Here is an 81,834-nt window from a genome sequence, read left to right as displayed (position 1 = left end):
TGCTAAGCGATCCCAGAGACACGAACCATCACCACTCCCAGCCGTGAGCATCATAGCTTAACTTCACGCAATCCTGGCCGAAGAACGGGGTCCACCTCACTCCGCCACATCTCACGCCCACCAGCAGCGCCTGCAAAAAGCCCCGCTGCACGCCTCCGGCCAATTTACAATTCTCAGTTTTCAGTTCCCAGTTTACAATCCTCCAGACCGCCAACACGTGCCAGACGCCTCCCTTGCCTGAGCGCCCTTCATCCCCGCTCCGTAACGCTCACTTCTTCCCCAGCGTCTCCCTCACCATCACCGGATCATCCGTCGTGATCCCATCCACCCCCAGCTTCGCAAACCGCTCCACATCCGCCGGCTTGTTCACCGTCCACACATACAGCCCAAAGCCCGCATCACGTACCTGCTTCACCATCGCCTCATCCCACGGAAAATCAGCCGTGCCCAGATCCAGCCCGTCCAGCTTGTCCGCCTTCGTATCCGCGATGAGCTGCTTCAGATCCGTCGGCTTCTTATCCTTCGTCTTCCCAGCCGCCAGACGGTAAACTTTAATCCACGGCATCGCCTTCTTCGATTCCGCCGCTGCATCCCGCTTGAACGCAATGATCGCCAGCTGCCCCGCCCGCTCCTTCATCGGTTCCAAAATACGCTTCAGCTCCGGCACGATCTCCGCGCCGCATTTCACCTCGATAAAGAACCGCTGCTTCCCCTTCGGCATCGTCGCCAGCGCCTGCTCCAGCGTCGGGATCTTCTCACTCGCCCACTCCTTGCCCTTCCACGAGCCGACATCGATGGCGGTCAGTTCCGCCTGCTTGGACTTCGCCACATCCAGGTTCACACCCGCCGTGCGCTTCGTGTCCTTGTCATGAATCACCGCCGTCTTGCCATCCGCCGTCAGGTACACATCCAGCTCGCACGCATCCGTCTGATTCTTCCAGCCGAGTTCAAAAGCCGCCAGCGTGTTCTCCGGCGCACGCGCGGAAAAACCACGGTGAGCAACGATTTCAACAGCGTGGACGGACATGGCGGTGAGGAGAAAAAATGCAGCAAGCTTCATGAGGGAGAAAGCAAACGACGCAAGCACTCGTAACCCTTCGCTCCAAATGAAATTTTGTTTCCTGCTTGTCCTCAGCATCATCATTGTTCGCACACTGACCTCCTGCTCCAAGTCGCCTTCGACCAACCCCAAGGACCAGCACGTCATCCTCATCAGCCTCGATGGCTTTCCCGCATGGCTCTGGAATGATGAATCCCTGCAGATCCCCAATCTGCGCAAGCTCGCCGCCGAAGGTGCCAGCACCAAGGCCATGACGGTCAGCAATCCCTCCATCACCTGGATCAATCACACCACCCTCGTCACCGGCGTGGAGCCCCGCAAGCACGGCGTCCTCTTCAACGGCCTCCTCGTCCGCCAGGGCGACAACAAGCCGCCCAAGATCGAGCAGTGGGCCGACAAAACCAGGCTCGTCTCCGCGCCCACCCTTTACGACATCGCTCACGACGCCGGCCTCACCACCGCCGAGTCAGACTGGGTCGCCGTCACCAAAGCCAAGACCATCGACTGGAGCTTCGCCGAGCTTCCCGAAGCCGAAGGCAAAGTCGAAAAAGAAATGATCGCCGCCGGCGAGATCAAGCCCGAGCACATCACCTGGATGCAGCTCGGTCCCCAGCGCAAAAGCGTCACCTTCCTCGACAACATGTGGACCAAGGCCGCCATCCACATCTTCAAAACGCACAAGCCCAATCTGCTGCTCTATCACACCCTCAACACCGACTCCACCCATCACACCTACGGCCCCGGCTCCATGGCCAGCGCCACCGCCCTCGCTTATGCAGATCGTCTCGTCGGCGATCTCGTCAAAGCCGTCGAAGACAGCGGCCTGCGCGACAGCACCACCTTCATCATCGCCACCGATCACGGCTTCAAGAAAGTCACCAAGATCATCCTCCCCAACGTCGAGCTGAAAAAAGCCGGACTCGCTCAGGGTCTCGGCCCCACCATCAGCACCTGCGACGCCTACTCCATGACCCAGGGCGGCATGGCCTTCGTCTACATCACCAATCCCGCCCGCAAAGCCGAGCTCCTCCCACAGCTCAAAGAAATGTTCTCAAAAGTCGAAGGCGTGGACCGCGTCATCGATGGCAAAGACGGCCACACCCTCGGCATGCCCACCCCCGAAGAAAACCAGGGCATGGGAGATCTCGTTCTCTACCCCAAACCCGGCTACGCCTTCAAAAACGACGCCGGCGGAGACGCCACCGTCACCCCATCCGTCAACTACGCCGGCACCCACGGCTACTTCAACGGCGACCCCGAACTCGATGGCATCTTCATCGCCAGCGGTCGCGGCATCAAAAAAGGCATCATCCTCGACCGCATGGCCAACCTCGACGTCGCCCCCACCATCGCCCAACTCCTGGCCCTCAAGCTCCCCAATCCCGACGGCCGCGTCCTCGACGAAATCCTGATTTCCTCCGACAAAAAATAATTCACTGCTCATCGCAGCAGAGATCGACACTAATGGACTGAAGCTCACTCAGGGAAGCGCATGCATCTCGGCATTCTGCACCGGAGGCAAAAGGCTTTAGGAGCGCGGACTTTAGTCCGCAGCAGGCCGCAATTTTGAGGCGCGTGAAGCTGGGCTTTAAGCATCGCAAGCAGGCCGGTTCTGGAACGTGAATGCGGCGCGGATGAAACGCGAAGGGCATTTGCTCCCGGAGGGAGCAAGGAAGGTAGCCGGTGGTGAAGCGAGCCTTGGCGAGCGGGAACCACCGGACCAGACCCACGACGTTATTCCCATCCAGGTGCGCATGCCGGAGGTATGCGAGAAGCATTCTTCTTCCCATCGCTCACCCGAGAGTTTGCGCACGCTCGATGCAATGCAGGATAATACCACATAATACCCAGCGGTGAAAAATGTCCACACGTCGTCGCGAGGGCGGCAGCAAACTGGTCCGCACTCTCCGAGTGCGGTTTCTGGGCAGTTCGTGCACGCAGAGAACTGACTCAGAGGTCGGTATGCTCCATGATCTGCGCCAGCCTCCGTCTCGCGAAATCCACCGAATTCCTCAGCAAGTCAGGTTCGACATTCGCCACGCCCTTCTGCTAGGATGGTTATTTATTTTATGAGACTCATTCCACTCATCATTGGCTGCCTCTCTCTCCTATCACAAGTCAGAGCCCAGACCGTGGACGGCTACACCTTCCTGCTCGATGGCAAGCCTGAGGATCCCTACTGGCTGCAGGTGGACAGCGCCGCTCTTTCGGCTGGAGATGTGATCTTCATCCGTGACATCCCGCTCTGCCTCGACGAGCCCGGCATTTATCGGTTCGAAGTGAAGGACGGCCTTGTTCACCGCATCTTCGGCGATGGTCGTTCCGTGGTCGTGGCCTGTGAAGTGAACGGAAAATATGATGAGTCGCTTCCCGAGGAGAAGCGATACAATGGGAATCCCCTGATCATCAATCCTCTGTCTGGCATGAGTGACGCTGCCCTGAAGTCGCTGCGAGGTGTATCCATCGACGTCTGGTCGAAAGACGTGGCCAAACAACTCGAAAAACTCGATCTCGAGCACGTGTGCATTCGCGTGCAAGCCTGGGCACTTCATGATTGCCTTCCCCCGCTGCCAAAAGGAGTCCGCACCCTCATTCTTCATTCCGGCGGAGGCTGGAGCTGTAAGGACATGAGCGGGTTTCGTCGCTTGCAGCACTTGCGGCTTCTGGAGCTCAAAGACACCATGCCCGGGAAGTTCGACTTCGAGGTGCTCAGAGGCATGCCTTTGGAATATCTGAGCCTGCCGTGGGCACACGAGCCTTCCCACCTGGAGGTGCTGGGCAGTTTTGACAAACTGAAAACTCTCGCCGCCAACCACTGCTCCTTCCTCGGAGATGGTCGCTGGATCGCCCAGTTGACGAATCTGCGCACGCTCTACGCCAGCCATGTCCGTTCCGCCTCTGATGGAGATCCCGTGGCGCTGGACCTCGCGGCATTGTCCGGCCTTCAGAAGCTGCGCGAGATCCACGTGCAAAGCACTCCGGTGAAATCCCTGCCTTCCACACCCATGCCAGCGCTGACCCGTGTTTCTTTGCTGCTCAGCAATGCGCCCACGGAGGACATTGATGCACTGGCCCGCGCAAATCCCCAGGCCGTGATCAGCCGCAGCATGAACGCGCAGCTTTCCGCGCAACTCGCCAAGGCAGACCGCATCCTAGTTCGCACCGGCGGCGTTTGCCATCGCCGGGCCGAAAGAGAAAAAGTCATCGTTGAAAGCCGCGATGCCGCAGTCATTGCAGAGCTCGCAGAACATTTCACCATCAATGAAGACTCCAGTGGCGGGCATTGCATGTGCTGCGGAAATCCCACCTTTGAATTTTATCAGGGGGACAAGCAGGTGGCCATGGTGGCCTTTCATCATGGTCAGTCCATCCGTTGGGCGGACGGCACGTGGCCCGGAGACGGCATTCTCAAGGAGCAGAGCTCCACCTATCTGGTGGAGTGGCTCGCCAAAAACAACTACACCGGGTCACGGGAAGAGCTTTTCGAAGGCAGGAGGCAGGCGGCCGCGCAGCGCCGCAGAGACAGCCGCATCAGCAGCCTCCTTCCCGCCGCTGTCAGTGAGGGTCTTTCCACAGCGGAGTCGCTCGATCAGGCTACGGCCGCGTTTGAAAAGCATGTGCCAGATGTAAAATCGCGCGCCTCATTGTATTTGCGCCTCTTCGGCTGCGAGGACAGCACCTGGGCGCTTTCCACCGGCATGGACGGCACGCTACAGGAGACTTGGCTGCCAGGCATTCCCAAAGAGACTCTGCAGGCAGTGATCTTGGCTGCGTCCATTCCCTCGGAGGAAAGCATGGGCGCCGCACGCTGGGTGTTTGGTCTAAACCACACGGACCTCATCAAGCAGGATGGTGCCGCTTTGACAAAGCTCGCCCGCTTCGCTCTAACCCATCCGCGCCAGAGCAACCGCTGGCGCACCCTTGCCGTGTTGCGTGACACAGGCACACCTGAGGCTGTGTCACTGCTCCGCCAGGTCATGCGCCAGGGCACCCAGCCCCGCGAGTTGGAAAAAGATCAAATCTTCGAGCCCGGTGGTCAGATGACTTTATATCCCAACAACATCAGCCTGCCTTATGAAACGTCCGACACCGCCGCCGCTGCGCTTTGCCTCGCCCTCCTGGGAGACGCCGAGACCAAGGCCGAAGTGGAAAAAGTCCGCACCTCCCTTCCCGAAGCCGCCCGCAAAAAATGGGCCGAAGCGATCAGCCGCAAAAAATGACCGTCTTTCATAGCACGGTTAAGGGTAACCTTCGGGTAATGAAGCATTTCAAACCGAACGCCTCTTGGAGCGCGGAATTTATTCCGCAGCAGGTCGCGATTTTGAAGCACGTGAGGCTGGGCTTGAGCGTCGCAAGCAGACTGATTCTGGAGCGTAAAGGCGGCGCGGATGAAACGCAAAAGGCATGGTCTCCCGGAGGGAGAATGGAACGTAGCCGGTGGTGAAGCGAGGCTTTGCGAGCGAGAACCACCGGACCAGACCCATGACGTCATTCCCACCCAGGCCGCATGCCGGGAGGTATGCGAGAAGCGTTCTCCTTCTCCAGGGGGTGATCTCATTGCTGGGAGCGCCGATGTCCACATCGGCTCCGGCCGCACGTCCCTGCCGCCCCACTTCGCCACACACCCCGCCAAAAACCAGCACAAATCCCCATCACCGCCCCTCCATATCGCAATCAAATCACCCATCGCCCATTCCTTTGCCAACACATTCCTCTGCCGAAAAACAGCGCTTCCTTTTCGCCCATCCACCCTCTCCCCACCTCAATCAAATCAAGACCTCCGCCCATTCACGTTGCTCTCCATTCCCTTGCTAAAAATCAAACGTCCCATTTTGCCCACAACCCGCTCTCCCCCACCCATCCCCAGGTGCATTTTAGATACATCCTTGTGCGCGTCCCACCCCCATCCCCCTGACAGATTCAAACACCCCGACTTGTAGCCTCCTCCGTCATCCCCCGCACCGCCCGCAAGAAACATCTCCGCCACGCCGTTTCTACCCGTGCAACCACTTCAGCATATAGAAAATGCCCGCCACCCGCTCACCCCGCCGCCAGCCAAGGACAAAGCCAAAACCCAAGGCTCCCGTCCACGACTCCGGCTTCAGCACCCCCAGTCTCGACCGCGCCCTGGCCGTGCTCCAATGCTTCGGCGGACACCCCCACGGCCTCACGCTCTCCGAAATCGCCGCAGAGCTAAAACTCTCCGTCAACTTCGTCTACCGCGTCACCCAGTCTCTCGTCTCCCACGGCTACCTCGTGCGCGATGCCGAAAAACGCTTCAGCGTCGGCTCCGCCATGCTCAAACTCTGCCAGCCCGTCGTCGATGACGTCCCCCTCACCGAGGCCGCGCTTCCCGCCATGCGCTGGCTCAGCGATCAAACCGGCGAAGCCGCCCACCTCGGCATCCTCAGCGGCTCCGAAGGCATCGTGCTCGAGCGCGTCATCGGCCGCGCCATGATCAAGTTCTACGTCGAACGCGGCACCCGCTTCCCCCTCCACACCAGCGGCCCCGGCAAGGCGATGCTCGCCTTCACACCCGAACCCGAGCGCGACGAGATCATCTCCGGCATGAAGTTCGAACGCTTCCAACCCTGGACCATTTCAAATCGCAAAGATTTCCTCCAGTGCCTCGACCAAGTCCGCATCAACGGCTTTGCCACCGACATCGGCGAACACCTCGAAGGCCACCACTGTCTCGCCGCTCCCATCTTCGATGCCGAAGGCCACGCCATCGCCAGTCTCTGGATCACCGGCCCCAGCCAGCGCCTCAGCGAAGAGCGCATGCTCAAGCTCGCCCCTGTGGTGAAGCAGGCCGGCCACATGGCCACCGCAGCCTTAAATCCCCGCGCAGTCGCCCGATGAAACTCACGCCCTTCATCCTCACGCTCGCCTGCCTGCTCGCATCCTTGCACGCCGAAGAGCGTTTCCTGCTCGCCGCAGATAACCAGGTCATCGAGATCAACCGCGCTGGCAAAGTGACCGACGTTCTGAAGCACCCGCGCCACATCGGCATCTACGATGCCTGGCGCCTGCCTGATGGCGGCATCGCCTACGCCCATCGTGGCGGCCTTGCGGTGTTCAACTCAGCCCACAAGCTCTTGCTGGACCACCCCGCCCGCGCAGGGGCCAGCGGCACCGAGGCCAGCAGTTGTGCCGTTCTCGATGGCGGATCGAAGTTCGCTCTCATGGACAGCGGTGCGTGCCAGATCCGTGTGGTGGACCGCAGTGGATCCGTCATCAGCGAAACGCCCCTGCCAGATCTCGCCGCCGATCCGCTTCACTTCCGCTATCGAATGATCCGCCCCGTCCGGGGTGAGGACTCCTTTTGGGTCGCCCAGTACGCTCGCAAAACCCTGCTCAAGGTGCAGATGCATACAGGCAAGATTCAGCAGACCATCCCGCTGGAGCCGCTGCTCAAGCACACGCCCACCACGAAGAAGGCCTTTGCTATGCTGCAATCAGGGGATGGCTCTCTGTTCGTTTCCACCTCCACCGGCTGCCAGTTGCTGCATCTCGATGCATCCGGCAAAGCTCAGCAATGCTGGACCCGCGAGGACCTCGGTCTCTCCTGCCGCTACCTCCTCGGCATGTCGCAGTTGAGCAATGGCCATGTCCTCATCGCCTGTGGTGATTATCATCTTCAGCAGCCAGACGAAGGCCGCGACCTGCTCGCCGAAATCAGTACCGATGGCAAAGTCATCTGGCGCTTCACTCGCGACCAGTTGGTAGATCAGATCGAAGGCGCCGTCGATCCCCGCACCAAGCTGGAGGAGATGCGCATCACTCATGTACATGCCTATGACACCGACCGTGCGAACCAATGCCTGGAGGTGAACCGATGAGCCGCCCTCTCCTCATCCTCTGCCTTTTCCCGCTCTCTGCGGCATGGCCTCAATCAGCCCCCACTCAGATCGAAAAAAGCTGCCTCGAATGCCACGACAAGGACAACTCCAAAGGCAGCCTCGATCTCACCGCACTCCCCTTTGATCTCACCACTCCCGCCACCCGCGACCGCTGGATCCGCATCTACGACCGCGTCGAAAAAGGCGAGATGCCACCCAAAGCAGAGGACCTTCCGCAGGCAGACCGCGCCGAACTCGTCAAATCCCTCTCCTCCTCCATCACCGCCGCCGACCACGCCGACATCCTCGCCCATGGTCGCGGCCCGCTCCGCCGCCTGAACCGCGACGAGTACGAACAAAACCTGCGCGATCTCCTCCAACTCCCCGACCTCGACATCCGCGACATCCTCCCCGAAGACCGCGAAGGCCATCGCTTCAATAAAACCACTGACATGCTCGACATGTCACGCGTCCAACTCGTCGCCTACCTGGACGCCGCAGAGGCCGCACTGCACGCTGCCATGACCACCGAAGCAGCCCCACCACCGGTAATCAAATATCGCGCCGTCGGCACCGATCTCTTCCCCGGCACCGGCACCTTCGGCAATCGCGAGGCCATGTTCTTCACTCGCGACAACAAGGCCATGGAGTTCAAAGGCAAAGACAAGGGCGGCCCCACCGAAAAAGACAGCGCCAAAGACGAAACCATCGAGATGGCCCTGTTCCGTTCCGCCAGCTGGCCCTACCTCGGCACCCCCAAACACTTCACTGCCAAACGCACTGGCAACTACAAGGTGCGCTTCTCCGCCCGCGCCGTACTCCAGCAGCCCGGCTACGTGATCACCCCGGCCACGCAGCCACTACCCATGACCTTCCGCACCCGCAAGCCTGCGGGCGTGGACATCATCAACGAAGTCCACGACTCCGGCGGCATCATCGACATCCAGCCCGAGAAGCGCGTTTACGAAACCACCGTCCGGCTCCGCAAAGGTGAGGCCATCGAGTACAGCCTCCTTGGCCAGCCCATGCCGCTGGCCATGAACCCCAACGGCTCCGCCCCCACCTACCGCTATCCACCTTTCCCCGAAGGCGGCCAGCCCGGCCTCGCCGTTCAATGGCTCGAAATCGAAGGCCCCATCGAATCCCAAACCTGGCCTCCGCCCTCCCACCGCGTCCTCTTTGACGACCTCGGCGTGGAGCCCAAACCCAAGGACCCCCAACAAGAAGCAAAACGCCTCCTGCGCCGCTTCGTCAAACTCGCCGCACGCGAGCCCGTGCCCGAAGAAGATCTGAAACTCTTCGACTCTCTCATCCAGACCCAGCTCGCAAAAAACGCCCCATTCGCTGAGGCCATGCTCGCAGGCTACAAAGCCTTCCTCGCCTCCGGCGACTTCATCTACGTGCGCGAACCCATCAAGGCAGATGATCACTTCGCCATCGCCTCCCGCCTCTCCCACTTCCTCACCAACTCACGTCCCGACGCAAAACTCATGGACCTCGCGCAAAACAAAAAGCTGCGCGATCCCCAGGTGCTCCGCACAGAAACCGAACGCCTCATCGCCAGCGCAGGCTTTGACCGCTTCGTCAAAAACTTCACCGACTGCTGGCTCAACCTCCGCCACGTCCGCCGCGACGATCCCGACATCCGCCTCTTCCCCGAGTACCGCTTCGACGAATACCTCGTCGAAAGCATGGAGCGCGAGACCCGCACCTTCTTCACCGCGATGATTCGTGAAAATTTCCCCGCCACTGTGCTGGTAAAAACAGACTTCGTCTTCGCCAACGACCGCCTCGCCAAACACTACCAGCTTCCACCACTCACTGGCTCCGCCATGCGCAAGGTCACCTTGCCCAAGGACAGCCCCCTCGGCGGCCTCCTCACTCAGGCCGCCGTTTTAAAAGTCAGCGCCAACGGCACCACCACCTCACCCGTCGTTCGCGGCGCCTGGGTCATGGAGCGCCTCATCGGCCAGCCACCACCGCCACCACCCGCCAGCGTGCCCGCCGTCGAGCCCGACATCCGCGGTGCCAAAACCATCCGCGACCTCCTCGCCCTCCACACCAAATCCAAATCCTGCGCCGCCTGCCACGCCCGCTTCGATCCCGTCGGTCTCGCCCTCGAAAACTTCGACATCCTCGGCGGCTGGCGCACCCACTATCGCGGCCTTGAAGAAGGAGAACGCATCACTGGCATCGACCGCGCCGGCCACAGCTTCAGCTACACCGTCGCCACCCCCGTGGACTCCGCTGGCAAACTCCTCGACGGCCGCACCTTCAATAACATCAACGACCTCAAATCCCTCATCGCTGCCGACCCCCGCCAGCTCGCCCGCAACCTCCTCCACCAGTTCACCATCTACGCCACCGGCACCCCCGTCCGCTTCTCCGACCGCCCCGAAATCGAATCCCTCCTCAACACCTGCGCCAAGAATGGTTATCGCGTGCGCGATCTGCTGTTCGCGCTGGTCCAAAGCTCCATCTTCCTCGGACAATCGAAATGAACGCTCCTTACCTCGCCAACTCCTTCTCCCGTCGTCGCTTCCTTCGCAGCGCCGGAGTGACGCTTGCACTGCCAATGCTTGAATGTCTGCGGCCGGTCTTTGGCAAGGCTGCACAGGTGAAAGCTCCGCAACGACTGCTGATCATCTCGAACAACCTCGGCTTCCTCCCCAAACCCTTCTTCCCGAAGAATGCCGGACGCGACTACGAACTCTCTCCGACTCTGTCTGGACTTAGCGAGGTGAAAAACGAGTTCACCCTCTTCAGCGGCATGTCCCACCCCGACGTCAACGGCGGTCACAGCGCCGAAAACTGCTTCCTTACCGCCGCACGCGGTCCCACCAAGAGCGGCTTCCGCAATCAAATCTCCCTCGACCAATACATCGCCGAAAAACTCGGCCAGCAGACCCGCTATCCAACTCTGAACCTCGGCGTCAACATCGACAAAGCCAACCGCAGCCTCTCCTGGACCCGCGACGGCGTCCTCCTTCCCGCAGAAGACAGCGCACCTGCCTTATTCCGCCGCATGTTCGTTCAGGGCGATCCCGCCGCCGTGAAAAAACAACTCCAGCAACTCGACGAACGCGGCAGCATCCTCGACACGCTCATGGATCAAACCAAGCGCCTCAGCCGCGACCTCGGCAGCACCGACCGTGCACGCCTGGATCAATACCTCACCTCCGTCCGCGAAGTCGAAGAACGCCTCCTCACCGCCCGCGAATGGGAGCTCAAACCCAAGCCCGTCGCCACCCAGCCCGAGCCCCAGGACATCCAGGACAAAAAACTCATCTTCGAAAAGCTCGACCTCATGCTCTCCATGGCCCAGCTCGCCTTCGAGTCCGACTCCACCCGCATCGTCACCCTCATGGTCGATGCCTTCGCCACACCCGCCTTCCATCTCCCCGGCGCTGACAACACCACCGAAGGCTATCACGGCCTCAGCCATCACGGCCAGTCCGAAGAAAAAGTACGCCAGCTCGCCGAAGCCGATCGCGAACAAATGCGCCTCTTCAAAAAGCTCATTCAAACCCTCGCCTCAAAAAAGGAAGACGAAGCCCGTCTCCTTGACCGCACCATGGTCCTCTTCGGCAGCAACATGGGCGACGCCAACACCCACGACAATTACAACCTCCCCATCCTCCTCGCCGGCGGCGGCTTCAAACACGGTCAGCACCTCGCCTTCAAACGCGACAACAACCTCCCCCTCAGCAACCTCTTCGTCACCCTCCTCCAACGCCTCGGCGTCGAATCCAACACCTTCGGCTCCAGCACCGGCACGCTCACTGGTCTGACCTAGAGCACTTGAAATAGTTTCGTGTCCGATAAGTCCAGGGCAGCCAAAGCCGTTCTCCCTCGCCCCGCCCCTGACCCACGACAACAACGAATGTTTTCTTCGGGGAGAGGGCCGGGGTGAGGGGACGACCTGCAGGCGTCGCTAGCATGGACTAACCCCTCACTAAAAAATTCAAAATACTCTGAGCTCCCATGTCCCGCCTTCGCGTGGGTTGCACTCGTCTCATTGTCAGGAATGGTTCACCCTTTGAAACCAGCCCTGCTCATCTTTGCCGCAATCCCCTGGACATGGCTGAATCCACAGCTCTCCAGCCTGGATCACCGCCAGCATGAACTTCATGCAAAGCTGGCAGCACTCCCCGCTCTTCCCCCACCCCAACCTCAAGAGCACGCCGGATTCCACAGCGGCCTTGCACCCCACGCCGACTCTATCCGCTGGGTTCAAATCGATCTCGGCGCCGAATACTCATTGGATGAGGTCGTCGTCATCCCCGCCATGCTCGGCGTGGCGGAAGCCTACGGCTTCCCCCGCAGCTTCCGCATCGATGCCTCCAACGACCCTCTTTTTGCGGAATCCGACACACTTTTGGACCAAACGTCCGGCGATGCCCTTCCATCCCTTGCCCCATGGCAAGTGGCAAAAAAAGGCATCAGAGCGCAACACATCCGCTTCACCGCCACCAAACTCGCCGCCCAACCCCACCAAACCAAGCGCTTCATTTTCTGCCTCGGTGAACTCCTAGTCTTCAGCCACGGTCGCAACGTGGCCCTGCACGCCCAGGTGCTGGCCCCCAATTCCGTCGAAACTCTCCCCACCTGGTCGCCCCGTCATCTCGTCGATGGTGCTTACGCACTGGGTCTTCCAGTGCATCCTGATGAAATCCACGGCAACGGCTGGCACAGCGGCATCTCCACCACCGCCGAAACCACCAAATGGGTGCAGGCGGACCTGGGCTCCCCACGCTCCATCGATGAGATCCGGCTCATCCCCGCCCACCCCCGCGACTACCCCGAACGCTTCGGGTTCGGTTTCCCCCGCCGCTTCAAAGTAGAAGCTGATGGCAAAACGATCTTCGACAGTACCAGCACCGACTTCAGCAACCCCGGCGACACCCCTGTGGCCTTCCCCACCCCCGGTCTTCGCGCACAAACCATTCGTTGCACCGCCACGCAACTCTGGGAACGCAGCGGCGACTTTGTGTATGCGCTTGCAGAACTACAGGCCTTCGACGCAGGAAAAAACATCGCCCGTGAGGCCGTCATCACAAGTTCCGACGACACAATCACCCCCTCCTGGAGTCGTTCAGGCCTGATCGATGGCCGCAGCAGTTCCGGTGTTCTCCTCGATGAAGCCTCATGGCTCGCCGATCTTTCCCAACGCCGCCAGATCACCGATGAACTTGCCGTCTTGGAAACTCAGCGCACCACAGCGCAGGCCATCGCAAAAACACGCGCGGCATGGTTGGCTGGTGCCGTAGTTTGCCTTGCAATCCTCACCACCTGGCTGCTAGTCATGCGGTCGCGCCGCTCCCGTCGTCGCGAAATGGAATCCCTGCGCCACCGCATCTCGCGTGATCTCCACGACGATATCGGCAGCCACCTTGGCAGCATTCGTCTCATGTCCGAGCTGGCCCTCCGCGATGGCTCCGCATCCGAATCCCTCGAAGAAATCCACCGCCTCGCCGGTGAAGCCGCCGAATCCATGCGCGGCATCATCTGGCTCGTTCGTGAGGGCGATGCACCGCCTCTGTCCAGCCTCGTCGAAGCCATGCGGCAAAGTGCCGGTGCGTTGTTGAAAGACATCGACTGGCAAATTGAGGCCACAGAAGGCAATTTAGCAACTGCCTCACTTGAATTCCACCGGCAGGTCTTCCTGCTCTTTCGCGAAGCCGCGCACAACATCGCCCGTCACGCGCATGCTGCGCAGGTGCGCATCGAAGTGCATTGGAAGGCAAAACACTTTCATCTACTTATCGAAGACAATGGCTGCGGCTTTGACGTCGCCGCCATCACCGCCGGCAATGGCCTCGCCAATCTTCAACACCGCGCCACAGTCCTCGGTGGAACTTTGCAGATCACCAGCAGGCCCGGCAGCGGCACCTGCATCACTTTGGAGGCCGAATTCTGATGAACACTCTTTGGATCGTAGAAGACCACGCTGCCTTTCGGCGCACGTTGGTGCGTGTCTTGAATGCCGAGGCTGACCTGAAATGCTCACACGACTTCGACTCCTGTGAAAAGCTCCTCGCCGCGCTCGCCAAGCCAGAAGCGCCCGATTTGATCCTCCTCGATGTTGGGCTGCCAGGCATGAGTGGTCTTGAGGGCATTCGCCTGATCAAAGAGCGTGCCCCCAAGACACTGGTCGTCATCCTCACCGTCTTCGAGGACGATGAAAAAGTCTTCCAGGCCATCTGTGCCGGAGCCGCCGGATACCTGCTCAAGACCAGCAGCGGTGCCGACATCACCCAGGCGGTACGGGACGCGCTTGCCGGCGGATCGCCGATGAATCCGCGCATCGCCCGTCGGGTGCTTGAGATGTTTTCCAAGTTCGCCCCGAAGCAGAACGATTATGGCTTGAGCGAACGGGAGAAGGAGATCTTACAGCTCATGACCACCGGACTCATCAAAAAAGAGATCGCCGACAGGCTTGCGCTCAGTGTCCACACGGTCGATACTTACCTTCGACGCATCTACGAGAAACTGGCGGTAAATACGCGCACGGGAGCCGTGGCCAAGGCGCTGAAGGAAGGGTTGGTATGATGTCCCGCGCTCGCGTGGCATGAAAAGGCCGCTTGAGCGCCGTATGAATGATCCATGCGCCTCCTTGCTCTCATCATCTTCGCCGCCGTGCCTGCCTTCGCGGTCGATTTTGTCCGTGAGGTGAGGCCCATTTTCGAAAAGCACTGCTATGAGTGCCATGGCGCGAAAAAACAGAAGAACGACTACAGGCTCGACATCAAGGCAAGCGCTCTAACTGGTGGCGAGGATCATGCGCCGAACATTGTGCCGGGCAAAAGCTTGGAGAGCCCGCTGTTTCGTTTCGTGAGCGGCGCGGATGAGAAGATCGCGATGCCGCCGAAGTCAAAGCTCAGCAGTGAGGAGGTCGATGTGATTAAGCGCTGGATTGATGAAGGGGCCGTGTGGCCGGAGGGTGTGGATGTGGCCAAGGTGGAGGACCGCCTGGACTGGTGGAGCTTTAAGCCGCTGGCGAAAAGGGATGGAAACATTGATGGCTTTATTCGTGCGAAGCTCGCGGAGCATGGCCTCAAGCCCGCGGAACAGGCAGACGCACGAACGCTGATCCGCCGCTTGTACTTTGATCTCACTGGTCTGCCGCCTTCTCCGGTGGAGATCGAGCGCTATGTGTTGCTGCCGTATGAAAAGCTGGTGGATGATCTGCTGGCCTCACCGCGTTATGGCGAGCGCTGGGCACGGCATTGGCTGGACCTTGTGCACTACGGAGAAACGCACGGCTATGACAAAGACAAGCCGCGTATGAACGCCTGGCCGTACCGTGACTATGTCATTCGTGCGCTGAACAGCGACAAGCCTTATGCGCGCTTCATTGAGGAGCAGATCGCTGGGGATGTGCTGCATCCCGGCAGCACGGATGGCATCACGGCGCTGGGGTTCATCGCCGCCGGGCCTTGGGATTACATCGGGCATGCAGAGGTGCCGGAGTCGAAGCTGGATGGCAAAATCGCGCGGCATCTGGACCGTGATGACATGGTGCAAAACACGATGGGTGCGTTTTGTTCGCTCACCGTCGGCTGCGCGCAATGCCACTACCACAAGTTCGATCCCATCTCGCAGGAGGACTACTATTCGCTGCAGGCGGTGTTTGCGGCCATCGACCGCACGGATGTGAACTACTACCCTGATGACGCTTCGATGCAGCGGTTTGTGGATTTGGAGCAGCAGCACAAGAAAATTGCCGCCAGCATCAAGGCGCTGGAGGAGCCGCTGAAACAGAAAGCAGGTGAAGCCTATAAGGAACTCAGCAAACGCATCGATGGAGCTGCGGACAAGGCGTCCAGCACGAACCCGAATGTGAAACCGGATTTTGGGTATCACAGCGCCATCGCGATGGATCAAAACACGGTGAAGTGGGTGCAGGTGGATCTTGGCAAGAGCGTGGAGATTCAGCGCATCGTGTTGAAGCCCTGCTACGATGACTTCGGGGGCATCGGCGGTGGCTTTGGTTTCCCGGTGCGGTTCAAGGTCGAGGCGAGTGATGATCCTGCTTTCAAAACTGGAGTGACGCTTATCTGGCGCAAGCACGACGCGACGTTCATGAACGACTTCAAAAATCCTGGTCTCATGCCTTTTGAAACGGGCACAGCGGAGGATGACGGTGCCAGGGGCAGATATGTGCGCGTCACGGCGGTGAAGCTGGCGGAGCGCAAGAACGACTATATCTTCGCGCTGTCCGAGATGGAGGTCTTTGCAGATAAAAACGGGCCGAACCTTGCCGCAGGCCGACCTGTGACGGCGCTCGACAGCATTGAGGCCGCGCCGCGCTGGCAGAAAGAAAATCTCACGGACGGCATCGCGCCCGAGGCACGCACGCAGGAGGACAAGCAGCGACTCATCAAAGAGCGCGATGAACTCATGCTCGCCCAAGCGGATGCCGCGACATGCAAGCAGCTCAACGATGCACGCAAGCAGCGCGGGGTCATTGAAGCGGAGATCGCGAAGCTGCCGAAACCGGGCAAGGTGTATGCGGGTGCCATTCATACGGGTACGGGGAGCTTCAAAGGCACCGGTAACGAAGGCGGGAAGCCGCGGGTGATTCAGGTGCTGAAGCGCGGTGACATCAAACAGCCGGCGAAAGAAGTGGGGCCGCAGAGCATTGTGGCGCTCAGCGAAGCTTTTCATGATGAGTATCATCTTGCTGGTGAGAGCGAATCCGCCCGCCGCGCTGCTCTGGCGAAATGGATCACCGATAAGAACAATGTGCTCACGTGGCGCAGCATCGTGAACCGGGTGTGGCAGCATCATTTTGGGCGGGGGCTGGTCGATACTGCGAATGACTTTGGGCGCATGGGTGGCAGGCCGAGTCATCCTGAACTGCTGGACTGGCTGGCAGTTACTTTTCGTGATGATCTCGGTGGCAGCTTGAAGCGCCTGCACAAACTGATCGTGATGAGTGACACGTATCGGCAGTCGTCAGACAAGGCTGAGCCGGCGGATGCGAACAACGTCTTCCTCTCCCATCAAAACCGTCGCAAGCTGGATGCGGAATCAATTCGTGATTCCATCCTCGCCGTGAGCGGCAGGCTGGACCTCAGCATGGGCGGGCCGAGCTTTCAGGACTTCGTCATTGAGAAGCCGCAGCACAGTCCGCATTACGAGTATCAGCTGCATGACCCTGAAGATCCGAAATCCTGGCGGCGAAGCATCTATCGCTTCATTGTGCGTTCACAGCAGCAGCCCTTCATGACCACGCTTGACTGTGCCGATCCGTCGATGCGCGTGGAGAAGCGCAATGAATCGCTTAGCCCGCTGCAGGCGCTGGCGATGATGAACAACGGGCTTGTTGTCGCCATGGCGAAGCATTTTGCGGAGCGTGTGACGAAGGAAGCGCAGGGACTGGAGGCACAGACAAGGCGTGCCTTTGTGCTGGCGCTTTCACGCAGTCCAACGGCGGATGAAATCAGGCCACTGATCGAGTACGCGCAGCGCGAAGGTTTGGAAAACACCTGCCGGGTGATTTTGAACCTGAATGAATTCAGCTTTGTGGACTGAGCGGCAAAGATCCGCATGCTATTTCCAGGAGTGACGGCACGCGCTGGCGGTTGAATTGTGCATGGAAGTGAAACATACGGTGCAGATGCCGCGTGATGCACATCCCTTAAATACATGACCTGGTCTCAAAACTACGATCCACTCGGCAATCTTGTTCTCTCTTCCTGCATTGCGGCGGTGCCTGTGGTGGTGCTGCTGGGGCTGCTGGCCTTCTGGCATGTGCGGGCGCACATTGCAGCGTTCGCGGGACTGGTGGTGGCGCTGGTGATCGCGGTCACGGTGTTTCACATGCCGGCCCAGCTGGCACTCACGGCGAGCGGTCTGGGGGCGGTGTTTGGTTTGTTCCCCATCGGGTGGATCGTGGTGAACGCGATTTTTATTTATCAGATCTCGGTCGAGACCGGGCAGTTTGAGTCTTTGAAGAAGCAGATTGCCGGGCTGGCGGGGGATCGCCGCATTCAGGCGCTGCTGATTGCTTTTGCCTTTGGTGCGTTCATTGAAGGATGCGCTGGGTTTGGCGCTCCGGTGGCGATCACGGGAGCGATGCTGATCGGCCTGGGTTTCAAACCGCTTGAAGCGGCCAAGCTTGCGCTCATTGGGAACACAGCGCCGGTGGCGTTTGGGTCGCTGGGGATTCCGCTCACAACACTGGCGGATGTGACCGGTCTGGATGTACATGTGCTGAGCTCCATTGTGGGGCTGCACCTCACGATTTTCTCGTTCATCGTTCCGTTCTGGCTGGTGGTGGCGCAGGTGGGCTGGCGGGGCATGGTGGAGGTCTGGCCTGCGTGCCTGGTGTGCGGTGGCAGCTTTGGGCTGGTGCAGTTTTTGGTTTCAAATTTTCACGGGCCCTGGCTGGTGGACATCGCTGCGGGACTGGTCTCGCTGGCTTCGATGGTGCTTCTGCTGCGTTTCTGGAAACCGAGCACAGCTGAGGAGAGGCAGGGGCCGAAGGAGAAGATCGAACGTCCGTTCCGCGCCTGGATACCGTGGGTCGCACTTTCCTTGTTTGTAGGAGTGTGGACAACGCCGTTTGCCAAGGAGATGCTCAATGGTTATAAACCCGGCACCAAGGCAGTCAGCACCTGGCAGGCACCGATCATTCCTATCTCACCGTTGCATCTGGCTGTGCAGAAAATGCCGCCAGTCGCGAAGAGTCCAGAGCCTGAAAAAGCGAACTTCACCTTCAACTACCTGTCCGCCACGGGCACCGCATTGCTGCTGGCAGGTCTCACCGCTGGAATGCTTCTTGGCAGAAGTCTCGTGTCACTGGTGAGGATTTATCTGCGCTGCCTGTGGCGCGTGCGGACTTCGATGCTGACCATCTCGCTCATGCTGGCGCTGGGTTATACCACACGCTATTCGGGCACCGACACGACGATGGGGCTGATGCTGGCGGGAACGGGCGTGCTGTTTCCATTTTTCTCGCCGCTGATCGGCTGGCTGGGGGTCGCGCTCACGGGCAGCGACACATCATCCAATGTGCTCTTTGGCAATCTTCAGCAGGTGACCGCGCAGCAGTTGCATTTATCGCCGTCGCTGATGGTCGCATCGAACAGCTCCGGTGGAGTGATGGGCAAGATGATCGATGCGCAGAGCATCGTGGTGGCCTCGGTCGCGACGGGTGGCCAGCCGGACAGTCCGGATGCGGGCACGGTGCTGCGAAGTGTGTTCTGGCACAGCATCGCGCTGGCCATTCTCATGGGCGTGCTGGTGATGGTGCAGGCGTACTGGATGCCGTGGACGGTGGCTGGTGCCAGGTAAGGAGTGTCCGGCTACTTCGTGAACTTTTCATCCGTGAGCGTCTTCAAAAAGGCGACGAGCGCGGCCTTGTCCGCCGCGCTGAGGCGGATGCCGGTCGGCGGATGTTTGGCGAGGTTGGGATCCAGCGTGTCGGTGCGGCGGAGATTGTGATCGTAGTGGGCAATGACTTCTTCGAGCGTCTGGAAGCGGCCGTCATGCATGTAGGGCGCGGTGAGGGCGATGTTGCGCAGGCTGGGCGTGGAGAACTTGTAGAGATCCCGGTCATTCTGGGTGACGCGGTGGCGGCCCGTGTCTGATTCGACGGGGCTGAGGCCGTTGTTGTGAAACTGATGGTCGGTGAAGAGCGGGCCGCCGTGGCAGTGGAAACAGTCGGCGCCGCGCTGGCCCATGCGTGGCTCGTATTCGGTCATGAAGAGTTCGAAGCCACGCTGCTCCTCTGCGGTGAGCTGCTCCTTACCTTGCATGCTGCGGTCGAATTTGGAGTCGTAGGAAGTGAGGGTGAGGAGGTAGTTCTCGATGGCGAGGCCGATGCGTTCGGGCGTGATCTCGGCGCTGTCGAAGGCGCGGGCGAACTGCTCCTTGGATGTCTTCTCCAACTTGGCGACGACGTTTTCGAGATTCTCATCCATTTCGAGGTGATCCTGAACGGGCATGAGGGCCTGGGCGCGCAGCGAGGGTGCGCGGCCATCCCAGAAGAAGCCGGTCTTCCAGGCGAGATTGAAGAGCGGCATGGCATTGCGGGTGCCGATGCGGTCTTCGACGCCGGTGCTGAAACGACGCGAATCGGTGAAGGCACTGGCGCGTGTGTGGCAGCTCGCGCAGGAGAGCGTGCCATCGCGCGAGAGGGCGGTGTCGTTGAACAGACGCTCGCCGAGGGCGACGCGCTCTGCCAGCAGCGGATTGTCCCGTGGCAGCGGCGGGATAGGAAAGTAGCGGCTCATGGTGAAGCGATAGGCCACGGGCTTTTGCGGAAGATACAGAGGCTTGATGGGCGAGGGCCGCGCAATGGCGGGGATGCTGCTCGTTATTTGTTGAAGAGTGAATGCCGCAGGGAGATTGCCTTTGAGCGCGGCCACGACGGGATCGCCATCGTGCGAGTGGGTGGAGAGGCCGTCTTTGACGAAGGAGAGCGGCTGCGGGCCGCCTAACAAAGTGCCGAGATCGAAGGTGAACGCGGCACTGGCATCGGCGGTGAGATTGAAATCGCCGGCAAAGGTGAGTGCGGTGCGGTTGGGATCGCGCGCGAGGTGGTAGGAATAGCCGCCGAGGGCCTGACCGGGGACACGGAAGCTGCCTTCGAGCGCGAGAAAAATGTAACCGCCCTGCCAGCTCCAGTGCAGGCCGTTCAAGTTGGGGTTGAGCGGATGATCGGGCGCGTACTGTGCGGGAGAGGCGGCATTGGTTTTCGCATCAAGGCCCAGATGGACGCGCATGGCCTGGTATTTGCCCGCAGGGATGTTTTTCAGTGCGGTGTCGAACCTGCGTTTTTCGGCATCGATCCACGCGATGTGATCCGGTGCCTCCCACCACGTACCATCCGCTTTTTGCAGGGCAAAGCCGCTGAGCAGAAAACTGCAGCGCGTGACTGAGAAGGTTTCGCCCGCCTGCGTGCTGTAACGCAGGGAATCGAGCAGCAGAGGCGCTTTCTCCGCCATCGGCATGAGGGTGAGATGCAGCGTGCTGGCCGCCGCGACGTGCACGAGGGCAAACAAGGCGCAAAAATGGATGCGAAACTGCATGGCGGAGATGAGAGAGTGGAATGCTGCGGCATGAAATCAGTTTTTGCACTGACGGGTTGTGAGAACTGCCCGCCTTCTCCCCCAGCCTCCTGAAGCGCAGGTTAGTTGATCGTCAGCGCACCTGTCATCGTGTATTTCGGGTTGGGATTGAAGGTGACCACGATGTCTTGCGCGCCCGTCGAAGCGTTGGCAGGGATCACAAAAGTGGCAGTTACCGTTCCCTGCGCCGGGCGTGAGATGCTGGTGCCGCTGATGCTTCCCGCCAGGGTCACGCTGGTGGGAATGAGATTGGCTGGCGGCTGTGGCGGCGTGGTGGGCAGCGTGATGGTCACGGTGACCGTGGTGCCTCGCGTCACTGTGCCGCCGGGAGCATTCGCAGTGCCATTGCCCGTCGTGCTCGTGGTGTAATCAAAGCCCGTGCTGTCAAAGCTAGCGAGCGCCGCAGCGCGGGTGATCCGGTAAAAGCGGCTGCTGTTTCCGGCACCACCCGTGTCCACGGTCTGCCCTTGATCATCACCGCTCAGCGTGCCGGCTGCCACGTTCGACCAAGTGCTGAGGTCAGTGCTGGCCTCTACCGTGTAGCTGCCACCCTCGATGCCGCTCCAGGTGATCGTGACATCGCTGCCGCCCACGGCTGGCGCATTCAGCACATCGGTTTTGTTCGGACCGCCGCTCCAGCTAGTCGTGACCGTCTCCGTGATGCTGGTGACTCCGCCGCCGGTGGGGCTGCCGTAATACTGGCGGCCCGTCGTGTAGGGATACTGGGGAGTGCCGTCGGCATTGATCGGGGTGAAGTACGCCCAGGTGCCGGAGGGATATTCCGGTGTCACACAATAGCGCACGTTCTGCTCATTCAGGTCAAAGTCGCGTACCGTCGATCCGGTCGTCTGCGTCTGGCCCAGGTCACCGCGGTAGTCGAAATCTTCAATGTAGTGCCCCCGCGCGTAGGTGGTGTTCACGACTGGCCCATATTGTGCGCTCGTCAGCGTGGTCTTGTTTTGGATGCGTTGCGCCCAGAGCGGCAGCACCTGCCGGACGGTGATGGCGGTCGTGCCGTTGGTGCCGTCCCGCAGCGTGAAGCCGGAGATCATGCGGCGCACACCGCTGGCGGCATTGGTCGGATCAGAGTAGCCATAGGGCCCGTAGATGGGCAGTCCGTCCGCCGCCCAGGCGAGAATGGGCGAGTGCTTCGTGACTGCCGCAGCGCTTTCCACGTAGCGGTTGGTGGCGGCGTTGTAGTCCACGTGATCGCCAAGCTGATAGCGCAGGCCGATGGGTTGCGCGTGGTAGTGGTAGTTGTTGCCCGCCTGATGCGCGAGCGCCGGGTCAAACGTCACTCCTTCGTTTGCCCAACCGTCGCGGTTCCAGATGCCGTCTCCGGTGAGTCCATTGATCGGTGTGGCGTCTGTCGCGCTCGCATTCACATAGGAAAAGGCGTCCCGGCTGTCGAAAATGGACACGCCATTGACCGCGCGGCCCGTGGCGCCGAAACCCGTGCTCGTCTTGGTGACGGGAATCACCGGCGTGCGCGGGATGCGGTAGATCGTGGCCGTGTTGGAGGGGAAGTTGGGAAAGTTCTGCGTCTTCGACGAATCCAAATACCACGGCCCCATCATGTGGCTGGCCAGGCCGGTGGTACGGATGTACACCCAGGAGGTGGAATAGAGGATCTCGCTCACCCCCGCGTAGGTGGGGCTGCTTTGCGTGCCGGAACCCCGGCTCCAGGTGGTGGACTTTGTGCCGGCGCTTTCGGCGCTGGTGTCCTGGTAAAGACGGGCGTACTGCCCCGAGTCGGCCGTGTACCAAGAGGAGAGCTGCGGATCTGCATGCGCCGTGGTGGCGGCGAGCAGCAGGAGTGAAACAAGGCGCGTTGTCATGGTCGGGGAGGAGTTGATTGCTCAATCAAAGACCGCCGACATGAACCCCAACTCCCGGATGAGATGAATTTGCGTTTATTTTTTTGCATGCGCCGGACGGTGTTGGGGTTGGCCGCAGTAGATGGCCCGTCCTCGGCAATCCTGTCGCAGGGTCAGGGTTTCACATCGCGCAGATTGACCATGAGCAGGTGCCGCACTCGCGGTGGTTCGGCACCACGGTGAAAGCTCTGCACGGCCAGCTCGGTGCGCTGGTCCTCCATGGTGGCGCGCTCATGCTGCCGGAGGTGCTCGGCCCAGGAGCCGACGAGGAAGGTTTCCCGGTAGTGGGTGGGATCTTCCAAGTCTGCGAAGAGGGAGCAACGGAATGCGCCGTCGCGCAGGCGTACCTCGCGCAGATGCAGCATGGCGGCGCGGAATGCGGGTGCTTCTTTGGGATCGATGTGATACTCGATGGTGATGAGGACCGGGCCGTCGCTGGGGGCGGGTTCGGTGGTCATCGCGCTGTGAGGCAGCATGTGGCCGGAAGGAGAGAGGTCCAGTTTTTCCACATGACTGATGGGCAGCAGGCGTGCGAGCAGAGCGCTGATGAGAAGGCAGCCTGCGGCAATGCCGAGCGTGATGGGCGCATTGAACTGGCTGGTGAGCTGCCCCCAGGTCAGGGCACCGATGGCAAAGGCACCCTGCATCACGACCAGATAAATAGCGGAGCTGCGGGCGCGCACCCAGTTGGGGAACACGCTTTGGGAGGCGACGCTGAAGGTGTTCATGCCGCTGATCCAGGCCGCACCTGTGACCATGAGGACGAGACCCATGGCGATCTTTCCAGGCACGAGCGCGAGGATGGCCGTCATGGCTGCGGAGACCACGCTGGCTCCGAAAAGCACATGATCGAACGAAAAGCGCTCGCGTAGTTTAGGCAGCCACACCAAGGCCATGAGGATGGCGCCGCCGCCGTAGCAGCCCATGAGGATGCCGAAATCTGCGGCGGCCCATTGGCGTGAATGAACGATGATCGGCAGCAGCACCACCGGAGCCACAGCGGCAAACATGTGAATGCCGCCACGGCAGAGGACGGCCTGCATGGAGCGGGCATGGCGCGCGTAGCGGATGGCGGCGGCCATGGCACCGAGCATCTGCTCCTGCTGGGCGCTGCGGGGCGTGGCGATGTAGCTGCCGGTGCACATCACCCCGATCACCGCGAGGAAGGACAGGGCATTGAGCGCAAACACCGGCGCAGGCCCCAGGGCCGCGAGCAGCAGGCCGCCGAGGATGGGGCCGAGTGAGCGGGCGATATTGAAGCCCACGCCATTGAGTGCAATGGCGGGAGACAGTTGCTCACGGCCCACGACTTCCGGGATCAGGGCCTGCCAGGCGGGCATGGTGAAGGCTGCGGCGACGCCGAGCTGAAAGGTGGCGAGAAGCAGCAGGGTCTGGGTGAGAGCGCCGTACCATGCCAGCAGCGCCATGCCGACGGCGGTGAGAAGGGCTCCTGTTTGCGCGATCAGGATCAAGCGCCGCCGGTCCACCAGATCTGCCAGTGCTCCGGCGGGCAGGGCCAGCAGGAAGAGCGGCAGGCTCGACATCGTCTGCATCAAGGACACGAGGTAGGGCGAACTCGTCATCGTGGTCATCGTCCAGACGGCGGCCGTGTCATTCATCGTGGTGCCGATGTTTGAGCCGATGCTGCCCAGCCACATGGCACGATAGACAGGATTGCGGAGCGGGGACCAGGCTGACATGTGTATGCAGCATAACGTTTTTGCACGGCTGCGCGACTGTGCAATTCGTTTCCCGCAAGGGCTGGCGCGAATGCGTGACAAGGGACTGCTGGCCAGCGGCGTATGATTGCCTACTGTTCTGTCATGTTTACCCGCCGCCAGCTTCTGCAAACCGCCGGACAAGGCTTCGGCGCGCTCGCGTTTCATTCGCTGGCCAGCGCGGAGACGGCGCACCGTTCCCAGGTGGTGGTGCCCAAGGCCAAACGCGTGGTGCAGCTCTTCATGGGTGGAGCTGCCAGCCACATCGACCTCTTTGATTACAAGCCGGCGCTGATCAAGCACCACGGTGAAGACGCTGACTTTGGCGAGAAGGTGGAGGCGTTTCAAAACGGGCTCGGGCCATGGAAGAAACCGGTGTGGGACTTCAAACCCTATGGCCAGAGCGGCCGGATGCTGAGCGATGCCGTCGCGCCGCTGGGCGCCTGTGCGGATGACATGGCCTTTGTGCACAACATGGTCGGCAAGACCGGTGTGCATTCGCAGGGCACGCTGCTGCAGGCCACGGGATTCAATCTGCCGGGCTTTCCGGGTGTGGGCTGCTGGGTGAGCTACGCGCTGGGCTCCATCAGCGACAATCTGCCGACGTTTGTCGTGCTGCCGGATCATCGCGGATTCGCCTCAAACGGGCCGAAGAACTGGGACAGCGCGTTTTTGCCCTCGCAGCATGCGGGGACGATCATTTATCCCGGTGCGGAGACGCCCATCGCGGATCTGTTTCCGCACAAGGCCGGGCGCTACATCAGTGCGAAGGCCGACCGCGAGGGATTTGCGCTGCTGGAGCAGCTCAATCGCAAACACATGGCCGCGCATCCGGAAGACTCGCGTCTGGAAAGCCGCATTCAGAGCTATGAACTTGCCGCGAAGATGCAGATCGCTGCGCCGGAGGCTTTGGATATCTCGAAAGAGTCTGACGCGATGAAGGCGATGTACGGCATTCAGGAGCATCGCAAAGTCTGGCCCACGGAAATCAATCCCGAAGAAGAGGCCGACTACATGGGCCGCAAGTGCCTGGCCGCGCGCCGTCTGCTGGAGCGCGGCGTGCGCTTTGTGCAAATCTGGAGCGGCAATGACAATGGCTTTCCCCGCCGCAACTGGGACAGCCACGAAGATGTGGAGCGCGACCACGGCCCGCTCGCCTGGGGCATGGCGAAGGCGGTGTCAGCGCTGATTCTTGATTTGAAACAGCGTGGTTTGCTCGATGACACGATCATCCTTTGGACCACCGAGTTCGGCCGCATGCCCAGCACGCAGGGCGGTAAAGGCCGCGATCACAATCCTTATGTGTTTACCAACTGGCTCTGCGGTGGCGGTATTCAGGGCGGCGTCACTGCTGGTGAGAGTGACCAGTGGGGGTATAAGCCGCTGGATCGTGCGAACCCTACCACGTGCTATGACATCCATGCCACGATGATGCATCTGCTGGGCATTGATCACACGCAGCTGACCTTCCGCCATAATGGTATTGATCGGCGACTGACGGATGTGCATGGGCAGGTGATCCGGGGGCTGGTGGGTTAAAACAGGATGTTCGACACGAACCGCTGCACGTGCTGCGTCTGTTTGCGATGCTTTCGGGTGACGGCGACGACATCGCGTTCGAAGCGTTCCGGGAAGGGCAGGGTGACGATGGATTCCTTTCTTCGATAAAGTGCGAGTGCGCGGCGAGGGACGAAGGCGAGGCCGAAGCCGGAGGCGACGAGGTTGATGATGAGATCGAAGCTGTCCAGTTCCATCGTGGGTTGGAGATCGAGGTGCTGGCGCTTCATCCAACGGCGGAGGTTTTTGCCGGTGTGCGTGCTGGAGTCGATGTGGAGCCAGGGTTGCTGCGCCATCCAAAGCCGGAATGGTTCGGCGCGTTTGACGGGCGCTTTGGCCGCGATCATGGCAGGCGCGATCAATTCAAAGGCGTCTTTGAAACGGTGAGTGACCTTGATGGAGTCTGGCAGTGGCGAGGGTGGACACATGACACCGACGTTGATCTCGCCTGCATCCAGTGCGGTGAGAATGGAACTGCTGGTGTTGTAGCTGATGCGGCACACGACTTCGGGATGACGCTGGTGATTGGCATGAAAGAGTCCGGGCATGTGCGCCATCGCCAGCGTGCGCGAGACACTGACTCGGACTTCGGGACGGACGGAGCCAAACTCTGCCTGTAACCCGTCCAGCGCCGAGGCAACACCGCCAATGAGGCGTGCGGCTTCAGCGGCGAGAAAGAGGCCTGCTTCGGTAATTTCGACAGACCGCGTGGTGCGGTTGATGAGAGCTAGGCCGAGGCGTTCCTCCAGCGACTGCATTTGTCGTGTGAGGGCGCTTTGCGAAAGCCCGGCCTCGCGTGCGGCTCGTGTGAAACTGCGGTGTTTTACGACGAGGTGAAAGAGGTGCAGGGCGTAGAGGTCGAAAGGTTTCCGGGCCAGGTATTGTTGCATCTAGAGCAACAATAGCTGAATTTAATGCATTTCACGCAAATAATCTAAGGTGCGACAGCATGGGCGCAGACACCCCCGCTTTTACCCATGCCCAATATTGAAGACCGTCTCCCTCAAAATGTATCAGGCCGTTTCTACGTCGATAGCAGCTGCATTGACTGCGATTTATGCCGCGGCAATGCACCCGATTTTTTCCGCCGCGATGACGAAATCGGTTATAGCATTGTGTTTCGTCAGCCGGTGACAGAGGCCGAGTTCCAGATCTGTGTGGAGGCGCAGGATGGATGCCCCACAGAATCGATTGGGCAGTCTAGCCAGTGACGAAATCCAGAATCTGTTTGAGAGCTTGCTGCACGGGGCCCGTAGTGAAGGCATGAACAAGCTTATCACTTTCCTGGCGCTGCTGACATTCCCGGCCTTCGGCGAATCTCTGCGGCTCGCGACGTTTCGTGCGGATGTCACGCCGCTGGTCGGTGCGCCGCTGTGCGGTGGATTGGTGAAGCCGGTGGCGGGGGTGAGTGAGCCGCTGCTGGCGCTGGGGGTGGTGATTTTGAGCGATGACAAGCCGGTGGTGCTGTGTGCGGTGGACTGGTGTGAGATTCGCGCGGGGGATCATGTACACTGGCGGGAAGTGCTGGCGCAGGCGGCGGGGACGACGCCGGAACGCGTGGCGGTGCAGAGTCTGCATCAGCACAATGCGCCGATTGGGGATGCGGTATCGCATCGGTTGCTGGCGGGTTTTGCTTCGCCGCCAAAGGTGATGGATCTTGAGTGGGCGGAGCGTGCGCTGAAGGGCGTGGCGGCGAGCCTTGAGGCGGGGCTGAAGAAGGCGGTGCCGCTGACGCACATCACGCATGGCAAAGCGGCGGTGGAGAAGGTGGCGTCCAACCGCAGGATCATGGGTGATGATGGGAAGGTGGCGAAGATGCGGCTGAGCTCCACGAAGGATGCGGCGCTGCAGGCGCTGCCGGAGGGACTGGTCGATCCGCTGCTGAAGACGATCAGCTTTTGGAACGGCGAGAAGAAGCTGGCGGTGCTGCACTACTACGCGACGCATCCCATGAGCTACTATGGCGATGGCATGGTGACGTATGACTTCGTGGGCACTGCACGTGAGCGGCGCACGCAGGATGATGGTGTGCCGCATCTGTATTTCACCGGCTGTGGTGGCAACATCGGGGCAGGCAAATACAATGACGCCAGCAAGGAGGCCCGGGCGAGACTGGGGGAGAACATTCATGCGGCGATGGTGAAGTCCGAGCAGCAGATGAAACGCGTGCCTCTGACGAAGATCGAATGGCGCGCGCGTCCCGTGGTGCTGAAAGCGAATCCCGAGTTTCCGGAAGAGCGCATGCTGAAGGTGTGTGAGAACGCGATGGCTGTGGCCTCGACGCGCATCAGTGCCGCGTTTCGCGTGGGCTTCGCCCGCCAGAGTGCCGCAGGTGTGCCGATCCAGTTTACGAGCCTGCATCTTGGAGATGACGTGTGCCTTCTCCATCTGCCGGGGGAGACTTTCATCGAGTATCAGCTCTTTGCGCAGCAGCAGCGGCCCGGCGGATTTGTCGCCACGGCGAGTTATGGTGACGGTGGGCCGGGGTACATCCCGCTGGAAAAATCTTTCGCCGAAGGAGGCTACGAGCCGACGCAGGCCTTTGCGGCGCCGGAGTCAGAAAAGGTGATGCGGGAGACGATCGTTGAATTGCTTCGCGCGAAGTGACAGGTTGTGATCAGCTTCAGCCCTGAAGCGTCCAGCGACCGAGCTCCTGGAAAGTCTTTCTTTTCATGATGGCCTTGAGCAGGACGATTTCGTGCACCGTCCAGATCACGGGTTCCACATATTCCTCTTTAACGATGGTGTCATCGTACAGCAACGTGACATGCGGCGTAAAGTGTCCGGCGGGCTTGCCCATTTCGCGCTTCAATCGGGAGGCGAAAGCTCGCAAGGCTTCATTGCCTTCACGGTCTGCGAGGACACAGGGACAATTGGATTTCTTCTCTGAGAAGCTTTTCACCCGGTCAAAGCGCACCTCAAATGGACTGACGCCCTTCACCACTTTGGCCGCGACCATTTGAGCCATCTGGACGGAGCGCTCCAATGCATGTGGGGCATGATCGAAAGTATGCAGGGTGACATGGAAGCGCCCCGTGGGGCGGGGAGCACCCTTGAGCCCGTGTCTAGCCTTCACCTCGCACGCGCAGCGGGCGATCTGCTCCGCAGCCACCTGATCAGGAAGGATGGCCAGAAAGACGCTGGTGACCGGCTGCTCTTCAAGGGCGGCGGGCATGTCGGAAAATAGGAACTGGTCGTTCATGGACAGGGCGGACGAAGGGGCGGGACACTCAGCGAGCCTGATGACAATTCAATGCGCGATGATGTTCATCGTCCGCCTTTGTGTATTGCAGTCCGCTTGAGCATGGTGTCGATTTGGAGCTCTTCCTCCCATGATCCTCGACACTCTTGAAAACTCCGCCCGCTACGAATCCCTGAATTCTCGCTTTGCCAAGGCCTTTGCCTATCTGCGCACCGTGGATGGCACGCAGCCGCTGGGGCGGTTTGATCTGGATGGGGATGACTGCTTTGCGCTGGTGCAGACGTATGAGACGAAGCCGATGGAGAAGGCGAAGTTTGAGGCGCATCGGAAGTACATTGATGTGCAGTTTATCTACAGCGGTCGGGAAACGATCCTGTGGGCACCTCTGGCGGCGATGAAGGAGGAGACGATGGCTTACAACGAGGAAAAAGAGGCCGCGCTGTGGAAACTGATCCCCGATGTGACCCCGCTGCACATGAGCGGCGGTCACTTTGCCATTCTTTACCCGGAGGATGCGCATGCGCCCTGCATCGAGTGGGAAAAGCCGGAGCAGGTGTTCAAAGTGGTGATCAAAGTCGCGGTGGAGTAATCCGTCGCAAAAACGGGCTTTCTGGGGGCGTAGGTTTGTTCCCCCCTGATGAAGCTGACGCCTGCTGTTCTTTTTTGCTCCCTCGCCGTGACCGTTCGCGGCGCGGAGCGCCTGCTCACGTTTGAAAAAGACGTGCGCCCCATCGTGAAGGCCCACTGCACGCACTGCCATGGGGAGGAGGAGAAGCCGGAGGGCGGGGTGGATCTGCGGCTGCGGCGCTTCATGGACCTGAAGCTGGATAGCGGCAGCCATGTCGTCGTGGCGGGGCAGCCGGCGCAGAGTGAACTGGTGCGCCTGATCAAAAACGGCGAGATGCCGAAGAAGGGCAAGCAGGTCTCCGAGGCGGAGCTGGCGATCATTGAGCAATGGATCGCGCAAGGGGCCAAGACCGCGAGGCCTGAGCCGCTGGCGCTGGCTCCCGGGCCGATGATTTCTGACGATGACCGCGAGTACTGGGCCTTTCAGCCGGTGAAGCGTCCTGCGGTGCCTGCCAAGGTGGATGCCAAGAAGGTGCGCACGCCTGTGGATGCCTTTCTGCTGAAATCGATGGCGGACAAGGGGCTTAACTTTGCGCCCGAGGCTGACCGGCGGACGCTGATTCGCCGAGTGACGCTGGATCTCACCGGACTGCTGCCGACACCGGAGGAGGTGGAAGGCTTTGTGAATGACAAGTCACAGCTGGCCTATGAGCAGTTGGTGGAGCGACTGCTGGCCTCCAAAAACTACGGCGAGCGCTGGGCGCGCCATTGGTTGGATGTGGTGGGCTATGCGGACTCCAACGGCTATTCGGAGGCTGACTCGGTGCGGCCCCAGGCGTGGCGTTATCGGGATTACGTGATCCGTGCGATGAACACGGACAAGCCGTGGAGCGAATTCATTCAGGAGCAGCTGGCGGGTGACGAACTGGCCGGGGCGACGCATGCGGACTTCCAGCAGGCGGTGCTGGATCCGCATCGCACCGATCAGCTCATTGCCACCGCATTCCTGCGCATGGCACCCGATGGCACAGGCGATGCGCCTGATGATGCGAAGCTCGCTAAGAACCAGGTCATCGCCGAGCAGATGAAGGTCACGACTTCGTCGCTCATGGGCATGACGGTGGCCTGTGCACAGTGCCACGATCATCGCTACGATCCGATCACGCAGGCCGACTATTACCGGCTGCGTGCCGTGTTTGATCCGGCCTACAACTGGGAGGCCTGGCGGGCCCCGGCGCAGCGGCTGTACTCACTTTACACTCCTGAAGAGCGCGCCAAGGCGGCGGAGATTGAAGTCAAAGCCAAGGAGATCGAGGTCGAGGCGCGTGCGATGAGTAAAAAGTTCCTCGATGAAATTTTCGAGGTTGAGATCAAGAAGGTGCCGGAGGCGGAACAGGCAGCTTTCCGCATCGCCCGTGACACGCCGGTCGCCAAGCAGACCCCGGAGCAGAAGACGCTCATCAAAAAGTATCCTTCCGCGCTCGCGACCTACTCACTCGATCTCTACGACAAGAAGAAGCAGGACATCGTGGATGCGAAGATGGCCGAGGCCAAAAAGCTGCGCGAGACGAAGCCGGTGGAAGGCTTTGTGATGGCGCTGACGGAAGTGAAGGGCCAAGTGCCGGTGACCAAGCTTTTCAATCGTGGCGATCACGATCAGCCCAAGCAGGCTTTGACCCCCGGTGAGCTGAGCATTCTGGCCAGTCCGCAGATTGAGCCCTTCAAACCAGTGCCGGTGAGCAGCGGGTCCAGCGGGCGTCGCCTGGCCTATGCGCAGTGGCTTACCAGTGGCAAGCATCCGCTGACCGCGCGTGTTTTGGTGAACCGCTTTTGGATGAATCACATGGGACGTGGCATCGTGAACACGCCGGGTGATTTCGGCCGACAGGGCGAGCTGCCCACGCATCCGGAGCTGCTCGACTACCTCGCTGATGAGTTTGTGAAGAGCGGCTGGAAGCTGAAATCGCTGCACCGCCTCATCATGCTGAGCAGTGCCTACCGGCAGTCTTCGGTGAACAACGCTTCGTTGCACAGCGACCCTGAGAACAAGCTCTACGCGCGTTTCAAACTGCGCCGTCTGGATGCCGAGACACTGCGCGACTCCTTGCTGGCTGTGACCGGCACGCTGGTGCAGTCGAGCTATGGTCCGCCGAGTGGCATTGGTCGTGATCCGCAAGGCCGCGTCGTCACCGGCATCGACAAAGGCACGATTACCCTGAACAAGGTCGATCCGGGTGGTGCGGACGATTTCCGCCGCTCCATTTACGTGCAGGTGCGCCGCAGCAAACCCGTCACCGTGCTCGACACCTTTGACGCGCCCGTCATGACGCCGAACTGCGAGTTGCGTGCGCAGACCACCGTCGCCCCGCAGTCTCTGCTGCTGATGAACGACACCTTCGTGCTCGACAGCTCGCTCCGCCTCGCTGGCCGCCTGGAGGCTGCGGCCCCTGGGAATCGCACGGAGCAGATCAAGCGCGCCTGGGAGCTGCTTTTTGGCAAACCGGCGACACAGGCCGATGTCACACGCGGCATCGCGTATCTCGATGAGCAGACCAAGGCGCTCACGCAGTATCACCACGACATTCAGCATCCGAAAGGCGTCGTGCCCAATCCGCCTCAGGAGGCCATGGCAAGCCTGTGCCAGATCCTTTGCAGCTCAAACCGCTTCCTCTACGTCGAATAATGAACCGCCCCCAGCTCTGCTCCCGCCGTCATTTCCTGCACGCCAATGGCTACAGCCTTGGCACCTTGGCGCTTGCCTCATTGCTGGAGCGCGATGGCTTGCTTGCCGCACCGGTGAAGCCCGAGAGCATCACGGGTGAGATGCGTTACGATCTGCACCCGAAGAAGCCGCACTTTGAGCCGCAGGCGAAGGCGATGATCTCGATGTTCATGATGGGCGGGCCGTCGCAGATGGACCTGTTTGATCCGAAGCCGATGCTCACGAAGTACGACGGGCAGAAATTTCCCGGTGAGATCAAGTATGACAACCTTGCGCAAGCTTCGTCGAAATGCTTTGGCTCGCCATGGAAGTTCCAGAAACATGGCGAGTGCGGCATGGAGATCAGCGAACTGCTGCCGAATCTGAGCAAGGTGGTGGACGAGATCACGCTGATCCGCTCGATGACCTCCGGGGTGAGCAATCACGCGCAGGGGCTGTATGCGATGAATGGTGGCCGAATCACCGCCGGGCGTCCGGCGCTGGGTTCGTGGCTGACTTACGGTCTCGGCAGCGAGACGGACGAACTGCCCGCCTACATGGTGCTCTCGCATCCCGGTGGTCTGCCCACTTTCAGCGGTGAGCATTTCACCAATGGCTGGCTGCCTTCGCTGTTTCAGGGCACGCTGGTGCGCGCCACCGAGCCGCGCATTTTGAATCTCGATCCGCCGCCCTCGCTGGCCGGTGCGCCGCAGCAGCGCCAGCTGGATTTGTTGAAGGCTTTCAATGAGGACCACCTCGCCCTGCACCCCGGCGAGCTTGATCTGCAGGCGCGTATTTCCAGCTATGAGCTTGCGGCCAAGATGCAGGTGGCTGCCAAGGAGGCGCTCGATATTTCGAAGGAGCCTGAGTACGTCAAAAAACTCTACGGCGTCGATAATCCGATCACCAAAGATTACGCCACACGCTGCATCATCGCGCGCCGTCTTGTCGAGCGCGGTGTGCGCTATGTGCAGGTGCTCAATGCGGGCCAGTCATGGGATCAGCATGGTTCGCTTATCACGGCGCTGCCGAAGAACTGCCAGGCCACCGACCAGCCTAGTGCTGCGCTGCTGATTGATCTCAAGCAGCGTGGTCTGCTTGATTCTACAGTTGTTCACTGGGGCGGCGAAATGGGGCGTCTGCCCGTGCTGCAAAATGATGCGGGCCGCGACAAGTGGGGCCGCGACCACAACACCTACGGCTTCAGCATGTGGATGGCCGGCGGCGGATTCAAGAAAGGCTATGTGCATGGCGAGACGGATGAATTTGGCCACAAGGCGGTCATCGACGAAGTGAGGCACTTCGACTATCACGCCACGCTGCTGAAAACCTTCGGCCTCGACCACACCAAGCTGACCTACAAGCGCAACGGCCTCGCCGCATCGCTCACGGACAACCAGGGCGCCAAGGTGGTGGATGAACTGCTGGCCTAACATTTGACCAGCGATCATTCGACATGACTGCCGCCGCTGATCCGAATCCACTGCATCGTTCGGCGACCTGGAAGTGGACGATCTGCGGCCTGCTGCTGCTCGCCTCGGCGATCAACTACATGGACCGCCAGACGCTAGCGAATGCGGCGGTGCGCATCACCAAGGAGTTCCGTCTTTCGCAGGAGCAGTATGGCCACATCGAGGCGGTGTTTGCCTACGCCTTCGCGGCGGGGTCCATTGTTTTTGGCTGGGCGGCGGATCGTTTCTCTGTGCGCTGGCTGTATGCCATCGTGCTGACGATGTGGTCGCTGGCCGGACTGGCGACGGGTTTTGTGCACAATGAGCAGGAGCTGCTATGGTGCCGCATGGCGCTGGGATTTTTTGAGGCTGGCCACTGGCCCTGCGGCATCCGCACCACGCGGGCGCTGCTGGATGCGCGGGAGCGTTCCTTCGGCAACAGCGTGCTGCAAAGCGGCACCTCCGTGGGCGCGATCATCACGCCGCTGATCATGAGCGGGCTCATGACGGCCGAACTGGGGAGCTGGCGCACGGCGTTTCAAGTGGTCGGCATCACCGGCTTTGGCTGGCTGGTGCTGTGGTTCGCACTCGTGCGCAAGGCGGACCTGCCTGCGCCGGTTCGTTTGAACGAGACCACTGACAAAAGCGATGACACCAGCCTGTGGAGCCTCCTTTTCAGCCGTCGCATGCTTATCATCTTTGTGGTCATCGCCGGGATCAATACGACGTGGCAGATTCTGCGTGCGTGGCTGCCCAAAATTTTGCAGGAAGGTCGTGGATATACTGAAGCGGAGACGCTGTGGTTCACTTCGGCCTGGTATGTGGCCACGGATGTCGGCTGTCTCGGTGCGGGGGCGCTCGCTGTGTGGCTGGGTCGGCGCACACTGTCCGTGCATGCGGCGCGTGTGATTGTCTTTGCGGGTTGTGGGGCCTTGTGCGCCTCCTGCGGTCTCACGCCGTGGCTTGAGCATGGGTGGGTCCTGCTCACAGTGTTCATGCTCGCGGGTGCCGGGGCGCTGGGCGTGTTTCCTTTGTATCATGCTTTCACGCAGGACCTTTCGGGAAGGCATCAGGGCAAGATCACCGGCATTGCCGGAGTCGTCGCGTGGGTGCTGCCGGCGCAGGCGCAGCAGTTTTTTGGCAGGCTCGCGGATCGCACGCACTCGTTTGATCAGGGGCTGATGCTGGCCTCGTGCCTGCCTCTCATCGCGGTGCTGCCGCTGTGGTTGTTTTGGGAAAACAAATCTGAACGTTCTTCATCATCATGAGCTCATCATCCTGGACCCGCAGATCCTTCCTCATGGCCAGTGCCGCTGCAGCAGCCACGGCTCATGCCGCACCCACGCCAGCACGCAAAAAAGTCGCGCTCATCGCCACAGTGATGTTCAAGAACTCGCATGCGATGCATTTCGTGGACCGGCTTGCCATGGGCTACGTGTGGGCCGGGCAGTGGCTGCCGCCTCAAACGGATCTGGTGTCGTTGTACGTTGCGCAGTTTCCAGAGACCGATCTCGCGCGCGGGCGTTCCGAGCGTTATCACATTCCGATTTATTCCAGCATCGCCGAGGCGCTGACGCTAGGCACTGGGAAGCTCGCGGTGGATGGGGTCGTCCTCATTGGTGAGCACGGCGACTTCCCTGAAAATGAGAAAGGGCAGACGCTGTATCCGCGCTACGAGTTCTTCAAAGAAATCGTGAAAGTCTTTGAGGCCAGCGGTCGCAGTGTGCCCGTCTTCAACGACAAACATCTCTCCACTGAATGGAGCAAATGCACCGAGATGGTGGCCGATGCTAAACGGCTGGGTTTTCCATTTCTCGCGGGATCATCACTGCCCGTGACGCGTCGTCTGCCTGCGGTGGATCTGCCATGGGGCACGCCGCTGGCTGAGAGCGTGGCGGTCGGCTACGGTGGTGTCGAGAAATATGATTTCCACGGTCTCGAAACCGCGCAGTGCATGTCCGAGCGCCGCCGTGGTGGTGAGGTGGGCATCAAGAGCGTGCTGGCCCTGCGGGGCGCGAAAATGTGGGAGCATGCCGCCATGCGGAAGCAGACGCAGCGCCTGCTCGCTGCTGCACTCACGCGCAGCCACACCTGGCCGGTGGAAGGGTATCCTTTGGAGCCGGTGAGCTTTGAGTGGGCGCGCAAAACCTTTCCTGATGCTTTTGCTTACTTCATCGAACATCGTGACGGCTTCCACACCACGCTCTTCATGCTGCCGGTGCGGGACTTCAACTATGCGGGCCTGAACTCAGAGACGGGCGAGATCACCTCCTGCCAGATGTTTCTGCCGATGCCGGGATCGAGTTCGACCACCGCCGACTTTTTCAATCCGCTTGTCCATCACATCGAGGACATGATCTTGCACAACCGTGCGCCCTATCCTGTGGAGCGTACACTGCTGACTTCCGGCATGCTGATCGCGGCGGTGGAGTCGTTGTATCGCAAAGGTGAGGTCATTCAGACACCGGAGATGGGGGTGGCCTACACAGTGCCGAAGGAGTCGCTGTACTGGCGCGAGTGACCGGGAAAATCATTGCAGTGGAAGGCGCAGGCAGGCGGCTTCGCGGTCATTGCGCACGCCGGGTTTCCAGCTCATGGTCTGGGTGGGGTGCTCACGGCTTACCTTACGGCAGCGAATGTTCTGATCAAGTCAGCGGCGGCCAACTCCGTGAAATTTTTTGATCGGATATTACCATTTTTTGCGGGCAGGGTCACAGAGAGATGGCTTTCTGGCGACGTTGGTTCCTTTGCATGAACTCATTCCGCATCATCGCCACGCCTGCTGCTCAAGACCGATGAAGTCCTTCGCCACCATGGCATGTCTGTTCACCGCCTCAGTCATGGGAGCGGAGGACATCTTCGTCTCAAAGTTGGAGCCCTTGCTGAAACAGCGCTGCTTTGAGTGCCATTCGCATGAGACAAAAATCAAAGGCGGCCTTGCCCTTGACTCGAAGTCAGGCTGGGAAAAAGGAGGCGAGAGCGGACCCGCCATTGTTCCAGGGAAGCCGGAAGCAAGCCTGCTGATGCAGGCGCTGAGTCATGCAGAAAAGGATGTCAAAATGCCGCCGAAGAAGATGCTTCCTGCCGCCGAGATCGAGGTGTTTGCGGAATGGATTCGGCTGGGTGCTCCCGATCCGCGCGTGTCAGAAGTCAAGAACAGCCAGGATCTTGCAGCAGGCGACAGTTGGGATGCTGAGTTCCACAAGCGCCTCGACTGGTGGAGCCTCAAGCCCATGCGCAAAGTCGAACCGCCGAAGGTGGATGATGTGGCATGGTCAAAAGAGCCGGTGGATCGTTTCGTGCGTGCGGCGCTGGCGGCCGCCAAACTCCAGCCTGCGCCCCCTGCGGAGCCTGGCGTGCTGAGGCGGCGGCTTGCATTTGTGCTGACGGGGCTGCCGCCATCCTCGGCATCAGTATCCTTGTCTGACGAGGCCTACGTGGACATGCTGCTGCAAAGCCCGCGCTTTGGGGAGCACTTCGCACGGCATTGGATGGACGTCGTGCGCTACACGGACACCTATGGCTACGAATGGGACAATCCGGCCAAGGGTGCCTATGAGTACCGTGACTACCTCATCCGCGCCTTCAATGACGACATCAGTTTCGCTCAGTTCCTGCGCGAGCAGATCGCGGGAGATCTTCTGCCGAGGCCGCGAATCAACACCGACTCCCAAACCAACGAAAGCCTCATCGGCCCCATGTTTTATCATCTGGGCGAACATCGCCACGGCAGCAGCCTGATGTTCAACGGCATTCACCAGGAGATGGTGAACAACAAGATCGACGCGTTTTCCAAAGCTTTCATCGCCACCACCGTGGCCTGCGCACGCTGCCACGATCACAAGCTCGAAGCCGTCTCGCAGCATGACTACTACGCTCTTGCCGCCATCTTCACGACACCGCGCTGGACTTCCCGCGTGATCGATGCGCCGGGGAAAAATGATGCGGCCATCGCAAAGCTCAAAGACCTGCGCGCGGCGATCCGCACCGAGGTGGCAGCAGCGTGGAAAAAGCCGTTCGCGGCGGCCTTCCTCAAACAGTGGGCGGAGTCGCACAGCAGCGTATTGAAAGGCGTCGGTGCGCCGCTTGCAGCGCCAGGTCAATTCACACAAAAAGCTGTCGAGTGGCGCAAGGCCCGCGTGGCCGCGCAAAACGCCAACGCCATTTTCAAACCGTTGGCTGATCCCGCCAAGGCGCAGTTACCCGACGGATGGGTGATGGAGGGCGACGGGATGAAGCACGGCTTTGCTGAAGAAGGCACGCTTCTCATAGCTCTTGAAGGCGATGCCGTTATTGCGTGCATTCTGCCGCGTGGCTGGCACACGCATGCCTTGTCTTCCAAGCTGCCCGGAGCGCTGCGCATGCCGCCTGAGCATCTCATCCCGGGCAGGTTCGTGAGCCTTGACCTCGCAGGCGGGGAATTCGGCGGTCAGCTTGTGGTCGATGACCATGCGTTTCAAAACGAAACCATCGCTTTCTACACCAACACCATTCCCGCATGGCGGACTTTTGGCGATGCCGAGCTGAAGAATGGGGTGCAGCAGGTCACGTTGGAGTTTGCCACCTCGTCGTTGAACCCGAATTTCCCACCGCGAACCGGTCTGGCAAAGGGGCTCAAAAATAACGATTTCGGCTACGATAAACGCAGCTGGCTGAGCGTCTGTGGCATTGTCTCCCATGACAAGGCAGGCATGCCGCAGGATGAACAGGATTCGTTTGCTGGTTTGTATGACGGAGCCGATTCGCAGGACTCATGGCAGCGCATCGCGGCCTGGTTCAACTCTGCCGTTGCGCGGTGGTGCGAAGGCAAAACGCAGCCCGGAGATCAGCCTGTTCTAGACTGGCTGCTCAGCAGCGGTCTGCTGCCAAACAAGGCGGAACCCGGAAGCAGGCTCGCGACACTGGTGACCGAATATCGGGGCGTCGAGGCGGGCATTAATTTTCCGCGAACGGTCAACAGCATGGACCAGCGGGAAACGGCGCGCGCCAGCTACCCGCTTAACGTGCGCGGAAATGTGGATGTACCCGGCACACTGGTGCAGCCGGGATTTTTGAAAATGCTGGACCTCAGGGCGCGAGTGACGGACCGACTGACGCTCGCAGAGTCATTGCTGGATCCCGAGCATCCGCTGACGGCCCGTGTCTATGTGAATCGGGTATGGCAGTGGCTCTTCGGCACCGGACTCGTGGCCACCCCGGATGATTTCGGACGCCTTGGAGACAAGCCCTCGCATCCCGAACTGCTCGACTGGCTGGCACGCGAGTTCATTCGCGAAGGCTGGTCCACGAAGAAACTGGTGCGGCGTCTGGTCTTGAGCCAGACCTTCCGCCAGTCCGGACTCGTGGCCGATGCCGCGCGCGAACGTGATCCCGAGAACCGCTTGCTAAATCACTACCCGACACGGCGGCTGGAGGCCGAGGCCATTCGTGATTCACTGCTGGCGATCTCCGGTCGTCTAGACTCCCAGCTTTATGGCCGCCCTGTCCTGCCGTTTCGCAGTGCCGAGGATGGTGCCAAGCGCCTTTTCAGCGGTCCTCTCGATGGTCATGGCCGCCGCTCGATCTACCTGCAGATGTCCATCATGGACCCGCCGAAATTTCTCGTCGGCTTCAATCTTCCGGATTTGAAGCTGCCTGCCGGCAGACGAGACGTGACGAATGTTCCCTCCCAGGCGCTGATAATGCTGAATGATCCGTTTGTGAACGAGATGGCAAAATGCTGGGCGGCAGGTTTGTTAAAGCACCAGGACGTGAACCGCGAAGAAGGCGTGCGTCAGATGTTCGGTCAGGCTTTGGCTCGTGCGCCAGACGCAGCCGAACTGAAACGCTGGATAGACGCGTTGCAGGATTTTGGCGGTGACACGCCGGATGCATGGGAACGGCTTGCCCATGCGTTATTCAACACCAAGGAGTTTCTCTACTACCGCTGAAATGCAGCCGCATGACCATCGTCTTTGCTCGCGCCGCCAGATTCTGGCAGGTGCTGCCGCGGGCTTTGGCATGCTGGCGTTGCGTGCCATGGCAGGTGTGCCGCTGCACCGCCGAGCACGGGCGAAGAACATCATCTTCTGCTTCATGGACGGCGGTCCCAGCCATGTGGACACCTTTGATCCCAAGCCCATGCTCAAGAAGTTCGAGGGCAAAGCCATTGGCAGTGGCGCGGTGTCAAAGCGTTCGCAGTCCAATGCGGGCCGCGTCTGGTTTGGCAGTCCATGGGAGTTCAAGCAGCACGGACAGAGCGGCTTGTGGGTGAGCGAGCTTTTTCCGCACATCGCGCAGGTGGCGGACAAGCTGTGTGTCGTTCGCTCGATGGTCGGCGAACTGCCGTTGCATGGTCAGCAGAATTTGCTGCTGCACACGGGTCGCATCCTCGGTCAGGCGCCGAGCATCGGCTCCTGGGTCTCCTATGGCTTGGGCACGGAGAACCGCAACCTGCCCGGCTACGTCGTGCTCAACAACGACTGGGTGCCAAACGGCGGGCTCGAAAACTTCGGCAGTTCTTTCCTGCCCGCGAGTCATCAGGCCACCATGGTTCGCGCCAAGGGCGTGCCGGTTGATAACATTGCTCCGCATGATGAGGCGGTCATCCAACGGCGCAAACTCGCGCTGCTGGCACAGCAGGACGCCGAGTTCGCGGCGGGAGCTTCGGATGCGCAAGTCATTGAAGGAGCCATTGCGAACTATGAGACTGCGTTTCGCATGCAAAGCGCGGTTCCAGGCATTGCGGACATCACCGGCGAACCTGAATACATTCGCAGGCTCTACGGCGTGGATTCCACCGACGAACATCAGCGCTTTTATGCCACCCAGGCCCTGCGTGCGCGGCGCCTGGTGGAAGCTGGGGTGCGGTTTGTCGAAATCACCTGTCCGAGTTTCGATGGCAACAATTCGCCCTGGGATCAGCACGGGCAGATTCGCCAAAACCACGCCAAAAATGCGCGTATCACCGATCAATCCGTCGCCGCTCTCATCAGCGATCTTGATCAGCGCGGCCTGCTTGATGAAACCATCGTGCTCTGGGCCGGCGAGATGGGACGCACTCCGCATACGCCCAAAATCAGCGAGACCTGTGGTCGCGATCACCATGTGAACGGCTACAGCATCTTCATGGCCGGCGGAGGTTTCAAAGGCGGCACGGCCTTCGGCGAAACTGACGAGTTCGGCAACTCCGTCGCCAGCGATCCCGTGGACATCCATGACATCCATGCCACGCTCTTGCATCAAATGGGCGTGGATCACGAAAAACTCACCTTCCGCCACGGTGGTCGCGATCAGCGGCTCACCGACGTGCATGGGCGCGTGCTGCGTGAGTTGACAGCTTGAATTGAAACGCCGTACTCGCTCTTTCTTAGCACCATGAAATCCATCGTTGCATTCCTTTCATTGATGACTGCACACGGCCTTGCAGCCGACCCTGTCGCAGCTTGGTCCAAAGACGTCACCATCAAGCCGGTGTCATCCGTTGAAGGGCGGCACACGATTCACACATACTACCTCACCAATCCCGAAAGTCCGGATGGCAAGCGTGTGCTGTTTTTCACCTCCACCGATCCTCAGGGCCATTTCGGCGAGGTGCGGATGATCGAACGCGCCACCGGAAAGGAAACCGTGCTGGCTGACAACGTGCACACGGAGGACGCTCACCGAGTCGCATGCCAGCAGTGGCTCTCGGGTGGGAGGCGTGTGGCGTTTCATGAGGTGATCGACAAGAAATGGCGCGTGGTCGTGGTGGATGTGGAGACGTTGAAGAAAACAATCGTTGCGGAAGAACATCAGGTTGGGTTTGGCAGGCCGGACGGAGATCTGCTGCCCATGTATGGCTGCCATTGGAATCCCGGTCCGTTTCGTGATCTGGAAGTGTGGGATGCATCCACCGGCAAGACCACCACCATGGCGAAGATCAGCGAGGTGGAGGCCAAGTATGGCGACTGGCTGCAGAAGGAGTTTGCAGGCAAGCCGTGCTCCATTTTCTTTCCCGTGCTGAGTCCCGATATGAAGCGCGTGTTTTTCAAGGTCGCCGCAGGCAATGGCGGGGACGACTACATGTCCAGCAGGGCCAGCCATCGCCAGGGCACGGTGGTCTATGATTTTGAAAAAGCGGCCTGCGTCTGGCAGCGCAACCGGTGGGGCCATCCGGCGTGGACGCCTGACTCGCAGCACATCTTTGAAGCGGGAAACATTAGCTTCGACATCCAGGACAACCCAGCCAAATACACCCGCCTCAAGGATGTGCCCGTCCTCGGTGGTACGCATCCTTCGGTGAGTCCGGATGGTACCCTTATGGTTACCGACGGCCTGAGCCGCAGTGTGGGCGGCCAAAGTGATGAATGGGGCATTCAGGTGGCGGACATGCAGGGTTGCAAATGGGTGCTGCTGCAGAGCTTTGCGCAGAGCGGCGGTGCCAAATCCTGGCGGCGCAATCACCCGCATCCCGCCTTCAGCGCGGATGGCAAGCGCATCTATTACAACGTCAGCGATGGTCCCTTCACGCGCCTGATGGTGGCGGAACGTCCGTAATGTGTGGGGTGCTGGCAGCGTTGGTAGCCCATGAAAATCTTCGCCACATGGCTGTTCGCATTGTCGTTGTCCGGGTTAGTCGCGCAGGAGGTTGAGCCCAAAAGCATTCAACGCATCGTCGCCATCGAGAATGTGTGTGCGTGGCCGAATCTCACCTTGCTGCCGGATGGCACGATCATCGCCATTCTTTTCAATCAGCCGGGCCACGGCACCATGCAGGGAGATGTGGACTGCTATGCCAGCAGTGATGGTGTGAAATGGGAGAAGCGCAGCACCGTCACGCAGCATGAGCCGGACACGATCCGCATGAACCACGCGGCGGGACTGGCGAAGAATGGAGATTTGCTCGTGCTCTGCTCCGGATGGACAAACTTGAAGCAGCCGCAGCGGCCCAAGCAGGCTGATTTCCGCGATGCTGTGCTGCGCAGCTGGGTGCTGCGCTCCAAAGATGCTGGCCGCACCTGGAACAAGAGCGATGTCTTTCCCCCGACTGAGTCTGACGAATGGACCGAGCACATTCCCTTTGGCGACATCTGGACGGCGCAGGACGGTACGCTGCGCACGTCATGCTATCAGGGGCAGATCACTGATCCGACAAAATCGTCCAAGGCCAAGGGCTGGCGCTCTTGGTGTTTCCGCAGCGATGACGATGGCATCACGTGGAAGCCGCAGTCCATTATCGGTGCCACGCACAATGAGACGGACATTTTTCCCCTTGGCGGCAAAAGCTGGCTGGCTGCCGCACGCACCACGCAGATGGAGCTGTTTCGGAGCGATGACGATGGCGCGACCTGGGGTGCACCTCTCAAGGTGACCGCACGCAATGAGATCAACGGCCACCTCACACGTCTGGCAGACAAGCGGCTGTTGCTAAGCTATGGCGTGCGCATCGCCGGGCAGCACGGAGTCTGCGCGAAGTTCAGCAGCGACGATGGCAAGACATGGAGCTCTCCCATCCGTCTCGCACGCAGTGAGGTGGGAGACTGCGGCTATCCCTCCAGTGTCCAGCTCGCGAATGGCAAGATCATCACCGCCTACTACTCCAAAGCCGCGCCCGAATGTGATCATTACCACATGGGCGCGGCGGTTTGGGAGACTCCGGCACGGTGAGTCAGCGGGCTCCGGGAAAGGCGTCCGCGCCTTCGCGTGCGAGCTGTTCTTGACGCAGCTCCGCTTTGGCTCTGGCTGCATCTTCCTCAAAGACCGCCAGACCGATGACGCCCACATTGCCTGCTCCTCCGCTGGAGGCAGCTTTGGAGCGTGCCACACTGCCAAACACAAATGACCGTGCGGTCGTGTCGTTTTTGCGAAAGCCATCGACATCGTACGTTTCTTTGGGGTCCAAAATGAAGCCTCGTTGTTTCGGACTTGCGGCCTTCCCGTTGAGGACATTCAAACCATCCACGCTTAAAACGACCTCGATGCGTTTTTTGGTGCGGTTTTCGAGCCTGAATTCGTAGTGGCTGCCATTTTCACCAATCACAATGCGCTTCCCACTGGCATCATAATGCGGGAAGACGCTGCCATAGCGAACAAGACCCACCTTCAGGCGTTCTCCAGCGGCAGGAAACAAACCGCTGCGTTTGGTCATGCTGCTACCGAGGACTCCCGCCATGGCCTTCGCTCCCGCTTCGTCATTGTAATGAAATGAGTCCACCGCATCGGGTGTGTCGGATTTGCGGAGCATGCGTGTGCTCTCCAGCACGGAATACTTTTCCTGACCGGCTGAGGTGCCCAGACCGGGACGGTCCTGGATCCGAGTGGTGGAACCAGTCGCCAGTAGATGGTCGATGGACTGGTTTTGGATGGCAAAACCGCCGGATCGATTGCCTGCGGTGATGGGACCAGCACCATAAGAAAACGGCATCACCGGGTTAAGAGGAGACGCAGTTTTTGAATTCATCGAAGAGCATGACGCAATCAACGTGATGGCCAATAAAACGGAGCAGACAGCAATCGAACGGCGGAGTTGGGCTGGGTTCATAAATGCAGAAATATCAGCATTTGAAATTCTGGCAAGATTAAATGCAGAAAAATATGCATTTAAGCTGAGCGTTCGAGAATCCACCCTGCGTGGAGGCTTACAGCAATCTGCGCTTGCGATCCTGCTTAAATGCAGCATTTTCAGCACATGGCAGTCAAAGACGATCAACTTTCCAAACGTGAGCGGCAGGCGATGGACATTGTCTATCGGCTGGGCAAGGCGACGGCGGAGGAGATCCAGGAGGAAATGCCGGACAGCCCGTCCTACTCGGCGGTGCGCGCGCTGCTGAGCATCTTGGTGGGCAAGAAACTGCTCAAGCACACGCGTGAGTCGCGCCGCTATGTGTATGAACTGGCCATCTCGCGTGAAAAGGCGCGTGATACGGCGCTGCGAAAGCTCATGCGCACGTTTTTTGACGGCTCACCCGGCAAGCTGATGGCCTCCCTGCTGGAGACGAAAGACCGCAAACTGCCGCCAGAGGAAGTCGCAGCGATCCGGAAATTGCTGGACGAGCAGTCGCCTTCCTGATCCACTTTATACATGTCATGACCGCCTGCTGGATTGCCATCGCTCTTAAAGCAACACTGTGGGCGGCGCTCATGAGCACCGCCGCACTGGTGGTGCCGGTGCAGCATCCGCAGGCGCGGCGCCGGTTTGCCTTGCTGGGCATGTGGGGGCTGTGGGTGCTTCCCTGGCTGCCCCTGCCATGGCAAGGGCTTCCAACGGCTTCGATTGATGTTGGGACTGACAGCATCGCTCAGGTTGGTTGGTGGTGGCAGATTCTGACTGCTGTCTGGGCTATTGGCAGCTTGGTCTTGCTGCTGCGAGTGGTGAACGACGTCGCTGGCATCTTGCGAATGGTGCGCCAAGCCGAGAAGTCCACGTTAAATCATGGAGGTGCTGTCGAAGTGCGTTTCACGGCGGAAATCGAAGGCCCATGCATGACGGGCTGGCTGCGGCCCTGTGTGCTCCTGCCGTTGTCCGCCGCCTCCTGGCCCGAGGGTACTCTGCGTGCCACCCTGCGGCATGAGTGCCAGCATGCGCGGCAGATGGACGGGCTGCACCGCTTCTGCGCGGCGCTCGTCCGCGCCTGCTTCTGGTGGAATCCTGCCATGCATGTGCTTTGCGGCATCTACGAGGCGGAGTCCGAAGTCTGCTGTGACGAGGCGGCTGCCACGGCCTGCAGCCGTCGTGAGTATGGAGAAATGCTGCTTGCCCATGCCACCCTGATGCCGATGCCGGCATTTGCCGTATCCTTTGCCCGCCGCTCGGGCTTGCGCGTGCGGATTCAACGGTTGTTTGCAACGCGCCGGGATTCCCGCTGGCTGCTTTCCGCGCGCTGGCTGACGGCATTGGCGCTCATCATCAGCGCGGCTGTTCTCATGGCCTCGATTCGGGTGATGCCGCCTGAGCTTGTGCAGGGAATTTCGCTCAAACAAGAAGCAAAGCTCCGTTTGAATGCAGATCCGTTTCCCGGCGCGCCGTAGCCTGCACTGCGCCGATGGTGACGCCGCGCACTCCATGAAAACGTTACTCTTCCTCCTGTTGTCCTCCGTCAGCGCCTTCGCGGCGAAGCCGAACATCATCGTCATTTTCGTCGATAACTTTGGGAACGGCGATCTCGGCTGCTTTGGCTCGAAACTGCACCGCACGCCGAATGTGGACCGGCTGGCGGCGGAGGGCACAAAGTTCACCAGCTTCTATGTGGCCAGCGGCGTCTGCACGCCGAGTCGTGCGGCGTTGATGACGGGCTGCTATCCGCGCCGCGTGGGCATGCATGTGAGCGACACGGGCGGCGCGGTGCTGCAGCCGGTGGCGCGCAAGGGGCTCAATCCCGCCGAGGTCACGATGGCTGAAGTTTTGAAGAGCGCGGGCTATGCGACGATGTGCATCGGCAAATGGCATCTCGGGGATCAGCAGGCGTTTCTGCCGACGAAGCAGGGGTTTGATGATTTCTTCGGCCTTCCGTACAGCGATGACATGACGAAGGATAAAAAGCCGGATCTCTGGCCGGAACTGCCGCTCATGCGCGGAGAGAAGGTGATTGAGGCGCCTGCGGACCGCGATCATCTGGTGAAGCGCTGCACGGAGGAGGCGGTGCGCTTCATTGAGAAGCATGCGGCAGAGCCGTTCTTTCTCTACCTGCCGCACACGATGCCCGGATCGACCGCGCATCCGTTTTCGAGCGAGAACTTCCGTGGCAAGAGTGCGAACGGGGAGTATGGCGACTCGGTGGAGGAGCTTGACTGGAGCACCGGGGAAATCATGGCGGCCTTGCAGCGGCTGAAGCTCGCGGACAACACGCTTATCGTGTGGACCTCCGACAACGGCGCGGTGAAATGCAATCCACCGCAGGGCAGCAATGCGCCATATCGCGGCTCAGGCTACGACACGTCTGAAGGCGCGATGCGCATGCCCTGCGTGATGCGCTGGCCGGGGAAGATCGCAGCGGGAGTGGTGAATGACGCGCTGTGTTCGACGATGGACCTGCTGCCGACTTTTGCCGGTATCGTTGGAACCAAGCTGCCGGAGCAGAAACTCGACGGGCATGACATCTCCGCGATCCTCTTTGATGCCAGCAAAACCGCATCGCCGTGGGATGACGATGGTTTCTTCTATTATCGCATGGAGCAGTTGCAGGCGGTGCGCGCGGGAGACTGGAAGCTCTACCTGCCGCTCGAAGGCAAATTTAAAACTCTGACCGGCAAGCAGGAGCCTTCCAAACTGGAACTGTTCGACGTGCGGCATGATGTCGGCGAGGAGCACGAAGTGTCCGCCCAGCATCCGGAGGTGGTGGCCCGACTCACCGCCCTCGCTGAACGAGCCCGGGGTGATCTGGGCGATTCCAAACGCGACGGTGCGGGTCAGCGGGAAGCGGGAATGGTGGAGCATGCGGCGCCGCTCTTGCCCTGAGGCGCATTGCCTGCTGTGTTGCAGCATGACCCGTGGCAGCCGTTCGCTCATTCTTCTGATTTTCGTGATCCTCGCGGGGATCATTGTGCCGTTTGTGATCTGGGGGGCGCAGTTTGACCAGACCCTGAGTCTCGCAGGCGCGCGAAAGTGGATGGAAGGCTACGGCGCATGGGCATGGGTGGCGGGGATCGTGCTGCTGGTGGCCGACATTGTGCTGCCGGTGCCTTCGACGGTGGTCATGTCTGCACTGGGGTGGATGTATGGCTGGTGGCAGGGTGGTCTGATTTGTGCGGCTGGGTCGATGCTTTCCGGCGTTATCGCCTACGCTGCCTGCCGCTGGCTGGGGCGTGGTGCGGCGCGCAGGATTGCGGGGGAGGAGGGGCTGCGTCGAGGAGAAGAGGTGTTCGAGAAGCGCGGTGGCTGGCTGGTGGCGCTTTCGCGCTGGATGCCGGTGCTGCCGGAGGCGGTGGCCTGCCTCGCGGGACTTTCCCGCATGCGCTGGCGGGTGTTTTTGCCGGCGCTGGCCTGCGGCTCGGTGCCCACGGGGTTTGTGTTCGCGGCGATCGGCCACCTCGGGCAGAGCGAGCCTGGCTGGGCTTTTGCCTTGAGTGCCATCGTTCCTGTCGTGCTATGGCTGGGCGCGGCGCGTGTGCTGAAGCGCTAACGCATTTCAATCAATCCGGCACTGGCAGCTGCTGAACGCGCGAGCCTGCGCATTTCACGGCGGATGAACCACACGCCGAGCGGGAGCAGCAGGATGATGGCGAGGACAGCCACCAGGCCCAGCACGAGCAGCATGTGCAAACCAGCCGCCATCAAAATCGCGGTGACGATGAGCCAGAGCAGCATATTCCACCCGAAGCTGCGGCGGATGCGCAGGAGCAATTTCACCCGCGTGAGGCAGCGTCCGTTGGCATGAAACTCCGTGACGCTCAAAAAGGCGCGGGAAACCTCCGACCAGGGCCAGGCCTCGATGTCAAACCAGCGCCAGCCGTCGTCCTCACGAAAGATGATGTGCGCAGCTCGGAGCGCCTTGCGCATTTCCTGCAGCCAGGCGTCACGGGTGATGCCGGTTTCGCTCCAGAAGCACAGCGTTCCCAGGCTGAGGGTGATTTTATGCGGTCGTGTGGGTGGAATGATGTCTGGCAGCAACGGATGACGGCTGGGCCGTGCGCCCAGTGCCAGCATGCCACGCAGCCGCGCCCACTCGCGCACCACGGGCTGCAGGAAGCTCAGCCACCAGAGCAGCAGGCGATCCAGCGGGCCATGGATGCTGGCTGCTGCAGCGTGGCGAGCACTGACCTGCCAGGCAGACCAACCGGCAAACCCCAGCAGTCCCAGCGCCAGCCACAGCTGCTGACAAACCAGCGCCAGCAGCAGCAGCGCGAGCCATAGCAGGCCGGTGAACCACTCCCACCAGCGGAAGCTGGAGGATGAGTAGATCACCTGGAAGGCACCGAGTCCCAAGGGGCCGTGGAAGATGCTTCCTTCGACAGGATAGTCCGCCGGATGCTGATCCCCATAAATGCCGCCACGCCAGCGCGCGCCGCCGAGGTAACCGAAGCGTTCGGGATGCGTCTTCATCAGGAGCGCCTCTGCGCAGCCGTAGCCAAACTGCTGTGTCAGATACGCCCGAATGGTGAAGCGCCGATGGTGCCAGACCATCGCTCCGGGCACGAAGAGCAGCCGCCTGCCGGTTTCACGGAGCCGCCAGCAGATGTCCACATCATCACCCGCTGTTTTGAATTCAGCCTTGAAGCCGCCGATAAGTTCGAGCGCGTCCTTGCGAATGGCGAGATTGCAGCCCGGCAGGTGCTCGGCTTCGGTGTCATTGAGCAGCACATGCGCTGGTGCGCCCGGGGCTGCGGCGACGATGCGCTCGATGCGATTGCGCGGTGGAGGCGGGATGTTGGGACCTCCGGCTGCTGCGACGGTTTCATCCGCAAAGGCATGGCTCAGGTGAAGGAGCCAGTCAGGGTGTGCGATGCAGTCATCATCGGTGTAGGCGATGATGGCGCCGGTGGCGAGACGGGCACCCAGATTGCGGGCCACACTGAGTCCGGCGTGCTCCTGAAACTGGTAGCTCACCTGCGGATGGGCTTTCGCGATTTCGGCGATGTGCTGGCGGGAACCGTCGTCGATGAGCAGGATTTCGAAATCGGGATAACGCAGCGCCACCAATGAATCCAGGCATTGACTCAGCGTGGCGGCACCATTGTGAGTGCAGACCACGACGGAGATGCGCGGCGCTGCGGCGGGAGGCGGCAATACAGATGGCAGTCCGCGCTGCAGGGCACAGGCAGGGCGTTCCTTTCTCTCACGATCCACCAGGCCAAACTGCCAGTCGGTGATCTCCTTGCCGCCCCGGAACCATTCGTCCGTGTAGGCAAACCAGACTCCGCCCGCGCAGCTGCCGCTCAGCAGGCAGTCATGCTGCCAGCGCATCACCTCCGCCTGTCGCTCAGGCCCATGGGAAGCGACATCGAGACCGAATTCCGTGATGAGCAGCGGCTGGTTGCCTGCGAGATTCTGCCATTGGGCGAGGCAGGCGCTGAATGCTGCAGCGGATTCCAGATACACGTTCACCGCGATGAAGTCGGCATTGCGCGGCACGAGATAGCCGGTGGACGGATACGTGGCGTAGCTGATGAGTGTCTGCGGCGCATGGCGGCGGGCGATCTCGATGAGTTTTTCGATGAAAGCCCGCACGCGCCGGGGCTTCATCCAGCGCACCAGCGTTTTCTCGATCTCATTACCGACGAGGAATGCGGTGATGCAGGAATGAGAACCCAGTCTGGCGCATGTGGTGGCTACCTGGGTTTCGATCTCACGGCAGAGAGCGCGGCTGGCGAGGAAATCGACATGCTCACTCCAGGGGATGCCAACGATCAGGCGCAGGCCAAGGGCTTCGACTTCGCGCAGCACGGCTGCTGTTGGGGGATCGTACAGCCGCACGGTATTGAAACCCATCGCTGTGATGTGGCGCAGGTCGGCAGCGAGCTGGTCGTCTTCAGGGAAGGGCTCGCCACGCGAGTTCGGTTTGAACGGGCCATAGGTGACGCCGCGCATGAAATGGGGGGTGCCATCGGCCAATTGCAGGAACTTTCCTGCCACTGCCACGCGCTGCCCGTGGCTCACGGGTGCAAGGGGGGCAGAAGGGATGGCGGAAGTCATGCAGGCGTCAGGTTCACATTCGGCGGGTCCGAAGGGTGAAACAGGTACGTGCCGAAGACCAGTCAGACTTCAGACTTCGGAAGCTTTGTCTCCGGGCGTTTGAACTGCCATGAGGTCTTCCGGCACGGCAGGGTCCGTGATCTCCATTTCCACCCAGCCGTCGCCTTCGCGTTCGATACGACGGGCGTTGATGAACATCACGATGCAGAAGCCGACAAATGCGGTGCTGGTCTCCAGCACAAATGGAGTGGAGAAGAAGGTGAAGAAATAGGCCAGACCCTGAGCCACGATCTCACGTGCAGTTTCATTCACATAAGCCGCAACGGCGACGCCAATGATGATGGCAGCAGACCAGAGCAGGGATTCGAGCCACCACAGGGATTTTTGGGGAATGGTTTCAGGCGCAGGCATTCGCAGATCAGTTTACAGGGGTAGCTTTATGGGCAGTGTCCGGAAAATCCACCTGTTTTGTTGTCACATTCGCCGCACCTCCCGTGCCTGGGGCGGCCGCCAAAGGGGCTGGCGAGGAGGTGTCATCGTCCTCGACTGGCAGCGCCTTCAGCGCGGCAGGTTCCACCTGGCTGCGCAAGTCAGCGACATGCATTCCCCACATGGCGGTGCCGGCGAGGACGAGGATAAAGACCGCGAGGGCTGCTGGCAGCGGGGACTTGATGGAGTTCACCTGGCCTGCAGCGGGCGCGGTGAGGCGCTCATGATGCGTGGCAGGCTCACGCAGCCATGGCCCCTGGGATTGTGTCAGATAACGATAATCCCGCTCTCCACCCAGGGCGCCTTCGGGCAGCTCTTCCAGCATGGAGGATGCGTCCACTTCAAGGAAATCGCTGTACTGGCGCATGAACGAACGCGCATACGTCAGGCTGCCAAATGCGGCAATGTTGCCGGATTCCAGATAGCGCAGGCGCTGCGCCGGAATGCGTGTCTCATGCGCAGCGTCCTCAATGGACAAGCCGCGCTTTTCACGCGCAGCGGTGAGCATCCGGCCGAAGGTAGCAGTCATGGTTTAGTTTGAATACGTCAAATGTGACATCGCCGGATGTGGAAGCGATGATTTTTTTCATATTCCACCTGACATTGAATGAGGAAAAACAACGCGGGATTATTCCCGGTAATCTTGTAATCAAGGCAAGGAATACTAAAATCGTGCCATGAAAGCCCTCCACGAGACCCGTCTGAAAATTCGCCGTGAACTGGAGGCTCCGCCTGCTTTGAGAAAGTTCGGCAGCGGGTGGATCAGCGGTGTGCTGGGCATGATGTTTGGTCTGGCGGCGCTCGGCTGCGTGGTGATGATGCGTTTTCCGGGGGTCTTCACCATGAAGGAAAACGCGGCGGTGATCGGACATCCGGCCTTCCGCACGGGCATGTTTGTGCTGATGGTGCTGGCGTTTGGCTTTTCACTGCTCAGCCTCCTGCTGCGTCCGGGCAAGGCCCTTGGACTCACGGGCATGGTGGCGACGCTGCTGGCGGTGACGTTTGGCGGCACTTCAGCGTCTGCGGTGGTCGCCGATCTGACGCCGGTGTATTTCGGGCTCGATTTTTTCATCCTGCGGCTGCTCTTCACCGGTTTTCTCTTCATCCCGCTGGAGACGATTTTCCCGCACCGGGCGGAGCAGGGGATCTTCCGCCAGGAATGGCGCGAGGATCTGTTCTACTACCTCATCAGCAGCATGATGGTCCAAGTCCTGACCTGGTTGAGCTTCATGCCGGCGCAGACGTTGTTTAAGCACACGGCATGGACGGAGATGCGCGCCTGGGTGGCGGCGCTGCCGTTTCTTGTGCAGCTCATCGCCATCATGTTCTTCACGGATCTGGTGCAGTACTGGGTGCATCGGCTGTTTCACCGCATTCCGGCGCTGTGGCGCTTCCATGCAGTACATCACTCGGCGCAAAGCATGGACTGGATGGCCGGAGCGCGGATGCACTTCTTTGAGATCCTCGTGCTGCGCGGGACCACGGTCTTTCCGATGATCCTGCTCGGCTTCAGCCAGACGGCGGTGAATGCGTATGTGCTGGTCGTCTATCTCTTCGCCACCTTTGCGCACTCCAATCTCGGCTGGAAGCTCGGCATCTTCGAGAAATTCTTCGTCACACCCCGCTTCCACCACTGGCATCACGGCATTGAGAAAGAAGCCATTGATGTGAATTTTGCCATTCACTTTCCGCTGTTCGACAAACTCTTCGGCACCCACCACATGCCGGAAAACGGCCGCTGGCCCGAAGGTTACGGCATCGGCGGCCATCCGGTGCCCAAGGGCTACTGGCAGCAGTTTCTCCATCCGTTTCGGAGGAAGAAGTGATTACTCGTATTTGAGCTGAGCTGTTGCGGTGCATGCGGCATCTGCTGTGACACGGAGCCAGCGCGCCTGCACCGCTGGCTCGAACTCCATGCTGAGCTGAGCGCCTGCTTTCAATTTGGCTTCTTTGTAGGTCACCCACAGACCGGTGCCGGTCAGATCCAGCTCGACTTTCAGGTTCAATGCCTGCGCGTCATCCATGCTCAGGGTCAGCGTGCGTTTGTCATAACCCCACATGAGGTAAGGGTCGCTCGGCTGACCCGCTTTGACCTTCGTGTTCTTCCAAGGACCGCCCACACCGCGTGGCTTTCCGAGTTTCCAGAGATCGTCAATCGCACCAGCCCAGAGAGCGGCTTTGCCATCGGCGCTGCGGAGGATATGTTCACTGGCAGGCGCATCCGGTTTGATGCCGCTCATGAGCAGCATGCCACGGTAGCCGCCGAAATCGGTCACACGTAGATTGTGCGAGGCGATGGGGCGGATCTTGGCAAAGCCGTCGGCATTTTCAGCGGGAAGCTCGAAGAAGGTGCCGCAGGCGCTCAGCATATCGCGCTCAGTTGCCACCTCACGGCAGATGCGCAGTTCGCCTGCGTTTGTGGCAGCATCCAAATCAGGGCTGGCACGTGGAAGGCGCCAGCGGCGGCCTCGATCATCGACGACAAGAACGCTGGCTTCATCGAGCGTGATGACCTGCTGAGGAATCGCGACCTTTGTCTTCACAAACTGCTCTGCTTTGGTGTCCTCGACCCGCTGCAGATTCAAAGCGGCGTCCAGTTCGTAATAGCCTGCGTCGGCTGCGAGGCTAAGCGTGCGCTTGTTTTCGCCACGCGCGCGGAAGATGCCGGTCTGGACTTTGTCATCGCCCACACGCGCCACGCCGTCGAAGATCGCATCGGCTTGCGTGCCGCGTGAGTCACCATTTGTGAGCGTGATGATCATGCTCACATCTTTGCCATCCTGGTCGGCTTTCACAGTCAGCCACTCTGAATCACCGCTGATGTCCTCGCGCTTGGCGGTGCCTGCCGTGTGATCAATCCGCCAGAGGCTGCGGTGCTTCCATCCCGCAACCAGAAACGGGTCCGACACATCGCCCGCCTTCACGCTTTCATGCAGCCACACGGCGCCGCTGGCGTGTGCGGGGCCGAGCTTGTTCGGCGTCTCGGGACTCGTAAACCAAAGATTGGACTGGGACTGCCCCACGCTGTCGATGCCGCCTTTGACTTTGCGTTTGTTGAGAAACTCCGACTTCGCCGAATCATCACAGCCGAAGACCAGACGGTCGTTCCAGCGGCTGAAATCGCCGATGACCTTCATGTAGGCGCTGCGCACGCGAATGCCGTTCGTGTTGGCCGCGGAGAAGGTTCGTGGGAAGCGCCAGAAGGCACCGTGCATCGTCATGAGCAGATCGTCTTCGCCGATGTCGCGGATGCGCGGCCATTCGGTGTTCCAACCGTGCGCGCCGTCGTAGCTGTGGCTGACTTTTGGCAGACGAAACGACTGCCATTTGCCGCCGTCCAGCAGCATTAGAATGAGAGATTTTGCATCCCAGCCGATGCCCCAGGCGGGTGCGTCTGCCGCGCTGCCCTGGATGCCGCCCGGACCGGTGACTTCGGTGAATTGATTGCGCCGCACCAGCTGCCAGTCATCTCCGGGTTTTCGCCATTCTCCCAGAGCGCCGCTTGGGGTGGTGGGGTCGGTGAGCACGCGTTTGTCGCGGTCACCGTTGTTGGCGTAAATCAAGCGGCCTTGGGTCGAATAGAGTCCTTTGCCGTGATAGCCAGGCAGTTGAGACTCCAGTTTGGTGAGAGGTGTTGTGACTTGGAAGCCTTTCTTCAAGGGATTGCCGTCGCGGATCAGTGAGGTGACGGCCAGCGATTTCACGTCCACTTCGTAGAGGCCTTCCTCCATCGTCGCGTAATAGATTTTTCCGGCGGGATCGATCAGATGGCGCGCATTCCCGGTGAGCCGTCCGGGCATTTTTTTCGGTGGGATTACCCGCACGGCGCGATCGGAGCCGATCACATAAGGCCCGATGAAAAGCTGCTGCGACTCAGGATGAATCATGCGGTTTGCAGGCGTGCCACCTACGCTCTCGGGCCGCACGATCTGTTTTAAATCCGAAGTGATCTCATAGAGCTTATCACTGGAGCCAAAAGGCAGGTGCGGCCCATACGTGATGACCCAGAGGCGGTTCGCCCAAGGCACCACGGCACCCGTGCCGCATTCTCCTTCATTGTTGAACATTGCCAAGGCCGGGTAGATGCCGCTGACATGGCGTGGTTCCTCGGCTGCGAGAAAGCCTGTGAATGCCGCGAGCAGCAGGAGGTTGGATTTCATGCGTGGATCAAAGCCACGCTGGGGGCGCTGGCAACCCGGGTGAATTATGCCGGATTGAAATCGCTTACATCCCCCGCATAGCTGGATGATGCCCAAAAAGCAGGTCATCCAACTTCCCGGCGATGTCTGGCGCAGCCTGCGCCATGAGTGGCTGTGGGTGTATCGTGGTCCCGTGCCGCAGAGCGGGGTGTGGTCGGCTGAGATCCCGGTGCCTGCGGGTGTCTTCTTCGTGGAGCGTGGTGAAGTGCGCATCCAGGTGGATGGCAAAGAGACCCTTGTGCCACGCGGGCAGGCGTTCTTCTCATCGCCCCGGCCGCGGCGGCATTGGTTTGCGGCAAACACCCGGCTGCTGTCCGTCGGCTTCCGCAGCCAGTGGCCGGATGGTACATCCTTGTTTCGCGATGCGCTCAACTTTGCCGCCGAGGCTCCCGCATTGCGAAAAGCGACGCAGGAACTTTTTGCCAGCATTCACGGTGCGCAGAAAGTCGTCACCTATCGTCAAGCCATTGAGGTTGCACAGTATTCCGCGAGTCAGTGGGTTGCGCGTGAGGCTGCATTCGCCGTCTGGTTTGCGGTGTGGATGGAAACTGTGCAGGAGCTCGGCGTGCAGCCTGAACTCCAGGTGAGGATTCGCCGCCGCCGGGTGGATCAAATCGTTGCGTGGCTGCAGGCGCTGCCGCTGGATCAAACGACGCCGAGTTTGCCCCCGGATTTCCAGATCGGCAGCCGCCGCGCGGAACAATTGATGCAACAGGAGTTTGGCATTGGCCTGCGAATGTTTATGGAACGGCGGCGGCTTGACGAGGCACGCGAGCGCATTGTGGCGGATCAGGCCACGCTCAAGGAAATCGCCTTTGCACTGGGTTTTCGCCATGCGTCCCACTTCACCGCGTGGTTCCGCCGCCATACCGGAGTGTCTCCGTCTGAGTATCGCTTGAGCGGGGCGGGTCAGGCGGCGTGAGGATGAATTGCGAATATGTTGTTTGAAGGATGAAGGAGCTTGGCTTCAAATGGCCAGGACGTTGGCAACCTGCCTAGTTTTCAACGGCTCGTTCACACTCCATGCAACCCGACGTCTCACTCATCATTCCCGTTTTTAACAACGAGCCGTTTTTGGATGAATCCCTGTCGGCGGCGTGTGCGCAGGGGGAGCTGTCGCTGGAGATCATCGTCATTGATGATGGCTCCACGGATGGATCGCTGAGGAAGATCAACGCCCACGCGCAGCGTGATCCCAGGATCATCGTGATCGAGCAGGCCAACCAGGGCGTCTCGGCGGCGCGGAATGCCGGGCTGGACCGTGCTTCTGGCAAATGGCTGGCCTTTCTTGATGGGGATGACTGGATTGCTCCCGGCTCTTTGGCGGCCTGGCATCAGCAGGCTGAGCAGGGAGATCTGGACTGCCTATTGTGCAATGGTTTCAGCTTCAGGAATGATCCGCAGGTGCTCCTGAATTCTCAGCCGCCAGCCATTCTCAGCCGGCAGCCCTGGGATTCTATCTTGAGCGGATCCGACTGGCTGGTGCAGGGTGTCATACAGCGCGAATGGCCCCACTATGTGTGGCTGCAGTTTTGCCGGCGCAGCGTGATCGAAGCGGCGCAGATGCGGTTCCGGCGTGACATGATTCATGAAGACATCCCATGGACGGTGCAGCTGGCGCTAGCCGTCAAACGCATGGGGTTTTCACAGCCACCGCGCTATGGCTACCGGAGCAATCCAAGCTCGCTGACGCAGTCGCGCGATGCTGACAAAGTGCATCACCGCGTTGCCAGCTATCTCAAAGTCGCTGCGCTGTTGAAGGATTTTGCCAAGGGGCAGCCGGCTGCATTGCGCGGGGCCTTGCAGAAGCAGATCATGCGCGAAATGGGGCACTTTCTTGGCAAGATGCGCAAGGGGAACGTTTCACGCGCTCACCGCAGCGAGTTTGCGGCTGAGTTTCTGGCGGCTGGCTTTGCCGGGATGATGCTCAAAGGCTGTTCCAATTACCGGGAACTGGCGGCCACTTTCAAAGCCTGGTACATGTGCCAGATCTGGAAGCGGCAAAAGCCGTAGAACTGAGCGCGGCGAAGCTACTTCTTCCCACCCTTGATGAACTCGTCACGGCTCAGTATGCCGTTGCCATCCGTATCGAATTTTGGAAAACGTTTGGGGGCCTCGTCGGGGTCGGGCTGGTTGAGCAGAAACTCTTCTTTGGTGAGCTGGCCGTCCTTGTCCTTGTCGCGTTGATCAAACATCTTGCCGCGATCCTGCAATGGCTTTTTGGGTGCCGTTTCTGGTTTGCTGGCGATCTGCGGTTTGGCCTCGGGATGCTGAGAGAGAATCTGGCGGAGCACCGCGACGACGGCAGGCTGCTCGGCGGCGAGGTTCTTCGTCTCGGCAGGATCAGCCTCGTAGTCGTACAATTCGAGGATGGCGGTCTCGGGCGCAGCGCCGGGCTTCTTCCATTCGATGAGGCGATGGCGCTGGGTGCGGATGGCGCGGCCGATCAAACCGCCCCCACGTGGATAAACATGAATGGCATGATCGCGCACGGTGGTGGCAGGATCTTTGAGCACGCTGGCAAAGCTGCGGCCATCGCCCTGTGGCGGAGCGGGAAGCTGTGCGAGCTCGGCCAGCGTGGGGAAGATGTCGCAGGATTCGATGAGCGCCTGCGTGCGCGCTGGCTGGATGCCAGGAGCCACAACGAGCACAGGAATGCGCGCTGCCTGCTCGTAGTTGGTGTGCTTGCACCACATGCCGTGGTCGCCGAGATGCCAGCCGTGATCGCCCCAGAAAACGATGATCGTGTTGCTGGCCAGGCCGCTCGCATCAAGGGCATCGAGCACTTTGCCAAGCTGCGCGTCCATGTAGCTCGTGGCGGCATGGTAACCGTGGATGAGGTGGATGGCCTGCTCCTGCGTCAGCGGGCCTTGCTCCGGCATGTCCCGGTACTGGCGCAGCTCACCCCAGGTCGAGGGTGCGAATTCGGGTGCGCCGGCGGGGGCGGTTTGCAATGCGGGGAGTTTGAAGGACGAGGGATCGTAGAGGTCCCAGTATTTCTTCGGCGCCACAAAAGGGAGATGAGGTTTCAAAAAACCGACCGCAAGGAAAAACGGCTCGTCAGGTTTCTGCTTCGCGGCTTCGAGACGTTTCACCGCTTCCTCGGCGATCATGCCGTCCCCATAGCGGTTGTCGGGCACATCGGCGGACTCCGTGGGGGCGCCGCGCGGCAGCTTCCAGGCCTCTGTCTTGTTTTCAAACAGCGCCTGCTCGCGCGTGGACTCCGGCGGGTTGTTTTCCTTCAGCGCGTAGCTGATCGTCTTCGGCGTGAAGTGCGGCACGCTCCATGAAGCAACGTCGTTCACATTTCCATGACCCACGTGGAAGATCTTGCCCAGACCTTCCGCCCGGTAACCGTTGTTCATGAAGTGCTGCGGCAGCGTCACGGCATTCGGCGCGGCTTTGCGGAAGTTTGTGGCCAGTTCATAAATTCCCAGCGTCTGCGAACGCAATCCCGTCAGCAGCGCATTGCGCGACGGCGAGCACACCGCCTGATTGCAGTACGCTTTTTCAAACAGCACCCCGCGCGCGGCCAGACGGTCGATGTTGGGTGATTTCACCAAAGTGTCGCCATAGCAGCCGAGCAGCGGCTTCAAGTCATCGACGCAGATGAGCAGGACGTTGGGTTTTGCGGCGGCGAAAAGCGAGGTGCTGCCAAGGAGCAGAAGTGTGAGAGCGCGGAGCATGGATGGTGAGAACGCCAACAGGTTCCCATGCTTTCGTCGAATCGCGCCTACTCCGGCAGCTTGTCGAAATGAAACTGGCAGCAGCCCAGGTCGAGGGTGTTGGAGTTTTTCGCGAGTTTTTCACTGAACGCCTCTGCGAGCGCATAGATGCGTTGCTGACCCTGCTTCTCGACTTCGAGCAGCCCGGCCTCTTTAAGCACCCGCAGGTGCTTGGAGACGTTGTACGGCGTGACGTTAAGAGTTTCACACAGCTCGGTCACCGGCTTCGCGCCACCGATGAGGAGACGCACCAGACGGAGACGTGTCGGCTCTCCCAGCGCGCGCATGGCGGTGAGGCAGTCGAATGAACGTGTCACGGTGCGTGAGGGCATGTCTGGATCTTTAGCAGATCGCCCTGTACCCGCAAGAATCCCGAAGCTCGTGGGGTGAAATAATAATTGCCAAGAGGTGCAAGTAAGATAAGGCGCACCGCCGTTTATTGCGTTCTTGCTGCCGCTTGCAGAAGCGACCAACTTTCCAAACAATCCCATGTCCACCAAAGCACGTTACATCATGATCGGCGGTTTCCTCGGCGCCGGGAAAACGACCACTGTCGGCCGTCTGGCCAAACATCTCAGCGATCAGGGACTCCGCGTCGGCCTCATCACCAACGATCAGGCCGGTGGTTTGGTGGACACCAAGCTGCTGCGTGGTCAGGGCTATGCGACGGAGGAAATCGCGGGAGGATGTTTCTGCTGCCGGTTCAACACCCTCGTCGACGCGGCGAGCAAGCTGGCGAATGAAGCGAAGCCGGATGTGTTCATCGCCGAGCCCGTGGGAAGTTGCACGGATCTCGTCGCCACCGTGACGTATCCGCTGCGCCGCATGTATGGCGATGCATTTACGGTCGCTCCACTCAGCGTGCTGGTGGATCCCATCCGTGCGCGTCGTGTCTTTGGGCTGGATCAAGGCGGCACCTTCTCGGCCAAGGTGGCCTACATCTTCAAGAAGCAGCTCGAAGAGGCGGACATCATTGTGATCAGCAAGAGTGACCTCATTGAGGACGCGCAGCGTGAGGAGTTGCGCGCGGTGCTGGCGAAGGAGTTTCCGCTGGCGAAGATCGTGACCGCCTCACCACGGCAGGAGACGGGGCTGGATGAACTGTTTGCGAGTTTGATGACGGACGAGCAGGCGCGGCGCAACCCGATGGCGGTTGATTACGAAGTGTATGCCGATGGAGAAGCGCTGCTGGGCTGGCTGAATGCCACGGTGACGCTGAAGGCGGATGACGAGTTTGATGCGAATGCATTTCTCAAGCAGCTTGCCTTGATCGTGCAGGCGCGTCTCCAGCAGAATGGTGCCGAGATCGCGCATTTTAAAATGACCTTCAGTCCCGACGACGGCATCGCGGGAGAGCTGGCCAGCATCAATCTGGTTCGCAGCGACTATGTGGCCGAACTCGGCATGGAGCTGGACGAGCCGACTACGGGCGGGCAGTTGATCGTGAACCTGCGTGCCGAAGCTGATCCAGCCTCGCTGATGGCAGCGGTGAAGGATGGGCTGGATGAAACGACGCTGAATTTCTTCGGCCTGAAGGCCACGCTGGATCATGAAGAACATTTCCGCCCCGGCAAACCCACACCGACTCATCGAGATGGGGAAGTGTGATGGAAACCACGGGCGGCTGCTGTTGATTGGTTGGAGAATGTGACGGCAGTTTGATTGCCGGGGTTCGTTTGTACATGTGATGAAAACCATGTCTCCGCTCTCCACCATCGCATTGCTCGCCGTTTGCGCTGTCACCGCTCCGCTGGTTGCGCAAACGAAGAAGCCGAAGGCCCCGCCGCCACCGATCGTCATGGTGAAGACGGACTACGAACTGGTGGACGCTTTTCCGGGTTTGAAGTTTGATATGCCGCTGGGCATCGTCAGTGCACCGGGGGACAAGAAGCGGATTTTCGTCGTCGAGAAAACCGGGCGGGTGCAGGTCATTGCCGGGCTCGATACGGACAGGCCGGAGAAGAAGCTGTTTCTCGATCTCACACAGATTCCGGAGGCCACGCTGGTGACCGAGGGCGAGTGCGGAATGCTTGGGCTGGCCTTCCCGCCGGACCATGCGCAGAGCGGGCGCTGTTTTGTTTATTACAGCCTGAAAATCGGTGGCGTGCTGCACCAGCGGCTGTCGCGGTTTCATGTGTTTCCGAATGACTCCAACCGCTTGGACAACAGCACCGAGCAGCCGCTCTTCACGCAGAAGGATGAAGCGAGCAATCACAACGGCGGAGATCTCCACTTCGGCCCGGACGGGTATCTCTATGTGAGTGTGGGCGATGGCGGTGCTGGGGATGACAAGTTTGACAATGCCCGCTTCATCAACAAAGGCTTTCACGCGGCGATTCTGCGCATCGATGTGGACAAGAATGCTGGCAGCCTGCCGCCGAATCCGCATCCTGCCATCTCGCTCGACACGAATGGCGCGGCCTTTTACGCAGTGCCTGCGGACAATCCCTTCATCGGTCGCAGCAGCCACCACGGCGAAAGCATTGATCCCAAAACGGTGCGCACTGAAATTTGGGCCACGGGGCTGCGCAATCCCTGGCGCATTTCCTTTGACGGTCCCACCGGCCGCCTGTTCTGCGGTGATGTAGGCCAGAATCTCTATGAAGAGATCGACATCATCATCCGCGGTGGTGACTACGGCTGGAGCTACCGCGAGGCGCTGCACCCCTTCACAAGCGGTCCCGGTAAAGATCAAGAGCCGCCCGGTTTCCAACCCGTCGCGCCCATCTTTGAATACTCCCATCTCGTTGGCCTTTCTGTGACGGGGGGAATCGTGTATCGAGGAAAGAGTTTCCCGCAGCATGGCGGAAAATACTTCTTCGCCGACTACGTCTCAGGCCGTGTCATCGCACTTAAGGATGAGGGCAGGGCCATCTGGGCTGATGAAACCCTCGCCCAAGATCCTGGCATCGCGGGCATCGGTTTTGATCCACGCAATGGCGAGGTGCTGTTTGCCAATCTTGCCTCCGGCCAGATCAAACGTCTTCAGCAGAAGGCCGGTGCTGCTCCGTCCAATTGAAGGCTGTCAGATGCAGGCTAAGGCTTCCAGGCCTTGCTCCAGAGCACGTAGATTTCGTGCATGGCGCGCTGCTCCAGCGGGGTCCATTCGAGGGTGCGTTCCAGCAGGGTTTTGGCGCTGCCGAGGCGGGGGTCTTTTTCCACGGCGAGCTGGTAGTTCTCGATGGCCTTCTGCGTGTCGCCGGTGCCCCAGTAGGCGAGGACGAAGGAGTAGTAGTCATAATGAGCCTGAAAGCCGCTGAGTTTGCTGGAGATCTCAAATTCGCGCACGGCATCGGCGTAGTCGCCAAGATTGAAGTAGGCCCAGCCGGCGCGGTTGTGCATGGGGGCCTTGTCATTGAGAGAGAGCGCTTTTTTCAGATCGGCACGCGCCTCGTCTTTGCGTCCCAGCAGTGTCAGCACATACCCGCGATTGGAATAGGCCTGGGCGTTTTCGGCGTTTTCCGCGATCTGCTTGTTCAGGATTTCCAGCTTGGGCGTGGTCTTCACGGGAACTGGTGCATCTGCGGCAGCGGCGGACAGTGCCAGGGCGAGAAAAAGGAAGGCAAGGCGGGGGTGAGTCATGGGAGGGGCGTGTAAGGGGTGGAATCAAAGAACGTTCGAGATGCCGGGTACATTCCAGCGAACGAATCATGTGGGCGGGAGCGTTCTGGCTGAAGTGGCTGTTGTCATAGTGAATATTCATCTGCACGTATCCCCATGAGCTGGTTCCAACTCGACCCCCAAAGCATCGCCAAACGCGCCCATGCGACAGGTTCTCCGGTGCCTTCACTCGGGGCTTCGCTCAAACGCGGCATCATTGGGTTCACGGTGGTCAGCGTGGCTGGATTTGTGCCATGGGCGGTCTTTGGCAATTGGTTCCACAGGCAGGGAGGGGAAGCTGGCATGTATGCAGCCTGTGCGGTGGTGTTCCTCGCTTTGACTTCACCGCTGCTGCATCGTCTGATCATCGGGCCGGGTTCGATGTCGCGATTTTACAAGGTCTTCTGTCCGGCGTTTGCCGCATATTCGGTGGCGTGGATTGTGGGCTGGATGACGCTGCGCGGTCACCTCGGCAGCATCGCGGGTTTGGCCGCAGGTACGATGGTGATGGCCTGCATGTTGGTGGCCGCCTTTGATGCGCTGCGCGTGGTGGTCAGAGTTTTTCTTGCGCTGTTCGTGTTGAACTCGATTGGTTACTTCGTCGGCGGCATTTCGGAGGCCGCGTTCATCAAACAGTATCCGTTGTACGCGAAGCTGAGCTGGGGCGTCTTTTACGGCCTCGGTTTCGGTGCCGGTCTGGGGCTGGCCTTTCACATCTGCCAGGAGCGTGCGCGGAAGCTGCTGGCGGGCGGGTGAGGGACGATTTTCTGCAGAGTGAATGGTTTTAATTGTATATATGCCAATATGCGCAAATAGACGCACATCATCCGCCCGCATGCTTTTCCTCATCACCATCGCTGTTGTCGTCGTGGCTTATGCCAATGGAGCGAATTCCAATTTCAAAGGGGTGGCGTCGTTGTTCGGAAGCGGCTCAACGAGCTACCGAACGGCGGTGATCTGGGCGGCTGTCACCACCGCCGCAGGTTGTGTTGCGGCGATGTACCTGTCTGTGGGACTTCTGAAAACCTTCTCTGGCAAGGGCCTAGTGCCGGAGGCGCTGATCGCGCAGCCATTGTTTTTGTTCGCAGTGTCGGCGGGCGCGGGAGTCACGGGTCTTTTGGCGACCCGCTTTGGTTTCCCAGTCTCGACGACACACGTGCTTACGGGGACCCTGCTAGGAGCGGGATGGATCGCCGGGGAGGTGAATGTGGAGGCTCTCTGGGGGGGCTTTATCAAGCCGTTGCTGCTGAGCCCGGTGCTCGCAGTGGTTGCGGGCGCGGTGATTTATCTGGTGCTGAAAATGCTGCGGCTCGCGCCGGATCATCGTACACGCACGCTGGATGCGCTGCACTTTCTGAGTGCGGGTGCCGTGTGTTTTGCGCGGGGCATGAATGACACGCCCAAGATGGCGGCGCTGCTGCTTGGCGTGGGCTGGCTGCATGGCAGCACTGGCATGATCATGATCGCCGTGGCGATGGCGGCGGGTGGATTGATCAGCGCGAAGCAGGTCGCCGAGACGCTGGCGCATAAAATCACCGACATGAATCCGGGACAGGGCTTCGCGGCGAATCTCGCCACGGCGCTGCTCGTGACGACGGCCAATGTGAGCGGCCTGCCGGTTTCGACCACGCACGTTTCCGTCGGCGCGCTGCTCGGTATCGGCATCGCCACCCGTCAGGCGAAGTGGCATACGGTCATTCCGGTGCTCACAGCCTGGGTCGTCACCCTCCCGCTCTCGGCGCTGGTCGCGGCGGTGCTTTTCCTCCTCGGTCGCTTCCTGTTCCCATGATCAACTACGTCTTCACCTTCTAATTTACGCACCCACCAACCACATGAAATCCATCCTCTCATTCGTCACTGTTGCCCTGCTGAGTTCAGCGGCACAGGCCGAGATCGGCCTCATCACATGCGCCGCAGCCAAGGAGCTGATTGAAAATCCAGATGCCTCCAAGCGACCCATCGTGCTCGACACACGCGGCGGCTACAAAGACTACTTCCGCGGCCACCTGCCCACGGCGCACCACATCAATTTCGACACGCTGCGCGGCACCAACGAAGCCGTGCCCGTGTAGTATCTGCCGGATGATCTCACACAGGCGCTGCTCATTCGTGCCGGTGTGGACAAAGACCGCCTGCAACTCATCTATGCCACCGGCGATGTGCTGCCGAACGATGAGATCCTCAGCAGCAGCATGGTTGTTTACGTTCTGGAAAAATTCGGCGTGCAGAACATCAAGATCGTTGATGGAGGACTCGCGGAGTGGAAGAAGCAGGGCTTTGCGCCGGTTCAGGATTATTTCGGCAATCCCAAGGGAACGCTGCCGGAGAAAGGCATCATCACCATCACGGCCAATGTCACTGAGGTGCAGGCACATGTGGGCAAGCCGGGCAACATTCTGGTAGATGCGCGGCCGATCAATGAATTCCGTGGTGAGGACGATGTCTGGCTGCGCAAAGGCCACATTCCCGGTGCGATCAGTTTTCACTGGGCACGCCTGATGGAGAAGGACAACACGCACAAGTTCAAGCCCTTCGCCGAAGTGAAGGCCGAGTTGGAGAAGGCCGGCATCACGCCGGACAAAAACATCATCGCCTACTGCGGCACCTCGCGTGAAGGCAGCCTGCTGCAGTTCTATCTCAAGCATGTGGCGGGTTATCAGAACGTGCGCCTCTACGAAGGGGCATGGAAGGAATACGTCTGGCTCAATGGAAAATCACTTCCTGCTGAGACGGGTGGTGATCCAGCGGGGACGAAGTAATTTTTGGTCAGGTTGAATACAGCGTCGTCGCCTGCGGGTGGCGGCGCTGTATGCTTTAGGGCTTGGCGGCCCGCCGAACCTCGATCTTGATGACTTGACGCACCCAGCGAGCGTGGCGCTTTTCCTTGGGCAGAATGATGCGCAGGGGGCCGATGGCGGCATCAAGGGGCCTGCTGTTTTTTTGGTCTGCCAGGATCACCGGGCCTTCGTTGGCAAGCGGGTCAAGTTCAGGCAAGGCATAGACGGCCTGATAGCCGTCCGAGGCGATGACAACGATATATAAAGACAGTGCCGGGCCGCGCAGCTGCTCGCCCATGGGCACACCGGCGCTTTTGAGGATCTGGTATACTGGCACTCCGGTGTACTGCGCTTTTTCGCCCGAGTGCTCCACGACATCAACGGTTTGATGAGGGAGGAGTTCAAGTTCGGCGAGGGAGAGCTTGAGCGGCTTTTCCACCTCGCCGGAAACCTCCAGGGTTTGGGCGGTGAGCTGGGTGGCGAAGAAGAGGAGCAGAAGCAGGCGCATGAAGAAGTGGGATTAGAATTTGATCTGCACGTTGGCGAACAGGGTCCGTCCGGCGAGATAGTAGCCTTCCGTGAGGGCGTAATTGCGGTCGCAGAGGTTGTTGGCCCCAAAGCTCAGCGTGGTCTGGCCGGGGAGTCGGATGGCGATCTTGAGATTGAGCAGCGCATAAGCACCGACACCCTGCCCCGTGGTGAGCGACCAGCGGGAGCTGTTGTATTCGGCGCTAGGAATGATGCTGAGCCATTCGACGGGGCGGATATCGGCCCAGCTGAACAGGGAATGACGTGGCGTATCAATGAGCTTCACATTCGGCTGGCTGATGTTTTTGCGGTCGAGGTAGGTGTAGTTGGTGCCGAACTCGATGGCGCTGTGCGGCTTGTAAGTGAAACCAAGCTCGGTGCCGAGATTGCGTGATTTGCCGATGTTTTGAAGCTGGAAGACTCCGGGTGTCACGTTGTCCACACGCTGGATGGTGTTATCAACAGTGGTGGCAAAGAGGCTGGCGTGGATGGAAAGTTTTTTGGTGAGATCGCCGTCGTAGCCGATGTCGTAATGGATCGCGTGTTCCGGCTGCAGGTTGGCATTGGGTATGGCAGCGCCGAGGCGGTAGGAGTAGCGGTCCTTGATGGTGGGGAAGCGGCTCTTGCGGGCGATGGTGGCGTGGAAGGTGCCATGCTCGGGCAGCTTGTAGAACAGGCCGATCTGAGGATTGAGGGCGGAGAAGGTCTTGCCGCCGAGTGCGGCACCGGTGTTGGTGTCCACGGCTTCGATGACGCTGCGGCGGTCATAACTGCCGCCGACTGTGGTGCTGAAGCGGCTGGTGAACTGATGGGTGTCTTCCAGACCGAAGGAATAAGTGGTGTCTTCAAATGTGTAGTAGGGCGCTCCAGCGTTGTGTTCTTTGTGACGATCAAACTTGCCGTGCAGCGCGGTCTTCAGCGTGTTTTTGGTGCTCAGTTTTGTGCCGAACTCGAGGCTGCCGCCGAGGGTGTAGTCGTCGTAGTAACTTTGGAATCCGGCGGGAGGATTCTGGGTGTTGTAGCTGGCGTTGTTGTAGGCAAAGAGCGAGTTGATGAACTGGTCGAAGTAGAGGCGCTCTTTGATGTAGGCGTTCTTGGTGATCTGCGTGTGGCCGATGAAGTAGATCGTCTGCTTGTCCCACTGCGGCCACTGCCAGAAACGACGTGGCTGCTGGGCGGCTGGCAGGGTGCCGGCATAGACGGGATTTCCCTTCTCACCGCGCTGGAAAATGTAACCGAGGGCGTATTCGTCCGTCTTGTTTGGCATGTAACCGAGCTTGGCGCTGATGCGCCAGTCCTGACGGTAGGCATTCTTACGCGAGCCGCCGTTCTCATTGGGAGTCGGCACAAAGTCCTTCGACATGGGGTAGCTGTGCACGCTGAGGAAGGAGCCGCCGAGCTGCAAATACCAGTGTTCGCTGCGGAAGCCGGCGTTCAAGGCGGACTGATAGCCGCCCTGCTGCATCCAGCCGCCGAGGAGATCGCCTTCGAAGGACTTCTCCGGCTTGCGTGTGACGATGTTGATGGCTCCGCCAAGGGTGTTGGCGCCGTAGGTGGCGGAACTGAAACCTTTGGAAACATGGATGCCTGCGACGTCTGCCGTGGTGAAGCGCGCCAGATCGACGTAGCCGTCATAGGGAACATAAACAGGAATGCCGTCGATGAAGACGGGCGTCTGGCGCAGGTCGAAGCCGCGCACATAGACACCGGATTCGTTGCGCGGTCCGTTGCTGTTGGTGACGACGCCGGGGCTGAGGCGCAGCGCGTCAGAAAGATCATTGCGCTCGAATTTGCGGATACTCCCCGCGCTGATGCGGCTGGCCATCGTGTCCGCCCCCGTTTCGGCGTTTGCAGTGATCACCACTTCGCCAAGTTCGAAAGCTTCAGGCTCTGCGGCATGCTGAGTCGAAACAAGGAGGACTGAAAAAATGAGCGGGAAGAGGGTGTGCTGAGACATGATAATGTCATAAACATGACATCATCATGTCACAAGCCAAAAACACAGACTCTGTATGCGGACGATTCATGAGTTTGATGAAAACCAATCCGCAATGATGGGGCTGTTGGAAGGCCTCGGGCGGTGTCAACCAACGGGGCGGAGGAGATAGCCGAGCACCTCACCCATCAATGCATTGATGCGGTCATACGCAGCAGGCTCCGCAGCACGAAGCGCGGCTTCGGATTGAACGAACGTGTCCTCGATCAATTCGTCCCTACAGTTTGTGATGATGGCGTCTGCGCTTGTGGGCGTGGTCTCCAGATGAAACTGGAGGCCCATGACGTTTGAGCCGATTTGAAATGCCTGATTCTCACACGCGGCGCTGCTGGCCAGCCTGATGGCATGATCCGGAAGATCGAAGGTTTCTCCGTGCCAGTGGAACACTCTTGTTGTGTGCGGGAATTGAAACGTGGGTTCAGGACTTGGGACTGCCGTAATGTCAAACCAACCGATCTCGCGCCGCCTGCCTGCATAAACGCGTGCCCCGAGTGCGCTGGCGATGAGTTGTGCACCGAGGCAGATGCCGAGCACGGGAATGCCTCGCTGGATGGCGTAGCGGATGAACTGCTTTTCATTCACCAGCCAGGGCAGCTCGGCTTCGTCGTTCACACTCATGGGCCCGCCCATGGCGATGACGAAGTCCACAGTGGCAATGTCCGGCAGGCTGCGCGACTCGAAAAAGCGGGTGCAGGTGATTCGCGAGCCGCTTGCCAGCAGCCATGGCTCCATGCTGCCAAGCCCTTCAAACGGGACATGCTGAAGAATGTGGACGTTCATGCGGGGTTTTACGCGAAGTTCGCGCTGCTGCAAAATCAGAGTTCTGAAGTTGGATGGTGCAAATATGAAGCGGGTCTCATGCTGGTTTGACTGTGCTGCTATTCCACCGCACTTTGACAGCATCATGTCACGAGCCCAATCTCAGCAGCATCCTGTGGCGGCGCGGCGCAAAGCTCTCGGCTGGTCGCAGGATGACCTGTCACTGCGGGCAGGGGTCCCGCGCAGTTCAGTCAGCGCGATCGAGGCCGGGCGGCTGACACCTTCCGTGACTGCGGCACTGGCCGTGGCGCAGGCGCTGGAATGCAGCGTGGAAGAGCTGTTTGGTCCGGGTGACAAGAAAGCGGGGACGGAGTGGTCATGGGCCTGGAGGCCGCAGGCGGATTCGGGTCGCTATTGGGAGGCCGAGGTCGGAGGCTGCAAGTGGCTGTATCCGGTGGAGACGCTGCCAGGCAGCGCGTGGGCGCACGATGGCCTCTGCCGTGAGAAGGTGCTGCATGAACGCAGCGACTGGGAACCCAAGCAGACACTTGTGCTGGCAGGCTGTGATCCGGCGGCGGGACTGCTCGCGGCAGAGTATGCGGCGGCCTCGGGGTTTCGGCTGCTGGCTTTTCCGCGCGGCGGGGGGGCTGCACTGGAACTATTGGAACGTGGGCTGGTGCATGTGGCGGCGCTGCACCGCTCCACCGTGGAGCAGCCGGACCGCAATGCGGAGACGGTTCGCGAGAGGCTCGGGGGAGGGTATCGATTGCTCCGCAGTGCGGACTGGGAGGAGGGCATAGCTCTGCCAGCGCAGGATCACACGCGGAGCATCGCGGCCTGCGCCCGGCAGGTGCGCCACTGGGCCATGCGTGAGCCGGGCTCGGCGGCGCGTGAGTGCCTGGATGAACTGCTGGGGAAGCCGCATGCTTCAAAGCGCATCCTGCTGAGCCACCAAGCTGTGGTGGAGGCCGTGCGTGGTGGCTGGGCGGAGGCAGGGGTGTGTGTGAGGCTCTGCGCCGAGGATGCCGGGCTGCACTTTCTGTCCGTGCGCAATGAATCGCTCGATCTATGTTTCTCGGCCGCCATGGAGCGCGATCCGCGCATTCAGGCGCTCATTCGCCTGCTACGGAGCCGGGCGCACCGCAGGCTGATTGATGAACTGCCGGGGTATGACGCGAGCCATACTGGCGATTTGATCACGGTTTGACGGCTTCGGGAGCTGCGGCAGTCGGCTTCATGGAGACCAGGCGGGTGGTGACCTGCTGGTGAACGGGCATGGGCTTGCCCTCCACTTTGAGCTGAATCGCGGCGGAAAAGACGGCCAGGGAGATGGTTTTGCGTTCCAGATCATAGAAGACGTGTCCGTTGACCTTGGAATTGTCCCCGAAGGTCACGGAGCGCTCGGTGTCGAGTTCGCGGCCAGTGCTGTCTTTGTCGGGTTTGGATTTCATGGTGCCTTCGAAGGCGATCTGGGCCTGACGGCGACCTTCGCGGTCAACGACGCCGTCGAATTTGGCGTTCAGCTTCACCTGAACCGTGCCGGCCTGGGGGAAGGGGACGAGCTCGTCGGAGATCCACTTGTCACCCGGGCGGACGGGGATTTTGGGCAGGCCCATTTCCAGCGAGCGGCGATAGAGCGTGGCCAGCTGACGGGCGGTAGCGATGGAGTTCAGGTCGGGTTCGACGTCACCTGTGACCATGGAGCCCATGTCTTTGGCATCGACGAAATTGTCCTTGGCATCATAGACGAGGGTGAAGCCTTTGCCTGCAGTCCCGCCGAGAGTTTGCTGCAGCTGGGGGCTGGATGAGCCGGGGTTTCTGGAATCAAAGACATAGCTTTTGCCTTCGAAGGTCATTTCTCCCAGAAGGGCTGCGATGAGCACTTTGGCTTCGGTCTGGTCTGCGGGCGTCTTGCTGACAGTGATGGAAGTGATCTGATGAAGGCGCATTTTCTGGTCGGTGGTTTTGCCGAGAGCCGTCAGAAAATTGGTCGTGTCGGTGTCTGATTCCTGGATGTAGGTCACACCGGGTTCCCAGTGCAGCTTCAGCTCCACAGGAGAATCCTGGGCGGGATAAGAGAGGGGAAGGCAGAGAAAAGAAGTGGCCAGAAGCGCAGCGGTGCGGAGCATGGCCCGAGGTAAGCGAAAGACCGTGGGTTTGCAATACGGCTCTCCTCTAAGAGCTGGTGGTTTCTGGCATGGGGAGGAAATCAATTGGGAAGTTGGCACGGTTTCGGCTTTAACCTATTTTCGCAAAAGATTGGGCCAGGAAATTTCATCTTCCCAAGGTTCTGATCGTTGCAATTCGTGAACCACACTACTAATTGCCGTTAACCATGAAAAAAGTCGAAGCGATCATCAAGCCGTTCAAACTGGAGGATGTCAAAGAAGCCCTCTCCGAAGTCGGAGTCGAAGGCATGACTGTTGTTGAGGTCAAGGGATTTGGCCGCCAAAAGGGCCACACCGAGATCTACCGTGGCAGTGAATACACCGTCGATTTCCTCCCGAAGGTAAAGATTGAGGTCGTCGTTGACGACAGCCGTGCTGACGCAGTGGTTGATGCCATCGTCAAGGCGGCAAACACGGGTAAAATCGGCGACGGCAAAGTCTTCGTCAGCGCCGTGCTTGACGCCATCCGCATTCGTACCGGCGAGCGTGGTGCCGATGCTGTTTCCAGCAGCTAGTTTTCCACCCCCAAAACTGCCAATCATACATAGAACCCATCTGCGGCGTGCCGTTGGTGGGTTTTTTGTTGCCTTGGTTCAAGCAGCATTGTGACAGTTTCGTCACATAGGGGTGGTCTGGTTGCCTTGACAGCACCCATGCTGCTCGCTCTAAATGGCGGCCCCGTCCCACTGACGGGTTCTCCCAATGATTTCATTCCAAAAGATTTTCGGCAAATCGGATGTGTTTTACGATCTGCTCGAATCCAGCGCCAGTCACGCCCGGCAGAGCGTCCAGTCCCTGCACAAGCTGCTTTCAGACCCAGCCGCACCTCAGAATCTCGATGCCTTCATCGCCGCGCGCCGCGAGGACAAGAAGATCACGCAGCAGATCGACGAGGCCCTGTGCAAAACTTTTGTCACCGAGCTTGAGCGTGAGGACATCGAGTCGCTGGCCAATGCGCTGTACAAGATTCCCAAGACGGTCGAAAAAATCGCCGAGCGCCTCCTGATATGCTCGGAGCGCCTGGTTGGAGTGGATTTTTCCCGTCAGGTCAAACTGATGGACGCTGCCGCTGAGATCGTCCTCACCATGGTGGTCGAGCTGCGCAAAAAGATGCATCTCGAACGCGTGAAGGTTTTGAACGACAAGATCCAGCAGGTCGAGGGGGATGCGGACAAGCTCATGATCGAGTGCCTGCGGACGCTCTATACGGCCGAGAAAGACGCGGTGCTGGTCGTCATCCTCAAAGATCTCTACGACCTGATGGAAAAGGTCGTGGATCGCTGCCGTGACGCGGGCAACGTCGTGGCCCACATTGTCTTGAAGAACTCCTGACCGCCCGCCGCGCATGACCCTCGTTCTTACCGTGGTGCTGGTGGCGTTGATCTTTGAGTATATCAACGGTTTCCATGACACCGCCAATTCTATCGCGACCGTGGTGTCCACGAAGGTGCTCACGCCGCGCATGGCGATCGTCCTGGCCGCTGTGACGAATCTGGTGGGTGCGTTGTTTGGTACGGCGGTGGCTAAGACCATCTCCTCGGGGCTGGTGGATTCGGCATTTGTCACCACGCAGACCATCATTTGTGCGCTGCTGGGAGGCATCATCTGGAATCTGATCACCTGGTGGTTTGGCATGCCCTCGAGTTCGAGCCATGCTTTGGTCGGCGGGCTTACCGGGGCAACACTGGCGACAGCAAGCGGCAACTGGTCAGTGCTTATCTGGTCCAAGGCACCTGCAGCCGGGAAGCCATGGTTCGAAGGCGGAGGCCTGCTCTACAAGGTCGTGGTGCCGATGATCAGTTCACCGATTGCCGGACTGTTGCTCGGGTTCCTGGTGATGTCGTTTCTCTATCTGCTGATCTCGACCTTGAACCACCTGTTTGGTGTTCTCAAACCGCACATGGTCAGCGGCGTTTTTGGCAAGCTGCAGATCTTTAGTGCGGGCTTCATGGGTTTCAGCCATGGCTCGAACGACGCGCAGAAAACGATGGGCATCATCGCCCTGGCCTTGCTCGCTGGAACGAAGTCCGGGGATCTGGCCCAGATACCCGACTGGCTCGGCTTTTTGCGCATCGAGTCGCTGGGGGAGAAGAGCGATCAGATTCCCGCCTGGATCAAGGTGGCCTGTGCCCTGACCATGGCTGCCGGGACGGCTGCCGGGGGCTGGCGCATCATCAAGACGCTGGGGCACAAGCTGGTCAAACTGCAGCCCGTGCATGGTTTTGCGGCTGAGACGACCGCCGCCACCGTGCTGCTCACAGCGGCACATTTTGGCATGCCGGTTTCTACGACGCATGCCATCACGACCAGCATCATGGGGGTCGGTACGGCAAAGCGGTTAAACGCGATCAAGTGGAACGTGGTCACGCGGATTATCTGGGCCTGGGTGCTCACCATTCCGGCCACCGGGCTGATGGGTTATTTGCTCTTTAAGCTGTTCGGCACTCCGGTGTCGTGACTTCATCCAAGGCGGACCTCAGTGCACCCACCATGCGCTGGATTTCATCGAGCGTGATGCAGAGCGGCGGCATCAGGACGATGGTGTTGCCGATGGGGCGTGTTAGCAGGCCGTGTTTGCGGGCGGCGAGGCAGACTTTGGAGCCCAGGCTCAGATCGGGTGAGCCGATGGTCATCGCTGCGATCATGCCGCACTGGCGGTAGCCGGGAAGATCTGCCATGAGCGCGCCTAAACGGGCAATTTTGTCAGGCAGTTGCTCAAGCACGTGTTCGTCACGGAACACCTGAAGACTGGCGAGTGCAGCGGCGCAGCCGAGCTGGCTGCCGGCGAAGCTGTGACCGTAGAAGAAAGTGCGACCTTCGTGTGGCTCGCCCAGAAAGCCTTCAAAGACACGTTCCGTGGTCAGAGTGACGGCCAGGGGGAGGTAGCCACCGCTGAGCCCCTTCGCGAGGCAGAGGAAATCCGGCACGACGCCTTCATGCTCACAGGCAAACATTTTCCCCGTGCGGCCGAAGCCGGTCATCACTTCGTCGAGGACTAAAAATACATCCTTTTCGGCGCACCACTCATCCAGCTTTCTCAGCATGCCCTGCGGCCAGAGGCGCATGCCTGCGGCACCTTGAATGAGAGGTTCGATGATCACGGCGGCGATTCGGTTGCGGTCATCGAGGGGCAGGGAGTCCAGAGAGTCCAGACTGGGGACGGTGATAACACGGTAGCCAAAGTCGTTGCCGCTGCCTTTGAAGAGAGGGATACCACCCAGGCTGGCGGCACCGAGGGTGTCGCCATGGTAGGCACGGTCAAAGGCGATGAGGGTGTCACGCTCCGGCCTCCCGTTCTGCTTCCAGTACTGCAAGGCCATGCGCACGGCAGACTCGATGGCGGTGGAGCCGTTGTCGGTGAAAAAGGCGCGGTTGATTTTGCTGCCGGGCAGCAGATCGACGAGTTCCTTGGCCAGCCGGATCGCGGGTTCATGGGTAAAGCCAAGAAAAGAGGTATGGGCCACTTTGCCCAGTTGCTCAATAATGGCGGCATTGATGACCGGATGGGTGTGACCATGGGCGTTCGTCCAGATGGAGGCGTTGCCGTCGAGGTACTCATTGCCAAACTGGTCACGCAGGGTGCAGCCGTGGCCATCCACCAGCATCAGCGGGGTGTGCTCCGGCGCACACCACTGCCGCATGGGGGTGAAAGGGTGCCAGAGATGTTGTTGATCGAGGCTGGTCAGGTCGGGAAGATGTGGCATGGGGTTTGCTTTCTTTTTATCTTACAATCCTTTCTTCATGAACTGGCGTTGTTAATTTTTGATTAAAGACTGCCCATGCCATGGCTGATCACAAAATGCAGGCAAGCAAATAGCATCAGGCACAGAGCCACCGTGCAAAAAACTGGCACCGAATAAAGTCTTGCCGGTTGAAACATTGCATGACCAACCAGGCGTGATCACGATCACTTCTTCATCAGCTTTTTCACCATCTCCGCGACTTCCTTTGCCCCTGCGGGATCATATCCGGACTTCACATACGCGACCTTGCCATCCGGGCCGATGACGACGGTGTGGGGAATGCCTTCGACACCGAAGTTCTGGCCGACGCGCTGATTGGCATCCAGGGCGACTTCGAATTTCCAGCCACGGGTTTCGAGGAAGGTTTTCACGGTCTCCTTGTCTTCGGCCTGATTGACGCCGATGAAGCGGACTTGTTTCGGATCAAAGGCCGCCATTGCATCGATCATCTGCGGCAGTGATTTGATGCAGGGGCCGCACCAGGTGGCCCAGAAGTCGAGGACGATGACTTTGCCTTTCTCCTTCGTCAGATCAAAATCGTCACCGGCAAGCAGCGGCAGTTTGAACGGCTTGGCGTCCTGATTGAGCAGCGGCGAGCTTTGTCCGCCGGATTCGGGGAGCACGGGTTCGGGGGCGAACTTCAGTTTCCACTCACGCAGGGCCAGCATGGTGGCGCTCTCCGGTGGCGTGGTGGTGCGAATCACATAGATCTGCGGCAGCGGCACGCGGCAGCTGCCGAGAAGCGGGCTGGTGCCAAACACCGCATCTTCGGCGAAGCGATCCACCTTCAAACCAAGTCGTCCGCCATTGTTCAGTTGCAGCCAGTGCGTGATGACGGGCGGCACACCTTCTTTGTCCTGGGCTTCGAAGGCGGCGCTGACGGCGTCCGCCGGTTTGATCAACCACACGGCCGCCTTCACGCGGTCGCGTGGCACCTGGATCGTCTCCATGCCTGAGCGGATGGCAAAGTGATTTGCCGTGGCCGCCTCGATCACGCCGCGCAGCAGATCACCGTTCGCGGCCAGCAGAGCGTGCCGTGGCGGATCTTCTTTGCGGAAGCGCGGGACGGTGAGCGCATTCTCCTTGGCCCGTGCATCCACCAGCGGCACTGCCACACGCCCGGGAGCGATGCGCGCGCTGAAGGCATTGATCTTGACCGCACGCTCGCCATTCCCCCACAGGCTGAATGGCTCGATGATGATGCCGCTGCCGGAGCGCATCTTCGGAGTGAGCTGAATTTTGCGCGCGGAGACGCCCTTGAAAAAGACTTCGATGGAGTTCTCCGCGATGGCGATGCGGACGGGCATGGATTCGCTGGTGCGCAGGCGGAACTGCCGGTCCATCTGCTCATCACTGGCTTCGAGGCCGAAGCACACCTCGCTGCCTATGTGGCCGAACAGGAGGTTCGTGCTCGGTGCGGCGGGATTGATGCCATCGCAGTACAAACGCATCCGCAGGGCGGAGAAGCCGTTGTTGACCAGGGTGAAGTTGATTTCATTCACCTGCATGAAGGCCGGATGTCCCCATGAACCGCCGGTGTTGAAAGCGATCTCCGCCTTGCCGTTGCGTTTCACCTGCTCGGCATTGCCGCGCATACGCTGCCAGCCTGGATCTTCGAAACCATCGAGATTCAAGGAGGCGCCTCCGAACTGAATCGCCTGGAGCTTGTCGGCGGGCAGGTGTTTCACCTCAGCTACGTCGGATTCCAGATCCACCTGTTTTGCGTCAATGGCCCGCAGCCTGCCGGGGATCACATCGCCATCCTGCAGGTAAAACAGCGCTTCGCTGCGCATGCCTGCCGGCTGGTCCGCAACCGCACGGGTGATTTCCATCTCACCGGTGCTGGCCATGGCGACGGGCTTGAGCGCGCCGACCGGTTTCCAGCGTGGCTGAGCCTCGCCGCCGGCGGCGAGTGTGCCGTGCAGCACATTGTTGTTGATGGAGAGTGTGTCGAGCGTTGCCATGTCGATCTTCTTCTCAGCGCTCTCGAAGCCTTTGAACTCCAGGTGATGCAGCGTGGTGATCTTGAAATTCACCGGTGCCTCAGAAAAAGTGGTTTTGAAGGTGGCCACTTCATTGCGCACCTGCATCAGCGTGCCATTCACCCATTCACCATCCGTGAACCACATTTCCGTGAGGGGAGGCGCTGCCTGGAAAAAGGGTGAGACCTCGGGCATCATCTCCACGGCAAGCACCTTGTCCCATGGCAGGCTGGTCTCCCTGCCATCCTGGGTGCGCACGGTCAGGGACGTTGCGTCGGCATGCACGGTTTTCGCTTTGAGATAGCGCCCGTCGGTCAGTTCGATGCGTGGCCGCACATTGGTGATGTCTGCCGGCAGTGAGCCATCCCATTCACGGATGCGCAGCGCTTCCAGGGTCAGATCGGGACCTTTGTTGAGAAGTGTCAGGCCGGTGGGGCTGGCTTCTTGAGCTGCACCGGCAGCATTCGTCTGCGCCTGCTTCACAGCCTCTGCCCGGACCTGCACCGCGCCTTGCACCACGCCAAGCAGCGCTCCAAAAAGACCACCGCCGCCCGCGGCTCGCGCCGCCGGTTTTTTTTCCTCGGTCTTCGCGTCTTTGGACGGCTCCGGTGAGTCCACCGGCGGCTTGCTCGTCTGCGCCAGCTTTTTGCCATCTGCACCATAGATGGAGCACAGGCCGGTTTTACGATTCCAGAACAACGTCAGCGTGACACGCCGTGTCTCGTCGCTGAGCTTTTGCACACTTTCAAACACGCGGCCTTGCAGCACGACGTCATCGGCCCAGGTCTCCACGATCACACGCTCGTCGTCCGGCGCCTTGAGTTCGATTTTAAACTCAGGCCTGACAGTCGAACTCAGGGTAAACTGCATTTCCACCTGCTCTGGGGCTTCGATGGGAAGAGTGGCGCGGTGGTTCCAGCCCACCTGCTGCAAAGCCGCGCCCGGCACCATGCGCCAGAGCTTTTCTTTGGCTTGTGTGCTTCCCTCTGATCCGGATTCAATCCAACCGCTGGTGCCCGCCAGAGCGGGGAGTGGCATGCCTTCAGCCTTCAGGCGCTGCACACTCACCACCGCTTCACGCAGCACCTGGATGCTGCCAAAGCGCGCGGATTTTACGCTCAAGGTCTTCGCATCCATTCCGGTGACCGTGCCATACAGGCGGCTGCCGTCTGCAAGACGAATGCTGAAAGCTTCCTCCGTTTTGGCATCCGTTTTGAACCGGTTCACGCGCTTCAGCACATCCATGCTGACTTTGAAATCTTCGCTGAACATGGGCGTGCGCCAGATCACATGACTGTCTTCGACGCCCACGAAGTGGCCACCGACCCACTCACCGTTCTGCCAGTGCAGCTCGGACGCACGGTTGCTGCTGCCCACCAGCATCAGCGCAATGATGAAGTGTCTAGCGTTCATAGATCGGCAGGAAGCGGTAGTTCAAAGCCAGGGCCAGCAGCGACATGCCGGTCTCATACGCACCCGTGCCAAAACTGCCGTCAGGAGCCTGGCTTTCGCCCAGCGCACGTGCGGTGGCGGTGTTCCATTTTTGCCAGGAGGCGTAGTCACCCTGAAACAAGGCCTGCGCCATGTAGTAGCGGAAGTACTCTTTGTAGCTGCCTTCGTTGTGCTCCAGACGCTCGGTGATGTGCTTGAGCGTGGCCTTGAACTCCTCGCTGTCCTTGTGCTTTGAAACGGCGGCCACCAGCGTGGCGATGGCGCTGCGGTTCATGGACTCGCCAAAGCCGCCGAACCCCCCTGCATAGGCCACGCTGCCATCCTTGCCGGTGCTGCGCCTCATGTAGTTCAGCGCATTGTCGATGACTTCATCGGAGACCGCCATGCCGGCGTTGCGTGCGGCGAGCAGTCCCATCAGCACCGCGCCGGTCACCGAAGTGTCCGCGTCAGTCGAGTTTGGCATGTACCGCCATCCGCCCCAGCGGTTCGCTTTCTGCGCGGTGCCGGCACAGCGGATCGCCAGTTCGAGCGCCTGCCCGATCGTGCGCACCGGCTTGCCGCCTTCCCACAGCAGGGATTCGTCCACCGCACCATAGGCTTCCGAAAGCGAGAGCATGGCAAAGCCATGATGATACATGCTGTTCGGAAGGTAGCCGCTGGCCGCATCCTGGCTGCGGATGATCGCACGCAGTGCGCGGCGTATGTTGGGTGCATAACGTCCAAAGTTCGGATCTTCACCGCTCGCGAGAAAGGCCATGAGGCAGATGCCATCGATGCCGGCGCCATCATGCCCGCCCTGCCAGTTTCCTGCATCGCTTTGCTTGGAGGCCAGCCACGCCAGGCCGCGCTCATACACGGTTTCAACTTCCTGCGGGATCGCGCCGCCGAAACGCAGGGCGGGATCCTGTGAAAAAGCATTTGTAGTGATCAGCAGGTAGGAGAGCAGGAAGGCCAATGCTCCGCCCAAACTGCGGCGGGCATCTGAGCCGCATGCAGCTGTCAGTGCGGTCTTCACCATGGATGGTTCGTTTTTCGTCATGTTCGTTTCGTCACTGATCAATCATGAGTCCGCCGTTGAAAAGGATCTGGGGGCCGTTGGCCTGTACACCCTGCTTCTTGCGCTGTTCATGATTGTTCTTGATGCCCTCCCAGTACTGCATCGCGTCGGGCAGATCGCGATCCTTGCAGAGCTTCCACTGCTCAGGAGTGAGGATGGCCTGCATCTCTTTTTCCGCCACGCCCGCAAGCGGGACCAGGGCGTAGTAGTATTGCAAAAACCATTGGGGGGACATGTAGCGTTCGATGTCTGGCAGGTACTCGGCCAGCACTTGTTGGACGGCGATTTCGATCTTGGCGCTTTGATCGGATGAGAGTTTGCGGCGGCGGTCCAGTTCGGAGGTGCACATCGCTGCCATGGCCTTCAGGCGGTAGTCCTGCCGCTCATCGGCCACGTGCTTGAGCTTTTTCAGCTGGGCTTCATCCAGGGTGGTTTGCAGCGCTGTTTTCCACAGTTCCGTGTTTTGCGGTTTGGTATCAGTGCGGCTGAAATTCGCGCGCGCGGTGCCTGCAAGCGTCTGCAGGAGGTTCTTGGGTGTCGCGGTCTGTACGCTCTGGCGCACGAAATTTTCAGTAAACTGGCGCCAGTATTCCAGACTGGTCTCCACCGCTCCTTTTGCGGCTGTGGTGAGCTTTGCGACGGCAGGTTCGGGAAGGGACAGCAGGCGTGAAGCTTCCTCGACCTGCGGCATCATCGCCGCCATGGTCCTGCTCCGTTCCGCGACAAACATCTTGTAAAGGTGCTGCGAGATCGCCGCCTCCATGTCCGGCGCCTCGGGGAAGGTGCCGTTCATGTCAGGCATGACGTTGCGCGATGAATTGTTGGTGGAGGCGATCAATTCCTTCCAGTGTTTCAACTGCACATCGTCCAGAATGGCGCGCGCCATCTCCTCCTTCACTTTGCCCGCGTTTTGAAACAGCTGGGTGACATTGTAACTCCAGTACTGCTGACGACGCTGATCCATGAGCGGCTGCATCAGTTCGACCAGCAGCGGTTCCAGCTGCGTGCGTTGCTCCTGGGAAAGTGCGAGCATCTTGTCCATTTCAGCAAGGCAGACGCGCGAGATCGCCAAACTGTTGCGCTGCTCGCGCTCCTTGTTTTCAGTCGACATGCGTGTGCGCTCTTCTTCGGTCAGCAGCTTCTTGATCCCCTCTTTCCAGATGGGCAGCTTGATGGCCTGGAGGTCTTCGTTGACGCCAAAATACACGTTGCCGCGGATGCGCTTGCGCTCTGTGACCGAATAATTCCTTGCCTGCTGCAGCCAGCCCTTGCGCGCCTGTTTCAGCGATTCTTGAATCGCTTCTTTGGACAGCTGCTCCAGCGCCTTTTGCCGCTCCTTGTTCAAATTCAGCGCCATGACGATGCCGTCGATCTCCGTCCCCATGGTCATCTCCATTTGCTGCTCCGCCTGCTGCTCGGAAGGCTTGATCATGTCGGCCACCTCGGATTCCGCCTTGCTGCGTTCCTCCTTGTCGGTCTTTTGCCATTGGGCGATCTGCTCTGCAGGCAGCACGCCGGCCACTGCGGCTTCCCAGGCCTTGTCCCAGGCTTCGCCACGGGGACGATCAAAGCGGATGTAGAAGTAGTTGCGGCCCATCATGGTCTCACGCGCAGCGGGCGGCAGTGTGCGCAGCATGCTGGTGGCCCGTTTTCTCTCCGCGTTGCTGAGCCGGTCCAGCAGGCTTTCCGCCGCCTTGTTCAAGGCCGTGGTCTGATCGTCCGAGAGTTCGAGCTTCTTCTTCATCAGCTCAATCTTGGCCCGCAGGTCCTCATTCATCGGCCCGCGTGATTCACGCACCCAGCGTTCAAGATAAGCGGAGATATCCTTGTCCACCTGCTGCCGGGCCTTCTCATCCGCTTCATGCCACGTGGCGTAGCGTGCTTCGCCGAGTGTTGCTTTCAAAGCGGCCAGCCATGCCGCATCTTCATCGGGTGGCGTCCAGTCTTCGATGGGCTCGTTGGGGCCTGCCACATCCGGCTTCCACATGCCGATGTGCCGGATGGCCGCAGAGTCCGAGGTGCGTGACAAATAGGTGCGCATCATCATCACGGCAAGCGGCTGCCAGGATTTCACCGTCGTCTCCACAGCTTTCTTGGACTCCGCCTGCAACTTTGTTTTTTCCTCCGGCGAAAGTTTGACCTCTGTGTCGATGGTTTTGACCACCTCCTCCATGTGGGCGGTGAGCTGCTTCTGCTTTTCCGGCACGCACGCTTGAACAAAGTCAGCCAGCACCTTCTCGACCGCTTCTGAAAGAGGCTTCTTCAGGTCGGACCGCGACGGTGCCTGTGCCTGCGTTCCACCGGAACTGGTGAGAACAATTGCCAGCAGCATCAGCTTGATCATTTCGCCCCGCCTCCTGCTTCCAGTTTGTTGAAATACGCATCCAGCCCGGTCTTGAATTCTTCCGGCAGCTCACGCCCTGTCTTGCCGGTCGCCTGGCCCACCGGACGTGCGTTCACATTCGTTTCTGCGTCCGAGCCGGGTCCCAGATCCGACAGCGCTGCTTCAGCGCTTTCTGCGCCTGCACCGCCACCACCTCCGGGATTTGAACCGCCTCCGCCGCCACCCTTGCCCTGACGTTTCGCCTGCAGCAGCAGTTCGATGGCTTCTGTCTCCGCTGCTATCGCCGGCGCTCCCGTGTCAGACTTGTCGAGAATGCCCGCCGCCTCATCCATCACCGTCATCACCGCGCTGAGCAGCTTCAGTTCCTTGC

The 81,834-nt window shown here is 60.0% G+C and carries 61 protein-coding genes and 1 pseudogene; 39 read left to right on the top strand and 23 right to left on the bottom strand.

Annotation, left to right across the window (positions count from 1 at the left end):
- Positions 1 to 268: 268 nt before the first annotated feature.
- A complete protein-coding gene (locus WAW39_RS28420) occupies positions 269 to 1,027 on the bottom strand; it encodes a glycerophosphodiester phosphodiesterase (RefSeq protein ID WP_422322824.1) in 759 nt (252 codons plus the stop codon).
- A gap of 79 nt (positions 1,028 to 1,106) precedes the next feature.
- Between WAW39_RS28420 and WAW39_RS28415 the strand changes: the two genes are divergently transcribed.
- From WAW39_RS28415 to WAW39_RS28370, 10 genes are all read left to right on the top strand, one after another.
- Positions 1,107 to 2,492 (top strand): alkaline phosphatase family protein, encoded by a 1,386-nt coding sequence (locus WAW39_RS28415; protein ID WP_422322822.1) that lies wholly within the window; start codon positions 1,107 to 1,109, stop codon positions 2,490 to 2,492.
- 637 nt (positions 2,493 to 3,129) lie between these two features.
- Positions 3,130 to 5,280 (top strand): hypothetical protein, encoded by a 2,151-nt coding sequence (locus tag WAW39_RS28410; protein ID WP_422322820.1) that lies wholly within the window; start codon positions 3,130 to 3,132, stop codon positions 5,278 to 5,280.
- Between the two features lie 805 nt (positions 5,281 to 6,085).
- Positions 6,086 to 6,922 carry an IclR family transcriptional regulator gene (locus tag WAW39_RS28405; protein ID WP_422322818.1) on the top strand — a complete coding sequence of 279 codons (837 nt, stop codon included), beginning with the start codon at positions 6,086 to 6,088 and terminating at the stop codon, positions 6,920 to 6,922.
- Positions 6,919 to 7,902, top strand: coding sequence for a hypothetical protein (locus WAW39_RS28400; protein ID WP_422322817.1), 984 nt, complete (start codon positions 6,919 to 6,921; stop codon positions 7,900 to 7,902). The genes WAW39_RS28405 and WAW39_RS28400 overlap by 4 nt, the downstream gene beginning before the upstream one ends.
- Positions 7,899 to 10,403: a DUF1592 domain-containing protein gene (locus WAW39_RS28395; RefSeq protein ID WP_422322815.1), complete on the top strand. Its 2,505-nt coding sequence runs from the start codon at positions 7,899 to 7,901 to the stop codon at positions 10,401 to 10,403. The genes WAW39_RS28400 and WAW39_RS28395 overlap by 4 nt, the downstream gene beginning before the upstream one ends.
- Positions 10,400 to 11,698 carry a DUF1552 domain-containing protein gene (locus WAW39_RS28390; protein ID WP_422322813.1) on the top strand — a complete coding sequence of 433 codons (1,299 nt, stop codon included), beginning with the start codon at positions 10,400 to 10,402 and terminating at the stop codon, positions 11,696 to 11,698. Before WAW39_RS28395 ends, WAW39_RS28390 begins: the two co-directional genes overlap by 4 nt.
- A 243-nt stretch (positions 11,699 to 11,941) precedes the next feature.
- A complete protein-coding gene (locus WAW39_RS28385; RefSeq protein ID WP_422322811.1) occupies positions 11,942 to 13,822 on the top strand; it encodes a histidine kinase in 1,881 nt (626 codons plus the stop codon).
- The gene (locus WAW39_RS28380) at positions 13,822 to 14,454 is read left to right on the top strand and encodes a response regulator (RefSeq protein WP_422322809.1); all 633 of its coding nucleotides are present in this window, start codon (positions 13,822 to 13,824) and stop codon (positions 14,452 to 14,454) included. The genes WAW39_RS28385 and WAW39_RS28380 overlap by 1 nt, the downstream gene beginning before the upstream one ends.
- 54 nt (positions 14,455 to 14,508) lie before the next feature.
- Complete coding sequence (locus WAW39_RS28375; RefSeq protein WP_422322807.1) at positions 14,509 to 17,442, top strand: DUF1553 domain-containing protein; 2,934 nt, start codon at positions 14,509 to 14,511, stop codon at positions 17,440 to 17,442.
- 114 nt (positions 17,443 to 17,556) lie between these two features.
- Positions 17,557 to 19,206, top strand: a complete 1,650-nt coding sequence (locus tag WAW39_RS28370; RefSeq protein ID WP_422322805.1) for an L-lactate permease — start codon at positions 17,557 to 17,559, stop codon at positions 19,204 to 19,206.
- An 11-nt stretch (positions 19,207 to 19,217) separates the two neighbouring features.
- Here the strand turns inward: WAW39_RS28370 and WAW39_RS28365 are convergent, their stop codons facing one another.
- The 3 genes from WAW39_RS28365 to WAW39_RS28355 all read right to left on the bottom strand — a co-directional run bounded on the left by WAW39_RS28365 (position 19,218) and on the right by WAW39_RS28355 (position 24,561).
- Positions 19,218 to 20,945, bottom strand: coding sequence for an MbnP family protein (locus WAW39_RS28365; RefSeq protein ID WP_422322803.1), 1,728 nt, complete (start codon positions 20,943 to 20,945; stop codon positions 19,218 to 19,220).
- 101 nt (positions 20,946 to 21,046) lie between these two features.
- Complete coding sequence (locus tag WAW39_RS28360) at positions 21,047 to 22,822, bottom strand: YHYH protein (protein ID WP_422322801.1); 1,776 nt, start codon at positions 22,820 to 22,822, stop codon at positions 21,047 to 21,049.
- 152 nt (positions 22,823 to 22,974) lie between these two features.
- Positions 22,975 to 24,561 (bottom strand): MFS transporter, encoded by a 1,587-nt coding sequence (locus WAW39_RS28355; RefSeq protein WP_422322799.1) that lies wholly within the window; start codon positions 24,559 to 24,561, stop codon positions 22,975 to 22,977.
- 123 nt (positions 24,562 to 24,684) lie between these two features.
- On the opposite strand from WAW39_RS28355, the gene WAW39_RS28350 reads away from it, so the two are divergent.
- The gene (locus WAW39_RS28350; protein ID WP_422322797.1) at positions 24,685 to 26,118 is read left to right on the top strand and encodes a DUF1501 domain-containing protein; all 1,434 of its coding nucleotides are present in this window, start codon (positions 24,685 to 24,687) and stop codon (positions 26,116 to 26,118) included.
- Here the strand turns inward: WAW39_RS28350 and WAW39_RS28345 are convergent.
- Positions 26,115 to 27,026, bottom strand: a complete 912-nt coding sequence (locus WAW39_RS28345) for a LysR family transcriptional regulator (RefSeq protein WP_422322795.1) — start codon at positions 27,024 to 27,026, stop codon at positions 26,115 to 26,117. The genes WAW39_RS28350 and WAW39_RS28345 overlap by 4 nt on opposite strands.
- 87 nt (positions 27,027 to 27,113) lie before the next feature.
- Between WAW39_RS28345 and WAW39_RS28340 the strand changes: the two genes are divergently transcribed.
- Both WAW39_RS28340 and WAW39_RS28335 read left to right on the top strand, forming a co-directional pair.
- Entirely contained in the window at positions 27,114 to 27,347 is a 234-nt protein-coding gene (locus WAW39_RS28340) for a ferredoxin (RefSeq protein WP_422322793.1), read from the top strand.
- Positions 27,348 to 27,399: 52 nt separating this feature from the next.
- Positions 27,400 to 28,743, top strand: coding sequence for a hypothetical protein (locus WAW39_RS28335; RefSeq protein ID WP_422322791.1), 1,344 nt, complete (start codon positions 27,400 to 27,402; stop codon positions 28,741 to 28,743).
- Positions 28,744 to 28,759: 16 nt separating this feature from the next.
- Here the strand turns inward: WAW39_RS28335 and WAW39_RS28330 are convergent, their stop codons facing one another.
- A complete protein-coding gene (locus WAW39_RS28330) occupies positions 28,760 to 29,311 on the bottom strand; it encodes a 2'-5' RNA ligase family protein (protein WP_422322789.1) in 552 nt (183 codons plus the stop codon).
- A gap of 157 nt (positions 29,312 to 29,468) precedes the next feature.
- Here WAW39_RS28330 and WAW39_RS28325 point away from each other — a divergent pair, with 157 nt between their 5' ends.
- The 9 genes from WAW39_RS28325 to WAW39_RS28285 all read left to right on the top strand — a co-directional run bounded on the left by WAW39_RS28325 (position 29,469) and on the right by WAW39_RS28285 (position 43,684).
- A complete protein-coding gene (locus WAW39_RS28325) occupies positions 29,469 to 29,927 on the top strand; it encodes a YhcH/YjgK/YiaL family protein (RefSeq protein ID WP_422322787.1) in 459 nt (152 codons plus the stop codon).
- Positions 29,928 to 29,975: 48 nt separating this feature from the next.
- On the top strand, positions 29,976 to 32,588 hold the full coding sequence (locus WAW39_RS28320; RefSeq protein WP_422322785.1) for a PSD1 and planctomycete cytochrome C domain-containing protein: 2,613 nt from the start codon (positions 29,976 to 29,978) through the stop codon (positions 32,586 to 32,588).
- Positions 32,588 to 34,039 carry a DUF1501 domain-containing protein gene (locus WAW39_RS28315; RefSeq protein WP_422322783.1) on the top strand — a complete coding sequence of 484 codons (1,452 nt, stop codon included), beginning with the start codon at positions 32,588 to 32,590 and terminating at the stop codon, positions 34,037 to 34,039. Before WAW39_RS28320 ends, WAW39_RS28315 begins: the two co-directional genes overlap by 1 nt.
- Before the next feature lie 23 nt (positions 34,040 to 34,062).
- A complete protein-coding gene (locus WAW39_RS28310; RefSeq protein WP_422322781.1) occupies positions 34,063 to 35,325 on the top strand; it encodes an MFS transporter in 1,263 nt (420 codons plus the stop codon).
- On the top strand, positions 35,322 to 36,578 hold the full coding sequence (locus WAW39_RS28305) for a hypothetical protein (protein WP_422322779.1): 1,257 nt from the start codon (positions 35,322 to 35,324) through the stop codon (positions 36,576 to 36,578). Before WAW39_RS28310 ends, WAW39_RS28305 begins: the two co-directional genes overlap by 4 nt.
- A 274-nt stretch (positions 36,579 to 36,852) precedes the next feature.
- Entirely contained in the window at positions 36,853 to 39,987 is a 3,135-nt protein-coding gene (locus WAW39_RS28300) for a PSD1 and planctomycete cytochrome C domain-containing protein (protein ID WP_422322778.1), read from the top strand.
- 1 nt (position 39,988) lies between these two features.
- Complete coding sequence (locus tag WAW39_RS28295; protein ID WP_422322776.1) at positions 39,989 to 41,380, top strand: DUF1501 domain-containing protein; 1,392 nt, start codon at positions 39,989 to 39,991, stop codon at positions 41,378 to 41,380.
- A gap of 33 nt (positions 41,381 to 41,413) precedes the next feature.
- On the top strand, positions 41,414 to 42,574 hold the full coding sequence (locus WAW39_RS28290; protein WP_422322774.1) for a hypothetical protein: 1,161 nt from the start codon (positions 41,414 to 41,416) through the stop codon (positions 42,572 to 42,574).
- Between the two features lie 30 nt (positions 42,575 to 42,604).
- Positions 42,605 to 43,684, top strand: coding sequence for a sialidase family protein (locus WAW39_RS28285; protein WP_422322772.1), 1,080 nt, complete (start codon positions 42,605 to 42,607; stop codon positions 43,682 to 43,684).
- A 1-nt stretch (position 43,685) separates the two neighbouring features.
- On the opposite strand, the gene WAW39_RS28280 is transcribed toward WAW39_RS28285, so the two are convergent.
- Complete coding sequence (locus tag WAW39_RS28280; protein ID WP_422322770.1) at positions 43,686 to 44,705, bottom strand: hypothetical protein; 1,020 nt, start codon at positions 44,703 to 44,705, stop codon at positions 43,686 to 43,688.
- Between WAW39_RS28280 and WAW39_RS28275 the strand changes: the two genes are divergently transcribed.
- From WAW39_RS28275 to WAW39_RS28260, 4 genes are read left to right on the top strand one after another with little or no spacing between them, the layout of a single operon-like run.
- Positions 44,706 to 45,086: a BlaI/MecI/CopY family transcriptional regulator gene (locus WAW39_RS28275; protein WP_422322768.1), complete on the top strand. Its 381-nt coding sequence runs from the start codon at positions 44,706 to 44,708 to the stop codon at positions 45,084 to 45,086.
- Between the two features lie 17 nt (positions 45,087 to 45,103).
- Positions 45,104 to 46,045, top strand: a complete 942-nt coding sequence (locus tag WAW39_RS28270) for a M56 family metallopeptidase (protein ID WP_422322767.1) — start codon at positions 45,104 to 45,106, stop codon at positions 46,043 to 46,045.
- Positions 46,046 to 46,079: 34 nt separating this feature from the next.
- Complete coding sequence (locus WAW39_RS28265) at positions 46,080 to 47,471, top strand: sulfatase (protein WP_422322765.1); 1,392 nt, start codon at positions 46,080 to 46,082, stop codon at positions 47,469 to 47,471.
- Between the two features lie 25 nt (positions 47,472 to 47,496).
- Positions 47,497 to 48,135, top strand: a complete 639-nt coding sequence (locus WAW39_RS28260; protein WP_422322763.1) for a TVP38/TMEM64 family protein — start codon at positions 47,497 to 47,499, stop codon at positions 48,133 to 48,135.
- On the opposite strand, the gene WAW39_RS28255 is transcribed toward WAW39_RS28260, so the two are convergent.
- From WAW39_RS28255 to WAW39_RS28245, 3 genes are all read right to left on the bottom strand, one after another.
- Positions 48,132 to 50,645: a glycosyltransferase gene (locus tag WAW39_RS28255; RefSeq protein ID WP_422322761.1), complete on the bottom strand. Its 2,514-nt coding sequence runs from the start codon at positions 50,643 to 50,645 to the stop codon at positions 48,132 to 48,134. The two genes, WAW39_RS28260 and WAW39_RS28255, sit on opposite strands and share 4 nt — an antisense overlap.
- Before the next feature lie 69 nt (positions 50,646 to 50,714).
- Entirely contained in the window at positions 50,715 to 51,056 is a 342-nt protein-coding gene (locus tag WAW39_RS28250) for a hypothetical protein (protein WP_422322759.1), read from the bottom strand.
- Positions 51,057 to 51,063: 7 nt separating this feature from the next.
- Positions 51,064 to 51,663, bottom strand: coding sequence for a helix-turn-helix domain-containing protein (locus WAW39_RS28245; protein WP_422322757.1), 600 nt, complete (start codon positions 51,661 to 51,663; stop codon positions 51,064 to 51,066).
- Between the two features lie 148 nt (positions 51,664 to 51,811).
- On the opposite strand from WAW39_RS28245, the gene WAW39_RS28240 reads away from it, so the two are divergent.
- Entirely contained in the window at positions 51,812 to 52,960 is a 1,149-nt protein-coding gene (locus tag WAW39_RS28240) for a sterol desaturase family protein (protein ID WP_422322755.1), read from the top strand.
- On the opposite strand, the gene WAW39_RS28235 is transcribed toward WAW39_RS28240, so the two are convergent.
- Positions 52,961 to 55,294 (bottom strand): hypothetical protein, encoded by a 2,334-nt coding sequence (locus WAW39_RS28235; RefSeq protein WP_422322753.1) that lies wholly within the window; start codon positions 55,292 to 55,294, stop codon positions 52,961 to 52,963. It abuts the gene before it with no gap.
- A gap of 85 nt (positions 55,295 to 55,379) precedes the next feature.
- Here WAW39_RS28235 and WAW39_RS28230 point away from each other — a divergent pair, with 85 nt between their 5' ends.
- The gene (locus WAW39_RS28230) at positions 55,380 to 56,255 is read left to right on the top strand and encodes a helix-turn-helix domain-containing protein (protein WP_422322751.1); all 876 of its coding nucleotides are present in this window, start codon (positions 55,380 to 55,382) and stop codon (positions 56,253 to 56,255) included.
- 101 nt (positions 56,256 to 56,356) lie between these two features.
- Positions 56,357 to 57,346, top strand: coding sequence for a glycosyltransferase (locus WAW39_RS28225; RefSeq protein ID WP_422322749.1), 990 nt, complete (start codon positions 56,357 to 56,359; stop codon positions 57,344 to 57,346).
- A 17-nt stretch (positions 57,347 to 57,363) separates the two neighbouring features.
- Here the strand turns inward: WAW39_RS28225 and WAW39_RS28220 are convergent, their stop codons facing one another.
- Together WAW39_RS28220 and WAW39_RS28215 are read right to left on the bottom strand one after the other, a co-directional pair.
- Positions 57,364 to 59,019 carry a sulfatase-like hydrolase/transferase gene (locus WAW39_RS28220; protein WP_422322747.1) on the bottom strand — a complete coding sequence of 552 codons (1,656 nt, stop codon included), beginning with the start codon at positions 59,017 to 59,019 and terminating at the stop codon, positions 57,364 to 57,366.
- Positions 59,020 to 59,066: 47 nt separating this feature from the next.
- On the bottom strand, positions 59,067 to 59,390 hold the full coding sequence (locus WAW39_RS28215; protein WP_422322745.1) for an ArsR/SmtB family transcription factor: 324 nt from the start codon (positions 59,388 to 59,390) through the stop codon (positions 59,067 to 59,069).
- Positions 59,391 to 59,547: 157 nt separating this feature from the next.
- On the opposite strand from WAW39_RS28215, the gene WAW39_RS28210 reads away from it, so the two are divergent.
- Entirely contained in the window at positions 59,548 to 60,666 is a 1,119-nt protein-coding gene (locus tag WAW39_RS28210; protein ID WP_422322744.1) for a GTP-binding protein, read from the top strand.
- Positions 60,667 to 60,754: 88 nt separating this feature from the next.
- On the top strand, positions 60,755 to 62,077 hold the full coding sequence (locus WAW39_RS28205) for a PQQ-dependent sugar dehydrogenase (protein ID WP_422322742.1): 1,323 nt from the start codon (positions 60,755 to 60,757) through the stop codon (positions 62,075 to 62,077).
- Positions 62,078 to 62,094: 17 nt separating this feature from the next.
- Here WAW39_RS28205 and WAW39_RS28200 read toward each other — a convergent pair whose 3' ends face one another.
- On the bottom strand, positions 62,095 to 62,640 hold the full coding sequence (locus WAW39_RS28200) for a tetratricopeptide repeat protein (RefSeq protein WP_422322740.1): 546 nt from the start codon (positions 62,638 to 62,640) through the stop codon (positions 62,095 to 62,097).
- Between the two features lie 135 nt (positions 62,641 to 62,775).
- On the opposite strand from WAW39_RS28200, the gene WAW39_RS28195 reads away from it, so the two are divergent.
- The 4 genes from WAW39_RS28195 (at position 62,776) to WAW39_RS28180 (ending at position 65,417) form a co-directional block, all read left to right on the top strand.
- A complete protein-coding gene (locus WAW39_RS28195; RefSeq protein WP_422322738.1) occupies positions 62,776 to 63,414 on the top strand; it encodes a hypothetical protein in 639 nt (212 codons plus the stop codon).
- A 79-nt stretch (positions 63,415 to 63,493) separates the two neighbouring features.
- Positions 63,494 to 64,447: an inorganic phosphate transporter gene (locus WAW39_RS28190; RefSeq protein WP_422322736.1), complete on the top strand. Its 954-nt coding sequence runs from the start codon at positions 63,494 to 63,496 to the stop codon at positions 64,445 to 64,447.
- Between the two features lie 43 nt (positions 64,448 to 64,490).
- On the top strand, positions 64,491 to 64,730 hold the full coding sequence (locus WAW39_RS28185; protein ID WP_422322734.1) for a hypothetical protein: 240 nt from the start codon (positions 64,491 to 64,493) through the stop codon (positions 64,728 to 64,730).
- Positions 64,731 to 64,775: 45 nt separating this feature from the next.
- Entirely contained in the window at positions 64,776 to 65,417 is a 642-nt protein-coding gene (locus WAW39_RS28180; protein ID WP_422322732.1) for a sulfurtransferase, read from the top strand.
- Positions 65,418 to 65,472: 55 nt separating this feature from the next.
- On the opposite strand, the gene WAW39_RS28175 is transcribed toward WAW39_RS28180, so the two are convergent.
- From WAW39_RS28175 to WAW39_RS28165, 3 genes are all read right to left on the bottom strand, one after another.
- Positions 65,473 to 65,943, bottom strand: a complete 471-nt coding sequence (locus WAW39_RS28175) for a molybdopterin-dependent oxidoreductase (protein ID WP_422322730.1) — start codon at positions 65,941 to 65,943, stop codon at positions 65,473 to 65,475.
- Positions 65,944 to 65,955: 12 nt separating this feature from the next.
- On the bottom strand, positions 65,956 to 67,920 hold the full coding sequence (locus tag WAW39_RS28170) for a TonB-dependent receptor plug domain-containing protein (protein WP_422322728.1): 1,965 nt from the start codon (positions 67,918 to 67,920) through the stop codon (positions 65,956 to 65,958).
- 126 nt (positions 67,921 to 68,046) lie between these two features.
- Complete coding sequence (locus WAW39_RS28165) at positions 68,047 to 68,739, bottom strand: type 1 glutamine amidotransferase (protein ID WP_422322726.1); 693 nt, start codon at positions 68,737 to 68,739, stop codon at positions 68,047 to 68,049.
- 124 nt (positions 68,740 to 68,863) lie between these two features.
- On the opposite strand from WAW39_RS28165, the gene WAW39_RS28160 reads away from it, so the two are divergent.
- A complete protein-coding gene (locus WAW39_RS28160; RefSeq protein WP_422322724.1) occupies positions 68,864 to 69,925 on the top strand; it encodes a substrate-binding domain-containing protein in 1,062 nt (353 codons plus the stop codon).
- Here WAW39_RS28160 and WAW39_RS28155 read toward each other — a convergent pair.
- Positions 69,915 to 70,847 (bottom strand): hypothetical protein, encoded by a 933-nt coding sequence (locus tag WAW39_RS28155; protein WP_422322722.1) that lies wholly within the window; start codon positions 70,845 to 70,847, stop codon positions 69,915 to 69,917. The genes WAW39_RS28160 and WAW39_RS28155 overlap by 11 nt on opposite strands.
- Before the next feature lie 206 nt (positions 70,848 to 71,053).
- Between WAW39_RS28155 and WAW39_RS28150 the strand changes: the two genes are divergently transcribed.
- From WAW39_RS28150 to WAW39_RS28140, 3 genes are all read left to right on the top strand, one after another.
- Positions 71,054 to 71,401: a P-II family nitrogen regulator gene (locus WAW39_RS28150; RefSeq protein WP_184344828.1), complete on the top strand. Its 348-nt coding sequence runs from the start codon at positions 71,054 to 71,056 to the stop codon at positions 71,399 to 71,401.
- 187 nt (positions 71,402 to 71,588) lie between these two features.
- Positions 71,589 to 72,218 (top strand): DUF47 domain-containing protein, encoded by a 630-nt coding sequence (locus WAW39_RS28145; RefSeq protein ID WP_422322719.1) that lies wholly within the window; start codon positions 71,589 to 71,591, stop codon positions 72,216 to 72,218.
- Positions 72,219 to 72,231: 13 nt separating this feature from the next.
- The gene (locus WAW39_RS28140) at positions 72,232 to 73,344 is read left to right on the top strand and encodes an inorganic phosphate transporter (protein ID WP_422322717.1); all 1,113 of its coding nucleotides are present in this window, start codon (positions 72,232 to 72,234) and stop codon (positions 73,342 to 73,344) included.
- On the opposite strand, the gene bioA is transcribed toward WAW39_RS28140, so the two are convergent.
- The 5 genes and pseudogenes from bioA to WAW39_RS28115 all read right to left on the bottom strand — a co-directional run.
- Positions 73,316 to 74,590: an adenosylmethionine--8-amino-7-oxononanoate transaminase gene (bioA, locus tag WAW39_RS28135; protein ID WP_422322715.1), complete on the bottom strand. Its 1,275-nt coding sequence runs from the start codon at positions 74,588 to 74,590 to the stop codon at positions 73,316 to 73,318. The genes WAW39_RS28140 and bioA overlap by 29 nt on opposite strands.
- A 203-nt stretch (positions 74,591 to 74,793) precedes the next feature.
- A complete protein-coding gene (locus WAW39_RS28130; protein WP_422322713.1) occupies positions 74,794 to 78,024 on the bottom strand; it encodes a TlpA family protein disulfide reductase in 3,231 nt (1,076 codons plus the stop codon).
- Positions 78,014 to 79,102, bottom strand: coding sequence for a squalene--hopene cyclase (locus tag WAW39_RS28125; RefSeq protein ID WP_422322711.1), 1,089 nt, complete (start codon positions 79,100 to 79,102; stop codon positions 78,014 to 78,016). The genes WAW39_RS28130 and WAW39_RS28125 overlap by 11 nt, the downstream gene beginning before the upstream one ends.
- A 10-nt stretch (positions 79,103 to 79,112) precedes the next feature.
- The gene (locus tag WAW39_RS28120; RefSeq protein WP_422322709.1) at positions 79,113 to 81,452 is read right to left on the bottom strand and encodes a hypothetical protein; all 2,340 of its coding nucleotides are present in this window, start codon (positions 81,450 to 81,452) and stop codon (positions 79,113 to 79,115) included.
- 8 nt (positions 81,453 to 81,460) lie between these two features.
- Positions 81,461 to 81,834, bottom strand: a pseudogene (locus WAW39_RS28115) (hypothetical protein); the annotation flags it as partial.

The sequence above is a fragment of the Prosthecobacter sp. genome, from assembly GCF_049294395.1.
Classification (GTDB): domain Bacteria; phylum Verrucomicrobiota; class Verrucomicrobiia; order Verrucomicrobiales; family Verrucomicrobiaceae; genus Prosthecobacter.
Note: the sequence above shows the minus strand (reverse complement) of the source record. Positions and strands in the feature narration are given on the sequence as shown.

Excerpts from the sequence above, each read along its gene's own strand:
- WAW39_RS28185 (WP_422322734.1), top strand. The coding sequence starts at position 64,491 with ATGAAATCCATCCTCTCATTCGTCACTGTTGCCCTGCTGAGTTCAGCG.
- WAW39_RS28175 (WP_422322730.1), bottom strand. The coding sequence starts at position 65,943 with ATGCGCCTGCTTCTGCTCCTCTTCTTCGCCACCCAGCTCACCGCCCAA.
- WAW39_RS28240 (WP_422322755.1), top strand. The coding sequence starts at position 51,812 with ATGAAAGCCCTCCACGAGACCCGTCTGAAAATTCGCCGTGAACTGGAG.
- WAW39_RS28245 (WP_422322757.1), bottom strand. The coding sequence starts at position 51,663 with ATGACTGCTACCTTCGGCCGGATGCTCACCGCTGCGCGTGAAAAGCGC.
- WAW39_RS28350 (WP_422322797.1), top strand. The coding sequence starts at position 24,685 with ATGTTTACCCGCCGCCAGCTTCTGCAAACCGCCGGACAAGGCTTCGGC.
- WAW39_RS28325 (WP_422322787.1), top strand. The coding sequence starts at position 29,469 with ATGATCCTCGACACTCTTGAAAACTCCGCCCGCTACGAATCCCTGAAT.
- WAW39_RS28295 (WP_422322776.1), top strand. The coding sequence starts at position 39,989 with ATGCAGCCGCATGACCATCGTCTTTGCTCGCGCCGCCAGATTCTGGCA.
- WAW39_RS28235 (WP_422322753.1), bottom strand. The coding sequence starts at position 55,294 with ATGAAATCCAACCTCCTGCTGCTCGCGGCATTCACAGGCTTTCTCGCA.
- WAW39_RS28250 (WP_422322759.1), bottom strand. The coding sequence starts at position 51,056 with ATGCCTGCGCCTGAAACCATTCCCCAAAAATCCCTGTGGTGGCTCGAA.
- WAW39_RS28155 (WP_422322722.1), bottom strand. The coding sequence starts at position 70,847 with ATGCTCCGCACCGCTGCGCTTCTGGCCACTTCTTTTCTCTGCCTTCCC.
- WAW39_RS28165 (WP_422322726.1), bottom strand. The coding sequence starts at position 68,739 with ATGAACGTCCACATTCTTCAGCATGTCCCGTTTGAAGGGCTTGGCAGC.
- WAW39_RS28285 (WP_422322772.1), top strand. The coding sequence starts at position 42,605 with ATGAAAATCTTCGCCACATGGCTGTTCGCATTGTCGTTGTCCGGGTTA.
- WAW39_RS28265 (WP_422322765.1), top strand. The coding sequence starts at position 46,080 with ATGAAAACGTTACTCTTCCTCCTGTTGTCCTCCGTCAGCGCCTTCGCG.
- WAW39_RS28370 (WP_422322805.1), top strand. The coding sequence starts at position 17,557 with ATGACCTGGTCTCAAAACTACGATCCACTCGGCAATCTTGTTCTCTCT.
- WAW39_RS28220 (WP_422322747.1), bottom strand. The coding sequence starts at position 59,019 with ATGCTCCGCGCTCTCACACTTCTGCTCCTTGGCAGCACCTCGCTTTTC.
- WAW39_RS28215 (WP_422322745.1), bottom strand. The coding sequence starts at position 59,390 with ATGCCCTCACGCACCGTGACACGTTCATTCGACTGCCTCACCGCCATG.
- WAW39_RS28225 (WP_422322749.1), top strand. The coding sequence starts at position 56,357 with ATGCAACCCGACGTCTCACTCATCATTCCCGTTTTTAACAACGAGCCG.
- WAW39_RS28390 (WP_422322813.1), top strand. The coding sequence starts at position 10,400 with ATGAACGCTCCTTACCTCGCCAACTCCTTCTCCCGTCGTCGCTTCCTT.
- WAW39_RS28335 (WP_422322791.1), top strand. The coding sequence starts at position 27,400 with ATGAACAAGCTTATCACTTTCCTGGCGCTGCTGACATTCCCGGCCTTC.
- WAW39_RS28145 (WP_422322719.1), top strand. The coding sequence starts at position 71,589 with ATGATTTCATTCCAAAAGATTTTCGGCAAATCGGATGTGTTTTACGAT.
- WAW39_RS28400 (WP_422322817.1), top strand. The coding sequence starts at position 6,919 with ATGAAACTCACGCCCTTCATCCTCACGCTCGCCTGCCTGCTCGCATCC.
- WAW39_RS28395 (WP_422322815.1), top strand. The coding sequence starts at position 7,899 with ATGAGCCGCCCTCTCCTCATCCTCTGCCTTTTCCCGCTCTCTGCGGCA.
- WAW39_RS28360 (WP_422322801.1), bottom strand. The coding sequence starts at position 22,822 with ATGACAACGCGCCTTGTTTCACTCCTGCTGCTCGCCGCCACCACGGCG.
- WAW39_RS28125 (WP_422322711.1), bottom strand. The coding sequence starts at position 79,102 with ATGACGAAAAACGAACCATCCATGGTGAAGACCGCACTGACAGCTGCA.
- WAW39_RS28120 (WP_422322709.1), bottom strand. The coding sequence starts at position 81,452 with ATGCTGCTGGCAATTGTTCTCACCAGTTCCGGTGGAACGCAGGCACAG.
- WAW39_RS28170 (WP_422322728.1), bottom strand. The coding sequence starts at position 67,920 with ATGTCTCAGCACACCCTCTTCCCGCTCATTTTTTCAGTCCTCCTTGTT.
- WAW39_RS28320 (WP_422322785.1), top strand. The coding sequence starts at position 29,976 with ATGAAGCTGACGCCTGCTGTTCTTTTTTGCTCCCTCGCCGTGACCGTT.
- WAW39_RS28130 (WP_422322713.1), bottom strand. The coding sequence starts at position 78,024 with ATGAACGCTAGACACTTCATCATTGCGCTGATGCTGGTGGGCAGCAGC.
- WAW39_RS28345 (WP_422322795.1), bottom strand. The coding sequence starts at position 27,026 with ATGCAACAATACCTGGCCCGGAAACCTTTCGACCTCTACGCCCTGCAC.
- WAW39_RS28275 (WP_422322768.1), top strand. The coding sequence starts at position 44,706 with ATGGCAGTCAAAGACGATCAACTTTCCAAACGTGAGCGGCAGGCGATG.
- WAW39_RS28380 (WP_422322809.1), top strand. The coding sequence starts at position 13,822 with ATGAACACTCTTTGGATCGTAGAAGACCACGCTGCCTTTCGGCGCACG.
- WAW39_RS28205 (WP_422322742.1), top strand. The coding sequence starts at position 60,755 with ATGTCTCCGCTCTCCACCATCGCATTGCTCGCCGTTTGCGCTGTCACC.
- WAW39_RS28300 (WP_422322778.1), top strand. The coding sequence starts at position 36,853 with ATGAAGTCCTTCGCCACCATGGCATGTCTGTTCACCGCCTCAGTCATG.
- WAW39_RS28195 (WP_422322738.1), top strand. The coding sequence starts at position 62,776 with ATGAGCTGGTTCCAACTCGACCCCCAAAGCATCGCCAAACGCGCCCAT.
- WAW39_RS28410 (WP_422322820.1), top strand. The coding sequence starts at position 3,130 with ATGAGACTCATTCCACTCATCATTGGCTGCCTCTCTCTCCTATCACAA.
- WAW39_RS28340 (WP_422322793.1), top strand. The coding sequence starts at position 27,114 with ATGCCCAATATTGAAGACCGTCTCCCTCAAAATGTATCAGGCCGTTTC.
- WAW39_RS28330 (WP_422322789.1), bottom strand. The coding sequence starts at position 29,311 with ATGCCCGCCGCCCTTGAAGAGCAGCCGGTCACCAGCGTCTTTCTGGCC.
- WAW39_RS28305 (WP_422322779.1), top strand. The coding sequence starts at position 35,322 with ATGAGCTCATCATCCTGGACCCGCAGATCCTTCCTCATGGCCAGTGCC.
- WAW39_RS28415 (WP_422322822.1), top strand. The coding sequence starts at position 1,107 with ATGAAATTTTGTTTCCTGCTTGTCCTCAGCATCATCATTGTTCGCACA.
- WAW39_RS28405 (WP_422322818.1), top strand. The coding sequence starts at position 6,086 with ATGCCCGCCACCCGCTCACCCCGCCGCCAGCCAAGGACAAAGCCAAAA.
- WAW39_RS28230 (WP_422322751.1), top strand. The coding sequence starts at position 55,380 with ATGATGCCCAAAAAGCAGGTCATCCAACTTCCCGGCGATGTCTGGCGC.
- WAW39_RS28365 (WP_422322803.1), bottom strand. The coding sequence starts at position 20,945 with ATGCAGTTTCGCATCCATTTTTGCGCCTTGTTTGCCCTCGTGCACGTC.
- WAW39_RS28255 (WP_422322761.1), bottom strand. The coding sequence starts at position 50,645 with ATGACTTCCGCCATCCCTTCTGCCCCCCTTGCACCCGTGAGCCACGGG.
- WAW39_RS28160 (WP_422322724.1), top strand. The coding sequence starts at position 68,864 with ATGTCACGAGCCCAATCTCAGCAGCATCCTGTGGCGGCGCGGCGCAAA.
- bioA (WP_422322715.1), bottom strand. The coding sequence starts at position 74,590 with ATGCCACATCTTCCCGACCTGACCAGCCTCGATCAACAACATCTCTGG.
- WAW39_RS28290 (WP_422322774.1), top strand. The coding sequence starts at position 41,414 with ATGAAATCCATCGTTGCATTCCTTTCATTGATGACTGCACACGGCCTT.
- WAW39_RS28260 (WP_422322763.1), top strand. The coding sequence starts at position 47,497 with ATGACCCGTGGCAGCCGTTCGCTCATTCTTCTGATTTTCGTGATCCTC.
- WAW39_RS28375 (WP_422322807.1), top strand. The coding sequence starts at position 14,509 with ATGCGCCTCCTTGCTCTCATCATCTTCGCCGCCGTGCCTGCCTTCGCG.
- WAW39_RS28150 (WP_184344828.1), top strand. The coding sequence starts at position 71,054 with ATGAAAAAAGTCGAAGCGATCATCAAGCCGTTCAAACTGGAGGATGTC.
- WAW39_RS28210 (WP_422322744.1), top strand. The coding sequence starts at position 59,548 with ATGTCCACCAAAGCACGTTACATCATGATCGGCGGTTTCCTCGGCGCC.
- WAW39_RS28200 (WP_422322740.1), bottom strand. The coding sequence starts at position 62,640 with ATGACTCACCCCCGCCTTGCCTTCCTTTTTCTCGCCCTGGCACTGTCC.
- WAW39_RS28310 (WP_422322781.1), top strand. The coding sequence starts at position 34,063 with ATGACTGCCGCCGCTGATCCGAATCCACTGCATCGTTCGGCGACCTGG.
- WAW39_RS28315 (WP_422322783.1), top strand. The coding sequence starts at position 32,588 with ATGAACCGCCCCCAGCTCTGCTCCCGCCGTCATTTCCTGCACGCCAAT.
- WAW39_RS28355 (WP_422322799.1), bottom strand. The coding sequence starts at position 24,561 with ATGTCAGCCTGGTCCCCGCTCCGCAATCCTGTCTATCGTGCCATGTGG.
- WAW39_RS28190 (WP_422322736.1), top strand. The coding sequence starts at position 63,494 with ATGCTTTTCCTCATCACCATCGCTGTTGTCGTCGTGGCTTATGCCAAT.
- WAW39_RS28140 (WP_422322717.1), top strand. The coding sequence starts at position 72,232 with ATGACCCTCGTTCTTACCGTGGTGCTGGTGGCGTTGATCTTTGAGTAT.
- WAW39_RS28420 (WP_422322824.1), bottom strand. The coding sequence starts at position 1,027 with ATGTCCGTCCACGCTGTTGAAATCGTTGCTCACCGTGGTTTTTCCGCG.
- WAW39_RS28270 (WP_422322767.1), top strand. The coding sequence starts at position 45,104 with ATGACCGCCTGCTGGATTGCCATCGCTCTTAAAGCAACACTGTGGGCG.